Origin of the sequence: Streptomyces sp. NPDC006552, from assembly GCF_040611655.1 — a bacterium.
Lineage (GTDB): Bacteria > Actinomycetota > Actinomycetes > Streptomycetales > Streptomycetaceae > Streptomyces.
This window is the reverse complement of record NZ_JBEXOS010000017.1, coordinates 1-111,091: the sequence shown is the minus strand read 5'-3', so window position 1 is coordinate 111,091 and position 111,091 is coordinate 1. Positions and strand designations below refer to the sequence as shown.

Here is a 111,091-nt window from a genome sequence, read left to right as displayed (position 1 = left end):
CACCCCCTGCTCATCATGCGCGAACCCCGAACCCACCGGCTTCGTGCCGGTCGGGGCCGTGGGGGTGGCGTGCGGGCCCGCGGGGGAGTCGGCACCGCCGCCGGAGGCACTGTCGTCGCCGCGGTTGGCGAAGGCGATCGCCGCGATCAGCAGGACCACGACCCCGACCACCGTGACCAGGGACCGGGACGGGGACCGCCCCGGTCTGCGCCCGCCGCCGTAGCCGCCCTCGCCCTCGCCCTCGGGGAGGCGGGTGCGGGTCTGGCCGGTGCCTCCGTAGACGTCGTCGTGCCCGTTGTCGAGACTCATTGGGTGCACGTCCCCTCAACCTCGTGCTGAACCGCCGGATCCGCCGCATACGACGGTAGCCGTGCGGAATGCCGCGCGGGCGCGGTGTGGTGACTCGACATCAGGGAGACGCAACCTCAGCCGGTGGGCACGACGGGACGGATGTGTAGGGGACTGTTCGGAGTAACCGGAGGGGACCGGTCGCAAACTGACGGGACGTGCGCCGCGGGACGGCGGCGCGGGCCCCGAGCGCGGGCTAGACGGCCATGCCGTACACGATCGTGAAGAGGGTGCCGAGGGACCCGATGATGAAGACCCCGGTCAGGCCCGCGATGATCAGGCCCTTGCCCTGCTCGGCGCTGAAGGTGTCGCGCAGGGCCGTGGCCCCGATCCGTTGCTTCGCGGCGCCCCAGATCGCGATGCCGAGACAGAGCAGGATGGCGACCGCCATCACGACCTCGATCATCACGCGTGCCTCGTTGCCCAGGGTCCCGAACGGGCCCCAGTCGGGGGCGATCCCGCCGATGATGGTCGTGATGTCGCCTTTTTCGGCTGCCAGCAGCATGTGTAACTCACCGCCCCATGTGGGTAGTTCTGTCGCCCCCGCCGCAGCGCAGAGGTCAGGCCCATTCTGACCCAGATTGGCGCTGATGCCTGCACACTTGACGCCATTCCTTGGCCGAGTTCCTACGCTCCGGAGGCGGCCGGGCCGCCTCGCGGGGCGGTTCCGTATGCGAAGGAACGTATGGTCACTCTGTGTATCACGCCTGGTCACGCCGGGCAATGACGGTCCGTGGTGTCCGCCGTCGGCGTTCCGCCGGTGAACCGCCGGTCAGGCGGCCGGGGCGGCCCTAGACTGAAGGGCCGGTGGACTCCCGTGCGGCGAGAGGCGGTTGACGGTGCGTAAGGCGTGGATCGTCGCGGGGTCGGCCGTCTGTGGGGGCACGGGCTTCCTGAGCCTGCTCGTCCTCGGTACGTACATGGCGGCCGGCAGCCTGACCAACGGGGTGGGGCAGGGCGCTGTCGGGCTCGCCAAGGGCGCGGTGCCCGTCGCCTATCAGCCGCTGGTGCAGAAGTGGGGCAATCTCTGCCCGGCCATCAACCCGGCCCTGCTCGCCGCGCAGCTCTACCAGGAGAGCGGGTTCAACCCGAAGGCCACGTCGCCGGCGAAGGCGTACGGCATCGCGCAGTTCATCTCCGGGACCTGGGCGGCGCACGGCGTGGACGGGGACGGAGACGGGGACCGCGACATCTGGGACCCGAACGACGCGATCCCCTCGGCCGCCTCGTACGACTGCAAGCTCGCCTCGTACGTGAAGGACGCGCCCGGCGACGCGACGAAGAACATGCTGGCCGCGTACAACGCGGGGGCGTACGCCGTCATCAAGTACCACGGTGTGCCGCCGTACCGCGAGACGCAGAACTACGTGAAGACCATCACGACCCTGGAGAAGAGTTTCGCGCGGCCGGTCGGGCGGGTGCAGCCCTCGCAGCAGGCCGCGGCGGCCATCTACTACGCGCAGAAGAAGCTCGGCACCCCTTACCTGTGGGGCGGGAACGGGACCGCGGACCAGGGCGGCCGCTTCGACTGCTCCGGGCTGACCAAGGCCGCCTACGAGACGGTCGGGGTCCGGCTGCCGCGGGTCGCCAACGACCAGTACAACGCCGGGCCGCACCCCAAGCGGGACGAGCTGCTCCCCGGTGACCTGGTCTTCTTCTCGGACGACCTCACCAACAGCCGCGCCATCCGGCACGTGGGGATCTACGTCGGCGGCGGCTACATGATCGACGCGCCGCGGCCCGGGGCGGTGATCCGCTTCGACCCGGTCGACACCCCGGACTACTTCGGGGCGACGCGGGTCACCGAGGCCGGGGCCGAGGCGCTTCCCAGCGCCTCGCCCGAAGTGTGACGTGGCTGGAACTCTCCGTTAACGCCCGGCCCTGAGCTGCGGGTTTGCATCTCTCTTCGGTAACGTCTGCGTGATCGTTCGGTGGAGTGTGGAACGTAGGGAGTGGGAGCATGCGTTCCTTTTCCTGAAGCGGTAAAAGACCACGGGGGTGGCTGAAGACGAAGGGGCCGTTGAACCATGGCTGGACTCGAGGCACTCGAGAGTTCCGGGTCGAACCCCGACGTCTCCCTGCTCTACGACATCAACGGCCTGACCGGCTCCACTCCGGGCTGGTTCGACCGGGCCCTGGAGTTCGTCGGTGAGTACGGGATCCTGCTCGGCCTCGTGCTCGTGGTGGTGTGGGCCTGGTGGGGGGCGCGGAAGCGGGGCGCCCTGGACGACGCCGCCTCGTCCGTCGCCGCCGTGGTGTGGGCGCCGCTCGCGGCGGCGGCCGCGGTCCTGGTGAACGTGCCGATCCGGTCGTTCGTGGAGCGTCCGCGCCCGTTCAAGGACCACGACGGGCTCACCGTCCTGGTGGACGGCAAGAACGACTTCTCCTTCGTCAGCGACCACGCCACGCTGGCGATGGCCATGGGCGCCGCGCTCTTCGTCGCGAACCGCAGGCTGGGCCTGGCCGGGATCGCGCTCGCCGTCGCCGAGGGGTTCTGCCGGGTCTTCATGGGCGTGCACTACCCGACCGACGTCATCGGCGGTTTCGCGCTGGGCACGGCGGTGGCGCTGCTGCTCTCGCCGCTCGCGTCGGCGCTGCTCACCCCGGTGGCCCGGGCGGTCGGCCGGTCCCGGGTGGCCTGGCTGGTGTGGGCGCCCAAGGCTGTGGCGCCGGCTCCGGGCGCGGTGGAGCTTCCTGAGGCCCGGGGGTCGTCCGGTTCTCCCGAGGAGCGGGACCTGGCGGCGTAGCCGGTCCTGCGCCGCCGCGGAGCAGGGAGAGGCCGCCGGCCCCGGCGGCCGCCGCGACCGAGGCGCAGAGCAGCGCGAGGGGGCCCGCCGCCGGGTGGGCCGACCCGTCGTCGAGGACGGCGGCCGTGGTGGCGCCCAGGGCCAGGAGGGCGGCGGTGGCGGCGGCCGCGGCTATGCGCGAAGGGTTCATGCCTTCAGCGCACCCCCGCGCGGTGGAGCGGGCCACTTGGGGGCGTGACGCGTGCTCCATCCGGGGGGCGGCGGCCCGGGAGAGGGTTTACAGCGCCTGCGGGAAGCTGAAGAAGCCCGACGGGTCGTACTGGCGCTTCACCTTCGTCAGTCGGCCGGCCGCGGCGCCGTAGTAGGCCCGCTTCCAGTCCGGCAGGGTCGCGTCCGTGTAGTTCTGGTACGCGGCGCCGGAGGCGTACGGGCGCATCGCCGTGTGGGCCTTTTTCAGCCAGTCCCGGGCGGTCGTCCCGGCGGTGCCGGCCTGCCACGACACGATGTACTGCGCGAGCATCCGCGAGCGGCGGTGGACGAACGCCGTGGCCGTCGGGTCGACCCGGTTGACCGCGCCGCCGAGCGCGGTGAGCGCGACGGAGCCGGCGCCCGCCGCCACCGTCTCCAGCTGCCGCAGCAGCGCCCGCACCCCGGCGTCCGAGAGCGAGCGGTCGAAGAAGTCCGAGTGCGCCGCGTACGTCTCGCGCCGCAGCGCGCCGCGCGGGGAGCGGCCGGGGGTGGCGCCCGGCAGATGGCACTGGGCGTCGGAGGAGAACGCGGAGCAGCCCGCGTAGACCTCCATCGACTCCTCGTACGAACGGCGCTTGAGCGAGACCGAGGTGGCCGGGCCCGGGCCGCCGGGGCCGTCGGCGAGGCGGTCGACGGCGTTCTGCAGCTCGGTGTAGGTGCCGAGCGAGAAGGCGGCGACGGAGATCGTGGGACGGCCGCCCGCCGCGTTCGCGAGGTGCAGCGACGACCAGATCTCCTCGGGCTGGTCCGGGCCCCACTTCTGCCAGGCCCTGAGCACCGTCGCCGCCTTCGACCAGGGCCACGTCATGTACGCGGAGACGCCCTGCGGGGCGGGGTGGGTCTTGAAGCGCAGCTCGGTCACCACGCCGAACTGGCCGTTTCCGGCGCCGCGCAGCGCCCAGAACAGCTCCTTGTTCGTCGTGGCGTCGGCGGTCAGCTCCTTGCCGTCGGCGGTGATCAGCGTGGCCCGGGTGAGGCTGTCGCAGGTCAGACCGTAGGCGCGGGAGACCACGCCGTGGCCGCCGCCGAGGGTGAGGCCGGATATGCCGACGGTGGGGCAGGAGCCCGCCGGGATCGTGACGCCCTTGGCGGCGAGGCCGCGGTAGACGTCGATCAGTTTGGCCCCCGCGCCGACCACGGCCTCGCCGCCAAAGGCGCGGACCGCCTTCATGCGGGAGACGTCGAGGATCAGGCGTCCGTCGCCGGAGGACCAGCCCGCGTACGAGTGGCCGCCGTTGCGGATGGCGACGGGGACCTTGCGGGCGCGGGCGAAGGCGAGGGCGGTGCGCAGGTCGTCGGGGCCGGTGACGTAGGCGACCGCGCTCGGCTTCAGGCCGTCGTAGCGCGTGTTGTAGAGCTGGTGGGCGGCGGGCCACGCGGACTGGCCGGGGCGGACCAGGGAGCCGTCGAGGTCCTTGGCGAGCGCGTCCAGGTTCGCCGCGGCGCGGACCGCCGGGGCGGCGCTCGCGCTCGTGGAGCGGACCGGCGCCGAGGAGGAGGCGGCGGGGCCCGGGGAGGGCTTGTCCCCGCTGGAGCAGGCGGAGGCCAGGCCCGCGGTGAGCGCGGCCCCCGAGGCCGATATGAACGTACGCCGCTGCATGCTTGTCTCCCCTGGGTCACCGGTTGATTTCCCGGGTCACGTCGCTTCCTACGGAGACGAGACGTGATCCGGGTGCCAGGGGTTCCCGCGGCGCCTCAGCCGGCCCGCACGTGGTCCTCCGCGTCCGAGCGGGCCTTGCTGCGGGCCCGGCGCGCCGGGCCGCGCCAGCCGCACGTGCACCGGGCCAGGCAGAACCGGCCCGCTTCCATGACCGTCGTCGCGTGCTCATGCTGCTGTGCCACCGGGCCACGGTAACGGGTGGACGTGAACCCCCTGTTCGCGTGACGGTCGACCCTACTCGTCGTTAACCGGGCAGAGCGGGGCCGCATACGCACGGACGGGCTTGGGGGTAGACAAGCGATGGTGGTGCACCACAGGCGCCCGGCAGGACGAGCGGTGGCAGCCGTGGCCGCGGCGGGCCTCATGGCCTGCTGCGCCGGCTGCGGCGGGGCCGAGGCGGGCGACCAGGGCGCCGATCCGGCCCATGCCGTGCGCCGGGCCGCCGACCGGCTGGTCCGCGAGGGCAGTTCACAGGCGAGCACGTCGATGGAGATGGCGAGCGGCGGCACCCGGGTCACCATCCGGGGCACCGGCGTCTACGACTACCGCAAGGGCGTCGGGAAGCTGACGGTGCGGCTGCCGCAGGACGCGGCCGGCGCGCAGGAGCACCGGCCGATCACCGAACTCCTCTCGCCCGGCGCGCTCTTCATGAAGAACCGGGGCGCCGGGGTGCCCGCCGACAAGTGGGTGCGGGTGGCGACCGCGTCGCTGACGGACGGCAACCTCGTCACGGGCGGCGCCACCGATCCGCTCGCCGCGGCCGAACTGCTGCGCGGGGCCCGCGGGGTGTCGTACGCGGGCGAGAGCGACCTGGCGGGGGTGCGCACCCGGCACTACACGGGGACGGTCGACGTGGCGGTGGCGGCGCGGGCCGCGTCCGCGGGGACCAGGCAGGCGCTCGCCGCGGCGGCGAAAGGGTTCGCCAGGAAGCCGGTGCCGTTCGACGTGTACCTGGACGACGACGGGCTGATCCGCAAGATCCGCCACCGCTTCAGCTTCGCCAACGCGCAGGAGAAGAAGGACATTGCGGTGGCGTCGACGACGCTGCTGTACGGGTTCGGGGAGCCGGCCGGGGTCCGGCTGCCGCGCAAGAAGGACATCTTCGCGGGTGAGGTCGCCGAGAAGGCGCTGCCCCCGGGGTCCTGACGGAGCCGGAAATGGTTCTTCCGTGCCATGCGCGGTCCGTACGACGCTCCCTACCCTGGGAAGCCGACCGACGATGGCTGGAAGAGGTGATGAGCGTGGCGCCCGTAGGTACGGCGGTCCAGGACCACGTCGCCCTCGCCGAGATCGAGTTGTGCGGTGAATTGATCATCGCGGCGTCCGCCGTCCCGGAGGGACGGCTCGGCGTGGACCGGATCGACGAGGTACTGCGCGTCGCCGAGGCGCTCCCCGGCGGCTCGAGCGGCGAGGACCGAACCTGAGAGGACGGACCCCGGGCCCGGCCCCCGCCCGTGGAGCCCGTCAGGTGCGCAGCAGCCGGGCGATCGCCTTCGTGGCCTCCTCGACCTTCGCGTCGATCTCGGCGCCGCCCTTGAGCGCGGCATCGGCGACGCAGTGCCGCAGGTGCTCCTCGAGGAGCTGGAGCGCGAAGGACTGGAGCCCCTTCGTGGAGGCCGACACCTGCGTCAGTATGTCGATGCAGTAGACGTCCTCCTCGACCATCCGCTGCAGGCCGCGGAGCTGGCCCTCGATCCGGCGCAGCCGCTTGAGGTGCTCGTCCTTCTGGTGGTGGTAGCCGTGGATGCCGCGGTCGTGGTCGGTCACGATCCCGGGGTCCCCGGGGGTGGGCGCCGGCGTCCGGCTCGCGTCCGTCGTCATCGTCTCCGACCTCCCGTAGCGGATCCTTGTCGAGGTACCCGGTGCTGGTTCCGTCCTGGTCCCAGATACCCCCGGAGGGTATAGGATACCGGACTTTGCGCGGGTCCGGCCGGTTCGCGGGACCCCGTGCCGAGAACTGTGCCCGATGGGCGACACTGGGGGAACGCCGGTTAGCCGTGGCCGGATGATGCGCCTAGCATCAGCCTGACCCATATCCAGAGCACCCCGAGGACCCCACGTGCGTTTTCGTCTGACCCCCAGGGAGACGAGCTTCTACGACATGTTCGCCGCGTCAGCGGACAACATCGTCACGGGCTCGAAGCTCCTGATGGAACTGCTCGGGGCGGATTCCTCCGCCCGGGCCGAGATCGCGGAGCGGATGCGGGCAGCCGAACACGCCGGTGACGACGCCACCCACGCGATCTTCCACCAACTCAACTCCTCCTTCATCACGCCGTTCGACCGCGAGGACATCTACAACCTCGCGTCGTGCCTCGACGACATCATGGACTTCATGGAGGAGGCCGTCGACCTGGTCGTCCTCTACCAGGTCGAGGAGCTCCCCAAGGGCGTCGAGCAGCAGATCGAGGTGCTCGCCCGGGCGGCCGAACTGACCGCGGAGGCCATGCCGAACCTGCGCACGATGGCGAACCTCACCGAGTACTGGATCGAGGTCAACCGGCTGGAGAACCAGGCCGACCAGATCCACCGCAAGCTGCTGGCCCAGCTCTTCAACGGCAAGTACGACGCCATGGAAGTCCTGAAGCTGAAGCAGATCGTCGATGTGCTGGAAGAGGCGGCCGACGCCTTCGAGCACGTGGCCAACACGGTGGAGACCATCGCCGTGAAGGAGTCCTGAGGCCGGCTCATGGACACCTTCACCCTGATCGTGACGATCGGCGTCGCGCTCGGATTCACATACACGAACGGCTTCCACGACTCGGCGAACGCCATCGCCACCTCCGTCTCCACGCGCGCGCTGACGCCACGTGCGGCGCTGGCCATGGCCGCGGTGATGAACCTCGCCGGTGCCTTCCTCGGCAGCGGGGTCGCCAAGACGGTCAGTGAGGGCATCATCGCGACGCCCGAGGGCCAGAAGGGGATGAGCATCCTCTTCGCGGCGCTGGCCGGCGCGATCGTCTGGAACCTCATCACCTGGTACTTCGGGCTGCCCTCGTCGTCCTCGCACGCCTTGTTCGGCGGCATGGTCGGCGCGGCGATGGCCGGGGGCACGACCGTGTACTGGTCCGGCGTGCTCGACAAGATCGTCATCCCGATGTTCACGTCGCCGGTGATCGGTCTCGTCGTCGGCTACCTCGTGATGACGCTCATCATGTGGCTCTTCCGGCGTTCCAACCCGCACAAGGCCAAGCGCGGTTTCCGGATCGCGCAGACCGTCTCGGCGGCGGGCATGGCGCTCGGCCACGGTCTCCAGGACGCGCAGAAGACGATGGGCATCGTGGTCATGGCGCTCGTCATCGGCGGCCACGAGAGCTACGAGGACCCGATCCCGGTCTGGGTCAAGATCGTCTGTGCCGTGATGCTGTCGCTGGGCACGTACGCGGGTGGCTGGCGGATCATGCGGACCCTGGGGCGCAAGATCATCGAGCTGGACCCGCCGCAGGGGTTCGCCGCGGAGACGACCGGGGCCTCGATCATGTTCGGCTCGGCGTTCCTGTTCCACGCGCCGATCTCGACCACGCACGTCATCACCTCGGCGATCATGGGTGTCGGGGCGACCAAGCGGGTCAACGCCGTTCGGTGGGGGGTCGCCAAGAACATCGTGGTGGGGTGGTTCATCACGATGCCCGCCGCGGCGCTCGTCGCTGCGGCCAGTTACGGCATCGTCTGGCTGGCCTTCGCTTAAGCCCCCTCAGGGGCGCGGGGAACCGCGCGCTCAGCCATAGAAAAGCCGCAGACGCATCTGCTCGTGACATGAGCAGATGCGTCTGCGGCTTTCGTCGTGGTTGCTCGCGCAGTTCCCCGCGCCCCATAGGCGGGACTGTCGTCCGGCCCCGTAGGGAAGGAAGAGAGAGCCCGCCCCCCTACCGGGGGCGGGCTCTCGGGCCTCGTGGCGGCACCGCCATGCAGCGCCACGAGGAGTCCGGGTGAAAGGCGGCGAGCCCCTAGCCGAAGCGGCCGGAGATGTAGTCCTCCGTGGCCTGGACCGACGGGTTGGAGAAGATCCGTTCCGTCTCGTCGATCTCGACGAGCTTGCCGGGCTGGCCGACCGCCGCGAGGTTGAAGAAGGCGGTGCGGTCCGAGACGCGGGCCGCCTGCTGCATGTTGTGCGTCACGATGACGATCGTGAAGCGTTCCTTCAGCTCGCCGATCAGGTCCTCGATGGCGAGGGTCGAGATCGGGTCGAGCGCCGAGCAGGGCTCGTCCATCAGCAGCACGTCGGGCTCGACCGCGATGGCGCGGGCGATGCACAGCCGCTGCTGCTGGCCGCCGGAGAGGCCCGAGCCCGGCTTGTTCAGGCGGTCCTTGACCTCGTTCCAGAGGTTGGCGCCCTTGAGGGACTTCTCCACGACGTCGTGCAGCTCGGACTTGCGGTACGAGCCGTTGAGCTTCAGGCCCGCCGCCACGTTGTCGAAGATCGACATCGTGGGGAAGGGGTTGGGGCGCTGGAAGACCATGCCGACGGTGCGGCGCACGGCCACCGGGTCGATGTGGCTGCCGTACAGGTCCTCGTCGTCCAGGAGCACCTTGCCCTCGACGCGGCCGCCGGGGGTGACCTCGTGCATGCGGTTGAGCGTGCGCAGGAAGGTCGACTTGCCGCAGCCGGAGGGGCCGATGAAGGCCGTCACCGAACGGGGCTCGACGGTCATCGAGATGTCGTCGATCGCCTTGTGGGAGCCGTAGTACGCGGTCAGTCCGCTGACGTCGATTCGCTTGGCCATGGTTTCAGTTCACTTCCGATGCGTCGCTACGTAGGGCCGCGTCAGCGACCGGACTTCGGGGCCTTCCAGCGGGCGACGCCGCGGGCCACGAGATTCAGGATCATGATGAAGGCGATGAGGACCAGGGCCGCGGCCCAGGCGCGGTCGTACGCCGCCTCGCTGCCGCCGCTGCTCGCGTACTGCTGGTAGATGTAGAGCGGCAGCGAGGCCTGCGGGCCGTCGAAGGGGTTGCCGTTGATCAGCGGGTTGCCGAAGACCAGCAGCAGGACCGGGGCCGTCTCGCCCGCGATACGGGCGACCGCCAGCATCACGCCGGTCATGATGCCGCCGATCGACGTCGGCAGGACGACCTTGAGGATGGTGCGCCACTTCGGGATGCCGAGCGCGAGGGAGGCCTCGCGCAGCTCGTTCGGGACGAGCTTGAGCATCTCCTCGGTGGAGCGGACCACGACCGGGATCATCAGGATCGACAGGGCCATCGAACCGGCGAAGCCGGAGAAGCCGAAGCCGAGGATCAGGATCCAGAAGCTGAGGACGAACAGGCCCGCGACGATCGACGGGATGCCCGTCATGACGTCGACGAAGAAGGTGACGGCCTTGGCGAGCTTGCCGCGGCCGTACTCCACCAGGTAGATCGCGGTCAGCAGACCGATCGGGACCGAGATCGCGGTGGCCAGGCCGACCTGCTCCAGGGTGCCGAGGATCGCGTGGTAGATGCCGCCGCCGGGCTGGTAGGCGGTGACGAAGCCCATCGAGTGCGACAGGAAGTACGGGTCCAGGACCTTGATGCCGCGCCGGACCGTCTCGTAGACGAGGGAGGCCAGCGGCAGCACGGCCAGGATGAAGGCGACCCAGACGACGCTGGTCGCGGTCCGGTCCTTGGCCTGGCGCCGGCCCTCGACCTTGGCGGCGAGGCCGTAGGTGATCAGGACGAAGAGCAGGGCGGCGATCAGGCCCCACTGGATGCGGCTGCTGAGGCCGGCGCCGAGGCCGATCGCGCAGCCGGCGGCGACCGAACCCAGCGCGATGGCCCAGGGCGACCAGCGCGGCAGGCGGGCGGCGCTCAGGGAGGAGGGGCGCTGCGCGGGTGCGGGCGCGGGTTGCGTCGCGTGGCTCATGCGTTGGCCCCCGAGTACTCCTTGCGGCGGGCGATGATCATGCGGGCCGCGCCGTTGACCAGCAACGTGATGACGAACAGGACCAGGCCGGAGGCGATGAGGGCGTCGCGGCCCTGGTCGTTGGCCTCGGAGAACTTCGCGGCGATGTTCTGCGCGAAGGTGCCGCCGCCCGGGTCGAGCAGGCTGGCGTGGATCAGGAAGTCGGGGGAGAGGACCGTGGCGACGGCCATCGTCTCGCCGAGCGCGCGGCCGAGGCCGAGCATCGACGCGGAGATCACACCGGAGCGGCCGAAGGGGATCACCGACATGCGGATGACCTCCCAGCGGGTGGCGCCGAGGGCGAGGGCCGCCTCCTGGTGCATCAGGGGGGCCTGCCGGAAGACCTCGCGGGAGACGTTCGTGATGATCGGCAGGATCATGATCGCCAGCAGGATGCCGACGGTGAGCAGGGTGCGCGGGGCGCCGCCCTGCCAGGAGAAGATCCCGGTCCAGCCGAAGTAGTCGTCGAGCCAGCTGAACGTGCCGGTCATGTGCGGCACCAGGAAGAGGGCGCCCCACAGGCCGTACACGATCGACGGCACGGCGGCCAGCAGGTCGATGACGTAGGCGATGGTGCCGCTCAGCTTCTTCGGCGCGTAGTGCGTGATGAAGAGGGCGATGCCGACGGCGACCGGGACGGCTATCAGCATGGCGATGACCGAGGTCACGACCGTGCCGAAGGCGAGGACGGCGATGCCGAAGACGGGCGGGTCCGCGGTGGCGTTCCACTCGAAGGTGGTGAGGAAGTTGCCCTCGTTCTTCGACAGGACCAGCGAGGCGCGGTAGGTGAGGAAGACCGCGATCGCGGCCATGATCACCAGGAGCAGGATGCCCGAACCGCGGGAGAGACCGAGGAAGACCCGGTCACCGGGGCGGGTGGCGCCGCGGGCGGCGGCCTTCTGCTGGGCTGGGGTGGGGTGGTCGGCGGGCGCCGGCGGCGCGGGTGATTGCGTGGTGAGGTCCATGGGGTTCTCCGGTCTGCGAAGCCCTCTGCCGCTCGCTGCGGTCGCGTACGGGGCTTCTGGCGGCGGTGCACCGGACGGTGCGGGCCGGCCGGTCCTCGACGGTCCGGGCGGCCCGCACGCGGGTCAGCTGATGCTGGCGACGGTCTCGCGGACCTTGGTGTTGATCTCCGTGGGGATCGGGGCGTAGCCCAGGTCGGCGAGGGCGGCCTGGCCCTCTTCGGAGGCCGTGTAGGTCAGGAAGGACTTGGTGGCGGCCAGGGTGTCCGCCTTGTTGCCCTTGTCGCAGACGATCTCGTACGTGACCAGGGTGATCGGGTAGGCGCCGTCGGCCTTGGTCGCGTAGTTCAGCTCCAGGGCGAGGTCCTTGCCGCTGCCGATGACCTTGGCGTCGGCGATCGCCTTGGAGGCGTTCTCGGTGGTGGCCTTGACCGGGGCGGAGGCGCCGGTGTCGATGTCGACCGTCTTCACGCCGTCCTTGGCGTAGGACAGCTCGAAGTAGGAGATGGCGCCGTCGGTCTGCTTGACCTGCTGGGCCAGGCCGGAGGAGCCCTGCGCGGACTGGCCGCCCTTGGCCTGCCAGGCCTTGCCGCCCTCGTACTTCCAGTCGCTCGCGGCGGTGGCCTTCAGGTACTTGGTGAAGTTGTCCGTGGTGCCGGACTCGTCCGAGCGGTGGTACGCCTGGATCTTGGTCGACGGCAGCTTCGCGTCGGGGTTGAGCTTCGCGATCGCCGGGTCGTTCCACTTCGTGATCTTCGAGTCGAAGATCTTGGCGAGGGTCGGCCCGTCCAGGACGAGGTTGTCGACGCCCGAGACGTTGTACGCGACGGCGATCGGGCCGCCGACCATCGGCAGGTCGATGCCCTGGCCGCTCTTGCAGACCTTCTTGGAGGCGGTGACCTCTTCGGGCTTGAGCGCCGAGTCGGAGCCGGCGAAGGCGACCTGGCCCTGGTTGAAGGCGGTGACACCGGCGCCCGACCCGTCCGGCTTGTAGTTGATCTGCACGCCGGAGCAGGCCTGCGCGTAGGCCTGGCGCCAGGCGTCGATCGCGTTGGCCTGGGCCGAGGAACCGATGCCCAGGAGCTGGCCCTTGGCGTCGTCGCACTTGATGTTGCCGGCCTTGGCCGAGGAGCTGGCGCCGCCACCACCGGTGTCGTTGGTGTCGTCCGAGCCGCACGCCGTGAGGGCCAGGGCGCCGGAGACGGCGAGAGCGCCGAGAGAGAGGGCGCGGAGCCGGTTCTTGCGCTGAAGCTTCACCTTCGGATGTTCCTTCCAGGAGCCGCCGGCCTCGTGGATCGTCTGTGGCGGCGTGCGAAGTCTGCGGATGTCTCAGTGAACGGTCGGGCGGTCCCGCGGGGCGGGGGCGCACCGTCTACGGCTGAAATTAGGCAGATCAGGTGAAGTGACCGATGGCCGTGAGTGAACGGAGGGTGAACCTAAGCGGGCGGTGTGGTTAGGTCACGGAGCGATTACGTCAGGTCGCTGTGCAGGGCGGCCAGGAGAGCGTCGACGAGCGTGCGGTCGCGGGGCTCGGTCAGCCGGGCGCGGGCCGCGTCCGGCGCCAGCCACCGGACGCGGTCGACCTCGTCGCTCGGCGTGAAAGTGCCCGAGGCCGCCTCCGCCGCCCAGTACGCGACCGTCTTGGGGCGGCCGCTGACGACATAACGGGCCGTGGGCAGGGTTGCGCCCGGGACGCACTCCTGGCCGGTTTCCTCCCGTACCTCGCGCAAGGCGCCCGCCAAGGCGGTCTCGCCGCGCTTCAGCTTGCCTTTTGGGTGCGACCAGTCATCGTATTCAGGCCGGTGGACCAGGCAGATCTCCAGGCCGTCGCCGCCCGGGGCCCGGCGCCACAGGACGCAGCCGGCCGCGCGGATCGTGGTCGTCTCGTCGTCGCGCACGGTCACGGGGTTCCCACCGTCTCGCGGTGCCATGCCTGGCGGAACGCGATCCGGGCCGCCTCCACCTGATGGCGCTGGTCGGCGTGGAGCACGCCCAGGGCGTACGCCGTCGCCGGGGCGATGCGCGGGGTGCGGGCCGCCTGGGCGGCCGCGGCGGCGGCCTCGGCGGCGTCGCGGTGGGCGTTCAGGGCGTGTGCCGCCTCGTTCTCCTTCAGGCGCGGGCCGGCGGCGGGGCCGTCGGCCAGTACCTCCTGGGCGTAGCGGTGCAGGCGCAGCAGCAGGCGTACGTGGTGCCAGGGGGTGTCGGCGTCCGGGTTGTAGGGGTGGCCGCTGTGGTGCAGGGCGGCGACCGCCTCGGTCAGCCGGGTCTCGGCGGCGGTGGCCGGCTTCTTCAGCTCCAGCGCCGCGCCGTGCAGCGGGACCTCGCTGGCCAGCACGGCGACGCTGTCGGCGACCGCGTGGAACCGGGACGAGCCGAGCGCGCTCAGGGCACTGCTGTGGGCCCGCGTCTTGGCGAGGGTCAGCTGCCGGTCGAGCAGGGCGGCCGCCTTGGCGGCGCCGAGCGTGAGGGTCTCGCGCGCGGGGGGTGCCGCGTGCTCGTCCCGGGGGGCGGGGGGCCCGGGCGGCCGGGCCCCGTTCCCCGCGGTGCGGTGGTGGACGGCGGTGAGCCGGTGCAGCGCCTCGTTCAGCCGCTGCAGCCGGTCCGCGTACGCGTGCTCCAGGGCCAGCGTGCCGGAGAGCCAGGCCAGCTCCGGGCGGAGCCCGTCGGACCAGTCGGCGTCCAGGAGCGGGCGGAACGTGTGCAGCGTGCCGCTGATGCGGCGCGCGGCGCGGCGCAGGGCGCGGGCGGCGCCGGCCGTCTCCTGCGCCGCGCCGCTCTCCGCGTGCTGGCGCAGCGCGCGCAGGAACTCGGTCGCCTGGGCCCGCAGGTAGCACGCGAGGACGGAGTCCGCGGTGTGGGCCGGGCCGGGATCAAGGTGTTGCGGTGCCACGCCTGCGCCTCCGGGCGTCTATGAGCATCTCCTGTACGTTCCGCAGGGGGCGTCCGTCCGCGTCGAGCGCGTGCCGGGTCCACTCGCCGTCCGCACCCAGGTGCCAGGAGGCGGTGGTGTCGGACATCCCCGTTTCGAGCAGCCTGCTGAGGGCCGCGCGGTGGGCCGGGTCCTCGACGCGGACCAGGGCCTCGATGCGGCGGTCGAGGTTGCGGTGCATCATGTCGGCGCTGCCGATCCACACCTCGGGTTCGCCGCCGTTGCCGAAGGCGAAGACCCGGGAGTGCTCCAGGAAGCGGCCGAGGACCGAGCGGACCCGGATGTTCTCGGACAGGCCCGTGACGCCGGGGCGCACCGCGCAGATGCCGCGCACCCACACGTCCACCGGGACGCCGGCCTGCGACGCCCGGTACAGGGCGTCGATGACGGCCTCGTCGACCATCGAGTTGACCTTGATGCGGACGTGGGCCGGGCGGCCCGCGCGGTGGTGCTGGACCTCCTTCTCGATCCGCGTGACCAGGCCCGTGCGCAGGGACTTGGGGGCGACGAGGAGGCGGCGGTAGGTCGCGCGGCGCGAGTAGCCGGAGAGCCGGTTGAAGAGGTCGGAGAGGTCGGCTCCCACCTCCTGGTTGGCGGTGAGCAGCCCCAGGTCCTCGTAGAGCCGGGCGGTCTTGGGGTGGTAGTTGCCGGTGCCGACGTGCGAGTAGCGGACCAGCTGGTCGCCTTCCTGGCGCACGACGAGCGAGAGCTTGCAGTGCGTCTTCAGGCCGACGAGCCCGTAGACGACGTGGCAGCCGGCCTCCTCCAGTTTGCGGGCCCACTTGATGTTGGCCTGCTCGTCGAAGCGGGCCTTGATCTCCACCAGGACGAGGACCTGCTTGCCGGCCTCCGCGGCGTCTATCAGGGCGTCCACGATCGGGGAGTCGCCGGAGGTGCGGTACAGCGTCTGCTTGATGGCGAGCACGTCCGGGTCGTTGGCCGCCTGTTCCAGGAAGGCCTGCACGGAGGTGGAGAAGCTGTCGTACGGGTGGTGCAGCAGGACGTCGTGGCTGCGGACGGCGGCGAAGACGTCGGGGGCCGAGGACGATTCGACCTCGGCGAGGTCGCGGTGGGTGCCGGCCACGAACTTCGGGTACTTCAGCTCGGGCCGGTCCAGGCCGGCCAGGGCGAACAGGCCGGTGAGGTCGAGGGGGCCCGGCAGCGGGTAGACCTCCGCCTCGCTGATCTTCAGCTCGCGTACGAGCAGGCTCAGCACCTCGGAGTCGGTGGTCTCCTCCACCTCCAGGCGCACCGGGGGGCCGAAGCGGCGCCGCATCAGCTCCTTCTCCAGGGCCTGGAGCAGGTTCTCGGTGTCGTCCTCCTCCACCTCCAGGTCCTCGTTGCGGGTGAGGCGGAACATGTGGTGCTCCTCGACCGTCATGCCGGGGAACAGCTCGGCCAGGTGGCGGGGGGCGGCGATGACGTCCTCGATGGGGACGTAGCGCTGCGGGGAGGCCTCCAGGAAGCGGGAGAGCAGGGGCGGGACCTTGACGCGGGCGAAGTGGCGGTGGCCGGAGACGGGGTTGCTGACGACGACCGCGAGGTTGAGGGAGAGCCCCGATATGTACGGGAAGGGGTGGACGGGGTCGACGGCGAGCGGGGTGAGGACCGGGAAGATCTGCTGCATGAACAGCGTGTAGAGCCGGGCCTGCTCCTTCTCGGTCAGCTCGGGCCAGCGCACGACGTGGATGCCCTCGTCGGCCAGGGCCGGGGCGACGTCGTCCTGGTAGCAGGCGGCGTGGCGGGCCATGAGCTCGCGGGACCGGTTCCAGATCAGCTCCAGGACCTCGCGCGGCTGCAGCCCCGAGGCCGAGCGGGTGGCGACGCCGGTCGCGATGCGGCGCTTGAGCCCGGCCACCCGGACCATGAAGAACTCGTCGAGGTTCGAGGCGAAGATCGCCAGGAAGTTCGCGCGCTCCAGGAGCGGGGTGTCGGGGTCCTCGGCCAGCTCCAGGACCCGTTCGTTGAACGCCAGCCAGCTGCGCTCGCGGTCCAGGAACCGTCCCTGGGGCAGCTCGGCGTCCGCCCGGGCCGCGTACTCGTCCTCGTAGTCGTCGGGGTCCGCGTCGATGTCGGCGACGATCCCGGCGAGCTTGACCGCGCTGCGCTCGTAGTCCTTGCCCGCCACGGGCTGCGGGCGGTGCGCGGCGAGTGAGCCCACGGACGGCTGGGGGTGCGGGGCCGACGGTGCCGGCGGCGCGGGTACGGACGGGTCCTGTGCGGCGTTCGGCTGGCTCATGGCCCCATTCTTCCGCGTGCGGGCCGTCCCGGGCGCGCTGGGCAGATCGGAGAGCGCGGGGGCGAGGTGGAGCCGGTTGCGCGGGACGGGCCCCGGCGGGGTGTGCTCCGCTTGGGGGGCGGTGTCTTGCGGGGCGGTCTCCTGCGGGGCCTTCGAGGGGTCGGGCGCGGGCGGCTGCATTCCGTGAGCGTCGCAAGCCGTTCTGAATCGTTGGTTACGGCGACATGACGTCCCGGGGTGCGGGTGGGGGGCGGCGGGTGCGGCGGGGTTCGGGGTGAGGCCCGCTCCGGCGCCGTGGGGCCGTGTCCGGTGGGCGGCTGCCGGATGGTGGGGGTGCTCGCGCAGTTCCCTGCGCCCCTTACGGGGCGCGGACGGGCGGGGTGGGGGTGTGGGGGGCTCGCGCCGTTCTCCGCGGCCCCTACGGGGCCGTTCTGCGGTGCAGGAGGTGGAACGTCGCGTACGTGACCGCCGCGGTCAGGGCCAACAGCACCGCCGTCTCCGTCAGTTGGAGGGGCCAGAAGTGTGCGGCCGGGTGGAAGGTGCTGTAGTAGCCGGTCACATCGTGGTCGGTCAGGCACTGCTTGTCGTCGACGCAGATCGGGTCGGGGATGTGCGCACCGGTGGAGGTGACGGCGCCCTCGGAGACGCCCTCGCCCCGATAACCCCGGTAGCCGTGGGCGAGCGAGCCGTAGACCGTCTTCGTGGACCACAGGTGCGGGTGGAGCAGTTGCACGCAGAACGCCAGGGTCAGCGTCAGTACCGCGCCGAGGGCCGCCGCGGGCACCAGCTTGCGCTGGAGCAGCGCCGCGAGCGCACCGCAGGCCAGGGCCAGCAGGGGCATGGCCACCGCGGTGGGGCCGAGGGCGTCGTAGGCGCCGGCGTACCACTGGTTCTCGCTGAGCCCGGGTCCGCGCGCGGCCACCGCGTGGCGCAGCGTCACCAGGAGCGCGGTGCCGAGGGTGAGGAGCAGCGCGGGTACGGTCAGCTTGGTGAGCAGCCAGCGGGCGGGGGAGAGGGACTGGGTCCACGCCAACTGGGCGGTGCCGCGCTCCAGTTCGCGCCCGATCAGCACGCCTCCCGCGAAGAGCGCCACGAGGAACGGCATGCCGGTCACAGTGGCGTCGATGACGCTCAGGGCCTCGTGGTACGTGGCCGCGGTCGGCCCTTCGGCGGTGCAGCCGGTGACGCAGTGGCCGCTGGGGACCAGGCCGTCCGTCCCCGGTCCCCACAGCCACAGCAGCATGCCGGCCGTGATGACGACGTAGGCGAGCCAGAGCCACAGGGCGACGCGGTGCAGGCGCAGCACCGTCCAGGTGAGGCCCTTGGGGCGGGTGAGGGCGAGGCTCATGCGGTGGCCCCCTTCGTGACGGGCGCGGACTTCGGGGTGCGCGCGGGGCGGCGCGGCTGGTGGCGGCGCAGGACGAGGAAGGCGGCGACGACGGCGAGGACGGTCAGGCCGAGCAGGATGCCCGTCTCGGTGAGCTGGCGGGGCCAGTAGTCGGGGGAGGGCAGGTACTCCCGGGTGAAGCCGGTGACGTGGTGCCGGGCGAGGCACTTCAGGTCCTGGTAGCAGCCGGGGTCGCTGATCTCCGCGCCGCTGGAGGTGATCGCCTTGCTGTGGACGGGCAGCTCGGGCTGCTGGTACCGCCCCTGGAACGGCCAGGAGTTGCCGCGCAGGGCGCCCGCCAGGTACTGGCCGATCCCGGCGAGGGCGAGCGCGGGCAGGGTGCGGCGCACCAGCAGGGCGACGAGCACGCCGAGCGCCAGGCCGAACAGCGCGTTCGCCACCGTGGCCAGGCCGACGGAGAAGGCGACGTCGCGCGGGCCGATGCCGGCGACCAGGAGGTGGCCGCGTGCCTTCCACACCAGCTGGTACGCGGCGACGACCAGGCCGGTGCCGAGGGTGATGAGCACGGCGGGCACGGCCAGCTTCACGGTGAGCCAGCGGGCCGGGGTGACGGACTGGGTCCACGCCAGCCGGGCCGTGCCGGACTCCAGTTCGCGGGCGATGAGCGGGCCCGCGGCGAACAGGGCGACGGCGACCGCGGCGATCCGGGTCAGCGTCAGCGGATGGTAGAAGACGGCGTCGAAGGAGCCGGTGAAGGGCAGGGTGGCGGACAGCCCGCGAAAGGCGGTCTCCTGCGCCCCGGTGTAGCCGAACGCGTCGAACGCCTCCCGGGCGTCCGAGGAGCCGGGCCCCCACAGGTAGAGCAGGGTGGCGAGGCTGATCACGACGTAGGCGAGCCACAGCCACAGGGCCGTGCGGTGCAGGCGCAGCACCGTCCACACCAGGCCGTCCGGGCCGGGGAAGGTGCGTCGCACCGGAGCCGTCCGCCGCTGTTCGATGACGGGGGCGCTCATGCGGTCACCGCCGGACCGGCCGAGCGGGCCGTGGTGCCCGGAGTGAGCAGGGCCGGGGCGTCGGGGGAGCGCAGGTGCGCGAGGAGCAGCTCCTCCAGGGAGGGCTCCTGCACCTGCCAGTCGGCGCCGAGCGGTCCGTCGTGGCGGACCAGGGCGGTGATGCCGCGGCCCGAGGCGCGGGACTCGACGACCGTGTGCCCGCCGAGGTCGCCGCGGCCGGTGACCAGTTTGTGCGCGCGGAGCAGGTCGTCGATGCCGCCGCCCAGCCGGATCCGGCCACCGCCGAGGAGCAGCAGGTGGTCGCAGGCGTCGGCCAGCTCGGCCACGATGTGCGAGGACATCAGCACGGTCGTGCCGTGCTCGGCGGCGTCCGCCATGAGTGTGCCCATCAGCTCGTGCCGGGCGAGCGGGTCCAGGTCGGCCATCGGCTCGTCCAGGAGCATCAGCTCGGGCCGCTTGCCCAGGGCCAGGGCGAGTGCGACGCGGGTGCGCTGGCCGCCGGAGAGCGCGCGGACCCGGGCCGTGTGGTCCAGGCCGCCCTGGTCGACGATCTTCTGCGCGTACGCGGCGTCCCAGCGGCCGGGGTTCAGCTCGGCGCCCATGCGCAGCGTGTCGGCGACGGACAGCTGGGGGTAGAGCGGCTTGTCCTGTGAGAGGTAGGAGACCTTCGCGCGGTGCTCGCCGGGGGCGCCGCCCAGCACGTCGAGCCGCCCGGACGTCTGCCGCAGCAGGCCCGCGGCGATCGCCAGCAGGGTGGACTTGCCCGCCCCGTTGGGCCCGACGAGGGCGCTGATGCGGCCGGTGGGCAGCCGGAACGAGCAGTCGTCGAGGGCGGCGCCGGCGAACCGTCCGTACCGCTTGACGAGGCCGGTCGCCTCGATGGCCGTGCTCATGGGGTCCCCTTGTCGGTGGTGCTGAAATGCGCTGCCAGGGCGCTGCTGAACAGGGCCGCCACGTCCTCGCGGTCGAGCCCGGTCTCCTTGGCCCGTCTCGCCCAGTCGTCCAGCTCCGCGCGGAGCGGCGAGTCGGCCGGCGCCGAGCCGAGCGATCTGCGGACGAACGTGCCCAGGCCCCGGCGGGCCTCGACGAGTCCCGCGCGCTCCAGCTCCCGGTACGCCTTGAGCACGGTGTTCGGGTTGATGGCGGTCGCCTCGACCACTTCCCGGGCGGTGGGCAGCTTGTCGCCCGGTTCGAGCATGCCCATCCGCAGGGCCTGCTCGGTCTGGTGGACGATCTGCAGGTAGGTGGCGACGCCGCTGTTGCGGTCGATCCGGAACTCGATCACGTACTCCCGCTCGCCCACTGGCCCTACCCCCTTTCACTAATCAAGTAGTGAAAGGGTGATGCAAGAGAGGGGGCGGCGTCAAGCGACACCGCCCCCTCGGCTTTCCCGGCCGGTCCGTGGAGGCCACGAACCCGCAGGTCAGGACTCGGTTCGGTACATCAGATCCGTCTCGTGGGTGCGGAAGCCGAGCCGCTCGTACACGCGCACGGCCGCCGCGTTGTCGGCGTCGACGTAGAGCATCGCGGTCGGCAGCCCGGCCGCGGCCAGGTGGCGCAGGCCCGTCGTGGTCAGCGCCTTGCCGAGCCCGCCGCCCTGGTTGCCCGGGGCGACCCCCACCACGTACACCTCGCCGAGCCCCTCCTCGGCGTGCACCTTCGTCCAGTGGAAGCCGACCAGCTCGTCGTTCTTGAAGGCGAGGAAGAACCCGGACGGATCGAACCACGGCTCGGCCATCCGGGCGTCCAGGTCGCGCTGGGTGAGGGAGCCCTGCTCGGGGTGGTGCGCGAACGCCGCCGCGTTCACCGCGAGCCAGCCCGCGTCGTCCTGGCCGGGGACGAAGGTGCGGATGCGGACCCCCGCGGGCAGCACCGGGTCGGGCAGGTCGAGATCGGTCAGGGACCGGCGCATCTGGCGCAGCTCCCGGAACAGGGACAGACCCAGGACCTGCGCGAGGTGGCGCGCCGCGCCGTGCCCGCCGTGCGCCCACACCCGCAGCCGCTTCCCGGAGGCGGCCAGCAGCGCCGAGCCGAGCGCCCGCCCGTGCCCGCGGCCCCGGTGCGCGGGGTGCACCACCAGCTCGGCGGCGGGCGCCTCGACCGGGTCGGTGTCCTCCAGCTGCGCGTACCCGAGCAGCTCCCCGCCGGCCGTCAGCAGCAGGTGGTGCACGCCGTCGCGCTCCCCGCCGCGCAGCTGGAGCCGCCCCTGCTCCGACACGGCCTGCTGTCCGTCGGTGCGGGCGGCCTCGGCCAGCAGCGCGAGCACGGCGTCGGCCTGCGCGTCGGTCAGGGACGAAAGGGTGTCGATCCGGCGTCCCGAGAGGGCCGCATCGCTGGTGGGTGAGGGGTCCGTGGTCATGCAGACGAGGGTACGGCGCACGGTGCGCCGCCCGGCGGCAACCAGCTCGTAACCGGCAACCCCCTGTTGCGCTACGCGCGTTGACCTTAGGCTTCCGGCTGTCATCGCAGCAGCCACCTTCCGGTACCAGGGGGACGCACGTATGCCCGTCACGCCACAGGGACGCAGACCAGCACCTCGGCCGCTCCGCCGGCGCGCCAAGGCCGCGCTCGGCGCCGTCGCCACGCTCGCCACCGCCGGCGCGCTGATGGCCGCGCTGCCCGCGAGCGCCGCGCACGGCGGACACGGGAGCGGACACGGCGGCAGCCACCACGGGCAGAGCCGCTACCAGGACGTACAGCTGCTGTCCTTCAACGACCTGCACGGGAACCTGGAGCCGCCGGCCGGCTCGTCCGGGCAGGTCGGCGAGGTGCAGCCGGACGGCACGACGAAGCAGGTCGACGCGGGCGGCGTGGAGTACCTGGCCACCTCCTTGCGCACCGCCCGCAAGGGCCACCCGTACAGCGTCACGGCGGCGGCCGGCGACCTGATCGGGGCGAGCCCACTGCTGTCGGGCCTCTTCCATGACGAGCCGACCGTCGAGGCGATGAACAAGCTCGACCTGGACGTCACCGGCGTGGGCAACCACGAGTTCGACGAGGGCGCCACCGAACTGGGCCGCATACAGAACGGCGGCTGCCATCCCAAGGACGGCTGCTACGAGGACGGCCGCACCTTCCAGGGCGCCGACTACCCCTACCTCGCGGCCAACGTGACGGACGAGAAGACCGGCAAGCCGATCCTCGCGCCCTACTGGGTGTGGAAGCAGCACGGCGTGAAGGTCGGCTTCATCGGCGTCACGCTGGAGGGCACGCCGGACATCGTCTCGGCCGAGGGCGTCAAGGGCCTGAAGTTCCACGACGAGATCGAGACCGTCAACAAGTACGCGAAGATCCTCGACAAGCAGGGCGTGAAGTCGATCGTCGCCCTCATCCACGAGGGCGGGGTGCCGGCCTCCTCCGCCTACAACTACGACTGTGACGCGGGCGGCGCGGGCGCCGGGATCTCCGGCCCGATCGTCTCCATCGCCAAGGGCATCTCCCCGAAGGTCGACGCGCTCGTCACCGGCCACACGCACAACGCCTACGTGTGCACGATCCCGGACCCGTCCGGCACCCCGCGCCTGGTCACGTCCGCGTCCTCCTACGGCAAGCTCTACACGGACACCACGCTGACCTACGACCGCCGCACCAAGGACGTCGTCCGCACGGCCGTGAAGTCCGGCGCGCCGCACAAGGGCGGCCCGAAGGCGCCCGTCTCGGCCAACCACGTCGTCGCGCGCACCCAGCCCAAGGCGGCCGACATGACCGCGCTGATCGGCCGGTGGAACAAGCTCGCGGCGCCCGTGGCGAGCCGGGCCGTCGGCTACATCTCCGGCGACATCCCGGGCCGCGGCGCCGGTACGCCGGAGGAGCCGCTCGGCGACCTCATCGCGGACGCCCAGCTCGCGCACGCCAAAACCCTGGACCCGAAGGCGAGCGTGGCCCTGATGAACCCGGGCGGGGTCCGCTCCGACCTCGTGTACAAGGCGAGCGGCGGCGAGGGCGACGGGGTGGTGACGTACGGCGAGGCGTTCACCGTGCAGCCCTTCAGCAACACGGTCAACCTCGTCGACCTCACCGGCGCCCAGCTCGTCCAGGCGTTGCAGCAGCAGGTCAGCGGCCCGAACGAGGCATCCCCGAAGATCCTCCAGCCGTCGGCCGGGCTGACGTACACGCTCGACATGACCAAGTCGGGCGCGGCGCGGGTCGTCACGGACTCGATCCGGCTGAACGGCGCGGCGATCGACCCGGCGGCCACCTACCGGGTCGCGATGAACTCCTTCCTCGCGGGCGGCGGCGACGGCTTCACGGCGCTCGGGCAGGGCAAGAACCCGCTGGTCGGCGCGGACGACCTGAAGGCGTTCAACGACTACCTGACCGCCAACTCCTCGGCCGCCGACCCGGTCGCGCCCCCGAAGGCCGACCGGATCACGGTCGTGAAGTAGCGACGAACCGGCGCTGAAGCCGACCGGAAACAGCACGTACATGCGGGTGGCCTACGGTGGACCGTGGGCCACCCGTCGTGCTGCACGGACGGGTTTGCCCGGCGGGCGGGGGTGTGTGGTGGAATCACCCGATGCGTACCCCCCACCGCATAGCCAACGCCCGTGATCCGTACGAGGAGTTGGCCGCCCTTGCGGACCACCCGCTCGACGACGTCCCGCGCGGGCGGCCGCCGGCCGCGGACGACCCCGGCGACGCGTGGCTGCCGCCCCACCACGGGCGCAGCCGCCGCCGCACCCGCTTCGCCGGACTCCCGTTGCTGGTCAAGGGCGTGGTCGCGATCCTCGTCCTCACCGCGTTCCTCACCCTCGCCGACCGCTGGGCCGTCCTGTACGCCGAGCACCGCGCCGCGCAGCAGCTCAAGAAGGAGCTGAAGCTGACCGCGGCGCCCGAGGTCGACATCGCGGGCTTCCCCTTCCTCACCCAGCTCGCGGACCGCCGGGTGGACGAGATGAAGGTCACGGTCCCGGACGTCGCCGCCGACCGCGTCACCCTCGCCGAGGTCTCGGCCACCGCGCACGACGTCCGCATCGAGGGCTCGGGGCTCACCGGCATCAGCGGCGCCCGCGTCGACGCGGTGCGCGGCGAGGTCCTGCTCAGCTTCGCGGACCTGAACCGGGAGCTGGGCGCCTCCCAGGTCACCTTCACCGGCCACGGCCGCGACCGGGTGCTGGCCCGCGGCACCCTGCCGGTCGCCGGCCACGAGGTGAAGGTGCGGGCCGACGCCACACTCCGGCGCCTGGGCGCCTCCGGCGTCGCCACCGACATCGACGGCATGCGCCTGGACCTCGGCGGCCTGGCCACCTACCGGCCCGGCACCCGGCCCGCCGAGGGCCTGCACCTGACCGCCGCCTCGGTGCGGCGGATCACCGAGGAGAGCGACCAGGCGAAGCGGCTGCTGGCGATCCCCGCGCTCGTGCACCGCGCCGGCGTCCCCGGCGCGGCCGTCCGGCAGGCGCTGCGCGGCGAGAAGAAGGTGAGCGAGGTGACCGGTACGCCCCGTTTCGTGCGGGGCCTCATGCGGACGAACCTCATCGACATCGCCCTCGACCACCCCTGGCTCCTGAAGAAGCTCGGCCTGGACCCGGCCCTGCTCCACGGCCTCACCGAGCTGACCCGCCCCGCACTCGCCGACCGCCTCTCCCTCGCCTTCCGGCTGCCGGAACTGCCGGGCGACGCCGGCTACGTACGGCTGCGTGACGTGCGCGTGGCGAAGGACGGGATCCGCGTGGAGCTGTCGGGGGCCGGCCTGTCCGTGGGCCGCTGAGCGCCCGCGGCCGAGGGGAGACGGACCCGGTCAGGGGAGGTCCGGTGGCGGGGTGGGCGCGCCGGGCAGCCGCACCGTGGCGACCGTGCCGCCGCCGTCCGCCGCCGCCAGCGCCACCTCGCCGCCGCTCGCCTCCACGGTCCGGGCCACGATGGACAGGCCGAGTCCCGAGCCGGGCAGCGCGCGGGCGGTCGGCGACCGCCAGAACCGGTCGAAGACGTACGGGAGTTCGTCGGCCGGGATGCCGGGGCCATGGTCGCGCACGGTGAGCGTCCCGCGCATCAGCGCCACCTCGATCCGGCCCTTGCGCGGGCTGAACTTCACCGCGTTGTCGAGCAGGTTGACGATGGCCCGCTCCAGCGCCGCCGGTTCCGCGCGGACGTACCAGGGGGCCAGCTCGGCGTCGATGGCCAGCTCGGGGCCGCGCAGCCGGGCGCGTTCGATGGCGGTACGGACGGTCTCGTGCAGGGAGACGACCTTGAGCGGGCCGTCGCTCCCGGCCAGCCCGGTGCGCGACAGCTCCTGGAGGTCGCCGATGAGCGCGGCCAGCTCGATCATCTGCGCCTTGACCGACGCCATCAGCGCCTTGCGGTCGTCCGGGGGGATGGCGCGGCCCGTCTCCTCGCTGCGGGTGAGCAGTTCGATGTTGGTCCGCATCGAGGTCAGGGGCGTGCGCAGCTCGTGACCGGCGTCGGCGATGAGCTGCTGTTGCAGCTCGCGGGAGGAGGCGAGGGACGCCGTCATCGAGTTGAACGACGCGGAGAGCCGGGCGATCTCGTCGTCGCCCTCGACCGGGATGCGGACGGTCAGATCCTCGGTCCTGGCCACGTGTTCGACGGTCTCGGTGAGCTGGTCGACGGGGCGCAGCCCGGTCCGGGCGATCCACAGGCCGGCGGCGGTGGCACCCAGGACGCCGATACCGCCGACGAGGAGGAGGACCCAGGCGAGGGTGGTGAGGGGCTCGGTGACCTCGGCCAGCGGGCTGGCGATCGACACCGCGGTGTTCTCGTACCGGATGCCGGGCTCGCGGTAGATCTGGACCGTGAAGACGCGCATGGCCTTGCCGTCCGCGTCGTCCGTGGTGTGCAGCGCCGAGTCCCGGGTGCCGTGGGCCACCTCCCGGTCCGCGGGCTGGACCGGGATCGCGGTGTCGCCCGGGGACGTGCAGATCTGACCGTCGGAGGTGATGACCTGGATCGTCGGGCCCGGCAGGGCGTGCTCGCCGGCCGGTCCGCCGCTCTGGCAGTTGCTCGCGATGGAGAGCACCTGGCTCGGCTTCACCGAACCGACCTGCTGCTTCAGGTCCTCGTTCAGCTGCGTCATCAGCTGCGCCCGCGTCAGGAACCAGCACGTCACCGCCACCGCGGCCACCGCCGCCGCCACCGCGACAGCGACCAGCAGCGCGAGCCGCGACCGCAGCGGCAGTCCGCGCAGCCTGCGCAGCACCCGGTTCATTCCGCCCCGCCGGAGCGCAGCACGTACCCCACGCCCCGCACCGTGTGCACGAGCCGCGGCTCGCCGCCGGCCTCCGTCTTGCGCCGCAGGTACATCACGTACACGTCGAGCGAGTTGGACGACGGCTCGAAGTCGAAGCCCCACACCGCCTTGAGGATCTGCTCGCGCGTGAGGACCTGGCGCGGGTGGGCCAGGAACATCTCCAGGAGCGTGAACTCGGTCCGGGTCAGCTCCACCGTGCGCGCGCCCCGCGTGACCTCCCGGGTCGCCAGGTCCATGCGCAGGTCGGCGAAGGCGAGCACGTCGGAGCCGTCGGTCCCGGCGACCGCCGCGGACGCGTACCCGCTGCGCCGCAGCAGCGCGCGGACCCGGGCGAACAGCTCGTCCAGCTCGAACGGCTTGACCAGGTAGTCGTCGGCGCCCGCGTCGAGCCCGGTGACCCGGTCCCCGACGGTGTCGCGGGCGGTGAGCATGAGGATCGGGGTGGTGGAGCCGATGGCGCGCAGCCGGCGGGCCGCGGTCAGGCCGTCCATGCGCGGCATCTGGATGTCCAGGACGACCAGGTCCGGCTGGTGCGCGGCCGCTTTCTCCAGCGCGTCGGCGCCGTCGACGGCGACCTCGGTGTCGTAGCCCTCGAAGGCGAGGGAGCGCTGGAGTGCCTCCCGCACCGCCGGCTCGTCGTCGACGATGAGGATGCGGTGCGGGTCGCGGTCGCCTTCGGCGGGGCTCATGGGCTGCGCTTCCTTCGGCAGTGGGTGCGGGCGGGGCCGGTCTTCAGCCTCGCACGGCGGCGCTACGGCCGCGTAGGTGGTGCCTCCAGGGGTGGGGCGGGCGGGACCGGTTCAGTTGTCGGTGCCTCCGGCGCGCAGCTCGGCGAGGTCGGCCTTGACGGTGTCGACCGGGATGGCGAAGCCGAGGCCGACGCTGCCGGCGCTCGACGAGGAGGACGAGGAGTCCGAACCGGCCGAGTACATCGCGGAGTTGATGCCGATGACGTTGCCGTTCATGTCGATGAGGGCGCCGCCGGAGTTGCCGGGGTTGAGGGACGCGTCGGTCTGGAGCGCCTTGTACGTCGTGGTGGACGAGCCGGTGTCGCCGTTGAACTCCTGGCCGCCGAACTCGAAGGGCCACTGGCCGCTGCCGCCGCCCTGCTGCTGTTGTTGCCGGCCCTCGTCGGTGGAGACGGTGACGTCGCGGTCGAGGGCGGAGACGATGCCGCTGGTGACGGTGCCGGTCAGGCCCTCCGGCGAGCCGATCGCGACGACCTGGTCGCCTACCTTGACGCCGGAGGAGTCGCCGAGCGTGGCGGCCTTCAGCCCCGAGGCGTTCTTCAGCTTGATCAGCGCGAGGTCCTTCTTGGCGTCGGTGCCGACGACCTCGGCGGTGTACGTCTTGCCGTCGCTCGTGCGCACCTTGATGGAGGTGGCGCCGGAGACGACGTGGTTGTTGGTGAGGATCTCGCCGTCGCCGGTGAGGACGACACCGGAGCCGGTGGAGGAGCCGGCCGACAGTGCCGCGTTGACCTCGACGATCGAGGGGCTGACCGCCGTGGCGACGCCGGAGACGGTGCCCTTCTGGCTGCTGGGCACCACGTTGGTGCTGGTGGCGCTGGAGGCGGTGGTGTCCGAGCCGCTCAGCTCCTGGAAGGCGTACGCGGTGCCGCCGCCGACGGCCGCCGCCGCGACCGCCACGGCCGCGAGCAGCCCGAGCGGCCCGCGCAGCCGCTTGCGCTTCCTGGGCGCCGGCGGCAGCTCGGGCCCGTGGACCGCGAACTGGGCAGTGTGCCCGCCGCCGTGACCACTGTCCCCGCCGTGGCCGCCCGCCGGCCACACCGTCCGTCCCGGAGCCAGGCCCACGGGCTCGTACGACGGCGGGGCCGGGTACGCGCTCCCGGCGTACGGCGGGTGCTGCGGTGCGGGGCCGGGGGTACCGGTGGGGCCGTCGGGGGACTGGGGATACTCGCCGCTGCGGCGGAAGCTCTCGGTCATGGGACCAGCGTGGAGCGCGCACATGAGAGCCGGCTGAGCGTGCCCTGAGAGTCCCGGCAGAACCCTGTTTGCCCGAAATAAAGGCGGCCCGGGGCGGGCGCGGCGAACGGTGGGTTACCCGCGGATGAGTTCCAGGAAGGTGCCCGGCCAATACTCCGCGGGGCAGCCGCGAACCCCGTGTCCCAGGGGGCGCGAGGTGCCTACGATCCCCGCGCGCCCCCCACCTCGCGCTCCCCCCCGCACCAAGCAACGTCACCTCATCAGGAGCCTTGAGTGATACGTGCCCTTCGCGGCCGTCGCAGACGCACTGCCACCGCCTCGGCCGCCCTCGCACTGGCGCTCGGCTGCGCCGGTCTCCTCGCCGCGCAGCCCGCGGGCGCGGCGGACATCCCGCCCGGGCTGCCCGACGCGAACGTCGCCGCCCGGTCCGTGAACCCGGCCCCGGCCGCCCCCGACCGGGAGCTGCGCCACCGGGTGACCGAGGCCGCCAGGAGCCAGGCGACCCCGCGGACCAAGCCGAAGGCGACGCCCTTCATCATCGGCGGCACCCAGACGCCGATCTCGTCCGCGCCCTGGATGGTCCAGCTCTCCTACTACGACAGCGCCACCGACGAGGGCTACTTCTGCGGCGGCGCCCTGGTCGCCCCGAACAAGGTCCTCACCGCCGCCCACTGCGTCGCCGGCCTGGACTGGACGGCGAACGGCGCGGTCGTCGCCGGAGCCTCCGGACTGCTCGACGACGCGGCCGGCACCGTCGCCGGTGTCTGGCGCCAGTGGAACCACCCGGGGTACGACGCCGACACCGTCCACAGCGACATCGCGGTGCTCACCCTGGACCGCCCGCTGCAACAGCAGTGGCTGAAGCTCACCCAGAGCAACGACACGGCCTCGTACAAGGGTGGCACCTCTGCCACCGTCTACGGCTGGGGTCTGACCTCCGGCGCCGACGGCGCCGACCTGTCGGCGACGCTGCGCAAGGCCACGCTGCCGATGGTCGCCGATTCCACCTGCGACAGCGCGCTGCGCACGGTGCTAGGCGAGGACGCCTTCGTCGAGGGCTCGATGTTCTGCGCCGGCACCCCGGCGACCGGCACCGACGAGGGCACGCAGAGCCCCTGCAACGGCGACTCGGGCGGCCCGGTGGTCGTGGGCGGCCGGGTCGTCGGCATCGTCTCGTGGGGCGTCGCGGGCTGCACCGCCAAGGGCGCCTACCCGGTCTTCACGAAGGTCGCCCCGTACGTCTGGGCCGCCCAGCCCCGCGTCGACGACACGGACATGTCCTTCGACGGCCGGGCCGACCTGGTCGGCCGTACCCCCTCGGGCGGCCTGTTCGAGCACGACAGCAAGGGCACCTCGCTGGCCACCCGCGCCTACCTCGGCAACGGCTGGGAGACCTCCGCCTGGGCGCTCCAGGCCGACCTGGACCGGGACTTCTACCAGGACCTGATCGTCCGCGACTCGGTCGACGGCAAGCTGTACCGGGACGCCTACGACGCGGGCACCGACGCGTTCGCATGGAAGCAGATCACCTCGGTGTGGGGCGGCTATAAGTCGTACGCCGTGCCCGGCGACCTGACCGGCGATGCCCGCCCGGACCTCGTCGCGGTCGACGCGGACGGCTCGGTGTACCTCTACCCGGGCAAGGGCGACGGCGAGTTCTACGGCAAGGTCAAGGTCGTCGACAAGTCCTGGAAGGGCGTCAAGGTCTTCGGCCGCGGCGACCTCACCGGCGACGGCAAGACCGACCTGCTCGTGCGCAACAGCTCCGGTGTGCTGTACCTGTACCGCGGCACCCAGGTCGAGCACACCCCGTGGGCGGCGCGCATCCAGGCCCGTACCGGCTGGAACTTCACGGCGTACGCCACCAACGGCGACGTGACCGGGGACGGCGTCGCCGACGTCATGGCCCGCGACTCGGGCGGCACGCTGTGGCTCTACCCGGGCACCAGCAAGGCTTCCAGCGACCTGTTCGGGGCGCGCAGGAGCCTGGGCACCGGGTTCAACCAGTACAACCTGCTGTTCTGAGCCCGCGGCGGACGGCTCAGGCGCAGCCGCAGGACTGACGCACGACCAGGCGCGACGGGAACAGCTTCAGGCGTTCCCGTCGCGATCCCGCCACGCGCAGCCCGTCGTCGAGCACCAGGTCGACGGCGGCCCGCGCCATCGCCGAGCGGTCCGAGGCGACGGTGGTCAGCGGCGGATCGGTCAGCCCCGCCTCCTTGACGTCGTCGAACCCGGCGACGGCCAGCTCGCCCGGCACGTCGATCCGCAGCTCGCGCGCGGCCCGCAGCACCCCGATGGCCTGGTCGTCGGTGGAGCAGAAGATGGCCGGCGGCCGGTCCGGCCCGGCCAGCAGCCCGAGCGCCACCTGATAGGCGTCGTAGCGGTTGTACGGCGCCTCGAAGAGCCGGCCCTCGGTGGGGCAGCCGGCCTCCTGCATCGCGCGGCGCCAGCCCTCGACGTGGTCGGAGACCGGGTCGCCGACGGACGGCGTCTCGGCGGTGCCGCCGAGACACGCCACGTACGCGTTCCCGTGCTCCAACAGGTGGCGGGTGGCGAGCTGGGCGCCGCCGATGTCGTCGGTGACCACGGCGACGTCGTCGATCGCCTCGGGGCGCTCGTGCAGCAGGACGACGCGGGCGTCCCACGCCTCGATCTCGGCCGCCGCCAGGTCGTTGAACCCGTGGCTGACCAGGATCAGACCGGAGACCCGCATGCCGAGGAAGGCCCGCAGATAGTGCACCTCGCGGTCGCCGACGTAGTCGGAGTTGCCGACCAGGACCATTTTCCCGCGCTCGGACGCGGCCTGTTCCACCGCGTGCGCCATCTCCGCGAAGAACGGCTGGCGCGCGTCCGGCACGATCATGCCTATGAGGTCGGTCCGGCGCGACGCCATCGCCTGGGCGACCCGGTCGGGCCGGTACCCCAGCTCCTTGATGGCGGCCTGCACGCGCTCACGCGTGGCCGGGGCGACCGGCCGGGGTCCGTTGTTGATCACGTAGGACACGACGGCGGTCGAAGTACCCGCCAGTCGCGCCACGTCGTCCCGAGTCACCTTGGCCACGCGCGGAGTCTACGCGGATGGAACCCGCCCTGGGCAGGGCGTGCGGAGCGTTCCTAGGGCTCGGCGGTGACGGCCGCGGCGCGCACCCCGGCGGGGGTGTCCGCTTCGTCCGGCTTGGCCGCGCCCCCGCCCGTCCCGTCCCGGTCGGCGTCCGTCTTCTCGATCTTCTTCTCGGCGGTTTTGTCGGCGGTCTTCTCCGGCTTCTCCGGGGTGACGAAGCGGTAGCCGACGTTGCGCACGGTGCCGATGAGCGACTCGTGCTCGGGGCCGAGCTTGGCGCGCAGCCGCCGGACGTGGACGTCCACGGTGCGGGTGCCGCCGAAGTAGTCGTAGCCCCACACCTCCTGGAGCAGCTGGGCGCGGGTGAAGACGCGGCCCGGGTGTTGTGCCAGGTACTTCAGGAGTTCGAACTCCTTGAAGGTCAGGTCCAGGACCCGGCCCTTGAGCTTCGCGCTGTACGTCGCCTCGTCCACGGAGAGGTCGCCGTTGCGGATCTCCATGGGGGAGTCGTCGGCGACGATCTGCTGGCGGCCCATGGCGAGCCGCAGCCGGGCCTCGACCTCGGCCGGGCCCGCGGTGTCGAGCAGGACGTCGTCGATGCCCCAGTCGGCGGTGACGGCGGCGAGGCCGCCCTCGGTGACCACGAGGACCAGCGGGCAGCCGGGCCCGGTGGAGCGCAGCAGCTGACAGAGGCTGCGGACCTGCGGGAGGTCGCGGCGTCCGTCGATCAGGATGACGTCGGCACCGGGGGTGTCGACGAGTGCGGGTCCCTCGGCGGGGGCCACCCGCACGGTGTGCAGCAGCAGGCCGAGGGCGGGGAGCACCTCCGCCGACGGCTGAAGGGCGTTGGTCAGGAGCAGCAAGGAACTCATCGCGCCCCACCTGCCCGGGTCGTCCTGTGTTCGTGCACGGTTCGCTCGCCCATAACGTCTGGTTCCTCCTCGGTCCCTGCGAGGACGTTTGCGGCACTGCTTCGTGGTGCTGGTGGTGCTGGTGGTGCTCCGCTCGTGAAAGCACAAAAGGACCCGGGGGCTGCTTTGCCCGAGTCCTCTGCCCAGCACAATAGCCCACATGACTTGGGGTCGGGCAGGTGAAAAGAGCGGATCTTCTGTGCGGCCGATCACTGAACGACCACGGCGCGTGATGCTGCGTACACAGGACGGTATCGCCATCGACGCCGCGTACGCGCCGGGTCCGGTGCCCGGCGAGGGCCCGGTGATCGTGCTCGCACACGGTTTCACCGGGGATCTGGAGCGGCCGCACGTACGGCGCGCCGCGGGCGTGTTCGCGCAGCGTGCGGCCGTGGTCACGTTCTCCTTCCGGGGCCACGGGCGCTCCGGCGGGCGTTCCACGGTCGGCGACCGCGAGGTGCTCGATCTCGCGGCGGCCGTGGCGTGGGCGCGCGAGACGGGCCACGCGCGCGTGGTGACGGTCGGGTTCTCGATGGGCGGTTCTGTGGTGCTGCGGCACGCGGCATCGCACCGGGGGCGCACGGAAGCGCGCACGGACGCGGTCGTCGCCGTCAGCGCCCCGGCGCGGTGGTTCTACCGGGGTACGGCGCCGATGCGGCGGCTGCACTGGGTGGTGACGCGGCCGACGGGCCGGATGGTGGGCCGCCTCGGCCTGCGCACCCGCATCCAGCCCTGGTCGGGCGGGGTCTGGGACCCGGTCCCGCTGTCGCCGGTCGAGTCGGTCCCGCTGATCGCGCCGACGCCGCTGCTGATCGTGCACGGCGACCGCGACCCGTACTTCCCCGTCGACCACCCCCGGATGCTGGCCGCGGCGGCGGACGGCGGCGCCGAGTTGTGGCTGGAGCCGGGGATGGGGCACGCGGAGAACGCGGCGAGCGACGCGCTGCTCCACCGGATCGGGGCGTGGGCCGCGACGGCGGGTGCCGCACAATAGGACGCCGACCGCACACGAGGATGAGGAGTCGCCGACATGGCTCAGGGCACGATCCGCTACTGGGCGGCGGCCAAGGCGGCCGCCGGCGTCGCGGAGGAACCGTACGACGCGGAGACCCTGGCCGCGGCTCTGACGGCGGTCCGCGAACGGCACCCCGGCGATCTCGTCCGGGTGCTCCAGCGTTCCTCGTTCCTGATCGACGGGGACCCCGTGGGCACGCGCGGGCATGAGACGGTACGGCTTGCCGAGGGCGGCACGGTCGAGGTGCTCCCGCCGTTCGCAGGAGGGTGACCCCGATGAGCAACGACCAGCAGTATCCGCAACAGCCGCCGTACGACCGGTACGACCAGTACGGGCGGCTGTACGGGGAGGCCGGGCAGACCCATGGGCAGGAGCCGTACGGCGGGCAGCAGCCGTACGGCCAGCAGTCGTACGGGCAGGAGTCGTACGGCGGGCAGTCGTACGAAGGTCAGTCCTACGGGAGCGGGCAGCAGCAGTACGGGCAGCAGGAGTGCGGGCAGCAGCAGTCGTACGGCGGGCAGCAGCAGCCGTACGGCGGGTCGCAGTACGAGGACCCGCAGACGCAGCAGTGGCAGGGGCAGACCTGGGACACCCAGGTGCAGCCCGCCCAGGCGCCCGCCCCGCAGCCGTATCTGCCGCCGCAGCCGGCCCGGCAGCAGGAGTGGGGGACGCCCGAACCGGTGCCCGCCCCGGCGCCGGTCGCCGCGGCCGTGCCCGGACCGGTCGCGGAACCCGCCTACGGCGCCGCCACCACCACCGGCAACGCCCGTGTCACCGACGCCCAGCGCGCCCGTGCCGAGGGCCGCTCGCCGGTCATAGAGCCGGGCATCCAGCCCGCCGCGCTCACGGCCGGGCTCGGCCTGCTGCTGGCGGGCGGCGCCGCCGTCGGCCCGTACGCGCTGCTCGTGCCGCTGGTGCTGTTGCAGGCGGTCACGGCCGCGGGCTGGTTCCGGCTCAACGGCATGTGGCCCGCCCGGCAGGGCATCGCCCTCGCCTTCCTGGGCGGTGTCGTCGCGGACATCGCGCTGCTCGCGGCGGGGCGGGAGCACGGGCCCGCCGCGATCCTCGGCACGCTCGGGGTCTGGGTGCTGCTCACGCTCGTCCTCCAGCTGCGTTCGCACGCGTCGCCGGACGAGCGGATGTACGGGCTGATGGCGACCGTCACCTCGGCGGCGCTCGCCATCGTGGCCACCGGGCAGCTGGCGGCGGAGCCGGACGCAGTCACCGTCGGCGGGGCCGCGGTGGCCGTCGCGGTCGTGGCCCGCGCCCTGCCGCTGCCCACGGCGGCCTCTGTGGTGGTGTCGCTGCTGGCGGCCGCCGGGGCGGGGGTCGCGGTCGGCGGGGTGACGGAGTTCGGGGCGGGCGGGGCGCTGCTCGGTCTGGGGGCGGGGGTCTGCGGGCTGGTCGGGCACCGGGTCGCCGCGTACGACTACCCGTCGCGGTTCGTCCACATGACGGCGGGCGTGGCGCTTCCGCTCGCCGCGTCGGCTCCGGCGGTGTATCTGCTCGGCCGGGCTTTGAGCTAGCCGCTCGTTCACAGGTCCTTCGAGTGCGGCCCGGCGGGGGCTGGTCGCGCCGTTCCCCGCGCCCCTGAGATGCGCACTTCGTGCGCCATCTCATCGGGCCCCTGGGGCTGCGGCGAAACCGCATGCCCCAGGGGCAGTCCCCACCGGGCGCAGCCGGACATGGCGCTCGCCCGACGCCCTCAGCTGATCGACAACTTGGGCACAACCCGGCCCACCCCCGACCCCCCGCGGCAGCGGCCACGTACGCTCGCCCGCAGAAACGCGCCCCGGCGGGGGGACACAGAGCGCCGGGGACACACAGACGTGGGGGAGCCCCAAGGCCATGCGCGCACTGCGAATACTGCTGATCTTCGTCGTCATCGTCGGCGGCCTCTTCGTGATCGCCGACCGCGTGGCGGTGAACTTCGCCGAGAACAAGGCCGCCGACAAGCTGCGCACCAGCGAGGGCCTGGCCGAGACCCCGGACGTGGACATCGAGGGCTTCCCGTTCCTCACCCAGGTCGCGGCCGGCAGCCTGGACGACGTCCGCATCGGCATCAAGGACTACGACGCGAAGAGCGGCGGCGACAGCATCCGCATCGCGGACCTGGACGCCGAGATGCACGGGGTGAAGTTCGACAGCAGCTTCAGCTCGGCGACGGCCGAGACGGCCACCGGTACCGCCCGGATCTCCTACGCCGAGCTGCTGAAGGCCGTGAAGAAGCAGGACGCGGCCCAGGTCGCGCCGGGCGTGACCGCGCGGATCGACGGCCTCTCCTACGGCGGCGGCGACAAGGTCAAGGTGGCGGTCACCGTGACGACCCCGGTCGGCACCCTGCACCCGACCGTGCTGAGCAGCATCAAGGTCGCCGACGGCAAGGTCTCGGCCCGCGCGGACAGCCTGCCCAAGACCGGCGCCTTCGAGCTGGCCGAGGGCCGCGTCCGCGCCGTCACCGACTTCCAGCAGGCGATCGACAACCTCCCGGCCGGTATCGCGCTGGACAAGGTGGCACCCGTCACGGACGGCGTCGAGATCACGGTGAAGGGTTCCGGCCTCGACCTGGTCGGGTAGGGAACCCGGCGGACGGAGCGCGGAGAGCGGGTGCGACGTCCGTACTCCGAGACGGCGTCGTCCACTCTGTAGCGGCCGGCGGCGCCCGCACCGCGCCGGACCGCCGCCGACGCGCTCCCGGAGCGGCGTCGATCTCATCATATGGATGATTGCGTCTCAACATCCGACACGGCGGTGACACGGCCACCGATGCGTCCCTACGATCGGACGCATGAAGCGACAGGCGGACCTCACGAAGCGGCGGGCAGTAGACCTGTGCCGCGTCGCCGCCATGCTCTGTCGCACTGTCTGAGCGGGACACCCAGCCACTCGGCCGGCCCCCGCCTTCTCCCGGACCCCTTGAGCCGGTCATCCCGACCGTTCCGGCTCGGGGTCGCCCCGCGCCCGTTCTGCGCACCGAATTCCGCATGCCCCGCCGTAACTGCCCCGGAGGAAGACAGCATGAGCCGCAGCGACGTCCTGGTCGATGCCGACTGGGTCGAGGCCAACCTCGACAACGAGAACGTGGCGATCGTCGAGGTCGACGAGGACACGTCGGCGTACGACAAGAACCACATCAGGAACGCGATCCGCATCGACTGGACCAAGGACCTCCAGGACCCGGTCCGGCGCGACTTCATCGACCAGGCCGGCTTCGAGGAGCTGCTGTCGAAGAAGGGCATCGCCAACGACACGACCGTCGTCCTCTACGGCGGCAACAACAACTGGTTCGCCTCGTACGCGTACTGGTACTTCAAGCTCTACGGCCACAGCGACGTCAAGCTCCTCGACGGCGGCCGCAAGAAGTGGGAGCTGGACTCCCGCGACCTTGTCGACGGCGCGCAGGTGCCGAACCGCCCCGCCACCCAGTACAAGGCCAAGCCGCAGGACACCTCGATCCGCGCCTTCCGCGACGACGTGGTGAACGCGATCGGCAGCCAGAACCTGGTCGACGTGCGCTCGCCCGACGAGTTCTCCGGCAAGCTGCTCGCCCCGGCCCACCTCCCGCAGGAGCAGTCGCAGCGCCCGGGCCACGTCCCGTCCGCCCGCAACATCCCGTGGTCGAAGAACGCCAACGACGACGGCACCTTCAAGTCGGACGACGAGCTGAAGGCGCTCTACGCCGACGAGCAGGTCGACCTGGCCAAGGACTCCATCGCGTACTGCCGCATCGGGGAGCGCTCCGCGCTCACCTGGTTCGTCCTGCACGAGCTGCTCGGCCAGCAGAACGTGAAGAACTACGACGGTTCGTGGACCGAGTACGGCTCGCTGGTCGGCGTGCCGATCGAGCTCGGCGCCAACAAGTAACCCCCTTCCCTGCCTAGGAGTTCAGTCATGTGTGGAGCGAAGGCCGGCGGCCCCGACGCCTCGACGATCAAGCCCGGTGAGACCACGATCCAGGGCCAGGTGACCCGCGACGGCGAGCCGGTGACCGGCTACGTCCGGCTGCTCGACTCGACCGGCGAGTTCACCGCCGAGGTCCCCACCTCGGCCACGGGCCAGTTCCGCTTCTACGCGGCCGAGGGCACCTGGACGCTGCGCGCGCTGGTCCCGGGCGGCACGGCGGACCGTACGGTCGTCGCGCAGACCGGCGGGCTCGCGGAGGTCGCGATCGCCGTGTGACGGCGGCGCCGCGACGCGCACCGAACGGCTGAAGGGCCGCACCCCCGGGGGTTGGACGCCACTGGTACGGGGTGCGGTCCTTCGGCTTGCCCGCCCTCTTGGGACCGGGCTTACGCTGAGGACATGTACGCGCGGCGCAAGCACCTGTACTTCGCCATGATGGGGCTGTGCATCGGCCTGTTCGTGCTGGCCTGGGCCGTCGTACGGCTGTGGTCCGTGCCCGCGGCCGTCGCCATGTGCGTGGTCGCCATGGTCATCCCGCCGGCCGCCGCCATCGTCGCCAACCGCCGCGGCCCCGAGGACCGCTGGTGGGACGAGCCCTCGGGCGACGCGCGCTCCGACGAGTGGTGGGACGAACTGGACGGCAAGAAGCGCCCGCCCCGGCCCTGAGCTGCCGGGTGAAGCCCTTTCGTTATCTGCTTCCGTGCAACCTGCACGGGTTCTTGTGGGTCTCCTGTGCGCGCGGATACGGAATCCGTGCCTCGTGTTCCGTGGGGGGAACCCGTTGGACGACGTACAGACTCCGCACCTGGTGCTCCCGGCACCGCCTGCGGAACCGCCCGTGCCACCCGGCCCGCCGCGCCGCCGCCGCGGCCGCACCACCGCGCTGATCGCCTGCGCCGCCGTGCTCGGGGTGGTGGCGGGGGTCTGCACCGGGTACATCGTGCAGGCCGGGCGCGACCCGGACCCGCTGCCTCCGCTCGCCGCGCGGACCGTGGCGCAGGAGGGGGGGTCGGCGCCGCAGGCGTTCGCCGCGACCGGGGACCGCCGCGCCCGCACCGACGGCGACCTGCGCAAGCTGCTCCTCCCGCGCCCCGCGGGCGTGCAGAAGGCGGACACGGCGCAGGGCTGGCGCAACCAGTACAGCTACGCGAAGGACTTCGAGGACCCGGACCACATGTTCCGCGAGCTGTCCAACGGCTCCTTCCGCCGGGCCGCCTCGTCCGCCTGGAAGAAGGGCCACGCCGCGACCGAGATCCACCTCATCCAGTTCCGCGACGCCGAGCGGCTCGGCTCCCGGGGGTTCTGCAGCGGCCAGCGGAGCTACATGAGCGAGGAGAAGTGGGCGGGCAACGACGGGGAGCCGATCCCCGGCACCGCCGAGGGCCGCGTCTACGTCTTCGACCACCCGAGCACCGAACCCGGTTATCTGCCGATGTACCAGGCCAGGGCGCTCGCCGTCCGCGGTGACATCGTCATGGACATCTGGCTCTACGACAGCGGGCCGATCACGAAGAAGACCGCGATGCGGCTCGCCGAGCGGCAGTTGGAGCGCCTGTGAACGACATGTCCCCGCCGTCGCAGGTGGTTCCCGAGGCCCCTGCCGCGCGCAAGAAGCGACGCCTGCTCGCCGCCGTGGCCACGTGCGCGGTCGTACTCGCCGTCGCGGGCGGTACCGGCTTCACCGTGCTGACGGTGGACGCGGCCGACCGCACCGTCCCCACCACGGTGTGGGGCGAGCCCGAGCAGCAGAAGCAGCGGGCCGGCGGTGTCGCCGGCAAGGAGGGCGACCTCGCGGGCCGGCTGCTGCCGATGCCGAAGGGGTACGTCCCCGGACCCGACATCGACGAGTTCGGCAACGACGAGGCGATCACCGGGCCGGAGGTCGCGGCCCGCTTCAAGAAGAGCGCGGACGACCTGCCCGCCCGCCAGCGTGAGGACCAGCGCAAGGCCATCGACAAGCTGAAGCCGACGGGCCTCGCGATGCGCAGCTACGCCTCGGGGGACACCACGAGGTCCTGGGTCTCCGACACCACGAAGTACACGGTCGTCGAGGTCCAGCTCGCCCGGGTGGAGAACCGGCGCGCGGGCCGGGCGCTCAAGGAGTTCCGGACCGATCTCCTGCGCGCGTTCGGCACCTTCGCCAAGGGCCCCGCGGTCAAGGGACACAAGGACGCGGACTGCTTCCTCGCGCCCCGCACCGGCGGCACCAAGCTCGACATGCTGCTGTGCAGTGCCTACGAGGACGACCTCCTTGTCACCATGACCGCCTACGCGCCCAGGGCAATCGACGGACGCTCCGTGGCGACGCTCATGGCCGCACAGCTGGACCACATCGCGTCCCGGGGGGAATCCGTATGAGCCAGACGATCGAGCAGCCCGAGCCGGGCTCCGGCCTGCCTCCCCGGCCCGTTCCCACGCCGGCACCCGCGCCCGGCACCGATCCCGCCCCCGCCCCGGTGCGCAAGGACCGCCGCGTACTGCGGGCAGCCCTGCGCTGGACCGCCGCCGTCGTCGTCTTCGCCGTGGCCGGCGCGGGGACCGCGTACGAGGTCACCCGGCAGACCCGCGGGGACCTTCCCGGGCTCGCCACCCGGGGCGACGGCCGCTGGGAGTACCCGGCGCCGGTGAAGCCGCCGCTGCCCAAGGGCGCCCCGGCCGCCTTCGCGGAGGGGAACACCCGCGAGGAGCACTTCGCGGACCTGCGCGAACTGGTGCTGCCGGCGCCGAAGGGCGCGACCGAGGACAAGGAGCTGGCCGGCAAGGACGGCTGGCTGCCCACCGCGACCTACCTAAAGGCCTACGAGAAGGACGCCCGCGCCGACCTCGCGCTGTTCCTGAACGAGAACGGCCTGCGGCACGTGGCGGCCCGCGGCTGGACCATGCCGGACGGCACCCGCACCCGTATCTACCTGCTGCGCTTCAACACCGGCGCCTTCGCGCGCGCCTTCGCCGCGAACACGGCGGGGAACGCCGCCGCACTGGTCGGGGCCCCCTACACCGAGGACGACGTCTCCTGGACCGGGGACATCGGCACCCCGGTGCAGTACACCAAGCTGAGCGTCTACGAGGAGGTGCGCCCCTACGGCGCCGAGCGGGTCCGCCAGGCCTACATCGAGGCCGGGGACGTGATCGCCCTCGTCGTGCAGTCCGGGAAGGGCGGTACACCCAAGGTCCCCTTCCGGCAGACGGTCGTCCTGCAGAACCAGCTCCTCGGCTGAGCCCGCCCGCCCCGTGCGGCGGACCTCACCGAGAGCGCCGGGCCCCACCCGACTACAGTGGGGCCCGGCTCTGTATGTATCCCGCTCACCGAGGAGCACCCCGTGCTTGAGGCCTTCTTCTCCGCTCTCCTTGTCCTGGTCTGCGTCGGCGTGCTCGCCTTCGCCGGGCTGACCGTGAAGAAGCTGTACCAGGGCCAGCGCTGATCCCCGTACGTCCCGTACGACACTCCACCGAGAGACGTCTGAACCGCTCATGATCCAGATCCCGTCCGACCTGCACCCCGACCTGCTGCCGCTCGCGTTCCTGCTGGGCGACTGGGCGGGCGCGGGCGTCACCGACTTCCCCGGCGCCGAGAAGGCCAACTTCGGGCAGGAGGTCTCCTTCACCCACGACGGGCGGGACTTCCTGGAGTACCGCTCGCACAGCTGGATCCTCGACGCGGAGGGGAACAAGGTCCGGGCCCTGGAGTCCGAGGCCGGTTTCTGGCGCATCGACAAGGACCGCAAGGTCGAGGTCGTCATGGTCCGCGACGACGGTGTCGTCGAGGTCTGGTACGGCGAGCTGGCCGACAAGAAGCCGCAGATCGACCTGGCCACCGACGCCGTCGCCCGCACCGCGGCCTCCGGCCCGTACACCGGCGGCAAGCGGCTCTACGGCTATGTGAAGAGCGACCTCATGTGGGTCGGTGAGAAGCAGACCCCCGAGGTTCCGCTGCGCCCCTACATGTCGGCCCAGCTCAAGAAGGTCGTCACGCCGGAGGAGGTCGCCGAGATGGCGCGCAACCTCCCGGACATGCCCGACGACGGCATCGCCTTCTTCAAGTAGGCCCTGGAGCCGGTCGCTAGACTCGGCGGTGTGGTGAGCACCGAGGGCATCGACTGGAAGAGCGATCTGCGGCAGCGCGGCTACCGGCTGACGCCGCAGCGTCAGCTTGTCCTGGAGGCCGTGGACACCCTGGAGCACGCGACCCCCGACGACATCCTGGGCGAAGTGCGCAGGACGGCGTCGGGGGTGAACATCTCCACGGTGTACCGGACGCTCGAACTCCTGGAGGAGCTGGGGCTCGTCTCGCACGCGCACCTCGGCCACGGAGCGCCCACCTACCACCTCGCCGACCGGCACCACCACATCCACCTGGTCTGCCGGGACTGCACGAACGTGATCGAGGCCGACGTCGGCGTGGCCGCCGAGTTCACCGCCAAGCTGCGCGAGCAGTTCGGCTTCGACACCGATCTGAAGCACTTCGCGATCTTCGGCCGCTGCGCGAAGTGCGCCGAGGCCCACGAGGCCGCGCAGGAATAAGCCGGTCCGGCGGCTCGTCGTAGTGTGGGTGACCATGCAGCGACATTCAACGAGCAGTCCCCTGCTGACCCTGCCCGGCGCCGTCCCCGGCGAAGGCGTGGACGAAGGCGTCGCCGCGCACTACGGCGACCTCTTCCGCGAGCAGCGCTCCCTCGCCGACGGCAGGGGTGTCGTCGACCTCTCGCACCGCGGCGTGCTCACGGTCACCGGCGACGACCGGCTGAGCTGGCTTCATCTGCTGCTGACCCAGCACGTCTCCGACCTGCCCCCGGGGCAGGCGACCGAGGCGCTGGTCCTGACCGCCAACGGCCACATCGAGCACGCCCTGTACCTCGTCGACGACGGCACGACGACGTGGGTGCACGTGGAGCCCGGCACCCAGGACGCGCTCGTCGCGTACCTGGAGTCGATGAAGTTCTTCTACCGGGTCGACGTCGCCGACCGCACCGCCGCGTTCGCCGTCGTGCACCTGCCGGCCGGCTCCATCGCGCCGGTGCCGGACGGGGTGGCCGTGCGCGAGACCCCGTACGGGCGCGACCTCTTCCTGCCCCGCGGCGACCTGGAACCGTACGCGCGCGAGCACGGCCCGGCCGTCGGGCTGCTCGCGCACGAGGCGCTCCGCGTCGAGCAGTACCGGCCCCGGCTCGGCTTCGAGACCGACCACCGCACCATCCCGCACGAGCTGGGCTGGCTCGACTCGGCCGTCCACCTGCAGAAGGGGTGCTACCGCGGGCAGGAGACCGTCGCCCGCGTGCAGAACCTGGGCAAGCCGCCGCGGCGCCTGGTCTTCCTCCACCTGGACGGCAGCGAGGTGCACCTGCCGCCGCACGGGGCGGAGGTGCGGCTCGCGGCGGACGGTCCGGAGGGCCGCAAGATCGGGTTCGTGACGACGGCCGTACGCCACCACGAGCTGGGCCCCATCGCCCTCGCGCTGGTGAAGCGGAACGTGCCGGTCGACGCCGAGCTGATGGTGGAGACGACGGCGGCGGCGCAGGAGGTCGTCGTCGAGCCGTAGGGCCGCCGCCCCGGCCCTTACATCTCCAGCAGCACCGTGAACGGGCCGTCGTTGGTCAGGGACACCCGCATCCGCGCCCCGAACCGGCCCGTCGCCACGGTCGCGCCGAGCGCCCTGAGCTGCGCCACGACCTCGTCGACCAGGGGCTCGGCCACCTCGCCGGGCGCCGCCGCGTTCCAGGTGGGGCGGCGGCCCTTGCGGGCGTCACCGTAGAGGGTGAACTGGCTGATCACGAGGAGCGGCGCGTCGATGTCGCTGCACGACTTCTCGTCGGTGAGCATCCGCACCGACCAGAGTTTGCGGGCCAGTTGGGCCGCCTTCTCCTTGGTGTCCTCGTGCGTGACCCCGACGAGGACGCACAGGCCCTCGCCCTCGATCTCGCCGACGGTCCGCTGCCCGTCGTCCTCTTCCACGACGACGCTCGCGCCGTCCACTCGCTGTACCACTGCTCGCATGAGGCCATCATGCCGGGTCGCGAACCCCCCATCTGGGGCCGATATGGGGTACTCGCGCACAGAGCGGGCATCGAGAGTGGCACCATGCTCAGACGTGGTGCGCCGGTGGCGCACGGCGTAGGTCCGGTCGAGGGGACGGTAAGCACACCATGGATGTTCACGCCATGAGCCACACACCGAGCACGAGCCCGCCCGGGGGCCCGGTCTCCCTGACGCACAGCGGCCGGGTCGCCCCGCTGGCCCGGCCGCCGGCGCAGCGGGTCGGCAGCCCGGAGCTGCCCGCCGTTCCCCAGCACGACCTGACCGCGCTGCGCCTGCCCGAACTGCGCCGGGTGCGCCGGGAGTCGCAGCAGGACGAGGCGGATCTGAGCTACGTGCGGCGGCTGCTCCAGGGCCGGATCGACATCCTCCGCGCGGAGTTGGGCCGGCGCCGCGACCCGGAGGCGCCCGTCGTGGACCGGCTCTCGGAGATCCTGCGGGACCAGCCGACGCGGACGCGCTCCTCGGCCCGGCACGTCACGGTCGGCACCCCGCACAGCGAGGAGTTCCGGCGGCTGGCCGCCGAGATGCTCTCTGAGGTCGAGCTCTCGGACCTGGCGGCCCGCACCGACGGCGAGCTGCACACGGCGATGGGACGCCTCGTCCGCTACGAGCAGCAGGTCTCGCGGCGCCGGCAGCAGTTGCAGCGCACGGCGGACGACTGCAGCGCGGAGATCGCCCGCCGCTACCGCGAGGGGGAGGCGCAGGTGGAGGACCTGCTGGTGGGCGGCTGACCCCGGTTCCCGGGCTTGCGGGCGTGAGGTGGCGGGCGCGAGCGGGTCACGGCGGCCCGTAGCCGTAGCCGGGCCCCGCCCCGGCCCGCGTCACCCGCCGTCCGGGACACCAGGGGGCGCCGACATATTCGCGCGACGCCCCGCCCGGCCCGTCCTACCGTGGATCGCATGATCCCCAGCGCCGCCGCAGACATCGACGTACGGCCCATCACCGAGGACGAGATGGCGGAGTGGAGCCGCGCGCTCAACGCCGGGTTCCTGCGCCCTCCCACCACGACGCCCTGGACGGTGGCCCGGCGTCTCGCCCGATTCGACCTCGCCCGCACCCGCGCCGCCTTCGCCCCCACGGGCGACGGGACCGGCACCCGGCAGGTCGCCACCTTCCGCTCCTTCGCGCAGGAGCTGAGCGTCCCCGGCGGGGCGAGGGTTCCCACCGACGCGATCACGAACGTCACCGTCACCGCCACCCACCGCCGCCGCGGCCTGCTCAGCCGCATGATGGCCGCCGACCTCGCCGAGGCGAAGGAGCGCGGCGACGTCGCCGCGACCCTCATCGCCGCCGAGTACCGGATCTACGGGCGCTACGGGTTCGGGCCCGCGGCCACTACCACGCAGTGGGAGATCGACGTGGCGCGGGCCGGGCTCGACCCGCGCCGGCCGGGGCCGGACGACGGCGGCCGGATCGACCCGGCCGGCCCCGACGAGGTGCGCCGGATCGGGCCCGCCCTGCACGAGCGGCTGCGCGCCCGCGTCGCCGGCGTCGTCAGCAGGGACGCCTTCTGGTGGCAGGACGAGACGGGCGTGGAGCGGACGCCCGAGGACGACTGGACCGAGCCCTTCTACGCGGTGTACCGCTCCGCCCGCGGCGAGGTGGAGGGGCTGGTCGAGTACCGGTCCGACGGCCACTGGAACGCCGCCAAGGCGCCGGCGAACACGGCGACCGTGGTGCGGCTGACCGGTGTCACCCCGGCCGCCGAGCGGGCGCTGTGGCACCACCTCTGCTCGGTCGACTGGGTCACCACGGTCCGCACCGACGGCCGCGCCCCGGACGACCTGGTGCCGGAGCTGCTGCCCGATCCGCGCGCCGCCCGCGTCGTGACCCAGGCCGACTTCCTGTGGGTGCGGATCCTGGACGTCGTACGGGCGCTGGAGGCGCGCGCGTACGGGGCGAGCGGCGAGCTGGTCCTGGAGGTGCGCGACCGGGCCGGGCTCGCCGGCGGGCGGTTCCGTCTCGCGGCGACGCCCGACGGCGCGGTCTGTGCGCCGAGCGCCGCCGCCGCCCAGCTCACCCTGGACATCGGCGAGCTGAGCGCCCTGTGGCTGGGCGACGCGTCCGCCGTACGGCTTGCCGCCCTGGGCCGCCTGGTGGAGGAGGAGGCGGGCGCCGCCCGGGCCGCCGACGCCCTGCTCCGTACGCCGCGCAGGCCATGGTGCCCCGACGTGTTCTGAACTTTCTGAACACCGGCCCGCGCGGCCGCGGTGTTGGTGGACCGACCGGGCCCCCGGCTCCCCTCCGGAGGGGAGCCCGGTCAGCCGCTCTGGGCCAACAGCAGGACGAGGATGGCCGCGCCGATGCCGCTGATGGTGGTGTTCTTGGCTTTGATGCCGACGGAGAGCACGACGAAAGCGATGATGCCCATCGGGCCGTACTTCCACTGGATGAGCTGTTCGAATCCGATGGCGAGAGCGGCGATGAGGATGGCGAAGACCGGCATGGGACTTACCCCCTTCGGGTCCGAGCGGTGACCAACTCGCGCCCCACGGCGCTGGCGTAGACCAACATCCATGGCCGACGCCAACCCCCGTTGCTGTCTGACCATGTCGCTCAAGTTGGTCACCAACTCATCTGTACTTATCTCCGCTGCGGGGCGACTCATAACCACCTTCTCCTCAACTCCCCAAAGATGGCGGGAAGTTGTAGGGTTCGCATGTGAGTGGGGAGCCTGCCGCCGCCAATGGGGGAGCCCGGCCGCCGCGGGAGCAGTGGACGTACCGCGAGGTGGCCGACGAGTTGCGCGCCCGGATCCGGGCCGGGCGGCTCCGTCCCGGCCAGCGGATGCCCACGCAGGCGCAGCTGGCCGACGACTTCGGGGTGGAGCGGTCCGCCGTCCGCCAGGCGCTCCGCGTCCTCCAGGCCGAGCAGTTGCTGGCCAACGTCTCCAAGGGCAGCCCGGCCACCGTCGCGGAGCCCACCGCGGCCCAGCTCGACGGCCCCGCGGCGTCCCCGCAGCCCACGATGGTCACGCTCTCCCAGAAGGTCGCGGCGGCGTTCCGGCGCCAGGACGTGGAGATCGACGCCCTGTGCCTCACCTCGGTCTCGCTGACCCTCGCGATGGGCGAGCCGCTGCGCCACATCCACGCGGGCCGCATAAAACCGGCCAGGGTGCGGGTGCGGGTGCTGCTGCCGAGCCGCGACATCGACCTCGCCTTCCCCGCCCCGGCCGACGCGGCGGTCGGCGCGGACGGGGTGACGGGCGACCGGTTGCAGCACTACTGGCTGCAGCAGCGCAACGCGCAGGGGCAGGTGCTGCGGCACAACCTGCTGGCCTTGCGCACCACGCACGGCATCGACGTCCAGGTCGCCTTCCGGGCCCTGCCGTTCACCCCGCCGGTCAAGCTCTACCTGCTCAACAACGCCGAGGCGCTCTTCGCGTACTACACGCTGACCCGGCGCGGGGAGTTGGTCGGCCAGGAGCGGGTCGACGTCTATGACGCGCAGGGGGTGCGGCAGATGCTCTTCGCCTTCCGGCAGGGGGCGGGGTCGCGCGACACGACCTTTGTCGAGCAGTCCCATCTGTGGTTCGACAGCCTGTGGAACACGATCAGCACGGAGCTGAGCTTCGGTTCCTGAGGCGGGGAGCGGGTCGGTCACCCGGTCACTGGAGCGCGGGTCCTGCCACCATGATCGCGAGCAGCGCGCCGCCGAGGGAACTGCACGTGGCGTTCCGGGTCTTGGCGCCGATGGTCAGCAGGAGCAGACCGGCGATGCCGGCCGGCCCGTAGCGCCACTGGACGAGCTGCTCAAAGGTGATCACGAACACCGCGGAGAGGAGGCTCAGCACAGCCATGACGTTTCCTCCTGCGTCGACGTCGGTCCGTACGTGCGGGCGGTTCTCGGTGATGCCGGTTGGTCCAAGTTGGCGACCAACTACACTATGGTTGTGCCCATTTGGTGGCCAGCGGTAAACAAGTCTCCGACAACTCCCGCCAAGTGGAAGAGAGTTGTACCGTTTGGTCGTGACCCGGGAGCGTGGCAGACATGGCTGACATGGCAGACGCGACACTGAACGGAAGCGGCAGACTCTCCCCCCAGGAGATCGCGGACCGGCTGCGCGAGCGGATCAGGGCGGGCCGGCTGAAGCCGGGCGACCGGCTTCCCACCCAGGCCACGCTGGCCGACGAGTTCGGCGTGGAGCGCGGCACGGTCCGCCAGGCGCTCCACCTGCTGCAGACCGACGGCCTCCTGAGCAACATCAGCAAGGGCAGCCCGCCGCGCATCGCCACCACGGCGCCCGGCCGGGACGAACCCCGGCCCACCATGGTCGCGCTCGCCCCCCGCCTGGTGGACGCGTTCGCCCGCCCCCAGGTCCGTATCGACGCCGTCTGCCTGACCTCCGAGACCCTGATGCTGGCCCTGGGCGAACCGTTGCGCCTCATCCACGAGGGGCGGATGCGCCCCGAGACGATCGACGTCCGCATCCTGCTGCCCGGCCGGGACATCGACCTCGCCTTCCCGGTGCCGGTCCCGGACGGCGCGGCCGGCACCGACCGGGCCGACGACGAGGCGGTCCACGAGCGCTGGCTCGCCACCCGCAACGCCCAGGGGCAGGTCCTGCGGCACAACCTGCGCTCCCTGCGCTCCTCCCACGGCATCGACGTCCAGGTCACCTTCCGCGCGCTGCCGTTCACCCCGCCGGTCAAGCTCTACCTGCTCAACGACGAGGAGGCGCTGCTGTCGTACTACATGGTCACGCGTCGTGAGGAGGAGATCGACAGCGGTACGAAACTGGAGATGTACGCCGCCACCGGCTCCCAGGCACTGCTGTTCTCCTTCGAGAAGCGGGCGGGGCACCGGGACCGGTCGTTCGTGGAGGAGTCGCAGAAGTGGTTCACCGCCCTCTGGGAAACCATCACGTCCGACCTGACACTCTCCTAGTGACTTCAGACGCGACGAAGCAGAATGTGCCGGTGGCCGAAGCGGCGGACGCGGCAGGGGAGTCGACCGAGAAGCAGCGGCTGGCCGCACTGGTCGGGGGCGCCCGCCACGTGCTCTTCGACTTCGACGGGCCGATCTGCCGGCTCTTCGCCGGCCGGCCGGCGCCGCTGATCGCGCGGGAGCAGGTCCGCTGGCTGGACGCCCAGGGGCTGGGCGAGGCGCTGACGCCGGCCGAGCGCGTCGACGACGACCCGCACTGCGCGCTGCGCAGCCTGGCACAGCAGCGCCCGGACAGCGACCTGGTCATCGAGATGGAAAGGCGGCTCACCGCTCAGGAGCTGCGGGCGGTCCGCTCGGCGTGGCCCACCGCGCACGCCGACCCGCTGATCCGCACCTGGGCCGCGGTCGGCGCCCGGCTCGCCGTCACCACCAACAACGCGGCGGAGGCCGCCCGCCGGTACCTGGAGGGGCGGGGCCTCGCCTCCTGTTTCGAGCCGCACATCTACGGCCGCACCCAGGACCTCCGGCTCCTCAAGCCCGACCCGTACTGCCTGCTGCGCGCGCTGAGCGCCATGGGCGCCGCCCCGGCCACCGCGCTGATGATCGGCGACGCCCCCACGGACCTGCTCGCCGCGCGGGCCGCCGGGGTCCCCTTCCTCGGGTACGCCCACAACGAGCGCAAGGCCGCCCTGCTGCGGGAGGCCGGGGCACGGCACGTGGTCGCTTCCCTGGAGACGGTCCTGACCCTCCTGCGCACCCCGCCGCGCCCGCCCGTCCCCTGACCCGCGCATTCCGTTTCCCTGGTGCACGGCGGGGGGAGTTGGCTGCCAACTGACGTAGAGTTGTCGGGACTTGGCAGCGCGGGAGGGAGTGGCGCGGTGAACGACGAGAACGGCCCCGCCCCCAGGACCACCCCCGACGACATCGCCGGCGCCCTGCGCAAGCGCATCAAAGAGGGAGCGCTGAAAGCGGGCGACCGGCTGCCCACCCAAGCCGCGCTCGCCGAGCAGTTCGGCGTGGAGCGCGGCGCGATCCGGCAGGCGTTGCAGCGCCTCCAGGCGGACGGCCTGCTGACGCACGTGAGCAAGGGCAGCCCGCCCCATGTCGCGGCGGTGCCGTCGAGGCAGGGCTCGCGGGCGGCGCGCAGCATCCTGGGCCCGCGGCTGGTGGCGGCGTTCGGGGAGCCGCGGGTCCGCGTCGACGTGGCGTGCCTGACGGCGGAGACGCTGATGACGGCGCTGGGTGAGCCGCTGCGCCGGGTGTACGAGGGCACGGACCGGCCCGAGTCGGTGCATCTGCGGGTCCTGCTGCCCCTGCTGGACCAGGACCTCGACTACCCCTCGCCGGACAAGGGCTGGGGCCACGACGAGAAGCTCGACGCGGCCGTCAAGCAGCGCAGCGCCGCGCAGCGGGCGGCCCAGCACATGGTCCTGACCAACACCATCGCGGGCCTGCGCCGCAGCGGCATCGACGCGCGCGTCGACTTCCGGTACACGCGGGGCACACCGTGCCGCAAGGCGTACCTCCTCAACCGCCGGGTGGCCCTGGTCGGCCACTACATCCCGGGCACCTTCCTGCGGGAGATCGAGGACTACGACGGGGCGAACCCGGTCCCGCTGTGCGACGTGGAGGGGTTCGACACCCCGATGTTCCTCTTCGACGCGGCGGGCGAGGGCGACGAGAGCGCCTTCGTCCAGGCCGAGCAGACGATGTTCGACGGGGTCTGGGACCACGTGGGGGGACGCGGCTGAGCCGGGGGCCTGTGCGGTCCGGCCCTGTTGGTCACGGACTCGCTCGGGTTCGTGTGAGGGACTCGCACGCGCGGCCACCCGTACCCCCGTGAGGGGCCATCGCCCCGGTGGGGTGGGGCTTCGGCCACGTGGTGCTCCTGGTACGGAGTAGCGTTCACCAGCGCCGGTGTGGCGTGGGCGCCGGACGCGGGTGGAAGAACGAACGATGGCATGGGAAGCGACCTCGGCAGCCGGACGCACGGCTGCCGCCCTGAACCGGGGCGGGCCGAAGATCGAGGGCCCGCTGAAGGGGTACCACCACGAGACCTACGTGATCTCCCTCGACGCCACCGTCGGCGTCCCCGGGGCGTGCGGGGAGGCCGTCCGCTGGAAGTGCCGGGAGCCGCGCGAGGGTCTCTTCTGGTTCGACCGGCGCTGTTTCGCCTCGGAAGAAGTCGTGGTCGAGGCGTTGAACGGTCGCGTCGCCCGGATCCCTGAGCTGATCGAGACCGGGGGCGTGCGGTTGCAGCGCTTCATCGAGGGCACCACCCTGGGGTCCCGTTACGGGGCGGGGAGCGCCGTGCCGGAGCGGTTGGTCCGGCAGGTCCTCGAAGTCGTGGGCGAGCTGGCGCGGATCCGGCCCGCGACGGTGACCGTGAAGTGCGTGTGCGCGCCCGAGGACCGGGTGCCGGACGGCGACTCGGCGGGTTTTCTGACGCGGCTCGTCCATTTCACGGAGACGCAGGTGTACCGCGCGCGCCAGGACGAGTACGGGGCCCTGTTCGCCGCGCTCGGCGTGCACGAAGTCGCCTTCAAGTATCTGCGGGAGCGCGCCGCCGACCTGCGGGAGCGCCCCTTCACCCTGCTCCACGCGGACCTGCACCGGGAGAACCTCATCCTGGACCGGTCCGGCGAACTCTGGGTCATCGACTGGGAGTTGGCCATGTTCGGAGACCCGCTGTACGACCTGGCCACCCATCTGCACCTGATGGACTACCCGCGGTCCCAGCGGCGCCGGGTCGTCGAACTGTGGCGCGGGACGCTGGGGAGGACGGGCGCGCGCGGGCTGGACGAGGATCTGCCCGTTTTGCTCGGCTACAAGCGGGCGCAGTCGGTGTTCACCGATGTCATCAGGTCGGCGCTCACCCTGGCGGACGGGGCGGGCGCCCGGGCGGGTGCCGCGCGCCTGCCGGAGGTGGCCCGCAAGCTGCACGGTGTCCTCGTCCGCGGCGCCGGCCCGCTCGGCATTCACTCCGTCCCGTCGGCCCGGGCCGTCGGGACGGCGTTGCGCACCTGGCTGTCGCGCCGGACGCCACCGCGGTGAACCGCGCGGCCCCGCCTGCGTACCCTCCTTCCCATGACCACCCCGACCCCCGCCCCGGCCTCCGCCGCCCCCGGCCTGCGGGAGCGCAAGAAGCGGCGGACCCGCCAGACGCTCTCCGACACCGCCGTCCGGCTCTTCCTGGAGAAGGGGTACGACCAGGTGTCGGTCGCGGAGATCGCCGCGGCGGCGGAGGTGTCCAAGCCGACGGTCTTCCGGCACTTCGCGGCCAAGGAGGACCTGGTCCTGCACCGGTTCGCCGACCACCAGGACGAGGCGGCCCGGATTGTGGCGGGCCGCGACGAGGGGGAGGCGCCGCTGACGGCGTTGCGGCGGCACTTCCTCGCGGGACTCGCGCGGCGCGATCCGGTGACCGGGCTCTGCGACCACCCGGCGGTCCTCGCTTACCAGCGGCTGCTGTACGGGACACCGTCCCTGGTGGCGCGGTTGTACGGGTACCAGGACGCGGCGGAACGAGCGCTGGCCGGGGCGCTGGGCGGGCCCGCCGTCGAGGCGCGGCTGGCCGCCGGGCAGATCGTGGCGGTGCAGCGGATCCTGGCCGAGGAGAACGTGCGGCGGATCAGGGACGGGGAGGCGGCCGACGCGGTGGCGGCCGACGCGGTACGCGCCGCCGAGCGGGGGTTCGAGCAGCTGGAGCGGGGGCTGCCGGACCGCGTCACTGGAGGCGTTACCAAGTAAAAAACGTAACTCGGTAACGCTTTATGGGTTACCGTGGCCGGATGAGCCAGCCCTCCCTCGATGCCGAACGCCGTTTCCACGACACCTGCCGCGCCGCTCTCGCCGCCATGGTCGACGGCGCCGACGAACAGGTCGTCATCGGGGAGAACGCCTCCGCCTCCGGCGCCGACGCCGAGGTGCTCGGATACCAGCTGCGCAGCCACGCCAAGGAACTGCGCGAACTGCCGCAGGGACCGCTGTTCTTCGGCCGGCTCGACTTCGGCGCCGCGGGCGAGCACGCGGGGCAGAGCTACCACGTCGGCCGGCTGCGCATCACCGAGCACCCGGCCGCGCCGCCCCTCGTGGTCGACTGGCGGGCCCCGGTCTCCCGGGCGTTCTACCAGGCGGGCGCCGACGATCCACAGGGTGTGGACGTCCGCCGCCGGTTCGGCTGGGCGCCGGGCAGCCTCGGGGCGTCGGCCGATCTGACCGGCATGGAGGACGAGCGGCTCGGCGCGGGGGAGGCGGGCACCGGCAGCCGGATCCTCGCCGGGGAGATCGAACGGCCCCGGGTCGGACCGATGCGGGACATCGCCGCCACCATCCAGCCCGACCAGGACGACCTGGTCCGCGCCGCGCTCACCACCTCGCTGTGCGTGCAGGGCGCGCCCGGCACCGGCAAGACCGCCGTGGGCCTGCACCGGGCCGCGTACCTCCTCTACACCTTCCCCGGGCGGGTCCGCCGCGACGGCCTCCTCGTCATCGGCCCGAACCGGACCTTCCTCTCCTACATCTCCGCCGTGCTGCCCGCGCTCGGCGAGAGCGGCGTGCGCCAGGCGACCGTCGGGGAACTCGTCGCGCGCGGCGAGGTGCGCGGGCACGACGACGAGAGCACCGCCGTCGTCAAGCACGACGTGCGGATGGCGCGGGTGGTGCGGCGCGCGCTGTACGCGCGGGTCTCGGCGGACGGCCTCACCGACGCCCTGGCCGTCCCGGACGGCTCGTACCGGTGGCGGGTGCCGCTCGCCGAACTCCGCCGCATCGTGGGCCACGTCCGCGCGGAGGAACCGCTGTACGCCGTCGGGCGCGAGCGCGTACGCAACCGGGCCGTGCGGTACATCCAGGAGCGGGCGGAGCGGCGCGGCGTGAGCGCGAGCGGTCTGTGGCTGCAGAAGATCGGCAGGTCACGGGCGATGAGCGGGTACGTGGACGCGGTCTGGCCCCGGGTGCGGCCGGAGGAGGTGCTGTACGGGCTGCTGTCGGACGGGGCCGCGCTGGCGGCCGCCGCCGACGGGGTGCTGGACGGCGCCGAACAGCGGGCCCTGCTGTGGACCCGGCCCCCGCGCTCGTACAAGTCCGCCCGGTGGTCCGCCGCCGACCTCGTGCTGCTCGACGAGATCGACGGGCTGCTCGACCGCCCCGGCGGGTACGGGCACATCGTCGTCGACGAGGCGCAGGACCTGTCGCCGATGCAGGCGCGGGCCGTCGCGCGGCGCTCCTCCTACGGTTCGCTGACCGTCCTCGGCGACCTGGCCCAGGGCACCACGCCCTGGGCGGCGCGGAGCTGGGACGACCTGCTCGGGCATCTGGGCAAGCCGGAGGCGCGGGTGGTGCCGCTGACGACCGGGTTCCGGGTGCCGGCCGCCGTCGTCGCGCTGGCCAACCGGGTCCTGGAGCGGATCGACGTCGACGTGCCGGCCGCGCGGTCCCTGCGCGGGGACGGCGAGGCACGGCTCTCGCGGGTCACCGACGTGCCGGCCGGCGTGGTGGCCGCGGTGCGCCGGGCGCTCGCCCACGAGGGCTCGGTCGGGGTGATCGCGGCGGAGGACGACGTGCCCCGCGTCCGGGAGGCGCTGACTGCCGCCGGGCTGGCGACGGCGGGCCCCGACGCGCTCGGGGCCCGGGTCACGGTGCTGGGCGCCGCGGTCGCCAAGGGCCTGGAGTACGACCACGTCGTCGCGGTCGAACCGGCGGCGATCACAGAAGCGGAACCCCGCGGCTTCGAACGGCTGTACGTGGTGCTGACCCGGGCGGTGTCGCGGCTGGAGGTGGTGCATGGGCGGGGGTTGCCGTTCGGGGGCGGGTGAGGGGGGGGTGGTTCGCTTTCGCTGGGTACGGGATCGGCGAGGGTCCGGGCGGTGAGGCGTGGGACACTTTTGCAAGCAGGCGCTTGCAAAAGTTAGCGGGGGTGCGACAGTATCAAGGCATGGCATCGCTCAACGTCGGAAGTCTCGGCGAGTACCTGCGCGAGCAGCGTCGCACCGCACAGCTGTCGCTGCGGCAGCTCGCCGACGCGGCCGGGGTGTCCAACCCGTATCTGAGCCAGATCGAGCGCGGGCTGCGCAAGCCGAGCGCGGAGGTGTTGCAGCAGGTCGCCAAGGCGCTGCGGATCTCCGCCGAGACGCTGTACGTGCGCGCCGGCATTCTCGACGCGGAGCGGGAGCGGGACGACGTGGAGACGCGTGCGGTGATCCTCGCCGATCCGTCCCTGAACGAGCGTCAGAAGAACGTCCTGTTGCAGATCTACGCGTCATTCAGGCATGAGAACGGGACCAGTGCCGGCGACGACGCCGGTGGCGATGCCGAGCCCTCGAGCACGTAAGCAGAAGTGATCCGGGAGGACCACGCAATGGCCATCAAGGACGACCTGCGCAAGACCTTCTCCGACCCGACCCCGCTCTACTTCGCCGCGGGTACCGCCGAGTTGGCGTTCCAGCAGGCCAAGAAGGTGCCCGGGCTCGTCGAGCAGTGGCGGGCCGAGGCGCCCGCGCGCTTCGAGGCCGTGCGCAACACCGACCCCAGGGACGTACAGGACAAGGCCGCCGCGCGCGCCAAGGAGGCCCAGGCCACCGTCAGCGCGAAGGTGACCGAGTTCGTCGCCGCCTTCGACACCGACCTGAAGAAGTTCGGCGAGAGCGCCCAGGACCTCGCCCTGCGCGGGGTGGGCCTGGCCGCCGAGGCCGCCGTGAAGGCCCGGGAGGCCTACGAGAAGGTCGCCGAGCACGGCGAGGAGGCCGTGAAGGCGTGGCGCGGCGAGGCGGCCGAGGAGATCAACGAGATCGCCGTCGCCGTCGAGCCGGACCCGGAGCCCCGCTCGGAGCCCCAGTCGGAGCCTCAGTCAGAGTCCGCCGCCGTGTCGGCGGAGAAGGCCGCCACGGCCAAGAAGGCCGCCACCGCCGGCACTGCCAAGAAGGCGGCGGCCGCCAAGAAGCCGGCCGCCGCGAAGAAGAACACGGACACCGCGGCGCCCGACGAGAAGTAGGGCCCGCGTCACGAGCTGGGCACGCGGCGCGTGCCCGGCTCGTTGTACGGGTACGGTGGCCGCAGTCCGGCGGGAGCGTTCCCGTGTGAACTGTCGAGGAAGACGATTTTGGTGGTGGCGTTGTGCTGATGCAGGGGTTCGCCAATGTGATGTGGCTGCTGAGCCTTGCCCTGATCGTCTTCAGCGGCTTCGCGCTCATCGACGCCGCCGTCCGCCGTGAGGACGCCTACCGCGCCGCGGACAAGAAGACCAAGCCGTTCTGGCTGGTCATCCTCGGACTCGCGTTCGTCGTGAACCTGCTCTTCCCGATCCTGTCGTTCCTGCCGATCATCGGCCTGATCGCGACCATCGTGTACATGGTGGACGTCCGGCCCGCCGTGCGGCAGATCACCGGCGGCGGTGGCCGCAAGGGGCGCGGCTCCAGCAGCGACGGACCGTACGGGCCCTACAACGGCGGGCGCTGAGCCCCTCCCGGGCACCCGGGCCCGGCAGGACCGGGGCGGGTCAGCGGTCCAGGAGCAGGACGGCCACGTCGTCGGTCAGGTCGCCGCCGTTGAGGTCGCGGACCTCGTTCATCGCCGCCTCCAGAAGCTCCTCGCCGCGCAGGCCGTCGGCCCGGCGGCGCCGGATCAGCTCCACCATGCCCTCCTGGCCCAGGCGCTGGTTGCCCTCGCCGATCCGGCCCTCGATCAGGCCGTCCGTGTAGAGCATGAGGCTCCAGGACGCGCCCAGCTCCACCTGCATCCGCGGCCAGCGGGCCTTGGGCAGCAGCCCCAGGGCCGGCCCGCTGTTCTCGTACGGGAGCAGCGCCGCCGGGCGGCCCGGGCTCGCGATCAGCGGGGACGGGTGGCCCGCCAGGCACAGGCCCGCGCGGCGGCCGTCCGGGGCTATGTCCACGGTGCACAGCGTCGCGAAGATCTCGTCGCTCTCCCGCTCGTGCTCCAGGACCTGCTGGAGGGTGGAGAGCAGTTCGTCGCCGCACAGGCCCGCGAAGGTCAACGCCCGCCAGGCGATCCGCAGTTCGACGCCGAGCGCCGCCTCGTCGGGGCCGTGCCCGCAGACGTCGCCGATCATCGCGTGGACGGTGCCGTCGGAGGTGCGGACGGTGTCGTAGAAGTCGCCGCCGAGCAGGGCGCGGGAGCGGCCGGGCCGGTAGCGGGCCGCGAACCGCAGCGGGGAGCCCTCCAGCAGCGGGGTCGGCAGCAGGCCGCGCTCCAGCCGGGCGTTCTCCTGCGCGCGCAGCCGGGACTCGGTGAGCTTGCGCTGGGCGATGTCGGCGCGCTTGCGCTCCACGGCGTAGCGGACGGCGCGGCCGAGCAGCCGCGCGTCCAGTTCGTCGCGGAAGAGGTAGTCCTGGGCGCCGACGCGGACCGCTTCGGCGGCGCGCTCGGCGTCGCCGGACGTGGTCAGCGCGAGGACGGCGTGCCGGGGCGCGAGGCGCAGGACGTGGCGCAGGGTCTCCAGTTCGTCGCTGCCCGCGTCGGCGCCGGCCTTGGGGCCGGGCAGCGCGAGGTCGAGCAGCACGCAGTTGACGTCATGGGTGAGCAGCCGCTCGGCCTCGGTGAGGTTGCGGGCGGTACGGACCCGGATCGGCCGGCCGGCGGCGTCCGGCATCTCCGGGATGCTGAGGGACCCGGCCGGGTCGTCCTCGATGACCAGGAGGGTCAGCGCGGCCGGGCCGGAGCCGTGCCGGTCGTGGTCGGCCCCCGGCCGGGGCGGCTGCGCGGCCTGCGTGGTCGCTGTCGTCGGGGCGGCGTGAGCCTGACCACCTTCCACGGCGGGGATGGCTCTCTGCCGCGGTACGGGTACGGGCATCGCTCGGTTCCTTCCCTCCCCCGAGGGCGCGGTGGGACGAAGGTCCTCGTCCACCAGACGGGGACCTTAGCGGTACGTGGCGCCGCAACGGAATGGTGAGCCGCGAACGGTCGGCGTCATATGCCGCAAGCGGTACCGGAATCGGGCACCTTCGCGGCACTGCCGCCCCACCAGGGAATGACGAACATCACGCCGGCCACCCGGAACCGCGCCGCGCCGAGTGCGCTTGCTCACGTGTCCCGGATCACCGCACCGATCACGCCGGGTACGGCAAGAGGAGCCGCGCCCCAGCCCCGTCAGGGGCGCGGGGAACTGCGTGCCCAGCTCCCACCCACCCGCACCCGCGAAACGACCCCACCCGGCCACGCGGCGCACCCCCCCCGCAACACCGGCGTCCCAAGGGCCCCGCCCCCGGCCGGCAGGCCTACGCGTCGGGCCGTACGACCCCGAGTATCGCCATCGACCCCGCCCCGGCCACGGTCACGTTCCGCCCCGGCCGCGGCGCGTGGATGATCGCCCCGTCCCCGATGTACATCCCGACATGGCTCGCGTCGTCGTGGTAGATGATCAGGTCGCCGGGCCGCATGTCCGCCACCGTGATGTGCTTCAGCTGCTTCCACTGCTCCTGGGACGTACGCGGGACGGGCCGCCCCGCCGCCGCCCACGCCTGTGAGGTCAGCCCCGAGCAGTCGTACGACTTCGGCCCCTCGGCCCCCCATACGTACGGCTTGCCGAGCTGGGCGGTGGCGAACTGCACCGCTTCCTTGCCGGCCTTCGTCGCCTTGCCGTCGATCTCCTTCAGGACACCCGAGGAGAGCCAGGCGGTCTGTGCCTCGCGCTCGGCCTCCTCCTCCAGCTTCTGGAGCCGCTCGCGCTCCTTCTTCTCGAGCTTGCTCTCCAGCGTCTGTGCCTGCTTGATCTGCCGCTCGACCTTCTTCTTCGCCGCGGCCTTCTTCTTGCGGCCCTCCTCCAGCTCCTTCCAGCGGGCGGAGGCGTCCTCGGCGTACCCGGCGAGGTCCTTCTGGGTGCGGGTCAGCTCGCTCAGCAGGTTCTTGGTGGCCTGCTGGCCCTGGTACATCCGGCCCGCGTGGTCGAGGAACTGCTGCGGGTCGCCGGAGAGCATGAACCGGGCCTCGCTAGGGATCCCGCCGGAGCGGTACTGCTCGCGGGCGGCCGCGCCCGCGCCGCTCTTGAGGCGGTCCAGCTTCTTGCGGCCCGCGGCGATCTTCTGGGCCAGCTTCACGATCTCGACGGACTGCTTGTCGGCCTTCTCCTCCGCCGCGTTGTACGCGTCGGTGGCCACCGCGGCGTCGTGGTACAGCGCGTCGATCTTCTTGCGGACCGCTTCGAGGTCCGTGTTCCGCAGCGCGCTCGGCGGGGTGCCGGCCGCGCCGGACGGGGAACCGGAAGGGGAGGGCCGCGGGCCCGGCGTCGCGTAGGCCGCGCCCGGCGCCGTCAGGACGGTCACGGCACACACCAGCGCCACGGCCGCCATCGTCGTCGTGCTCCGCTTGCTCATCCGCTCCGCCCCCACAGCCGAGACACACCTGATTTACCGTCAGTAACTTCGCGCGCTCCGGGGATCGTGCCACGCGAGCGCCGAATCCGACAGACCCCGCACGGTGTGACGAACGGCGCGCGGTGATCGTTCCCCCCCACCGGCGGACAGACGCCACTCGATCTGCGATCGGCTGCCCGGCAACCGGCGATCGGAGCCCCGTCGGCCGACGCTCGCAGGCCCGCCACTTGGCGGACGGACGGCTACCGGCCGGACCATCGGGCCCTCGTCAACGGGCCGGTGTCGGTTACCCGGAAACCGGCGATCGGGGTCCCAGCGACCGGAGTCCCAGCGACCGGCGCTCGCAGGCCCGTCGCCCGGTGGGCGGACGGCCGCCAGCCGCCGATCGGACCGGTATCAGTGGACCGGACGGATATCCGTCACCCGGCGATCGCAGAGCCGTCGCCCGGCACGCGGACGGACGGCCGTCAGCTGGGCAGTCGGATCCTCGTCAGCGGCCGGTCAATTACCCGGCAACCGGCGATCGGGGGCGCGGCGACCGATGATCGGATGCCCGGCAACCGGCGAGGGCAGGCCCGCCATCCGCCCGATCGGACCGCCGTCACCCGCGAACATCCCCCGTCCCGCCCCCAAACACCCCCCGTCACCCCGCAAACCCCGCACGCGGAGCCAACGCCCCCCACGCGACGGTCAGTTCCCCCTGGCGCCACCTGGCGGGCCCGTCCATCACCGGCCAGGTGCCCGCCAGTGTCCGCGCCGTGCGGATCCAGCGCTGGCGCGCGCCGTATGAGGCGTAGGGCGCGGCGGCCGCCCACGCGCGGTCGAAGTCGCGCAGGAAGGTGTGGACCGGTTCGCCCGGCACGTTGCGGTGGATCAGTGCCTTGGGCAGCCGTTCGGCGAGGTCGGAGGGGGTGTGCAGGGAGCCGAGCCGGGTCGCGAAGGTCACCGTGCGCGGGCCGGACGGGCCCAGCGCCACCCACACGTGCCGCCGCCCGATCTCGTCGCAGGTGCCCTCCACCAGGAGGCCGTCCGGCGCGAGCCGCCCGCAGAGCCGTTCCCAGACCCCGGCGACCTGCTCCTCGTCGTACTGGCGCAGCACGTTCGCGGCCCGGACCAGTACGGGCGCCGTCGTCAGGGGCAGCTCGAAGCCGCCGTGCCGGAAGGTGAGCCCCTCCCGCGCGTACGGTTGCGCGGCGGCGACCCGGGCGGGCTCGATCTCGATGCCGACCACGCGCGCGCGGGGCGCGGCCGCGCGCAGCCGGGCGAGCAGTTCGACGGCGGTCCAGGGCGCCGCCCCGTAGCCGAGGTCGACGGCCACGGGGTCGTCGGCGCGGCGCAGCGCGGGCCCGTGGACGGCCGCGATCCAGCGGTCCATGCGGCGCAGCCGGTTCGGGTTGGTGGTGCCTCGCGTCACTGTCCCCACGGGGCGGGAAGGGGTGCGCGGGCTCATGGCTACGAGGGTATGCGCTGCGCGGGAAGGGCCCGCGGCCGAGCCCGGACGGTAATGATTCGGCAAACTGGAAATGGAGCGGACCGCTCCGGTGTTGCCCCCTGTGGACGAGGGCGATGCCCTCCCCTTGCCGTGCCCGCTGTAGCGCTTGTACGCCCCATCGAGGAGGGCCCGCCACGTGAGCCAGTACGTGACCAGGTTCCGTCGGACCGGGGCCCCGCCGGCCCGGCTGAGGTTCCCCGGTGGCTCCCGGCGCCCGCGCCGGATCGCCATGCTCAGCGTGCACACCTCCCCGCTGCACCAGCCCGGCACGGGCGACGCGGGCGGCATGAACGTCTACATCGTGGAGCTGGCCAAGCGGCTGGCCGCGATCAACATCGAGGTGGAGATCTTCACCCGGGCCACCACCGGGGGCCTGCCCCCCGAGGTCGAACTGGCCCCCGGCGTCCTGGTCCGCCACGTCGACGCGGGCCCCTACGAGGGACTCGCCAAGGAGGAGCTGCCGGCTCAGCTGTGCGCCTTCACCCACGGCGTGATGCAGGCGTGGGCGGGGCACCGGCCCGGCTACTACGACCTCGTCCACTCGCACTACTGGCTCTCCGGGCACGTGGGCTGGCTGGCCGCCGAGCGCTGGGGTGTGCCGCTCGTGCACGCGATGCACACCATGGCGAAGGTCAAGAACGCGGCGCTCGCCGAGGGCGACACCCCCGAGCCCGCCGCCCGCGTCATCGGCGAGACCCAGATCGTGTGCGCCGCCGACCGGCTCATCGCGAACACCGCCGAGGAGGCGGGCGAGCTGGTCCGCCACTACGAGGCCGAGCCCGGCAAGGTCGCCGTCGTCCACCCGGGCGTGAACCTGGACCGGTTCCGCCCCGCCGACGGCCGCGCCGCCGCCCGCGCCCGCCTCGGGCTGCCGCAGGACGCCCTGGTGCCGCTCTTCGCGGGCCGCATCCAGCCGCTCAAGGCCCCCGACATCCTGCTCAGGGCGGTCGCCGTGCTGCTCGACGAGCGGCCGGAGCTGCGCGCGCGGATCGTCGTGCCGGTGGTCGGCGGGCCGAGCGGCAGCGGCCTCGCCAAGCCCGCGGCCCTGCAGAAGCTCGCCGCCCGGCTCGGCATCGCGGACGTCGTCCGGTTCCACCCGCCGGTCGGCCAGGACCAGCTCGCGGACTGGTTCCGGGCCGCGTCACTGCTGGTGATGCCGTCCTACAACGAGTCCTTCGGGCTCGTCGCCATAGAGGCGCAGGCGGCGGGGACGCCCGTCCTCGCCGCGTCCGTCGGCGGCCTCCCCGTAGCCGTGCGCCACGAAGAGACCGGCTTCCTGGTCGAGGGGCACGAACCGGCCCACTACGCGCGCGTGCTGCGCGAGTTCGCCGACCACCCCCACCTGGTGGACGCCATGGGCGGCGCGGCGGCCCGCCACGCCCAGCACTTCGGCTGGGACACGGCGGCCGCGGCGACGGCCGACGTCTACACCGCGGCCATGCACGAACACCGCCGTCACGTACCCTCGCACCATGGCTGACCATTCCCGGGCCGCGGAGACCGTCGAGGCGACACTCAAGGACGCCGAGCTGGAGTGGGAGTGCCCGCAGCCGGGGTCCTACGTCGTCACCCTGCCCGGCACCCGCAAGCTCTCCACGACGCTCTCGCTCCGCCTCGGACAGCACAGCCTGTCCCTGAACGCCTTCGTGATCCGCCACCCCGACGAGAACGAGGGCGGGGTCCACCGCTGGCTCCTGGAGCGCAATCTGCGCCTGTACGGCGTGAGTTACGCGGTCGACTCCCTCGGCGACATCTACCTGACGGGCAAGCTCCCGCTCGCCGCAGTCACCCCCGAGGAGCTGGACCGGCTGCTCGGCTCGGTCCTGGAGGCGGCCGACGGCGCGTTCAACACCCTCCTGGAGCTGGGTTTCGCCGGGGCGATCCGCAGGGAGTACGAGTGGCGGGTCGCGCGCGGTGAGTCCACACGCAACCTGGACGCGTTCACGCATCTGATCCAGCGCCCTTCTGCGGACGCCGACACCTAACCCGGCCCGCGTAGCCCTCCTCCGCTGTCTGTCCCCCTCTCCGTTCCCTGCTGCGGGACCCCTTCCGTGCCCGCGGCCCCCGTGGCATGCTCGCGCCCGGCACTTACGTGAACATCGTTCATGTATGTATACGTCGTCGGTCGGTGGAGGGTGGCAGCGATGCGGGACATCAGTAGACGCGGCGTGATCAGTAGACGCGGCGTGCTGGGCGCGGCGATCACGGTGGCGGCGGCCGCGGTGGCGGGACCGGGGGTGGCGACGGCCTCGGCGGGCGGGGCGCGCTCCGGCCAGGTCCCCACGCTCTGGCGGGAGTTCGCCCGGACCCCCTTCACGCACCCGCAGATCCCCTACGTCGGCCGGGCCGGCCACCGCGCGGGCCGCGGCCGCCCCGAGCGGCCCGGAAGGATCTTCCACGCCGAGTCCTACGGCGCCGCCGCCGACGGCACGACCGACAGCGCCCCCGCGATCAACCGCGCCCTCGCCGCCGCCGGACGGGCCGGCGGCGGCACGGTGCGGCTGCGCCCGGGCACGTACCGGATCGACGGCCTCATCCACATCGGCCACGACCACGTGGTGCTCCAGGGCGCGGGCAGCGGCCGCACCACGCTGTACGCCACCAAGAACCTCACCGAACTCATCGGCGCCTACGGCTCCCGCTACGGCGGCACCAAATCGTCCTGGTCCTGGGCGGGCGGCCTGATCTGGCTCTGCCCCGAGGACCGGTTCCGGACGCTCACGGACGCGATCAGGGCCCAGGAGTGGCCGTTCGAGGGCTGGACCGGCAACAAACGCGACGCGTGGCGGACACTGACCACGCTCGCCCCGGCCCGGCAGGGCTCCTGGTCGGTGACGGTCGCCGACGCCTCGCGGCTCCACGCGGGCGACCTGGTCCTGCTCCGCCTCGCCGACGACGCAGGACACACGCTCCTGGAGCACATGGCGGGCGGCGGCCCCGGCCCCGCGGCCTACTCCTGGGACGACAAGACCAAGCTCACCTCGTACGTCCCCTACGAGTGGCCGGTACGCATCGCCTCGGTGCGGCGCGACCGGGTCACCTTCGAACGCCCGCTGCCCCTGGACATCCGCCCGGAGTGGGACCCGCGGCTCACCACGCACGTCACGGCCCTGACCGGCGCGGGGGTCGAGGGGCTGACCCTGGAAGCCGTCGAGACCCCGCAGTCCCCGCACCTGCTCGACAAGGGCTACAACGGCGTCGCGCTGCAATGCGCGTACGACTGCTGGGCCGACGACGTCACGGTCCGCAACGTCGACAACGGCTTCGGGTTCGTCGCCGCCTCGGCCTCCACCCTGCGCCGCACGACGGTCGCCGGACGCGGCGTCCACCACCCGTACTTCTGCCGCGAGGGCTCGCACGACAACCTGGTCGAGGACTTCACCATCGAGCGCAGCACGGTCGAACCGCCCGCCGGCACGCAACTGCACGGCATCAACGTGGAGGGGCTCTCCTCCTACAACGTGTGGTCGCGCGGCCGGATGGAGCGGGGCACCTTCGACTCGCACCGCGGCCTGCCGTTCGCGAACGTCCGTACGGACATCACCGTCCGCAACGACGGTCAGCACGGCGGCGACGCCTCCGCGGGCCCCCTGTTCGGCGCGCGCTTCACCCACTGGAACATCAGGGTCACCAATGAACGGGCGGGCCTGATGAAGATCGACGGGCTCGCGCCGTGGAGTGCGACGGTGGGCCTCAACACGGTCCGCGAGTTCGGCCAGATCGACGTACCGGACTTCACCGGAGACCTGCACGCGCGCCTGGAGCTGTACGGGACGCGGGACGTGGTGCGGCCGGCGAACCTGTACGAGGCGCAACGGGCCCTGCGCTGAGGCCCGTCGGGGCGGCCGCCGGCTGACGGCGTCGCCCCGGGGCCGGGCCGGACCCGCTACCCGAGGGCCACCATCCGCACGACGGTCACGGTCAGCACGGTCCCCGATACGTAGTAGAGGACGATCGCGCCACCGATCGTCGCCTCACGGCGGTCGCGTTCACCCGACACGGAGCTGGAACCGTGCCCGTACGGGTCGTGCGAGAGCGTGCGGGCCATCTCCGCGCGGAAGACGTCCGGATCGGCCATCTTGGCCAGGGTGTCGTCGGCGGGCGGGGCGTACGCGATTCGGCAGGCGCTGCGCCTGCGGCGACGGCTCAAGCCGGGCCCCGCCTCTCGGCCTCGTCCCGGGCGAGCCGCACGAGGATCGCGTCGGCCGCGGGATCGGGGACGGCCTCCAGCATCCAGTGCCGCATGACGGCGTGGATCTCACCGATCCCCGCCGCGTTGATGGCCTGGTCGAACTCCGTGCGGCGCCGCAGCGGGAGCGCCGCACGGATGGCGGGAATGCTGTTGGGCACGGAGACCTCGACGCCGTCCACCAGGGTTCTGGGCGGCTCGTCGGTCCGGGAGACGTCGGCCATGTACGGTCCCGTACCCATCGGGGTGCGCGGTCAAGCGGTGACGTTGCGGGGGCGGGTGTTCCGCGTCTCGGCGCCCTGCGTGTCGGCGTCCTGCGTACGGGCGTCCTGCGTACGGGCGTTCTGCGACTGAGCGGGGTCCGTCGAGGTGGCGGCGGCCACCGGCGCGGCCGGGTCCCGGTCCGGCAGCCCGCGCATCAGCAGCCAGTACCCGACCGCGGTCACCGTGCCGAGCGCCGCGCACCCCGCCCACAGCCATCCCGCGCCCGCGGAGTCGAGCACCCAGCCACCGGCCAGCGGCGCGACCAGCGCGGCGGCGGACCACGACAACGTATAGACGCCCTGGTAGCGGCCGCGGCCCTCGGCAGGGGCGAGGCGGGCGACGAGACCGGACTGGGTGGGAGCGTTGACCATCTCGCCGAGCGTCCACACCGCCACGGTCAACGCGTACGCGCCGACGGAACCGGCGAACGCGGTGAGCGCGAAACCGTAGCCGATCACGAGCGAGGAGAACGCCAACAGGCGGCCGGGATCCCGGCGTTCGATGAACCGGGTCAGCGGGATCTGCAGGACGACGATGATGAGGCCGTTGACGGCGGCGACGAGCCCCACGTCCGCACTGGAAAGCCCCTCCTGCCCCATGACGATCGGCAGCCCCACCGAGCTCTGCGTGAAGACGACGGCGACGAGGAAGGAGAGCCCGACCATGACCATGAACCGCCGGTCGCGCCAGACGGTCCCCATGGTGACGGGCCGCGGCAGGGCGGCGCCGGCGACGGGGGCGGTCCGCTCCGGCCGCGACTCCTTCACCTTCACGAAGACGACGCAGGCGCAGGCGAGCGTCATCCCGGCCTCGACGAGGAAGCCGAGCGTGTAGCTCTGGGCGACCAGGAACCCGGCGTACACGGACGAGACGGCGAACCCCAGATTGATCGCCCAGTAGTTCAGGGAGAACGCCCGCACCCGGTCCTCAGGGCGCACGATGTCGGCCATCATCGCCTGGATCGCGGGGCGCGAGGCGTTCGAGGCGAGGCCGAGCGCGAAGCCGGTCGCGGCGATGGGGACGGGGTCGCGCACGAAGGCGAGGACGGCGACGGTCGCGGCCGTGGCGAGCTGCGCGCCGAGCAGCGTGGGCCGGCGCCCGAGCCGGTCGGCGAGGATCCCGCCGAGCACCGAGGCGATGACGCCGCCGAGCCCGATGAGCGAGGCGACGAGACCGGCGTACGCCGCCGAGAAGCCGCGCTGGGCGGTGAGGTACAGGGCGAGGAAGGTGAGGACGAAGCCGCCGAGCCGGTTCACCAGGGTGCTGGTCCACAGCCACCAGAACTCGCGGGGGAGCCCGGCGACGGACTCCCTGGCGGCACGTCTGAGCGCGGTGACTGACATGAGTGCGTCCCCCGGGGGTGATGTAAGCGGTGCGGCAGGTTTCCGTAACTTACGGTCCGGGTACGTGCGCGAGCCAATGGATTGACGGCGACCGTCAATCGGCACGGGCCGACCGGGCCGATTAGTCTGGGGCCCATGGCCGACGCACCGTACAAGCTGATCCTCCTCCGCCACGGCGAGAGCGAATGGAACGCGAAGAACCTGTTCACCGGCTGGGTGGACGTCAACCTCAACGAGAAGGGCGAGAAGGAGGCGATCCGCGGCGGTGAGCTGCTGAAGGACGCCGGCCTGCTCCCGGACGTGGTCCACACCTCGCTCCAGAAGCGCGCGATCCGCACCGCGCAGCTCGCACTGGAGTCCGCCGACCGGCTCTGGATCCCGGTCCACCGCTCGTGGCGCCTGAACGAGCGCCACTACGGCGCCCTCCAGGGCAAGGACAAGGCCCAGACCCTCGCGGAGTTCGGCGAGGAGCAGTTCATGCTCTGGCGCCGCTCCTACGACACCCCGCCGCCGCCGCTCGACCGCGACGCCGAGTACTCCCAGTTCGCGGACCCGCGCTACGCGACCCTCCCGCCGGAGCTGCGCCCGCAGACGGAGTGCCTCAAGGACGTCGTCGTGCGCATGCTCCCGTACTGGTTCGACGGCATCGTCCCCGACCTCCTGACGGGCCGGACGGTCCTGGTCGCGGCGCACGGCAACAGCCTGCGCGCCCTGGTCAAGCACCTCGACGGCATCTCCGACGCCGACATCGCGGGCCTGAACATCCCGACGGGCATCCCGCTCTCCTACGAACTCGACGCGGACTTCAAGCCGCTGAAGCCGGGCGGCACGTACCTCGACCCGGACGCGGCGGCGGCGGCGATCGAGGCGGTCAAGAACCAGGGCAAGAAGTAACTAGGCCCGAGTAAGCCCCCTACCTGCGGTTTTTTCGCGGGTAGGGGGCTCGTTGTTGGGCCTGGGCCGTCTCTGGGCCGTCAGGTGCGAGGTGGCTCGGGCCGTGCCGTGTTCAAAACGGCTGCCACGGCCTTGCGGGTGCGTTCCTGGCTGGACGGCATCAGGTGCGCGTACACACGAAGCGTCAGCCCCGGGTCCGAGTGACCCAGGTACTCGGCGAGGGCCTTGATGTTCTCTCCGGCGTCCAGGAGTACCGAGGCGTAGAAGTGCCGGAGTGCGTGCATGCCGTTTTCGCGGGACTCGGCGTACGGCTGTCCGCGCTCAGGAACCGGGATCACCCCGGCGCCGGCCAGCGCCCGTTTCCAAGCCTCCTCGTTCAGCGAAGTGCGCCAGACGTGACCGCCCCGGGGCCCGGTGAAGATCAGCCGCTTGGTTACGGGCGGCCCGTCCGCGACCTTCCACGGCAAGGTGATCTCGACCGGCGGGAACCGCTTCATGTGGGCGCGGAGCGCGTCAGCGACCGGACCGGGAAGCGGTACGTCCCGGAGCTTGCCGCCCTTGGGCGGAGCGAACACGGCTTTGCTGCGGCTCAGCTTGAGTTGCTGGACGACGTGGAGCGTGTCCGTCTCGAAGTCGATCGCGTCGACGGCGACGCCGAGGATCTCGGGGGGCTCCCATCCCGTCCACCGTCGACCCAGGCAGAGCCGAGCAGACGCGGCCCATGGCGTCCAGGTCGTTCGTCCAGTTGGGCGCTCCACCTGGACGCCATGAACCACGCCCGCTCCACAGACGTGTGGGTCGACGGCGGACGGGATGGGAGCTGGGGAGAGTGGCGGTTAAGGCCGAAGACTGATCAACAGCTCACGGACTATCCAGCGCGCAGGTCAATGAGATGATCTTGAGCGCTTCCTCTGCAACTGATGCGACTCACGTGACTTCAGAAGGTTCGTGTTTACGGCAGGGCCGGGACGGAGATAACAGCGCAAACAGGGGATCTTGGGGTGAGTCGGGTCGCTCGACTTCCGCGAGGCAGCGCTCCACAGGAGGAAAAGTGCGAGTGACAGGACACTTCAGCATTGCCGCTCCGGTCGACTTCGTCGACGTGCATGTGGATCGGGACAACAGGCTGTACGTAGACCCCTCAGCAATTCGCTTCTGGGCGAAAAACAGAGACGCTTGGGCAAGCGAGGCATACGCCTCGATCTGCGAATTCTTTGACAGATTCCTGGAGCGCATGCTGTCTTCTTCTACCGCCCAGAACCAAAGCGCGAGAGAAATGCTATGGCAGTTCCACGAACCCCGAGAGACGCGGCTAGGGATGTCTGCGGAGGGGTTCGACGGTTCCGGCGCAGGCGAGGAAATCGGAGATGCCATTTGGACATCACTCAAGGATAATCCCTTGTGCACCCTAAGGGTGCCGATCCTAAAGCGACTCGAAGATATTCCGCTATTCGTTCCCGAGATCGCGAATGACCGCGTTTCAGATCTGACAACTCGGCTAATCTTCCGAGACCTCGCGAAGTTCACGAACGATCAAATGGAGAAGCATCCATCCCTTAAAGCGTCGGCAGGCGAGGCTGAGTTCCAGGTATGGGAGGCGACGTCCGGATCTTGGGGGAAAGAAGAAATCACCCTTCCGCACGTCAAAATCCCTGGAGACGAGAAAAGAAGGCCCCTCCTACTCGTACCAAAGATAGCCGTGCACCGGAACCTGCGCATGAGCCATGGGAAGTACTGGGAGGGTGAGATCCTTGGATCAATTCAAGATGACTTGACCGCATACATCAACGGTAAACCAGTAGCCCCGACCAAAAAAGATCTTAAGAGGCGTGACGCATACCGGCACAAGAGGCCGCTTAACGTTGAACGAACTCACGAAATTTGGACTCGCGACAATTTTAATCTACTCGAGGCGTATCGCGAAAGAGTCGACTCAACTTACGAGCCTCTCTCAGACGACGAGATCGAAGAGAGGCTAGCCTGACCCGGTCATGACGTCCGCGCGACCGGTAGATACCGAAGAGTCCGCCCTTGTGCAGGGGGTAGCCTCTTCAGCCGCTACAGGTTGGAGGGAGTTGCAGCGGCGAGTGTGTTAAACGCAGCGTTTGTGAATCGCTCGCGTGTGCGCTCGCGGGCTTCCTGGTTGTGCTTCAGTTCCTCGACGATCGCAGTTGCCTGGTCAAGGAAATTAGAAAACCCATCGGTATCCTCATATGCGCGCGAGATTGCGGCGTTGGCGAGTTCTTCAGCGCGGTCGAAACTTGCGAACATCGCTGCCGCCCCTTGGGGCACTCCAATGCTGCCATCTGCCTCCGCCGCAAGCTCTTGCATCCGCCTTGTGGCGTCGTCCATTGCCTCGATAGCGGCCGACATTGCTGGCGCCGTATCTGCCGCTATGCGATCATTGGCCGGCAAGTATTCCTCCGTGAGCTTCAGCAGCTTGGTGGCTATATCTACATCACGTCGAATGCTGTCGGCGAGCTCTTCCGCTGCCCTGGCCACCTTCGCCGGCCCTAGGATGTCGATCCGCCGAGCACGCTCTGTCATGCGGTCAGCAGCTCCTTTTAGCGGGTTGAGCCCCGACGAATCGGAATCTCCCGGCAGCCCCACAGAGTTAAGAATGCGAAGACACTCATCCCAAGCTGCTAAGAAGCTTTCGTAGGCTTGCAGCCGCTGTTGCCGAAGCCAGTGGGCTTGATCGACGTCAGCTTGATCGCGAACCTGCTGCAACGTGACTTGCGCACTGATCAAGGCTCCCTTCTTTGCGGCCCGCGCACCCACGACGGTGCCAGCCAGTCCGAACGCGGCAGCCACCAGAGCAAGAACAAGTTCCTTCATGACCAGACATCATCGCAACAACGCTCCCTCACCGCAGGCTGTTTCGCCCTACGACGCTCGCCCGTGCCGGACTCGTTCCAGATAGCGTGTGGGGAGCGATGGTGACCGGGCGACAAACTCGGTAGCAGTGCACCCCCAAGACGAGCCCTACGCACCCCTAGCTTCCCAAGTTGATGCTCCTCAGTGTGCGCCAGCGCACTCCTACTTGAGCGTTTTCGCGCCTTCCCCGTCGATGAGGGGAGGGCCACGTTGCTCAGAACAGTAGGTACTGGGAAACAGGGCCGAGGGGGAAGCACATGGCGAGGTGTGGCGCGCCGACCAAGAAGGGTGGTCGGTGTCAGCGGCAAGTGGTGACGAATACTGGTCGATGCCCCATCCACCAGGGGCCTTTGACGTCCTACGGAGTGGCGCAGCGCAAGGCGAAGGAAGCCAAGCAGAAGATGCAGAAGACCCGGCGACGCAAGAAGCGCTGAGTCTCGCTGACATCCATGGCTGACATAAACAGCAGCAGACGCAGGCGTTACTGCACGTGCCAGCACGACCGGCATGGCTAGTCAGAAGCACGGCTGAGCCGAGTGGTGATCGAACTCCTAATGCGGTGCTCACCCGGGTACGACGAGACGGAGCCAGTCGTCGAGCGCGGAGAAGTCGCCATCCGTGAGGCCCTTGGCCGGGTCGACGTGATGAAGCAATGACGGCCCGGGGTGGCTGGTATCGACCCACAGGCGGTCCATGGCGCTGATTTCGTCGTCGACCCAGATGAACGGGCGATCGTCGGCCCATTCGACGACGGCGCGGGTCTTCCAGTGCAGACCGCGTGGGCCATCGTCGGCGCGATGGGCTGGCCATCCCAGCACGGGCAGCCTCGGCAGGCCGATGCGAGGGGAGACGACCTCGTTCGCCTCCTCCATCCAGGTCGTCGCCCAAACGAGCTGACATCCCAGGGCCATGAGGCGCGGTCCGTGCCCAGGGTCAAGCCGCCTCAACAGTGGGTTTCCCTGATCGGCAGTAGCCCAGGTGCCGGCGTCAGAGTTCTCTGACTGCCCGGACGAAGACCCGAACGGGATCAGTGGACCGTCGACGTCAAGGAAGAAGAGGGGACGCTCCGGGGTGCTGGTCACGGCGGCACCATAGCTCGGTGTAGCGGGAGCGGCTTTCCCCCGCTGCTGGGCCGTCCCTGGGCCGTCCGAGGTCACTCAACACCGGCCGACAACGACCAATGACGACCAGTCAGGCGTCCGCGCCACAGGCCCCGGAGCTGCGAAAACGCAGGCCCGCAAGATCCCCGCTAAGACCCAGGGCAAGAAGAAGGAGCCCTCCCGGTCATGCCCCTGAGCTGCGCGTCCGGCGCGACTCGGGGGCATTTTCGCGGTCCGGGACCCGATCGGACCCGCGACCGCAACCACCGCGGCGCTATGCGGTCTCCTTGTGCACGGCCTCGACGTTGTTGCCGTCCGGGTCGCTGACGAACGCGCAGTAGGCCCGGTACTCGCTCCACCGGCGGGGCGCGTGCCGGGACGTGCCCCCGGCCGCCACCGCGGCCGCGTGGAAGGCGTCCACCGCGGCCCGGTCGGGCGCCGTGAACGCGACGTGCAGGCCCGTGGTGACGGCCGCCTCGTCCTCCGCCCGTTCCAGGGACAGCGACGGTGTGTCCTGCTGCGGACTCCAGTATTCGGCGACTCCCACGGCCCGGTGACCGATACCGATCCCGAGCGCGCCGAGCGCCGCGGTGTAGAACCGTTCGCTTGCCTCGAAGTCCGAGGTGAACACCCCGAGATGATGGACGAAAGACGTCGTTGTCTCCATGCCGGCCGAGCCTACGGAAGCGATGGGGCGGCGGGACGGACCCGCGCGGGCCCGTGACGGCGAGCCGTTGTTCTGCCTTCTCCCGAACCGGCCAGGAGGCCCCGCATGTCCAGCCCCCCGCCGCCCTTCCCCGCCCGGATCGAACTCGCCGGGGAAGGGCTCGTTCTGCGGGACTGGGTGGAGGGTGACCTCGGGGCGATGCCGGCGCTGTTCGATCACCCGGACATCGCGTACTGGACACCGATGGTCTCCCCGTTCGACGGCGCCGCCGCCCGCGCCCGGCTCGAGCGGGAGCGGCGGTTGCGGGCCGAGGGGACGACGATCCTGCTCGCCGTCACCGCCGACGGAGGCGCGCCCCTCGGTGAGGTGATGCTGCGGCGGGCCCCCGAGGGGACCGAGATCGGGTACGCCATCGGTCCGGCGCACCGCGGGCAGGGGCTCGCGGCGCGGGCGGTGCGGGTGATGGCCGCGTACGCCTTCGAGGAGCTGGGTGTGGCGCGGGTGATCCTGGAACTGGAGGCCGAGAACGCCGCCAGCGTCGCCGTGGCCACCAAGGCGGGCTTCAGGCTGCTCGACGTACCGCTGATCACGGGTGAGGAGAAGGGGCGCCCCTTCGCCCTCCAGACCTGGGGGCTCGACCGGCCCTGAGCGACGCCGTCGCCCGGCCGCGCCCGCGATGTGAACTTCCGCCGAAGCATGGCCGTCCCGTAGCTGTACGGGCGCCGTCCGGCGGGTCGTTCGCCCAGGTCAGAGGGGGTGGAGCAGGGCTTCGGCGTGGCTATGTGTGCGGTGCAACCAAAGGCCGTTCCGCGGAGTCACCTGGGTCGAATCACGCATCACGACTCACAGGTTTCCCACGGAGGTTCACCCATGCACTCACCCCACCCCGGCCGCCGCGCGTTCACCGGCATCGCCGCAGCCGCCCTCACGCTCACCGCCCCACTCGTCCTGGCGGGCACCGCCACCGCCGCCGCCCCGGCCGCCACCGCCGCGCTCGACGCGAGCGGTCATTTCGCCGTCTACACCGCCGCTCCCGGCCAGGTGAACAACGCCGTCGTCACCGCCTCGAAGGCCGCCGGCTCGGCCGACATCCGCTACGTCATCGACGACGTCGTCGCCATCGACGCCGGGGACGGCTGCGCGTACCCCGACACCGCGGACCGCACCGTGGTCAGCTGCACCGTCACCACTCTGGAGAGCCAGGACCCGTACGCCACACTGCAGTTGGGCCTCGGGGATCAGGACGACACCGTCCGGTACGCCAACGCCACCGGCCAGACCTACAACTTCGCCGCGATCGACCTCGGCGCCGGGGCCGACGCGCTGACCGACACCGGGGATGTGGACGGCAACTCCGTGCGCGGCGGCGCCGGCGACGACACCATCGAGGTCGGCGCCGCCGCCGTGGTCCTCGGTGACGACGGCGCCGACACCGTGCGCGCCACCGGCGGCGGGGCCGTCGTGCAGGGCGGTATCGGTGACGACACGATCGACGCCGACGGCGACTCCAGCTCCGTGTCGGGCGGGGCGGGCGACGACGTGATCCGCGGCGGCGCCTACGACCAGAACCTCTCCGGCGACGACGGCGACGACGAGATCCACGGCGGCTCCGGCAACGACTGGCTCTACGGCGGCAAGGGCAACGACCGCCTCTACGGGGAGAGCGGCGACGACACCCTGTACGGCAACAGCGGCAACGACGTGCTGTACGGCGGCCCCGGCACGGACACCCTCTCCGGCGGCCCGGGCACGAACATCGTCCACCAGAACTGAGGCCGCCCGGACCTGGTCACCCCGGGTCCGCACGCCTTTGCGCCCGTATGCGCCGTTGATGCGCCCGCCCCGCGCCGCATCCAATGAGAGCGGTACTCCACCGGGGAGACCACCGAGGAGGTAACCCATGGCTGCCGAGTCCCCCAGGCCCGCCCCCGACCGGGCCCCCGAAGCGTCCGCCCGCGCCCATCGCCCCGTACCGCAGCCGGTGCTGCTCGGCGCGTGCGGCTGCGGGTCGGGCTGTGGTTGCGGCTGCCAGTCGGGCGCGCCGTGCCAGTGCGGTGGCTGCACCGGCTGATCGCTGAGCCGCGCGCGGACGCCGGCGGGCCCCGCACCGGCACCGGTGCGGGGCCCGCCGGACGCGGCTGAGGTCAGGCCGGTTCCGCGGCCGAGGCCGTGGACGGCGCCGCACCGCTCTGTACGTCCGCGTGCTCACCCGTCACCAGGTACACCACGCGCTTCGCGACCGAGACGGCGTGGTCCGCGAACCGCTCGTAGTAGCGGCCCAGCAGCGTCACGTCGACGGCCGTCTCGATGCCGTGCTGCCACTTCTCGTCCAGGAGGTGCTGGAAGAGCGTGCGGTGCAGCAGGTCCATCTCGTCGTCGTCCTGCTCCAGCTGCATCGCCAGATCGACGTCCTTGGTGATGATGACCTCGGCGGCCTTCGCCATCAGCCGCTGCGCGAGCTGGCCCATCTCCAGGATGGTCGCGTGCAGGTCGTGCGGCACGGCCCGCTCCGGGAAGCGCAGCCGCGCCAGCTTGGCGACGTGCTGGGCCAGGTCACCGCTGCGCTCCAGGTCCGCGCTCATCCGCAGCGACGTGACCACGATCCGCAGATCCGTCGCCACCGGCTGCTGCCGGGCGAGCAGCGCGATGGCCCGCGCCTCCAGGTCGTGCTGGAGGTCGTCGACCTTCTGATCGGCGGCGATCACGGTCTCGGCGAGCTTCAGGTCGGCGTCGAGCATGGCCGTGGTGGCGCGCCCGATCGCCGACCCGACAAGGCGGGCCATCTCGACCAGGCCCTCGCCGATCGAGTCAAGTTCCTCGTGGTACGCGTCACGCATACGAACGTTCCCTCTCTGTACGTGAGGCTCTTCGTGGGGCCGGGTCAGCCTCACGGTCCCACGTTCGGCCCCGTACGCGTCCGGATCCGGCACCTCAAGTGAACCGGCCCCGTATCCAAGGTGAACTCTGGGCGACGAGTGTTCGAGCTACCACTCGGACGGCTGTGGAGGACCGGCCCGGGCCGCATAACCTGAAGACATGGACGTGAACGCGGCGGTCGCCGCAGCGGCAGCGATCGCCGGAGTGTGCACCGGTGTCATCGCCATGCTGGCGTTTCGCTGGAGCGAACGCGACCAGAAACGCCCCACCCGCACCTCCCTGCACACGGACCCGGTCCTGCCGCCCGGCGTCGACACCGTGCTGTCGGTCCTGCGCTCCTCCGCCGTCGTCCTCGACGAGGCGGACAGCGTGGTCAAGGCCAGCTCGGCGGCGTACGCCCTTGGCCTCGTGCGCGGCGGGAAGCTCGCCGTCGAACCGATGCTGCAGATGGCCCGTGACACCCGGCGTGACGGCGAGATACGCCAGGTCGAGCTGGACCTGCCGCGGCGCGGCACCGGCCGGGGCGACGCCCTCGCCGTCTCCGCCCGCGTGGCCCCGCTCGGCTCCCGCCTGGTCCTGCTCCTCGTCGAGGACCTGACCGAGGCCCGCCGCATCGAGGCCGTACGCCGCGACTTCGTCGCCAATGTGAGCCATGAACTGAAGACACCGGTGGGCGCGCTGTCCCTGCTGTCGGAGGCCGTCATGGACGCCTCCGACGATCCCGAGGCCGTCGAGCGGTTCGCCGGCCGCATGCAGATCGAGGCGACCCGGCTGACCAACCTCGTCCAGGAACTCATCGACCTCTCCCGGGTGCAGAACGACGACCCGCTGGAGGACGCCGAGCCGGTCCGCGTCGACGAACTCGTCGCCGAGGCCATCGACCGCTGCCGCCAGCCCGCCGCCAGCAAGCAGATCACCATGGCCGCGGGCGGCACCGCCGACCTGCGGATCTGGGGCAACCGCGGCCAGCTCGCCGCCGCCCTTGGCAACCTCGTGGAGAACGCGGTCAACTACTCGCCCGCCCGCACCCGCGTCGGCATCGCCGCCCGCCGGGTGGCCGCACCGGGCGGGGACCTCATCGAAGTGGCCGTCACCGACCAGGGCATCGGCATCTCCGACAAGGACAAGGAGCGCGTCTTCGAGCGCTTCTACCGCGTCGACCCGGCCCGCTCCCGGGCCACCGGCGGCACCGGCCTCGGCCTCGCCATCGTCAAGCACGTGGCCGCCTCGCACGGCGGGGAGGTCACCGTGTGGAGCTCCGAGGGACAGGGCTCCACCTTCACGCTGCGGCTGCCCGAGGCGGTCGCGGCCCGCGTCCCCGAGAAGACCCCGCGGACCCCGCGGACCCAGACCCCCTATGCCTCAGGCCCCGGAGACGTACGCGACGAAGACGACGCACACGGGCCCGACCGCTCCACCGCATACGAATCCATTCCTGCCGCCCCGGAGGTCCTTCCGTGACCCGAGTGCTTGTCGTAGAGGACGAGGAGTCCTTCTCCGACGCCCTGTCCTACATGCTCCGCAAGGAGGGCTTCGAGGTCGCCATCGCGGCAACCGGGCCCGACGGCCTGGACGAGTTCGAGCGCAACGGCGCCGACCTGGTCCTGCTCGACCTGATGCTGCCGGGGCTGCCCGGCACCGAGGTCTGCCGTCAGCTGCGCGGCCGTTCGAACGTCCCGGTCATCATGGTGACCGCCAAGGACAGTGAGATCGACAAGGTCGTCGGTCTGGAGATAGGGGCCGACGACTACGTCACCAAGCCCTTCTCCTCCCGCGAGCTGGTGGCCCGCATCCGGGCCGTCCTGCGCCGCCGCGGCGAGCCCGAGGAGGTCGCCCCGCAGGCCCTGGAGGCGGGTCCGGTCCGCATGGACGTGGACCGGCACGTCGTCACGGTCTCCGGTGCCAAGGTCGACCTGCCGCTCAAGGAGTTCGACCTCCTGGAGATGCTGCTGCGCAACGCGGGCCGCGTGCTGACCCGTATGCAGCTCATCGACCGGGTCTGGGGCGCGGACTACGTCGGCGACACCAAGACCCTGGACGTGCACGTCAAGCGGCTGCGCGCCAAGATCGAGCCGGACCCGGGCGCGCCGCGCTACCTGGTGACGGTGCGCGGCCTGGGCTACAAGTTCGAGCCGTAGACCGCGCCCGGCACCCACGCCTGAGGGCGGACCCCGTGGACTCGGGGTCCGCCCTCAGGCGTTGCGCGGCGGGTACGGCGGGCTCAGTGGCCCGCGGCCTCGTCCGACGCGGAGGAGGACGCCGAGGTCGACGCGGAGGCGGAGTCCGACGGGGACGCCGAGTCCGAGGGCGACGCCGACGCGTCGGCCGACGTGGACGGCGAGGCGCTCGCGTCCGGCGTCGCCGGGACCTCGCTCGGCCCCCACTTCTTGAAGTAGCTCTCGGCGGGCACCACGAACGCCTTCAGCTTCACGTCGCCGGTCTTGCTGAACGAGAAGGTGACCGGCTGGGCGTTCCCGTCCAGGACGGCGGTGCGGTCGTTGGGGAGCTCGGCGATGGCGTTGCCCTCGCCGCCCAGGGTGATCGACTGGCCGGCCGGGACCGTGATCTTCGAGCCGCCCTTGGCGGCGGTCAGCTTCGCGCCCTTGCCGACGCCGTCGACCGTGACGGAGTCGAGGCTCTGGTCGGTCGAGCCGTTGTTGAACACCGTCGCGGTGACCACGGCCGGGCCCTTGGAGGCGCGGTCCGGCTGCGTGATGACGGTGGCATTCTGGATCTTGATGTCGCCGACCGTGGCGGCGGCGTTGTCCGGCTTGACCTCGAGGGTCTGGGCGTTGTTGCCGGCACCGCACGCGGCGAGCGAGGCGATCGAGAACGCGATGGCGGCGGCGGCGAGGGCGCCGCGTCGAAGGCTGCTGCTCACGGCGGCGGCATCTCCTTGAACGTGGGCGGAGCGGACGGCGTACGGCACAGGGTGCCGAGGGGTTGTAAAGCCGCCCTAAGGGACTGTCAGCGGCCTTAGGCTACCGAGCCGTTCCCACGTCATCGCACCCGACCCGCCCCAAGGGTCACTCCGGCTCGCGGCCGGCGTCTCCCGCGCCCCCGGTGCCCGCCTGCCCCACGCGCCCCACCGTCACCAATGGCCCCCCGTTCACCATTCACATAACCGTGGTCCACCGGGGTGTGGGGATTTCCGGTAAGGAATGCATGGCGGTCCGGAAAAACGATCATCCGGCGCCGGGAATCGCGATGATCAATTCGGGATTCGAGCCGAACGGGCGGTGGTGCTCCCGAACGGAGTAGCGGAAGTTCAGCGCTTCGAACCACGCAAACCGGGACGTTCCGCCCCTCGAGGGTCTCTTCCGGCGGCTGTGACGCAGGCGATTCGGGGCCGCCGGAGAGCCGCTCCGACCTGCGGATACCGTGCTCCGCCCGCCCCGCGCAGCACGTTCCTGTTGTTGTTGTCAAGCCCCGAGATATGCCCTGACCTGCGAAAACGCCATTCAGAACCCGCCGTTTCCGTGTTACCCTGGATAGCCACGGAAGGGGTACCTGTCACATGACGTTCAAGGTTGGCGACACCGTGGTCTATCCCCATCACGGGGCCGCGCTGATCGAGGCTATCGAAACTCGCCAGATCAAAGGCGTGGACAAGACCTACTTGGTGCTGAAGGTCGCCCAGGGCGATCTGACGGTACGTGTGCCAGCGGACAATGCGGAGTTCGTCGGCGTGCGTGATGTGGTCGGTCAGGACGGGCTGGACCGGGTCTTCGAGGTACTGCGCGCGCCGTACGCCGAGGAGCCCACGAACTGGTCGCGTCGTTACAAGGCGAACCTGGAGAAGCTCGCCTCCGGTGATGTCATCAAGGTCGCGGAAGTCGTGCGTGACCTGTGGCGCCGGGAGCGGGAGCGCGGGCTGTCCGCGGGTGAGAAGCGCATGCTCGCCAAGGCTCGCCAGATCCTGGTGAGCGAGCTCGCTCTCGCGGAGAACACGAACGAGGACAAGGCCGAGGCCCTGCTCGACGAGGTTCTCGCGTCCTGATACGCGCTGTTGCCGCGTAGGAACAATGCCGTGGCGCCCGCTGACCCTGATGGTGTCGCCGGGCGCTGCGGCATGTCCGCACCCGCACGCTCTTTCCCTTGCGGAAACAGCCCCTTGCGGGAACAGCCCCTTGCAGGAACAGCAGGAGCACGCCCGTACTCGGGTGTGTGCCGGGCCCGGAGCGCTGGCTCGACCAGTGTCACGGAAGGGTCCGGTCAAGACGTCGCGCCCGACACGCTGTGGCCATACCCACCACTCCCGAGCGCACAAACCTGAACGGAACCGATGTCTGACGAAACGCGTCCCGTTGCTGGTGGCACCCGTACCGCGGCCGTGATTCCGGCCGCCGGACGGGGCGTACGCCTCGGTCCGGGCGCCCCCAAAGCGCTCCGCGCGCTCAGCGGCATTCCGATGCTGATCCACGCCCTCCGTGCCATGGCGGCCTCCCGCTCCGTCTCCCTCGTCGTGGTCGTCGCCCCGCCGGACGGCGCCGCCGAGGTCAAGACGCTCCTCGCCGACCACGCGCTGCCCGGGGACCCCCCCAGCGGCAACTGGGGGAGGACCGACGTCGTCGTCGTGCCCGGCGGCGCCACGCGGCAGGAGTCCGTGAAGCTCGGCCTCGACGCGCTGCCGTCCGGCATCGACATCGTGCTCGTGCACGACGCCGCCCGGCCCCTCGTCCCGGTCGACACCGTCGACGCGGTCATCGAGGCCGTCCGGGACGGCGCGCCCGCCGTCGTGCCGGCGCTGCCGCTCACCGACACCGTGAAGGAAGTTGTGCCGAGCGCCGACGGCTCGCCCGAACCCGTCGTCGCCACGCCTCCGCGGGCCCGGCTGCGTGCGGTCCAGACGCCGCAGGGCTTCGCCCACGCCACCCTGGTGCGCGCCCACGAGACCGTCACCGACGCCGTCACCGACTGCGCCGGGATGGTCGAGCAGCTCGGCGTCCAGGTCGTCCTCGTGCCCGGCCACGAAGAGGCGTTCAAGGTGACCCGGCCGCTCGACCTCGTACTCGCCGAGGCCGTGCTCGCCCGCAGGAGGGCCAACGATGGGTACTGACCAGCAGCCTTTCCCGTACGTCCTGCCGCAGGTCGGCATCGGGACCGACATCCACGCCTTCGAAGAGGGGCGTGCGATGTGGTGCGCCGGGCTGAAGTGGGAGGCGCCCGACTACGACGGTCCCGGGCTCGCAGGGCACTCCGACGCCGACGTCGTCGCGCACGCCGCGTGCAACGCGCTGTTCTCGGCCGCCGGACTCGGCGACCTCGGCCGGCACTTCGGCACCGGCCGCCCGGAGTGGGCCGGCGCCAGCGGTCTGACGCTGCTCACCGAGGCCGCCCGCATCGTCCGCGCGGCGAACTTCGCCATCGGGAACGTCGCGGTCCAGGTCGTCGGTGCCCGGCCCAAGATCGGCAAGCGGCGCGACGAGGCGCAGAAGGTGCTCTCCGAGGCCGCCGGGGCGCCGGTCTCCGTCTCGGGCGCGACCACCGACGGCCTTGGTTTCCCCGGGCGGGACGAGGGCCTCATGGCGATCGCCACGGCGCTGGTCGTACGGGTTCCCTCCGGGGGTTGACCGGTGACTGGCCGGGGTCTGGCACGCGGGGTCTGATGGGGGCCTGCTCGGTCTCCCGTGCGGGTCCGGCCGGTCGCCCGTGCGGGCCTGCTCGGTCTGCCGTGCGCGGGCCCGGCGTCCGGTGGGCAGGGTCCTGTTGACCTGCGTACTGCCCGGCCTCCCATGCGCGGGCCCGGCCAGTCTCCCTGCCGCGCCCGGTCCCGCGGGTGTGGCCGCCGCCGTCGCCGCGGCCGGCTTGGGCGCCGCTCGGCGATCACACCGCTGCCCTCGCCGGGACCGAACGGGCCGCGGGGCACGTGGCGGCCGCCGTCGTGCACGGCGCCGGACGTCGGCACGTCCTGGGCCGGACGTCGGGCCATGGGCGGGACCCCGGCACATCCTGGGCCGGGTGGGGCACGTCCTGCGCCGGACACCGGCACATCCTGCGCCGGACGCCGCCCATCCTGCGCCGGACGCTGGCACATCCTGCACCTGCACACCCCTGGGCGGGGTACTGCCCCCGTGGCCTGGCACGCCGTGCTCCGCCTCGCCCCCCACAACCCTCACCCTCGGCACCCAGCCCCCGCCCCCGAATGGGCCTGGTCGCCGCGCCGGACTCGGCGGTGCGCGTCCCGGGGCCCGGCCGCGGCCCGTGACACCCGGACACCACCTGTCGGGAAATGCCGCGCGACACAGCGGCGTTCGAGCAGGATCGGGTACGCGTCCCCCGATGCCACGTACACCGTTCGAGAAGGAGTGAGGCCCATGACCGCCCAGCTGTCCGACGAACTCAAGGCACTGCTCGACAGCAAGGTCTTCATCAACGTCGCCACCATCCAGCCCGACGGCAGCCCCCAGGTCTCCCCGGTCTGGGCCAAGCGCGACGGCGACGACGTCCTGTTCTCCACCACCGTCGACCGCCGCAAGGAGCAGAACCTCCGCCGCGACCCCCGCGTGACCGTCCTGGTCCAGCCAGCCGACAACCCCTACACCTACGCCGAGATCCGCGGGACGGCCGAGATCACCACCGAGGGCGGCCAGGAACTCATCGACGAGCTCTCCCTGAAGTACACCGGCAAGAAGTACGCCGAGTTCAACCCGGCGTCCGGGCAGGACGCGGAGCGGGTCGTGGTGCGCGTGCGGGCCCGCAAGGTCGTCGGCGGGCTGTGACACCGACGGGCCCATGGCACCCCTCCGGGCCCACTACCCTGGAGGGGTGACTATTCGCCTGTACGACACCAGCGCCCGGCAGACTCGTGACTTCTCCCCGCTCACCCCGGGCTGCGTCTCGATCTACCTCTGCGGCGCTACCGTCCAGGCCGCCCCGCACATCGGACACATCCGCTCGGGGCTGAACTTCGACATCATGCGCCGCTGGTTCACCTACCGCGGCTACGACGTGACGTTCATCCGGAACGTGACGGACATCGACGACAAGATCCTCAAGAAGGCCGCGGAACAGAACCGCCCCTGGTGGGCGATCGGGTACCAGAACGAGCGGGCGTTCAACGACGCCTACAGCGCCCTCGGCTGCCTGCCGCCCACCTACGAGCCGCGCGCCACCGGCCACGTCACCGAGATGGTCGAGATGATGCGCGGCCTCATCGAGCGCGGCCACGCCTACGAGGCCGAGGGGAACGTCTACTTCGACGTCCGCTCCTTCCCCGGCTACCTGGAGCTGTCCAACCAGGAGCTGGACGACCTGCGCCAGCCCCCGGAGGACGGCGTCACCGGCAAGCGCGACTCGCGCGACTTCGCCATGTGGAAGGCGGCCAAGGAGGGCGAGCCCAGCTGGGAGACGCCCTGGGGCCGCGGCCGGCCCGGCTGGCACCTGGAGTGCTCGGCCATGGCCCACAAGTACCTCGGCACCGCCTTCGACATCCACGGCGGCGGCATCGACCTGATCTTCCCGCACCACGACAACGAGATCGCGCAGGCCAAGGCCTTCGGCGACGAGTTCGCCAGGTACTGGGTCCACAACTCCTGGGTCACCATGTCCGGCGAGAAGATGTCCAAGTCGCTGGGGAACTCGGTCCTCGTCTCCGAGATGGTCAAGCACTGGCGCCCCATCGTCCTGCGGTACTACCTGGGCACCCCGCACTACCGCTCCACCATCGAGTACAGCGAGGAAGCGCTGCGCGAGGCCGAGTCCGCGTTCGCCCGCATCGAAGGCTTCGTCCAGCGCGTCGTGGAGAAGGCCGGCGGGATCGTCGACCCCGCCGACGAGGTACCGCCCGCCTTCGCCGAGGCCATGGACGACGACCTCGGCGTGCCCCAGGCCCTCGCCATCGTGCACACCGCCGTCCGCCAGGGGAACTCGGCGCTCGCCGCCGACGACAAGGAAGCCGCCGTCGCCCGCCTCGCCGAGGTCCGCGCCATGCTCGGCGTCCTCGGCCTCGACCCGCTCGACACGCGATGGGCCGGCGAGAGCGACCGCGGCGAGGACCTGCACGGCGTCGTCGACAGCCTCGTACGGCTCGTGCTCGACCAGCGCGAGTCCGCCCGCGCCCGCAAGGACTGGGCCACCGCCGACGCCATCCGCGACCAGCTCGGCCAGTCCGGGCTCGTCATCGAGGACAGCCCGGCCGGCCCGCGCTGGAGCCTCGGCCCCCGCTGAGCCCCCGAATGTGCCGCCCGCGCCGTCGGGCGGCACACTGCATAGACGTAGCCCCACCCGTACAGACGTAGACACAGACACAGAGACAGGTAAGTCATGGCCGCCAATAGCAACCGTCGCATGTCCGGCAAGAAGGGCGCGCAGGTCGGCAGTGGCGGCCAGCGGCGCCGGGGTCTCGAAGGCAAGGGCCCCACCCCGCCCGCCGAGGCACGCAAGGGCCACAAGAAGAACCGCGTCGCCAACGCCGCCGCCAAGCAGGCCGCCCGCCGCCCCACCAGCCGCACCGGCGGCCCGCGCGGCAAGGCCACCTCCGAGATGGTCGTCGGCCGCAACCCCGTCGTCGAGGCGCTGCGCGAAGGCGTGCCCGCCCTCACCCTCTACGTCCAGCAGTTCATCGACAACGACGAGCGCGTCCGCGAGGCCCTCCAGCTCGCCGGCGAGCGCGGCGGCATCCACCTGATGGAGGCCCCCCGCCCCGAACTTGACCGCATGACCAACGGCCTCAACCACCAGGGCCTCGTCCTCCAGGTCCCGCCCTACGAGTACGCGCACCCCGAGGAGCTCGTCGCCGCCGCCTTCGATCAGGGCGAGGACCCGCTGATCGTCGCCCTCGACGGCGTCACCGACCCGCGCAACCTCGGCGCGGTCGTCCGCTCCGTCTCCGCGTTCGGCGGCCACGGCGTCGTCGTGCCCGAGCGGCGCGCCGCCGGCATGACCGCCGGCGCCTGGAAGACCTCGGCCGGCACCGCCGCCCGCACCCCCGTCGCCCGCGCCACCAACCTGACGCGCGCCCTGGAGCAGTACAAGAAGGCCGGCGTCACCATCGTCGGCCTGGCTGCCGACGGCGAGAGCGAGATCGGCGAACTCTCCGCACTGGCCGGACCCGTCGTCATCGTCGTCGGCAGCGAGGGCAAGGGCCTGTCCCGCCTCGTCGGCGAGACCTGCGACCACCGCGTACGCATCCCCATGCCCGGCGGTGCCGAGTCGCTGAACGCCGGTGTGGCGGCCGGAGTCGTCCTCTACGAAGCGGCCCGGCGCCGCGCCTGAGCCGCCCGGCCGGTCCGGGCCCCACCCCTGTGACAAGGGCTTGACGGGGCCCGGACATTTCGGTGCGGTCAAGGCAGTGTCCTAAACACACATCACTCGGTTAGATGAGTGTGGACACCAGAACACCCCGCACTCCCTCGGGGGACCGCTCGTCGGGATTCGACGACGCTCCCGCGCTGAGCATGGTGAAGGTTCCGTGCGACCCGGCGCAGGTCATCGTCAATCACGCGACCTTCCGCGTGCAGCTTCCCAGGGCGCAACAGACCCAACTCCCGCGCATCGCACGGCACGTGAGCGCCATGGGCCCGGCCGGAGCCGGCGCGGCGACCGCCCGTATCCCCGTCATCACGGCGGCCGGCACGCCCGGCGCCCGACGGCGCCCCGTCGTCATGAGCGGAGCCGGGGACCTCGCCGCCAGCGGCCTGCTCCAGACCGCGCGCCGCACCGGCGGCCCCGACGAGACCGGCGACGGCGGTGCCACACAGGTCATCCCGCGCGTCGACCTCGACCGCGACCTCACCGACGAGCTGTACGCGGGGGAGGCCGGGGACGAGACGTCCGTCGTCATCAGCCCCCGCCAAGGCGGCCCGGGCACCCGCATCCTGCCGCAGATGCGCCAGGCGGGCAGCGCCTTCGAGGAGACCGGCGAACTCCAGCGACCGCCCTACGAGGACGAAGAGTTCGACGACGACGGCCAGGGCGAGAGCGAGAGCACGGCCGCACGACGCTACGGACCCGTCCGGCACGCCTACTACCCCGGCCGCCGGATGAACCTCGGCGTCGTCCTCCTCCCGCTCCGCGTCTTCCTCGGCTTCATCTCCATCTACGCGGGCATGGGCAAACTCTGCGACCCCGTCTACTTCGACGGCGGCGAACGCGGCTCCATGGTCAAGTGGCTCAACTCGCTGCACCCATGGGCACTCGCCGAACCCATGCGCGACTGGGCGCTCCAGCACCCCGTCGGCGCCGGCCTCGTCATCGCCTTCCTCCAGGTCATCGTCGGTGTCCTCACCGTCCTCGGCCTGTGGCAGCGGATCGTGGCCGTCATCGGAGCACTGCTCTCCGCCGCGCTGCTGCTCACCGTGAGCTGGAAGACGGTCCCCGCCTACGACGCGCCCGACATCATCTACCTGGCCGCCTGGTCACCACTGATCATCGCCGGCGCCCCCGTCTACTCCATCGACGGACGGCTCGCCGGCGGCGCCTGGCGCCGGCTCGGCCCCCGCACCTCCCTGTGGAACCTGCGCCGCTACGTGCTGCGCCGCGGCACCGTCGTCGCCACCCTCGTCATCGGCGGCACCCTGCTCATCGGCTCGGTGCTCGGCGGCGCCGTCCGCGACGCCGACCGGGTCACCGCGCCCGGCCCGGGCGACGCCCCGCGCAACGAACTGCCCGGCTCCCCCCTGCCCTCGGCCCCCGGCCACAAGCAGCGCCACTCGCAGAGCCCCTCGGCCACGGACTCGCCGACCAAGGGCGCCACGGCGAGCCCGTCCGGCGCGGCCAGCTCGCCCGGCGCCACGCGCGAGACCGGCAGCGCGAGCGGCAGCACCACCACACCGACCCAGGGCGCCACGGCCGGTCAGGCGCCGGCGCGCCGGACCCCGCCGCAGCAACAGCAGCAACCGCCGGCCAGCGGCACCGGCGGACCGGCCTCCGGCGGCACGACGAGCGGCGGCAGCAGCACGGACGGCGGCACCTCCTCCGGCGGCAGCGACGCCGGCGGCACCGACGACGGCGGCAGCGGCGGCGGCAGCGGCAGGCTCGTGGGCGGCCTCCTCGGCTGACCGAGGCGCCCGCTCCCACGCCACGTACGACGGCGGGGCCCCGCACGGACAACCGTGCGGGGCCCCGCCGCCATGACCGCCCCCCTGCGGGGCGGCCGCCTCAACGACCCTGAGCGGCCAGCTCCTTGGCGGCCTCCCGCAGATCCTTCGCCGTGTCGATCGCCCGCCAGTACGCGCCCTGCGGGATCGGGAAACCGGCCAGCCGCTTGGCTCGCGCGAGCCGCGGGAACGTGGTGCGTTCGTGATCACCGACGTCCGGCAGCAGCGAGGCGAACTCGGCGGAGAAGACGTACAGCCCCGCGTTGATCAGGAACGGGGACGGCGGCGCCTCCACGAAGTCCGTGATGTGGCCGAACGCGTCCGTCTCCACCGCCCCCCAGGGGATACGCGGCCGGGCCAGCGCCAGCGTCGCCGTGGCCTCCCGCTCGTGGTGGAAGTCGGCCATCTCACGCAGCGAGAACCGGGTCCAGATGTCACCGTTCGTCGCGTACCAGGGCCGCTCCGGATGCGGCAGATGCCCGGCCGCGAACTTCAGGCCGCCACCCCGCCCCAGCGGCTCCTTCTCCACCACCGTCGTCACCCGCAGCGGTAGTTCGGCGCGGGCCAGCCACTCCTGGAGCACCTCGGCGAGATGGCCGCAGGAGACGACGGCGTCGGTGACGCCCTCCTGCGCGAGCCAGGTCAGCTGGTGGCCGATGATCGGCGTCCCGGTACCCGGGATCTCCACCATCGGCTTGGGCCGGTCGTCGGTGTACGGGCGCAGCCGCGAGCCCTGGCCGCCCGCCAGGACGACGGCCTGCGTGGGGCGGTGCGGAAAGGGACGCGGGCCGTGCGCGGACGGTTCAGCGGTCGTCATGACCGGAACTGTACGTGCGCACGGCCCGCCTGGGGTGCCGGGGCTCAGGCGCGGAAGCCGGCCACCCCCGAGGCGAAGGACGTGTCGCAGACCGGCCGCGCGTACGACTGCGCGCGCGCCGGGCCATAGGCCTGCACGGCCGCGCGGCCGAGGGCCTTCGCGATCGACATGCAGTGCTTGGCGAGCGAGGGACGCCGGTCGATCTCCTGCTGGAGATGGGTGAGGGCGGTGCCGGGGTTCTCCTCCTGCAGCTCCTGGAGCAGGCGGTCGCGCAGGAGGTCCTGCGGGGCGCGGGACTTGGCGCGGGCGGAGACGTCCTGTGCGGAGGCCGTGAGGATGGAGTCCGAGTCGCTCCCGGACCAGTTGACCCGGGTGACCGCGAGGGTCCCGGAGAGCACCAGCATCACCGGCAGGACGAACGCGAGCGTGCGGGCGGCGCGGCGGGCGGGGCCCTGGCCCCGGGCTCGGCGCGGCTTCTGGGTGTAGTCAGCGGAGTGCGTCACGCGAGTGAGCGTAGCGGTCAGTGATGATTTGGCGACATTTAGTCACTCGACCGAGGGATGGGCAACTGGGTTTCTTTGCTTACCCGTTGACGCCACTGGCCTATATGTCCTACTTGCCGGGGTATTTGTCGACACCGTATCGACACCGTAGACGGCATACGAAGGACCCCGCACCGAAGCACGGGGTCCTTCGGATCACAGCAAGTATGTCAGTCGGTGAGACGCTCACCGGTCGACGACGAGAAGACGTGCGTCTCGCCGGGCCGCGGCACCACGTGGAGCTGCGAGCCCTTCTCCGGCACCTGGCGGCCGTTGACCCGCACCACCAGATCCTTGTGCTCGCCACCGACCTGCGCGGCACCGTAGACGTAACCGTCGGCGCCGAGCTCCTCCACCACGTTCACGGAGACCGCGAGACCCGCCGGCGCGTCGCTGGCATCCTTCGTCAGGGTCGCCGCGGCCCCGCCACCGTGCTCGACGATGTCGAAGTGCTCCGGGCGGACGCCGACCGTGACCGTGGTGTCACCCTTGTCGGAAGCGGCCTTCAGAGCGTCACGGTTGACCGGCACGACCGAGTTGCCGAACTTCACGCCACCGTCGGTGATCGGGACCTCGACCAGGTTCATCGCAGGAGAACCGATGAAGCCGGCGACGAACAGGTTGGCCGGACGGTCGTACATGTTGCGCGGCGAATCCACCTGCTGGAGCAGACCGTCCTTGAGAACCGCGACCCGGTCGCCCATCGTCATGGCCTCGACCTGGTCGTGGGTGACGTAGACCGTGGTGATGCCCAGGCGCCGCTGGAGCGAGGCGATCTGCGTACGCGTCGACACACGCAGCTTCGCGTCGAGGTTCGACAGCGGCTCGTCCATCAGGAAGACCTGCGGCTCACGCACGATGGCCCGGCCCATGGCCACACGCTGGCGCTGACCACCGGAGAGCGCCTTCGGCTTGCGGTCCAGGTACTCGGTGAGGTCGAGGATCTTCGCCGCCTCCTCGACCTTCTGCCGGATCTCCGCCTTGTTCACACCGGCGATCTTGAGCGCGAAGCCCATGTTGTCGGCGACCGACATGTGCGGGTACAGCGCGTAGTTCTGGAACACCATCGCGATGTCCCGGTCCTTGGGCGGCAGGTGCGTGACGTCGCGGTCACCGATACGGATCGCGCCGCCGTTGACGTCCTCCAGACCCGCGAGCATCCGCAGCGAGGTCGACTTGCCGCAACCGGACGGGCCGACGAGGACGAGGAACTCGCCGTCCTCGATCTCGATCTCCAGGCCGTCGACGGCGGGCTTGGTGGACCCCGGGTAGACGCGGGTCGCCTTGTCGAACGTGACAGAAGCCATGGCTGTGAAGCCCCCTTCACCGGCAGGAACGTGCCGGACGATCCGTTGTAAAGGTGGGGCCGCCACGGCGAGTGCCACGGCGGCGTGAAGCGCTGAGGGACTGCTGATGAAGCACTGGTGTAGTCCACGCGGGTGAACTGATCGGACCGTACCTGGCAGGCAGGGGGTCTGTCAGTAGGTCGGAGCCTGTGAGATTCGCCGGAATTTTCGAGGGACGGCCTCCCGGGTTGGTTACACTGCTCGGGCTGCCTCCTTAGCTCAGATGGCCAGAGCAACGCACTTGTAATGCGTAGGTCGTCGGTTCGAATCCGACAGGGGGCTCGGTCGCGAAGCCCGGGGCACTTCTTATGTGGCCCGGGCTTTTTGCTGTCGTGCCACGGGGTTCAGTGGCGGCCTGCCACCCTGTCCGCCAGTTTGGCCAGGCGGGAGGAGTCCGTCGTGGGGGTGGTGAGTTCATGGCGGTCGGCTGCCGCGTAGGTGGCGTAGAGGCCGTGGACGCCGAGCCAGCGGAAGGGTTCGGGCTCCCACTTGCGGACCTTGTGGTTGACCCAGGGGAGGGTCGTGAGGTCGGTGGGGCCGGACTGGCCGGAGTCCTGCTGGACGAGGTCGCGCAGGGTGCGGGCGGCGAGGTTGGTGGTGGCGACGCCGGAGCCGACGTAGCCGCCGGCCCAGCCCAGGCCGGTGGAGCGGTCCAGGGTGACCGTGGCGCACCAGTCGCGGGGGACGCCGAGGACGCCGGACCAGGCGTGGGTGACGGGGACGCCGGTGAGCTGGGGGAAGAAGCGGGTCAGGATGGCGGTGAGGGCTTCGATGGTGCGGGGCTGGGTGCGGCCGTCGTTGTCGGTGCGGGAGCCGTAGCGGTAGGGGAAGCCGCGGCCGCCGAGGGCGATGCGGTCGTCGGCGGTGCGCTGGGCGTACATGTAGGCGTGGGCCATGTCGCCGAGGGTTTCGCGGCCTTCCCAGCCGATGGAGTCCCACTGTGCCGGGGTGAGGGGTGCGGTGGCGATCATGGAGGAGTTCATCGGGAGCCAGGTGCGGCGCTGGCCTTTGAGGGAGGCGGTGAAGCCTTCGGTGCAGCGCAGGATGTAGGGGGCGCGGACGGTGCCGTAGGGGGTGTGGGCGTGTTTGGGTTCGATCGCGGTGACCGGGGTGGATTCGTGGATGGTGACGCCGAGGGCTTCGACGGTGCGGGCGAGGCCCTTGAGGAGTTTGACGGGGTGGAGGCGGGCGCCGTGGGGGGTCCAGGTGGAGCCGACGGCGCCGGCGACGCGGACGCGGGTGGTGGTCTCGCGGGCGCCGTGCAGGGTGCGTTCCTTTTCGCCGTAGGTGAGTTCGGTGGCGTGGAAGGCTTTGAGGCGGGCCAGTTGGGCGGGGGTGTAGGCGATTTCGAGGACGCCGCCGTGGTGGATGTCGGCGTCGATGGATTCGGTGCGGGCGACGTCGATGACTTCGGTGACGGTGTCGTTCATCGCCTGTTGGAGGCGGACGGCGGCGTCGTGGCCGTGACGGGCGGCGTAGCGGTCGCGGCCGGCGATGCCGTTGTAGAGCCAGCCGCCGTTGCGGCCGGAGGCGCCGTAGCCGCAGAACTTCTGTTCCAGGACGGTGATGCGCAGGAAGGGCGCGGCTTTTTTCAGGTAGTACGCGGTCCACAGGCCGGTGTAGCCGCCGCCGACGATGGCGACGTCGGCGTTGGCGTCGCCGGGGAGGGGCTCGCGGGCTTCGGGGAGGCCGTCGTCCGCGTACCAGAACGATATGCCGCCGTTGATGGTGGCCTGTCCGCCGTTGCCGGTGCTGTTCGCGCTGCTCATGGCGGTGGACGTTACTGGGCGGGCCGGGTTCGCGGCAGGGGCCGGGGGCGGCGGGGGCAGAGGGGGTGGCAGGCGAGGCCGATGAGCAGTGAGGTGAAGTGGCCGAGGTCGGTGAAGGTGCGGCTGGTGGCGAGTGGGCTGCCGTAGAGGGTGAGGATGACGGCCAGGTACACGTAGCGCCAGGGGGGTGGGAGGCGGTAGGTGAGGACGCCGATGGTGCCGGCGAGTGCGTAACTGACGCCGATGTCGAGGGTGTTGACGGCGGTGGCCGGGGCGTGGCCGGTGCTGATGGCCCAGAGCAGGGCGCCTTCGCTGATGAGGGTGGCCAGGACGTGTGCGGCGGCGGTGACGGCGAGCCAGCGGGGGGTGCCGAGCCAGTGTTCGGCGCGGGCGTGCAGGACGGTGTAGAGGAGGGCGTAGGGCCACCAGTGGCCGCCGTCGATCCAGAGGGCGGAGGAGACGAGGACGCGTACGGGGTGGGTGGAGAGTGCGTGCAGGTTGGTGGAGCGCTGTCGGAGGAATTCCTGTTCGAAGCGGGGGTCCATGTGGTGCAGGGCGACCGTGGTGATGAAGAGGGCGAGCAGCCATACGTACGTGCCCGGGGCGCGGCGCAGGTACGACCAGGCGGACGTGCGCAGGCGGTGGAGGAAAGGGCGCATGGTCGATTCAGGCACGTGGGCAGGGTCGGTGGTGTGATCGACATTCCGCGGGAGCTGGTCGAGTCGCAGTACAGGTACGCGGGGGAGGCGGGGCGGGCGTTCGTCGCGGCGTTGCCGGGGCGGGTGGCGGAGTTCGTGGAGCGGTGGGGGCTGCGGGTCGAGGGGCGGCCGATGCACGGGGTGGCGGCGTTGGTGCTGCCGGTGGTGCGGCGGGCGGACGGGGTGCGTGCGGCGGTGAAGTTCCAGGTGCTGGACGAGGAGACGGTGGGGGAGCCGGTCGCGTTGCGGGTGTGGGGTGGCCGGGGTGCGGTGCGGTTGCTGGATCATGACGCGGCGACGGGGACGATGTTGCTCGAACGGCTCGACGAGGGCCGGATGCTGGGTGCGGTGGCGGATTCCCGGGCGGGAGTGCTCGTCATCGCGGGGTTGTCGGCGCGGTTGACGGCGGGGCCGGCGCCGGAGGGGATGCGGACGCTGTCCGATGTTGCCGGGCGGATGCTGGCGGAGGTGCCGGGGGCGCTGGCGGGGATCGGTGATCCGGTGCGGCGGGGGGTCGTGGCGTCGTGTGCGGCGGCGGTGCGGGAGGTGGTGGGGGAGGCCGGGGACCGGTTGCTGCACTGGGATCTGCATTTCGAGAATGTGCTGGCGGGTGAGCGGGAGCCGTGGTTGGCCATCGACCCGAAGCCGTTGGCCGGGGATCCGGGGTTCGAGTTGTGGCCGGCGCTGGGCAATCGGTTCGAGGCCGATGAGGTGGTGTGGCGGTTCGATGCGATGACCGCTGTGTTGGGGCTGGACCGGGAGCGGGCTCGGGCGTGGACGTTGGGGCGGGTGTTGCAGAACGCGTTGTGGGATGTGGCCGGTGGTCGGGAGTTGTCGGCCGAGGGGATGGAGGTCGCGGGGCGGTTGCTGGGGTGAGGGGGGTGCTTGCGGGGGTGGAGGGGGCCGGGCGGGTGGTTACTCTGCGGCCATGATCCGTGCTGCTGTGCCTGCCGATGTGCCCGTCCTCCACGCCATGGTGTGTGAACTCGCCGACTACGAACGCTGTCTGGACGAGGTCCGGGCCACGGAGGGGCAGTTGCGTGCGGCCCTGTTCGGGGAGCGACCGGCGGTTTTCGCGCATATCGCGGAGGATGCGGGCGGGGAGCCGGTCGGTATGGCGCTGTGGTTCCTGAACTTCTCTACGTGGCGTGGGGTGCACGGCATCTATCTGGAGGATCTGTACGTGCGTCCGCACGCGCGGGGTGGTGGCCACGGGAAGGCGCTGCTGGGGGAGCTGGCGCGGATCTGTGTCGAGCGCGGGTACGAGCGGCTGGAGTGGGCCGTCCTGAACTGGAACGAGCCGTCGGTCCAGTTCTACCGTGCCCTCGGTGCCCGCCCGCAGGACGAGTGGAGCGTGTACCGGCTGACCGGGGAGGCGCTGGAGCGGCTCGGGGTGTGAGGGGGCGGGTGCGGGGCCGGGCGGGGGTTGTCAGTGGGGGCGGGCAGCATGGGGGGATGACGGACAGGGACAGCGGGGCGGCGAAGGTGAAGCGGGCGCGGCGGCCACAGGTGCGGTTGCCTCCGCTGGTGGTGTGGGAGGACGGCGGGCTTGAGCCGGACGGGGACTATGACGGGGTGGAGTTCGGCGGCGCGGACTTCGCGGGGCAGGAGGGGGCGGGGGCGCGGTTCATGGACTGCGCGGTGCGGGGTTGTGGTTTCGACGGGACGGGGTTGCGGCGGGCGCGGCTGCTGGATTCGGTGCTGTCGGGTGTCCGGGGGGTGGGTACGGATCTGGCGGAGGCGACGCTGCGGGATGTCGAGGTGGTGGACGCGCGGCTCGGCGGGGTGCAGTTGCACGGGGCCGTCCTGGAGCGGGTGGTCTTCCGCGGCGGGAAGATCGACTATCTGAATCTGCGTACGGCGCGGTTGAAGGATGTGGTCTTCGACGGCTGTGTGCTGGTGGAGCCCGACTTCGGGGGCGCGCGGTTGGAGCGGGTGGAGTTCCCGGGGTGTGTGGTGCGGGGCGCGGACCTGACGGGGGCGACGCTGAGGGACGTGGATCTGCGGGACGCGGCCGAGCTGGGGGTCGCGCGGGGTGTGGACCGGCTCGGCGGTGCGGTGATCTCGCCGCCGCAGCTCTTCGACCTGGCTCCCGCGCTGGCGGCGCAGCTGGGGGTGCGGGTGGTGGGGTAGCGGACGGGGTCCCGGCGGGGTGTCAGCGCGGGTCGGGCAGGCGCGGGAAGCGGGCCTGGAGGTCCCAGATCACCGGGTTCTCCGCGAGGTCCTCGTGCATGTCGGCGAGGTCGGCGATCAGGTCGTGGAGGAAGTCGCGGGCCTCGCGGCGCAGTTCGGTGTGGGAGAAGGTCAGCGGGGGTTCGTGGCCGGGCATCCAGTCGGCCTCGACGTCGACCCAGCCGAAGCGGCGTTCGAACAGCATGCGGTCCGTGGACTCGGTGAAGTCGAGGTCGGCGTACTGGGGGGTGGCGCTGCGGCTGCCGCGGGGGTCGCGGTCGAGCTGTTCGACGATGTCGCACAGGGCCCAGGCGAAGTCCAGGACGGGGACCCATCCCCAGGCTGTGGACAGTTCCCGGTCCGCTTTGGTGTCGGCGAGGTAGACGTCGCCGCAGAAGAGGTCGTGGCGCAGGGCGTGGACGTCCGCGCGCCGGTAGTCCGTCTGCGGGGGGTCCGGGAAGCGGCGGGAGAGGGCGTAGCCGATGTCGAGCACGTTAGGGATGGTGTCACGGCGGGGCGGGGCGGGTGTCGGTGCGGTTCAGGGGAGCAGTCGCTGTTCTTTGGCGACGGCCACCGCGCCTGCGCGGGTGTCGACGCCGAGCTTGTCGTAGATCCGGCCGAGGTGGGTCTTGACCGTGGCTTCGCTGATGAAGAGGGCTTTGGCGATGTCCCGGTTGCCGAGGCCGTGGGCGAGCTGGGCCAGGATGTCGCGTTCGCGGGCGGTGAGCGTGGGCCGTGGGGTGCGCAGGTTGGCCATGACGCGGCTGGCGACGGGGGCGGAGAGGGTGGTGCGGCCCTGGGCGGCGGCGTGGATCGCGGCGAAGAGTTCTTCGGGGCGTTCGGCCTTGAGGAGGTAGCCGGTGGCGCCCGCCTCGATGGCGCGGGTGATGTCGGCGTCCGTGTCGTAGGTGGTCAGGACGAGGACGTGCGGGTGGGGGGCGTCGGGGGTGGAGGTGAGGCGGCGGGTCGTCTCCGCTCCGTCGATGCCGGTGCCCAGCTGGAGGTCCATCAGGACCACGTCGGGGGCGAGGCGGGCGGCCAGGGCGAGGGCTTCCTCGCCTGTGCCCGCTTCGCCTACGACCTCGATGCCGGGGGCGCTGTCCAGGAGGGCGAGCAGGCCTGCGCGGATCACTGCGTGGTCGTCGCAGAGCAGGAGTCTGACGGGGCCGGGGGGATTCGTGCGGGGCATTTTCGGGGCCTTCTGTGGGGTGCGGGTGGGTCGTGGCGGGGGTCTGCGCAGTTCCCCGCGCCCCTGATCTGGCTGGGTCGGTGCGGGGGTCGCGCAGTTCGCCGCGCCCCTGATGTGGCTGGGGTTGCGTCGTTTCCTGCGGCTCTGAGGTCCCTCATGCGGTGTTCGGGGGCAGGGGGAATGCGGCTGTGAGGACCGTGCCTTCTGGTGGGGTTGATTCGATGGTGAGGGTGCCGCCCAGTTGGTGGACGCGGGCCCGGATCGCCGGGAGGCCGTGGCCGCGTACGCCGGACGGGGAGTCCGGCAGTGTCGCGGGGTCGAAGCCGTGGCCGTCGTCGGCTACGTCCAGGACCACCTGGTCGTCGAGGAGCGTGAGTGTCAGCGCGGCGTGGGCGGCGCCGGAGTGTTCCCGTACGTTGGCGAGCGCGCCCTGGGCGATGCGCAGCAGCGCCGACTGGATGCGGTCGGGCAGCGGCGGCGGCGCGGCCCCGGCCGCCGTGTCGGCGGCGTCGATGTGGACGCGGACGGTGAGCCGCTCGCCGGACTCCCGTGCCGCGACGGCCCGCAGCGCTCCCTCCAGGCCGTGGGCCAGGTCCGCGGGGGCGAGGTCGTGCACGAAGCGGCGGGCTTCGGTGAGGTTGTGCTCGGCGACGGACTCCGCGGTGCGTACGTGGGCGCGGGCCCGGCCGGGGTCGGAGTCCCAGATCCGCCCGGCGGCCTGCAACAGCATCTGCTGGCTGGACAGGCCCTGCGCGAGGGTGTCGTGGATCTCCATGGAGAGGCGCTGTCGCTCGGCGAGGGTGCCTTCGCGGCGTTCGGCGGCGGCGAGTTCACGCCGGGTGCGGATCAGGTCGTCGATCAGGGCGCGCTGGCGTAGGTCCTGGCGCTGCATCTGGAGGAAGACGGCGGTGGCGATGACCACGACCGCGGGCGGGCCGAGCACCAGGTCGGGGTCCCAGCGGCCGGCGAGCCGCAGTTGGGCGGCGATGACGAGGCCGGTCAGCAGGGTCACGAGGACGAGCGCGGCGCGGGTGGGCAGCGTACGCAGGCCGGTGTAGAAGAGCGGCACCGCGCACCACGCGAAGCTCGGGGCGAGCGCGACGAGCACCACCCAGACGCCGACCACGACGGTCAGTCGGGCGCGCTGCCGCGCCGTGGGGCGTTCCGCGAGGTCCCGGGTGAGGCCGGTGACGTACACGAGGGCCAGTACGGCGCACAGGCCGATGATCCATGGGGTGCGCGGGCCGCCGGGGTGGCGCAGCAGGAAGCGGGCGAGGGCGACGGCCAGCAGCAGGAAGAACGCGGTGTGCATGACGGTGGTGAGGCGGCGGGTGTCCGTCATGTAGTTGTCGTCGTCCCGGTCGGCGGGCGTCCGGCGCTGCTTGTCGGGCACGGCGCCCGCACCTCCTTCACGGCCCTGGCCCGGCCGGTGCCGAACGGCTCGGCACGGCCGCGAACCCGGCACACCCTGCCATTGTCACGGGCCTGCGCGCCCCCGGGGTCAACCGTTCGGATGACCCGGGGGTCGGCCGCTCGGCCGCCCGTGACCAGCCGGAACGCCGACGGTCGGGGTGCCGCCTCGGCCCCAGGCTGGAGAGCGGAAGGAACAGCGCCGGAGACCTGTGAACGCCGGCGCCCGCAGCCCCCTCACTCCAGGAGTCACCATGAAGAAGCTCTCCCGTCGCTCCACCGTGCTCACCGGCGCTGCCGTGCTCGCCGCCGTCGCCGCCGGTACGGTCGGGGCGGTCACCGCCAGCGCCTCGGCGCCGGCCGCGCCCGCCGCGTCGTCCGCCGCCGGTGTCCGGAGCGGCGCCACTGTGACCACCACGCATCTGACGCTGGCCTCCGCCACCAAGGCCGCCGGGGCCGCGCTGGACGCCGCGAAGAAGGAGAACCAGAAGGTCTCCGTCGCCGTCGTCGACCGTGACGGGAACACGATCGTGACGCTGCGGGGCGACGGCGCGGGCCCGCAGGCGTACGAGGCGGCCGAGAAGAAGGCGTTCACCGCCGTGTCCTGGAACGCCCCGACCTCCGAGCTGGCCGGGCGCCTGGACAAGGCGCCGACGCTGAAGGACATCCCGGGCACGCTCTTCCTCGCGGGCGGGGCGCCGGTGGCCGTCAAGGGTGCGCCGGTCGCCGGGATCGGTGTCGCGGGCGCGCCCTCGGGCGACCTGGACGAGAAGTTCGCCCAGGCGGGGGTGGCGTCGCTCCGCTAGGGACCCGGGCAGTGTGGCCGTGTTGCGGGCCCGGGTGTCCGCCTGGGGCTGTTGCCCGCCGCGGGTGCCGCGCGCCCGCTCTGCCGGACGGTGCCGCCCCTAGGATCGAGCGGTGCGCACCTCCGGCCCCCGCCCGTTCCGTCCCGCTCTCCTCCCGGCCCTGCTGCTGACGCTCACCGCCGGGACCGCCTGTTCCGGCGGGGTGCACGGCACGCCGGGCGCCGTGGGCCTTCGTGACCCGTACTTCGGGCGGCTGGGCAACGGCGGCTATGACGTCACCCATTACGCCCTCGATCTCGCCTACGACCCGGCCACGCACCACCTCACCGGTACGGCCGCCGTCACCGCGCGGGCGACGCAGGACCTGAGCGCGTTCGACCTCGATCTCAAGGGGCTGACGGTGTCCGGGGTCACCGTCGACGGGCGGCGCGCCGTGGGCAGCCGGGCCGGGCAGGAGCTGCGGGTGCGGCCGCGGGACGAACTGGCCGAGGGCAGCACGTTCCGCACCACCGTCCGCTACTCCGGCGAGCCCGTCACGGTCACCGACCCGGACGGTTCGCGGGAGGGCTGGCTGCGCACCGGCGACGGCGCGCTCGGCCTCGGCGAACCCACCGGCTCCATGGCATGGTTCCCCGGCAACCACCATCCCTCCGACAAGGCGACGTACGCCATCACGGTGACGGTCCCCAAGGGCGTACAGGCCGTCTCCAACGGGGAGTTGACCGGTGAGAAGCCGTCCCGTGACGGGCGCCGCACCACCTTCTCCTGGCGCGTGGCGCAGCCCATGGCGAGCTATCTGGCGACGGTCGCCGTGGGCAGGTTCGCGATGACGAAGACGCGGACCGCCTCGGGTCTGCCCGTCGTCACGGCGGTCACTCCGTCGGAGGCGAAGGCGAGCGCGCGGGTCCTCGGCCGGCTGCCCGAAGTGCTCGGCTGGGGGACGAAGACGTTCGGCGCGTACCCGTTCTCCTCCGCGGGTGCGATCGTCGCCCCCGACGGGGCGGCGGAGTACGCCCTGGAGACGCAGAACCGTCCCGTCTTCCCCGGCGCCCCCGATCTGTCCACGCTCGTGCACGAGGTGGCGCACCAGTGGTACGGCGACTCGGTCACGCCTGCCTCGTGGCGGGACATGTGGCTCAACGAGGGGTTCGCCACGTACGCGGAGTGGCTGTGGGCCGAGGAGCACGGCGGGGCCACGGCCGAGGAGACCTTCGACCGGCTCTGCGCCCGTCCGGCGGACGACGGCCTCTGGGCCTTCCCGCCCGCCGTGCCGCCCACCGCCGCGCAGCTCTCGGATCCGCCCGTCTACCAGCGCGGCGCGATGGTCCTGCACCGGGTGCGCCGCACGATCGGTGACACCGCCTTCCGTGCGCTGCTGCGCGGCTGGCCGGAGGAGCACAAGTACGGGAACGCGGACACCGGCGACTTCACGGCGTATACCGAGCGGAAGAATCCCGGCAAGGCGAAGGCTCTCGCGCGGGTGTGGGACGGGTGGCTGTACGGGCACGGCAGACCGGACGGCGCCTGAGGCCGCCTCATCCGCGGGGCCCGCTTAATGCGTTGCACCAGTGCGCGGGGCCCCGCAGGCTTCCGGTATGACCTCGTCCGTGCACGCTCCGCGCCCGCTGTCCGCTCCGGCCCGCCCGGCGCGGCGACAGCAGCGGGCCGTCCCGGGCCGGAGGCCGAGTCCGCCGCCGGCGTGAGCGGGGCCTTGGTCGCGGGGGTGCTCGCCGGGTACGGCATCGCCGTCCCGGTCGGCGCCGTCGGGGCCTACCTGGTCTCCCTGTCGGCCCGGACGAACCTGCGGACCGGCGCCTGCGCCGGGCTCGGCGTCGCCACGGCGGACGGGCTCTACGCGCTGGCCGCCGTCGCGGGCGGCGCCGCGCTCGCCCCGGTGATCCGGTCGGTGCGGACCCCGCTGAGCTGGGCGGCGGCGGCCGTGCTGCTGGCGCTCGCCGTGCAGGGCGGTGTCCGGGCGGTGCGCGGACGCCGGGCCGGGGCCCCGGCCGGGCCGCACCTCGCGCCGGGGCGGGCCTACGCCGGGCTGCTGGGACTGACCCTGCTCAACCCGATGACCGTCCTCTACTTCGCCGCGCTCGTGCTCGGCGGCGGCTTCGCGGCGGAGGGGCTTCTCGCCCGCGCCGCGTTCGCCGGGGCGGCCTTCGCCGCGTCCGCCAGCTGGCAGCTGCTGCTCGCGGGCGGCGGCGCGCTGCTCGGCCGCGCCCTGACCGGGGCGCGGGGGCGGCTCGTGACGGGGCTGGTGTCGAGCGCGCTGATCGCGGGGTTCGCGGTGCGGCTCGTCTGGGCCGCGTAGTCCCCCTCCGGACGGCGGGACGGGTCCCGGGCGCGCCGCAGGGAGGCGTGCCCGGGACCCGGCCGGTCAGCTGCGGTCGGCTTGCGGCCGGCTCAGACGTTGACGCCGAAGTCCTGCGCGATGCCGGTGAGGCCCGAGGCGTAGCCCTGGCCGACGGCGCGGAACTTCCACTCCGCCCCGTTCCGGTACAGCTCGCCGAAGACCATCGCCGTCTCGGTGGCCGCGTCCTCGGAGAGGTCGTAGCGGGCGATCTCGGTGCCGCCGGCCTGGTTCACGATGCGGATGTACGCGTTGCGCACCTGGCCGAAGTTCTGCGAGCGGCTCTCCGCGTCGTAGATCGAGACCGGGAAGACGATCTTGTCGACGTCGGCGGGGAGCGCCGACAGGTTCACGTTGATCGCCTCGTCGTCGCCCGCGCCCTCGCCCGAGCGGTTGTCGCCGGTGTGGACGATGGACTGGTCCGGCGTCGACTTGTTGTTGAAGAAGACGAAGTGGCCGTCCGAGTAGACCTTGCCCTGCGTGTTCACCGCGATCGCGGAGGCGTCGAGGTCGAAGTCGGTGCCGGTGGTGGTGCGGACGTCCCAGCCGAGGCCCACGGTGACGGCGGTCAGGCCCGGAGCCTCCTTGGTGAGCGAGACGTTGCCACCCTTGGACAGGCTTACAGCCATTGCTGGAGTCCTTCCCTCGTTACATTCGTGCCCGGCGTACATGCGTAGCCGAAGCTACCCGTACCCGTATGAACGCGGAGCGGGTACCGGAGGTTCCAGCTCTCTTTACTTTCTTTACTCGTGGGAAAACCGGGTGACGCGGCGGCGCGGGCACGCGACCATGGAGGCATGTCCGGTCCCTATCCCATCCGCGGTTCGGTCGTCCTTCCGGAGGCCGAGCTCCAGTGGCGTTTCTCGCGGTCGTCCGGGCCGGGCGGGCAGCACGTGAACACCAGTGACACGCAGGTGGAGCTGCGGTTCGACCTGGCGGCCACGAACGCGCTGCCCGAGGTGTGGAAGGCGCGCGCCCTGGAGCGGCTGGCGTCGCGTCTTGTCGACGGGGTCGTCTCCGTGCGGGCCTCCGAGCACCGTTCGCAGTGGCGCAACCGCGAGACGGCGGCCGTGCGGCTCGCGGCGCTGCTGGCGGAGGCGTCCGCGCCGCCGCCCAAGGCCCGGCGGCCCACGCGGAAGTCCCGGGGCGTCAACGAGCGGCGGCTGCGGGAGAAGAAGGCCCGGTCCGAGACGAAGCGTGGGCGGACCGGGCGGGACTGGTAGGCGGTCACGGGGGTGCCGCCTATCAGTCCCGGTCCCCGCCCCGGCCGTGGGTCCCCGCCCCGGCCGTGGGTCTCCGCCCCGGGGGTGGGTGAGCCCGGCTGGGCCGAGGCCGCGCACGCGCGGGGAGGCGAGGGACCTCCTCACCTCTATTCGTCCGTCATGGTGAAAGCGGGCCGCTTCCGGGCGTCGCCCCATTTCCCGTAGCCGAGCAGGGGGTGCTGGCCGACTCGGAGACCGGGCTGCGCTTTGTTCTTCCAGCCCATCATGACCATGGGCTTGTCCTGTCCCTCGACCGCGACGCCGGCGCCCTCGAAGGGCTCGCCCTTCGCGGTGAGCGCACGCAGCATTCCGGCCAGTTCGTCGGCGTCCCGGCGCGAGCCGCTCAGCGCGCACAGCTTCGAGACGGGCTTGCCGTCGCTGCCTGTCCGGGTGCCGACGGCCGCCAGCAGGGCTCTGCTGTTGCGCGGGTACTTGCGGTCGAAGTTCGCCGTGAAGACGGAGCCGAGGCAGTCGGCCACGGCGACGTAGGACGGGTCGTCGGCCAGGGTCTCGCCCTTGGGCGCGCTCATCGCCCTGTAGATGACCTTGTCCGTGAACGACTCCAGCCCGGCCCCCGCGGAGGAGGAGGCGGCGATCGCCTTCTTGTCGAAGCGGCCCGCCAGGTAATTGCCGTCGGTCTCGTACGAGACCACGGTGTCCACGTCCTTCTCGTCGTAACCGTAGGTCTCTTTGGCCGTCGCCTTGATCACCAGCGAATCGTTCCCGCTGTCAGCCGGGTGCCGGAAGTCGTACATCTCGTGGATGTAGTAGTACGGCGGGAACGCGTACAACTCCTTGTCCCGGGCCATCAGCCACCGGGCCGTGCGCAGGTCGAGGTAGTCGATGAGCACGAGGCCGCCCGCGGGGAGCTGCTTGAAACACGTCCACCAGCTTGCCCGGTGGGGTGGGCGGCCGTGCCGGTGCCGGTGCGGTGCCGGGGCTGCCTGCGCCGCAACCGGCGAGCAGTGTGGCCGCGACAGCGGTGCCGATCAGCTTTGATCCCCATGAACGCACAGAGTCCCTTTCCGTGGCGCGCGCGACGGGCATGTCCTGCACGTCGCGGAAAGAGGACTTCCGCCCGCCCCTCAGGGTTGTGCCGGCTGGCCGTTGATCCCGGGGAGGCTGCTCGGCTGGGTGTACTTCGTCTGCGGCCCCGGAGGGGGCTGGTCGCGCAGTTCCCCGCGCCCCTTGAAGGGGCAGTACTTCGGCTTGCCCACCGTCGGGCTTCTCGCGCAGTTCCCCGCGCCCCTGAAGGCATGCGGCTTCGCCGCAGCCCCAGGGGGCGATGAGATGGCGCAGGCAGTGCGCATCTCAGGGGCGCGGGGAACTGCACGACCAGCCACGACGGCGCGTCAGCCGAAGGACGGCCTCTCAGGGGCGCGGGGAACTGCGCAAGCAGCTGCGACGCGTTCGCGCCCGTAAGGACCCCGCGTCACCCCAGCGTCCGGTACCGGCCCCGGAAATACGTCAGTGGGCCGCCCTCCGCGACGGGCAGGGTCGCGCTCAGGACGCGGCCGATCACCAGGGTGTGGTCGCCGGCCGGGACCAGTTGTTCCGTGCGGCACTCCAGCGTGGCCAGCGCCCCGCCCACCAGCGGAGCCCCCGTGTGCGTGCCGCGTACGTAAGGGATGTCCTCGAAGAGGAGACGGTCGCTGAGGCGGCCCTTCATGGCGAACCGGCCCGCGATGTGCTTCTGCGACTCCGACAGGAGCGAGACGGCCCACAGGGGCTGGTCGTCGAGGAGGTCGTCCATGCGGGAGCCGTTGCGGATCGAGACCAGGACGAGCGGCGGGTCGAGCGAGACCGACATGAAGGCCGTCGCCGTCATGCCCGCGTCCTCCCCGGCGGGCCCCTCGGGGTCGAGCGGGGCCTCGTAGGCGGTCAGCAGGACGACACCCGCGGCGAGACGGGACAGGGCGGCGCGGAACTCGTCGGTGCTCACCCCCTCAGCATGCCCGGCGGCCGGGCCGGGGGAGGGGGGCGGGTCGGTGGCGGCAGGAGAAGTGTTCAGCACTCCACCGACGCTAGCCGCGCCCCGGGTCCCGCCACATCGGACCGATGGCCGAGACGAGTCCTAGAACGGTCCTGGAGCGGTCCTAGGACGAGCGGCGTGCGTCCGGCGGGTATCCGCCGCGCCGGGCGCGCACGGGCCGGGTCTTCGCAAGGGCAAGCATTCTCTGTTCCCTCTCAAGCACGTCTCAACCCACCTTCTCCTCTTGTGACTTGAGTCACAGGGGGCAATATTTGTTGACCCTGTGTACCGGGTGAGCAGCTCGCTGTGATTCAGTGGCGTTGATACTGCGAGATGAACGTGCTCCTGCACGTGCGCGTAGAGAGCCGATCAAGATTCTGGAGTGCTGTCGAGGTCTCGGGGAGAACTGAGCATGGAGACCGAGTCGGAGCCCTACGTCCGTCTTGCGACCCTGCATCAGCTGCACCAGGTGATGGCGGACATGAACACCGCCCGCAGCCTGGCCGACACCCTGCAGACGGTCGCCGACGGCGTGGTCAACGGGCTCGGTTACGAGCTGGCCTGCGTCAATCTCGTCCGCCCCGACGGCGACCTGGTCGTCGCCGCGTTCGCCGGGAACAGCGCGGCGGAGGCGCTCATCACCGGCCGCGTCGGCTCCCGCGACTCCTGGGACCGCCGCCTGGCCATGGGCGAGGCCTGGGGCGAGCTGCGCTTCATCCCGTACACCGAGGGCTGGATACTCGACGAGGACGACGTGCCGCAGTGGTTCACCGACGGCCCGCCGCCCCGCTTCGACGACGAGTGGCACCCCTCCGACCGCCTCTTCGCCCCCATGTACGCGACCGGCGCGGCCGGTGGCGAGCTGCTCGGCGTGATATCCGTCGACCGCCCGCGCAACGGCCGCAGGCCCGGCGCCTGGGGCCGCGAGGCGCTCCAGATGTACGCGTTCCAGGCCGCCATCGCGATCAGCAACGCCCGGCTGCGGGCCAACATGCAGCGCGCCCTGGTCCGGCTCGAACGCGAGCAGCAGGCCCTGCGCGCCAGTGAGGAAAGCTTCCGCCAGGCCTTCGAGTACGCGCCCTCCGGGATGGCCGTCGCCGAGATGGGCGGCGACCAGCACGGACGCATCCTGCGGACCAACGACGCGCTGTGCCGCCTGCTGGGCCGCCCCGCCTCCGCGATGCGCCGCTACTCCTTCTCCGACCTCGTGCACCCGGAGGACATAGGCACCCTGCTGCGCACCTCCGCCGAGGGCGGCCGGGCGGAGCTGCGCCTTGCGCGGCGCGACAACACCTACGTCTGGGTCAGCCTGCGCAACTCGGTGGTGGCCGACGCGGCCGACGGGCCGCGCTTCCTGCTCACACACGTCGAGGACATCGAGGAGCGCAAGCGCCGCGAGCTGCAGCTCGCCCACCGCGCCTCGCACGACTCCCTCACCGGCCTGCCGAACTCGGCGGAGCTGCGGGCCCGGCTCTCCGCCCGGCTGTGCCGGCGCCCGCGGGAGACCGGCAGGCCGAGCGCGGTCGACTCGCTGGATGCGGCCTACGGGGACCTGGGCGGCCAGGGCGGGCGGCTCGCGGCCCCGCCGGACGGGCCCGGCTTCGACTACGCCGCGCCGCTGCCGGTCCCGTCCCAGTCCGGCCTGTACGACGGGTTCGACGGCTTCGACCGCCACGTGCACCTGATCGCCCCGGAGGGCGCGGAGGGTGCGGCGGGCGAGCCGGCCGGGCCCGACGACGGCACCAAGGGGCTCGCCGTCCTCTTCTGCGACCTGGACGGCTTCAAGTCGATCAACGACCGGTTCGGGCACAACGCGGGGGACGCGGTGCTCATCGAGGTCGCCCGCCGGCTGACCAGCGGGGTGCGCGACGGGGACACGGTGGCCCGGCTCGGCGGCGACGAGTTCGTGGTCCTGGCCGACGGGCTCGGCCGCGCGGACGCCGAAGATCTTGCGGTCCGGTTGCGGAACGCCATCATTCCGCCGATTCGTGTCGACGGCCGCGCGGTGCGCGTGGGGGCCAGTTTCGGCATCGGATGGGCGCACTGCGGGATGACCGCGGAAGAAGTGCTGCGCTCCGCTGACCAGCGGATGTACGTAGAGAAAAGGTCTCGGGCCAAGCAGCACCGGCGGGCCGGCTGACCGGTGGGGAGCGCCGTGTTCCCCGGTGCCGGTGAGGTCAAGGCCACGTCTTCGGGGTTCTCGCAGCGGGTACGCTCGCCCCGGTAAGCAAACGCGTAGGGAGTGATCAGGGATGGCGCCCGGCAACAACGGCGCGAGCACCACGCCCGAGGACGACGATCCGTTCGGCTATCTGTACGCCGACGGACAGGCGGCCGGGGCGACCCCGCCCAGCGGCGGGGGTGGCGGCTACGGCTACCCGAGTCCCCGCTCCTCGTACCACCACGTCCGCGCGGTCGGTGAACGCCAGTACGGCGGCCAGCAGCAGACCCAGTACGGCCAGCAGGCTCCGTACGGGCAGCAGCAGGCCCCGCAGCAGCAGACGGCCGCGTACAACCAGCCGAACGCCTACTACCAGGCGCCCGAGACGCTGCCCGGTGGTGGCGCCCCGACCCAGCCGGGCGCGCAGCAGCCCGGGCGCGGCGGTGGCGGCCGGGGCCGCGGGCCGAACACGAAGGCGCTGCTGATCGGCGCGGTCGCCGTCGTGGCGGCCGTGGTGATCGGTATCGGCGTCGCGATGATGAGCGCGGACTCCGGCGACGACAAGGGCGAGGCCGGCTCCAAGCCGAGCGGCGGCTCGCAGACGGTGGAGCCCAGCGCGACGCCGTCCAAGTCCGCCCCGGCCGGCCCGGCCGACCTGCCGAAGACCGACGCGAAGGCGCTGAAGCTGGACGGCGGCACCACCACGGCCTCCGACGTCCAGGGCGCGAAGGCGGCCGGCGGGGTCTACGTCGCGGGCTTCAGCCAGGTCGGCGCGAGCGTGACCTGGACGGTCAACGACATCCCGAAGGACGGCGCGTACCGGCTGTACGTGAACTACGGGGTGCCCGGCAAGGACTCCGACGCCACGATCAACGTGAACGGCACGAAGCAGACCCGGCCGCTGAACATGGACAACTTCGCCCACGCCAAGGAAGGCGACTGGGAGAAGGGCTGGACGAACACGTGGGCCATCGTCCAGCTCACCAAGGGGACGAACGCGATCGCGGTCTCCTGCGAGCAGGGCAACACCTGCAACGCGAACATCGACCAGATGTGGCTGGCCAAGGACAAGTAGGGACGCCGGGGACGGATCAGGCCGCGTCGGCCTGATCCGTCACCCGCACCTCGCCGACGAGCCGCTCGTACGTCGCCCGGTCGAACTCGCCCGCCACCGGCGCCACCACCGTGGCCGCCGACAGCGCGACCGCGCGGGCCAGCCGTTCGGGCCAGGTCAGTTTCTCCACGTAGCCGCAGAGCAGGCCCGCGACCGCGGAGTCGCCGGCGCCCGTGGGGTTGCCGTCGAGGCGGGCGGGGGGCGGCGCCTGCCAGGTGCCGTCCGGGGTGAGGGCTCGTAGTCCCTGGGCGCCGAGCGAGGCGACGACGGCGTGCGCGCCGCGCCTGCGGGCTTCCTTCATGGCCACCGACGGCTCGTGGGAGCCGGTGAGTTCGGCCAGTTCGTCCGCGTTCGGCTTCACGAGGTCGGGGCGGGCCGCGATGCCGCGGCGCAGTGGTTCGCCGCTGGTGTCGAGCAGCACCGGGACCGAGGCGGTGCGGGCCGCGCGGATCAGCGTCGCGTAGGCGCCGACCGGGACGCCCGGCGGCAGGCTGCCGCAGAGCGCCACCGCCGAGGCGGAGCCGAGCAGTCGCCCGTACGTCTCCTGGAAGGCGGCCCATTCGGCGGCGGAGACCAGCGGGCCCGGTTCGTTGAGCTGGGTCGTGTCGCCGGTCGAGGCGTCGACCACCGCGACCGTGCGGCGGGTCTGCCCGGCGACGGGGACCAGGGCGTCGAACAGGCCGTCGGCGCCCCGCAGTTGTTCCTGGAGCGTGCGGCCGGTGGCGCCGCCGACGAACCCGGTCACCGTCACCTCGTGGCCGAGGGCGGCGAGCACCCGGGCCACGTTCAGGCCCTTGCCGCCCGGCCGTTCGGTGACGTCGGTGACGCGGTGCGAGGCGTGCGGACGCAGCGCCCCGACCCGGTAGGTGATGTCGAGCGCGGTGTTCAAGGTGACCGTGAGGATCACAGGACCTCACCCCCCGATGGATGGCGCGTACGTGCGGTAACGCTTCACGGGGGCCGATCATGCCAAAGTCACGGCGGTTGGCCCAGCCGCGGGGCCGACCGCCGTGCCGTTCACGCCAGGTGCGGGCCGACGATCCACTCGCCCTTGCGCATGACGCCCTTGAGCTCGAACTCCGCGTCCAGGACCACGAGGTCGGCGTCCTTGCCGGGCTCCAGTGAGCCCACGGTGTCGTCGATGCCGAGGAGCCGGGCCGGGTTGGCGGAGATCGCCCGGACGATGTCCTCCACGGGGAGCCGGTCGACGGTCGCGGCGCGCTTGAACGCCCGGTCCAGGGTGAGCGTGGACCCCGCGATGGAGCCGCCCTCGACGAGCCGCGCCACGCTCTCCTTCACCTCGACCTCCATCGGGCCGAGCATGTAGCGGCCGTCGCCGAAGCCGGCCGCGTCCATCGCGTCGGTGATGAACGCGACCCGCTCGCCGCCCTTGTGGTGGAAGGCGAGCTGAAGGGCGGCCGGGTGCAGGTGCGTCCCGTCGTTGATCAGCTCGACGGTGATCCGCTCGTCCTCCAGGAGTGCCGCGATGGGGCCCGGCGCGCGGTGGCCGAGCGGCGGCATCGCGTTGAACAGGTGCGTGGCGACGGTGGCGCCCGCGTCGATGGCCTGGACCGTCTGCTCGTACGTGGCGTCGGTGTGGCCGATCGCGGCGATCACGCCCTGGTCGGCGAGGAGGCGTACGGAGTCCAGGCCGCCGGGCAGCTCGGTGGCGAGGGTGACCATCTTGGCGCGGCCGCGCGCGGCGTCGACCAGCTTGCGGACCTCGGCCGGGTCGGGGTCGCGCAGCAGCGTCTCGTCGTGGGCGCCCTTGCGGCACGGCGAGATGAACGGGCCCTCGAAGTGGATGCCCGCGATCTCGCCCTGCTCGGCCAGCTCGGAGAGGAGCCCGGCGCGCTGGGTCAGGAAGTCCGTCTCGCCGGTGACGAACGAGGGGACGACGGTCGTCGTGCCGTGCAGCCGGTGGGTGTGGATGCCCTTGAGGATCTCCTCGACCGTGCCGGAGGTGAAGGAGGCGCCGCCGCCGCCGTGGTTGTGCATGTCGACGAAGCCGGGCACCACCCAGTGGCCGGAGAGGTCGACGGCGGGCGTGCTCTCGGGGGCGCTGCCCGCGATCCTCGTACCGTCGACGATGACGCGTCCGTCGGTGACGGTCCCGGTGGGCAGTACCACCCGGGCGCCCGCGAGCACCTTTGCTGTGGCCATCAGGCGGTTACCTCCGCGGTGTCGGTGGATGTGCGGTCGAGCAGGTCCCAGGCGAGCAGACCCGCGCCCAGGCATCCGGCGGTGTCGCCGAGGACGGCCGGGACGATCGTGGGGAGCGTCTGGAACGTCACGCGCTCCGCGACCGCCGCCCGCAGCGGTGTGAACAAGGTTTCCCCGGCTTCGGCCAGACCGCCACCGATGATCATGGTGTGCGGGTCCAGCAGGGTGAGCGCCAGGACGAGCCCGTCGGCGAGCGCGTCCACGGCGTCCTGCCAGACCTTCGCGGCGAGCGGGTCCCCGGCGGCGACGGCGCGCGCGCAGTGCGCCGCGGTGGCCTCCTCGTCGCCGCTCGCGGCCCGCCAGGCCAGGGTGACGGCGGAGGCCGACGCGTACCGCTCCAGGCAGCCGCGCTGGCCGCAGCCGCAGGGGAGCCCGCCGGGGCGCACGACGACGTGGCCGATCTCGCCGGCCGAGCCGTGCGCGCCGGGCTCGATGCGGCCGTCGATGCCGATGGCGCCCGCGATCCCGGTGCCCAGCGGCATGAACAGGAACCGGTCGGCGTTCTTGCCCGCGCCGAGCCGGCCCTCGCCGAGGCCGCCGGTGCGCACGTCGTGGCCGAGCGCGACGGGCAGGGCGCCGAGCCGCTCGCTGAGCAGGGCCCGCATCGGCACGTCCCGCCAGCCGAGGTTGGCGGCGAAGACGGCGACGCCGGCCGCCTCGTCGACGACGCCCGGCACGGCGACGCCGGCCGCGAGCGCGGGCCGGCCGAAGTGCTTCTCGCCGTGGGCGCGCAGTTCGGCGGCGAAGCCGAGTATCGTCTCGACGACCGCGTCGGGGCCGCGTTCGCGCAGCGTCGCCCGGCGCGCCTGGTGCAGCAGCGTGCCGTCCGCCCCGACCAGGGCGGCCTTCATCCCGGTGCCGCCCACGTCCAGGGCGATGACATGTTCCACGCCGCACAGTGTCGCGCGAACACCCTTGAGAGGTCTAGTCCATTCGCAGGGATCTTGTGGGGGACCGCCCTGTTGCCGAGCCGGGAACCGGGGTGGTGTAGACCTTAGGGTTCGGGCCTGGGGGACCCCCGGGGGACCCGCGGATCATCACGTGACACACGTGACACACGGACGAGGGTGGGAACAGCGGTGCAGCGGCACATCACCGGGCTGATCGCGGCGGCTGCCGCACTGGGCATGGCGGGCGCACTCACCGCCTGCGGCGGCGCGGGGTCGGACGACGTCACGCTGAAGCTGGTCGCCGCCGACTACGGCGACTCCGCGGGCAACAGCTCGCAGAAGTACTGGGACAAGCTCGCCGCCGCGTACGAGAAGGACCACGAGGGCGTGCGGATCGACGTCGACGTCTACTCCTGGAACGACGTCGACGCCAAGGTCAAGACGATGGTCGCCGACGGCCACGCCCCCGACATGGCGCAGATCGGCGCCTACGCGGACTACGCGGCGGCCGACAAGCTCTATCCGGTCGGCGACCTGCTCGACGTGCCGACCCAGGCCGATTACCTCTCCCAGCTCGCCGACGCGGGCAAGATCGACAGCACCCAGTACGGCATGCCCTTCGCCTCCTCCACGCGGCTGCTGTTCTACAACAAGAAGCTCTTCAAGGACGCCGGGATCACCCCGCCCACCACCTGGGCCGAGCTGGCGGCCGACGCCAAGGCGCTCAAGGCCGACGGGGTGAAGATCCCCTACGCGCTGCCGCTGGGCCGCGAGGAGGCCCAGGCCGAGACCATGATCTGGATGCTGAGCGGCGGCGACGGCTACACCGACGACGTCGGCTCGTACACGATCGACTCCAAGCAGAACGTCGCGACGTTCGACTGGCTGAAGAACGACCTCGTCGGCAAGGGCCTGACCGGTCCCACCGCGCCCGGCAGCCTCAACCGGGCCGCCGCCTTCGCCGCGTTCGCCAAGGGCGAGGTCGGCATGCTCAACGGCCACCCCACGCTGATGCAGATGGCCGCGAAGCAGGGCGTCGAGTACGGCACCGTGCCGCTGCCGGGGCCGGACGGCCCGGCGAAGTCCACGATGGGCGTCGCCGACTGGATGATGGCCTTCAAGCAGAACGGTCACCGCAAGGAGGTCGGCGACTTCCTCAACTACGTCTACAGCGAGAAGAACGTCCTGGAGTTCTCCCGCGAGTACAACCTGCTGCCGGTCACCAACAGCGCCTCCGAGGCCATGTCGGGCGCCGAGCGGGACAAGAAGCTCTGGCCGTTCCTGGCGAGCCTCACCAACTCCGAGATCTACCCCGTCGGCAAGACGTCCTGGGCCTCCGTCAGCGCCGACATCAAGGACCAGATCGGCGCGGCCGTCTCCCCGGACAGCAGCGCCGGCGCCGTGCTCGGCCGGATCCAGAACCAGGCGGCGGCCGCGGAAGCCGCCGAGTAGCGTGACGGGCATGGAATCGCCGGAGCCGCCGCAGTCGCTGGGGGAGCGCGAGCGGGCGGTGCTCGCCTTCGAGGGGCGGGGCTGGCCGTCGCCGGGCGCCAAGGAGCGGGCCATCCGCGAGGAGCTGGACCTCGCGCCGGTCCGCTACTACCAGGTGCTCAACGCCCTCCTGGACGATCCGCGGGCGCTCCGCCTCGCCCCGGTGACCGTGAACCGGCTGCGGCGCGTGCGGGAGGGCAAGCGGTCCGAGCGGTGACGCCCGGCGCGTGGCGCGGGGCCGGGGTCCGGGAAACCGGGGCGCGGATAGGGTCGGGTGCATGGTGAGCCATGAGGACGACCTTCTGACCCCGACCACCTCCGCCGGCCGTGACGGGCTGGCCGCCATCGTCGCCCGCCCGTCGCGCAGCGTCATCGCCGTGGACTTCGACGGGACGCTCGCGCCGATCGTCGCCGACCCGGAACAGGCCCGCGCCCACCCCGACGCCGTACCGGCGCTGGCCGCGCTGGCGCCCCGGGTCGCCTCCGTCGCCGTCATCACCGGACGCCCCGCGGGGGTCGCGGTGCGGCACGGGGGGTTCGCGGGCGTGCCCGGCCTCGAACACCTCGTCGTCCTCGGGCACTACGGCGCCGAGCGGTGGGACGCGGTCAGCGGCACCGTCAGCGCGCCCGCGCCGCATCCCGGGGTCGCCGCGGTGCGCTCCGAACTCCCCGGGGTGCTCGAAGAGTTCGGGCTGTGGCACGACACGTACGTGGAGGAGAAGGGGCGGGCCGTCGCGGTCCACACGCGGCGGGCGGCCGATCCGCAGGGAGCGTTCGAGACGCTGCGTGAGCCGCTCGGGGCGTTGGCCGCGCGGCACGGGCTTGTCGTGGAGCCCGGCCGGATGGTGCTCGAGCTGCGGCCGCCGGGGGTCGACAAGGGGGTGGCGCTCACGGAGTACGTCCGTGAGGTGGGCGCCGAGTCGGTTCTCTACGCCGGGGACGACCTGGGGGACCTGCCCGCGTTCGCGGCGGTCGAGAAGTTGCGGCTGGAGGGGGTGGCGGGGGTGCTTGTCGCGGCCGACACGGTCATTTCTGAGCTGGCCGGTCGGGCGGACCTCGTCCTCGACGGTCCCTCCGGGGTAACGGCCCTCCTCCACCACCTGGTCACCAGAACGGCCCCCCCGGCATAACTCCGCCATTCCCCGCCGCCCCGGCGCGGGCTGGTCGCGCAGTTCCCCGCGCCCCTGAAAGCGCACTTCGTGCGCCCCGTTTTCGCCTGCGGGCCGGTGGGGCTTCTCGCGCAGTTCCCCGCGCCCCTCAAAGCGCACTTCGTGCGCCCCCGTTTTCGTCTGCGGGCCCGGTGGGGGCCGGTCGCGCAGTTCCCCGCGCCCCTGAAGGCATGCGCTACGCGCAGCCTTCCCCGATGAGATGGCGATCGAAGGCGTCCCCGGCGGCGGTGTCCAGGAGCTGCCCGGTCAGTTCGGTGATCCACGGTTCGAGACTGGCGATCAGCCCCGGGGTGAACGC

The 111,091-nt window shown here is 71.9% G+C and carries 113 protein-coding genes, 1 tRNA gene and 1 pseudogene (1 of these 115 cut by a window edge); 64 read left to right on the top strand and 51 right to left on the bottom strand.

The genetic code is table 11. The features are described from left to right. On the bottom strand, positions 1–309 hold the 5' end (the start) of the coding sequence (locus tag ABZY33_RS13625; RefSeq protein ID WP_356491707.1) for a hypothetical protein. The gene continues 501 nt to the left of window position 1, outside the view; only the first 309 of its 810 coding nucleotides appear in the window; the start codon lies at positions 307–309; the stop codon falls past the left edge of the window. A 235-nt stretch (positions 310–544) separates the two neighbouring features. Further along, positions 545–853 (bottom strand): hypothetical protein, encoded by a 309-nt coding sequence (locus ABZY33_RS13620; RefSeq protein ID WP_188337772.1) that lies wholly within the window; start codon positions 851–853, stop codon positions 545–547. A 334-nt stretch (positions 854–1,187) separates the two neighbouring features. Here ABZY33_RS13620 and ABZY33_RS13615 point away from each other — a divergent pair, with 334 nt between their 5' ends. Together ABZY33_RS13615 and ABZY33_RS13610 are read left to right on the top strand one after the other, a co-directional pair. Then, on the top strand, positions 1,188–2,198 hold the full coding sequence (locus ABZY33_RS13615) for a bifunctional lytic transglycosylase/C40 family peptidase (protein ID WP_356491706.1): 1,011 nt from the start codon (positions 1,188–1,190) through the stop codon (positions 2,196–2,198). 177 nt (positions 2,199–2,375) lie between these two features. Continuing rightward, positions 2,376–3,095 (top strand): phosphatase PAP2 family protein, encoded by a 720-nt coding sequence (locus ABZY33_RS13610; RefSeq protein ID WP_356491705.1) that lies wholly within the window; start codon positions 2,376–2,378, stop codon positions 3,093–3,095. A gap of 277 nt (positions 3,096–3,372) precedes the next feature. Here ABZY33_RS13610 and ABZY33_RS13605 read toward each other — a convergent pair whose 3' ends face one another. Both ABZY33_RS13605 and ABZY33_RS13600 read right to left on the bottom strand, forming a co-directional pair. Beyond that, the gene (locus tag ABZY33_RS13605; protein WP_356491704.1) at positions 3,373–4,944 is read right to left on the bottom strand and encodes an FAD-binding oxidoreductase; all 1,572 of its coding nucleotides are present in this window, start codon (positions 4,942–4,944) and stop codon (positions 3,373–3,375) included. Between the two features lie 95 nt (positions 4,945–5,039). Further along, positions 5,040–5,186, bottom strand: a complete 147-nt coding sequence (locus tag ABZY33_RS13600; RefSeq protein ID WP_356491723.1) for a hypothetical protein — start codon at positions 5,184–5,186, stop codon at positions 5,040–5,042. Positions 5,187–5,367: 181 nt separating this feature from the next. Here ABZY33_RS13600 and ABZY33_RS13595 point away from each other — a divergent pair, with 181 nt between their 5' ends. Further along, the gene (locus ABZY33_RS13595; RefSeq protein ID WP_356491722.1) at positions 5,368–6,150 is read left to right on the top strand and encodes a hypothetical protein; all 783 of its coding nucleotides are present in this window, start codon (positions 5,368–5,370) and stop codon (positions 6,148–6,150) included. An 89-nt stretch (positions 6,151–6,239) separates the two neighbouring features. Beyond that, on the top strand, positions 6,240–6,428 hold the full coding sequence (locus ABZY33_RS13590; protein ID WP_356491703.1) for a hypothetical protein: 189 nt from the start codon (positions 6,240–6,242) through the stop codon (positions 6,426–6,428). A 40-nt stretch (positions 6,429–6,468) separates the two neighbouring features. On the opposite strand, the gene ABZY33_RS13585 is transcribed toward ABZY33_RS13590, so the two are convergent. Then, on the bottom strand, positions 6,469–6,825 hold the full coding sequence (locus ABZY33_RS13585; protein ID WP_356491702.1) for a metal-sensitive transcriptional regulator: 357 nt from the start codon (positions 6,823–6,825) through the stop codon (positions 6,469–6,471). Positions 6,826–7,063: 238 nt separating this feature from the next. On the opposite strand from ABZY33_RS13585, the gene ABZY33_RS13580 reads away from it, so the two are divergent. Both ABZY33_RS13580 and ABZY33_RS13575 read left to right on the top strand, forming a co-directional pair. Continuing rightward, entirely contained in the window at positions 7,064–7,684 is a 621-nt protein-coding gene (locus tag ABZY33_RS13580) for a DUF47 family protein (RefSeq protein WP_356491701.1), read from the top strand. A gap of 9 nt (positions 7,685–7,693) precedes the next feature. Further along, entirely contained in the window at positions 7,694–8,692 is a 999-nt protein-coding gene (locus ABZY33_RS13575; RefSeq protein WP_356491700.1) for an inorganic phosphate transporter, read from the top strand. A gap of 259 nt (positions 8,693–8,951) precedes the next feature. On the opposite strand, the gene pstB is transcribed toward ABZY33_RS13575, so the two are convergent. The 12 genes from pstB to mshD form a co-directional block, all read right to left on the bottom strand. Further along, positions 8,952–9,728, bottom strand: a complete 777-nt coding sequence (pstB, locus tag ABZY33_RS13570) for a phosphate ABC transporter ATP-binding protein PstB (RefSeq protein WP_356491699.1) — start codon at positions 9,726–9,728, stop codon at positions 8,952–8,954. Between the two features lie 41 nt (positions 9,729–9,769). Then, entirely contained in the window at positions 9,770–10,846 is a 1,077-nt protein-coding gene (pstA, locus tag ABZY33_RS13565) for a phosphate ABC transporter permease PstA (protein ID WP_356491698.1), read from the bottom strand. After that, positions 10,843–11,850, bottom strand: a complete 1,008-nt coding sequence (gene pstC, locus ABZY33_RS13560; RefSeq protein WP_356491697.1) for a phosphate ABC transporter permease subunit PstC — start codon at positions 11,848–11,850, stop codon at positions 10,843–10,845. Before pstC ends, pstA begins: the two co-directional genes overlap by 4 nt. 123 nt (positions 11,851–11,973) lie before the next feature. Beyond that, positions 11,974–13,104: a phosphate ABC transporter substrate-binding protein PstS gene (pstS, locus tag ABZY33_RS13555; RefSeq protein ID WP_356491696.1), complete on the bottom strand. Its 1,131-nt coding sequence runs from the start codon at positions 13,102–13,104 to the stop codon at positions 11,974–11,976. 212 nt (positions 13,105–13,316) lie between these two features. Next, the gene (locus tag ABZY33_RS13550; RefSeq protein ID WP_356491695.1) at positions 13,317–13,751 is read right to left on the bottom strand and encodes an NUDIX hydrolase; all 435 of its coding nucleotides are present in this window, start codon (positions 13,749–13,751) and stop codon (positions 13,317–13,319) included. Continuing rightward, positions 13,748–14,737, bottom strand: a complete 990-nt coding sequence (locus tag ABZY33_RS13545) for a CHAD domain-containing protein (RefSeq protein WP_356491694.1) — start codon at positions 14,735–14,737, stop codon at positions 13,748–13,750. The genes ABZY33_RS13550 and ABZY33_RS13545 overlap by 4 nt, the downstream gene beginning before the upstream one ends. After that, on the bottom strand, positions 14,718–17,195 hold the full coding sequence (locus ABZY33_RS13540; RefSeq protein WP_356491693.1) for an RNA degradosome polyphosphate kinase: 2,478 nt from the start codon (positions 17,193–17,195) through the stop codon (positions 14,718–14,720). Before ABZY33_RS13540 ends, ABZY33_RS13545 begins: the two co-directional genes overlap by 20 nt. Before the next feature lie 238 nt (positions 17,196–17,433). Next, on the bottom strand, positions 17,434–18,363 hold the full coding sequence (locus ABZY33_RS13535; protein ID WP_356491692.1) for an ABC transporter permease: 930 nt from the start codon (positions 18,361–18,363) through the stop codon (positions 17,434–17,436). After that, the gene (locus tag ABZY33_RS13530; RefSeq protein WP_356491691.1) at positions 18,360–19,376 is read right to left on the bottom strand and encodes a hypothetical protein; all 1,017 of its coding nucleotides are present in this window, start codon (positions 19,374–19,376) and stop codon (positions 18,360–18,362) included. Before ABZY33_RS13530 ends, ABZY33_RS13535 begins: the two co-directional genes overlap by 4 nt. After that, positions 19,373–20,269, bottom strand: a complete 897-nt coding sequence (locus tag ABZY33_RS13525; RefSeq protein ID WP_356491690.1) for an ABC transporter ATP-binding protein — start codon at positions 20,267–20,269, stop codon at positions 19,373–19,375. The genes ABZY33_RS13530 and ABZY33_RS13525 overlap by 4 nt, the downstream gene beginning before the upstream one ends. After that, complete coding sequence (locus ABZY33_RS13520) at positions 20,266–20,661, bottom strand: GntR family transcriptional regulator (RefSeq protein WP_356491721.1); 396 nt, start codon at positions 20,659–20,661, stop codon at positions 20,266–20,268. Before ABZY33_RS13520 ends, ABZY33_RS13525 begins: the two co-directional genes overlap by 4 nt. Before the next feature lie 138 nt (positions 20,662–20,799). Beyond that, positions 20,800–21,735 carry a mycothiol synthase gene (gene mshD, locus ABZY33_RS13515; protein WP_356491689.1) on the bottom strand — a complete coding sequence of 312 codons (936 nt, stop codon included), beginning with the start codon at positions 21,733–21,735 and terminating at the stop codon, positions 20,800–20,802. 142 nt (positions 21,736–21,877) lie between these two features. Here mshD and ABZY33_RS13510 point away from each other — a divergent pair, with 142 nt between their 5' ends. Continuing rightward, positions 21,878–23,761: a 5'-nucleotidase C-terminal domain-containing protein gene (locus tag ABZY33_RS13510; RefSeq protein WP_356491688.1), complete on the top strand. Its 1,884-nt coding sequence runs from the start codon at positions 21,878–21,880 to the stop codon at positions 23,759–23,761. Between the two features lie 131 nt (positions 23,762–23,892). Further along, positions 23,893–25,086, top strand: coding sequence for a DUF2993 domain-containing protein (locus tag ABZY33_RS13505; protein ID WP_356491687.1), 1,194 nt, complete (start codon positions 23,893–23,895; stop codon positions 25,084–25,086). Positions 25,087–25,116: 30 nt separating this feature from the next. Here ABZY33_RS13505 and ABZY33_RS13500 read toward each other — a convergent pair whose 3' ends face one another. The 3 genes from ABZY33_RS13500 to ABZY33_RS13490 form a co-directional block, all read right to left on the bottom strand. After that, a complete protein-coding gene (locus ABZY33_RS13500; protein WP_356491686.1) occupies positions 25,117–26,541 on the bottom strand; it encodes a HAMP domain-containing sensor histidine kinase in 1,425 nt (474 codons plus the stop codon). Further along, the gene (locus tag ABZY33_RS13495) at positions 26,538–27,272 is read right to left on the bottom strand and encodes a response regulator transcription factor (protein WP_356491685.1); all 735 of its coding nucleotides are present in this window, start codon (positions 27,270–27,272) and stop codon (positions 26,538–26,540) included. The genes ABZY33_RS13500 and ABZY33_RS13495 overlap by 4 nt, the downstream gene beginning before the upstream one ends. Before the next feature lie 111 nt (positions 27,273–27,383). Then, positions 27,384–28,529, bottom strand: a complete 1,146-nt coding sequence (locus ABZY33_RS13490; protein WP_356491684.1) for a trypsin-like peptidase domain-containing protein — start codon at positions 28,527–28,529, stop codon at positions 27,384–27,386. Between the two features lie 273 nt (positions 28,530–28,802). Between ABZY33_RS13490 and ABZY33_RS13485 the strand changes: the two genes are divergently transcribed. Then, positions 28,803–30,554: a trypsin-like serine protease gene (locus tag ABZY33_RS13485; protein WP_356491683.1), complete on the top strand. Its 1,752-nt coding sequence runs from the start codon at positions 28,803–28,805 to the stop codon at positions 30,552–30,554. A gap of 16 nt (positions 30,555–30,570) precedes the next feature. Here ABZY33_RS13485 and ABZY33_RS13480 read toward each other — a convergent pair whose 3' ends face one another. Next, positions 30,571–31,593, bottom strand: a complete 1,023-nt coding sequence (locus tag ABZY33_RS13480) for a LacI family DNA-binding transcriptional regulator (protein WP_356491682.1) — start codon at positions 31,591–31,593, stop codon at positions 30,571–30,573. Between the two features lie 53 nt (positions 31,594–31,646). After that, complete coding sequence (locus tag ABZY33_RS13475; protein WP_356491681.1) at positions 31,647–32,465, bottom strand: response regulator transcription factor; 819 nt, start codon at positions 32,463–32,465, stop codon at positions 31,647–31,649. A gap of 271 nt (positions 32,466–32,736) precedes the next feature. On the opposite strand from ABZY33_RS13475, the gene ABZY33_RS13470 reads away from it, so the two are divergent. The 14 genes from ABZY33_RS13470 (at position 32,737) to ABZY33_RS13405 (ending at position 42,958) form a co-directional block, all read left to right on the top strand. Beyond that, positions 32,737–33,498, top strand: a complete 762-nt coding sequence (locus ABZY33_RS13470; RefSeq protein WP_356491680.1) for an alpha/beta fold hydrolase — start codon at positions 32,737–32,739, stop codon at positions 33,496–33,498. 36 nt (positions 33,499–33,534) lie between these two features. Further along, positions 33,535–33,789: a MoaD/ThiS family protein gene (locus ABZY33_RS13465; RefSeq protein WP_356491679.1), complete on the top strand. Its 255-nt coding sequence runs from the start codon at positions 33,535–33,537 to the stop codon at positions 33,787–33,789. Between the two features lie 5 nt (positions 33,790–33,794). After that, complete coding sequence (locus ABZY33_RS13460) at positions 33,795–35,045, top strand: hypothetical protein (protein ID WP_356491678.1); 1,251 nt, start codon at positions 33,795–33,797, stop codon at positions 35,043–35,045. 322 nt (positions 35,046–35,367) lie between these two features. Continuing rightward, the gene (locus ABZY33_RS13455; RefSeq protein ID WP_356491677.1) at positions 35,368–36,096 is read left to right on the top strand and encodes a DUF2993 domain-containing protein; all 729 of its coding nucleotides are present in this window, start codon (positions 35,368–35,370) and stop codon (positions 36,094–36,096) included. A 211-nt stretch (positions 36,097–36,307) separates the two neighbouring features. Then, positions 36,308–36,388: a putative leader peptide gene (locus tag ABZY33_RS13450; protein ID WP_350203226.1), complete on the top strand. Its 81-nt coding sequence runs from the start codon at positions 36,308–36,310 to the stop codon at positions 36,386–36,388. A 149-nt stretch (positions 36,389–36,537) separates the two neighbouring features. Next, positions 36,538–37,383, top strand: a complete 846-nt coding sequence (locus ABZY33_RS13445; RefSeq protein WP_356491676.1) for a sulfurtransferase — start codon at positions 36,538–36,540, stop codon at positions 37,381–37,383. A 27-nt stretch (positions 37,384–37,410) separates the two neighbouring features. Beyond that, entirely contained in the window at positions 37,411–37,698 is a 288-nt protein-coding gene (locus ABZY33_RS13440) for a DUF1416 domain-containing protein (RefSeq protein WP_127832476.1), read from the top strand. 123 nt (positions 37,699–37,821) lie between these two features. Further along, entirely contained in the window at positions 37,822–38,088 is a 267-nt protein-coding gene (locus ABZY33_RS13435; protein WP_356491675.1) for a DUF3099 domain-containing protein, read from the top strand. A 172-nt stretch (positions 38,089–38,260) separates the two neighbouring features. Beyond that, a complete protein-coding gene (locus ABZY33_RS13430) occupies positions 38,261–38,980 on the top strand; it encodes a hypothetical protein (RefSeq protein WP_356491674.1) in 720 nt (239 codons plus the stop codon). Continuing rightward, positions 38,977–39,780, top strand: a complete 804-nt coding sequence (locus ABZY33_RS13425) for a hypothetical protein (protein WP_356491673.1) — start codon at positions 38,977–38,979, stop codon at positions 39,778–39,780. The genes ABZY33_RS13430 and ABZY33_RS13425 overlap by 4 nt, the downstream gene beginning before the upstream one ends. Further along, on the top strand, positions 39,777–40,640 hold the full coding sequence (locus ABZY33_RS13420) for a hypothetical protein (RefSeq protein WP_356491672.1): 864 nt from the start codon (positions 39,777–39,779) through the stop codon (positions 40,638–40,640). Before ABZY33_RS13425 ends, ABZY33_RS13420 begins: the two co-directional genes overlap by 4 nt. 253 nt (positions 40,641–40,893) lie before the next feature. Continuing rightward, entirely contained in the window at positions 40,894–41,466 is a 573-nt protein-coding gene (locus ABZY33_RS13415) for an FABP family protein (RefSeq protein ID WP_356491671.1), read from the top strand. Between the two features lie 30 nt (positions 41,467–41,496). Further along, positions 41,497–41,943, top strand: coding sequence for a transcriptional repressor (locus tag ABZY33_RS13410; RefSeq protein WP_356491670.1), 447 nt, complete (start codon positions 41,497–41,499; stop codon positions 41,941–41,943). Positions 41,944–41,977: 34 nt separating this feature from the next. Continuing rightward, the gene (locus ABZY33_RS13405) at positions 41,978–42,958 is read left to right on the top strand and encodes a glycine cleavage T C-terminal barrel domain-containing protein (RefSeq protein WP_356491669.1); all 981 of its coding nucleotides are present in this window, start codon (positions 41,978–41,980) and stop codon (positions 42,956–42,958) included. A gap of 17 nt (positions 42,959–42,975) precedes the next feature. Here the strand turns inward: ABZY33_RS13405 and dtd are convergent, their stop codons facing one another. Further along, positions 42,976–43,413 carry a D-aminoacyl-tRNA deacylase gene (dtd, locus tag ABZY33_RS13400; RefSeq protein ID WP_356491668.1) on the bottom strand — a complete coding sequence of 146 codons (438 nt, stop codon included), beginning with the start codon at positions 43,411–43,413 and terminating at the stop codon, positions 42,976–42,978. A 164-nt stretch (positions 43,414–43,577) separates the two neighbouring features. Here dtd and ABZY33_RS13395 point away from each other — a divergent pair, with 164 nt between their 5' ends. After that, complete coding sequence (locus ABZY33_RS13395) at positions 43,578–44,186, top strand: ABC transporter substrate-binding protein (RefSeq protein WP_356491667.1); 609 nt, start codon at positions 43,578–43,580, stop codon at positions 44,184–44,186. Between the two features lie 168 nt (positions 44,187–44,354). Beyond that, positions 44,355–45,635 carry a GNAT family N-acetyltransferase gene (locus tag ABZY33_RS13390; protein ID WP_356491666.1) on the top strand — a complete coding sequence of 427 codons (1,281 nt, stop codon included), beginning with the start codon at positions 44,355–44,357 and terminating at the stop codon, positions 45,633–45,635. Between the two features lie 80 nt (positions 45,636–45,715). On the opposite strand, the gene ABZY33_RS13385 is transcribed toward ABZY33_RS13390, so the two are convergent. Further along, positions 45,716–45,901: a hypothetical protein gene (locus ABZY33_RS13385; protein WP_356491665.1), complete on the bottom strand. Its 186-nt coding sequence runs from the start codon at positions 45,899–45,901 to the stop codon at positions 45,716–45,718. 215 nt (positions 45,902–46,116) lie between these two features. On the opposite strand from ABZY33_RS13385, the gene ABZY33_RS13380 reads away from it, so the two are divergent. Then, complete coding sequence (locus ABZY33_RS13380) at positions 46,117–47,037, top strand: GntR family transcriptional regulator (protein ID WP_356491664.1); 921 nt, start codon at positions 46,117–46,119, stop codon at positions 47,035–47,037. A 25-nt stretch (positions 47,038–47,062) separates the two neighbouring features. On the opposite strand, the gene ABZY33_RS13375 is transcribed toward ABZY33_RS13380, so the two are convergent. After that, entirely contained in the window at positions 47,063–47,254 is a 192-nt protein-coding gene (locus tag ABZY33_RS13375; RefSeq protein WP_356491663.1) for a hypothetical protein, read from the bottom strand. Positions 47,255–47,445: 191 nt separating this feature from the next. Here ABZY33_RS13375 and ABZY33_RS13370 point away from each other — a divergent pair, with 191 nt between their 5' ends. From ABZY33_RS13370 to ABZY33_RS13330, 9 genes are all read left to right on the top strand, one after another. Beyond that, complete coding sequence (locus tag ABZY33_RS13370) at positions 47,446–48,342, top strand: winged helix-turn-helix domain-containing protein (RefSeq protein ID WP_356491662.1); 897 nt, start codon at positions 47,446–47,448, stop codon at positions 48,340–48,342. Further along, positions 48,342–49,124 (top strand): HAD family hydrolase, encoded by a 783-nt coding sequence (locus tag ABZY33_RS13365; protein WP_356491661.1) that lies wholly within the window; start codon positions 48,342–48,344, stop codon positions 49,122–49,124. Before ABZY33_RS13370 ends, ABZY33_RS13365 begins: the two co-directional genes overlap by 1 nt. Before the next feature lie 96 nt (positions 49,125–49,220). Next, positions 49,221–50,093, top strand: coding sequence for a GntR family transcriptional regulator (locus ABZY33_RS13360; protein ID WP_356491660.1), 873 nt, complete (start codon positions 49,221–49,223; stop codon positions 50,091–50,093). Between the two features lie 205 nt (positions 50,094–50,298). Further along, complete coding sequence (locus tag ABZY33_RS13355) at positions 50,299–51,396, top strand: phosphotransferase (protein ID WP_356491659.1); 1,098 nt, start codon at positions 50,299–50,301, stop codon at positions 51,394–51,396. A 33-nt stretch (positions 51,397–51,429) separates the two neighbouring features. Next, on the top strand, positions 51,430–52,092 hold the full coding sequence (locus ABZY33_RS13350; RefSeq protein WP_356491658.1) for a TetR/AcrR family transcriptional regulator: 663 nt from the start codon (positions 51,430–51,432) through the stop codon (positions 52,090–52,092). A gap of 41 nt (positions 52,093–52,133) precedes the next feature. Beyond that, positions 52,134–54,158: an AAA family ATPase gene (locus ABZY33_RS13345; RefSeq protein ID WP_356491657.1), complete on the top strand. Its 2,025-nt coding sequence runs from the start codon at positions 52,134–52,136 to the stop codon at positions 54,156–54,158. A 119-nt stretch (positions 54,159–54,277) separates the two neighbouring features. After that, on the top strand, positions 54,278–54,673 hold the full coding sequence (locus tag ABZY33_RS13340) for a helix-turn-helix transcriptional regulator (protein WP_356491656.1): 396 nt from the start codon (positions 54,278–54,280) through the stop codon (positions 54,671–54,673). Positions 54,674–54,700: 27 nt separating this feature from the next. After that, positions 54,701–55,333 (top strand): hypothetical protein, encoded by a 633-nt coding sequence (locus tag ABZY33_RS13335; RefSeq protein WP_356491655.1) that lies wholly within the window; start codon positions 54,701–54,703, stop codon positions 55,331–55,333. A 128-nt stretch (positions 55,334–55,461) separates the two neighbouring features. Continuing rightward, positions 55,462–55,797 carry a DUF2516 family protein gene (locus tag ABZY33_RS13330; RefSeq protein WP_356491720.1) on the top strand — a complete coding sequence of 112 codons (336 nt, stop codon included), beginning with the start codon at positions 55,462–55,464 and terminating at the stop codon, positions 55,795–55,797. 40 nt (positions 55,798–55,837) lie between these two features. Here the strand turns inward: ABZY33_RS13330 and ABZY33_RS13325 are convergent, their stop codons facing one another. The 3 genes from ABZY33_RS13325 to ABZY33_RS13315 form a co-directional block, all read right to left on the bottom strand. After that, a complete protein-coding gene (locus ABZY33_RS13325) occupies positions 55,838–57,148 on the bottom strand; it encodes a SpoIIE family protein phosphatase (protein ID WP_356491654.1) in 1,311 nt (436 codons plus the stop codon). Positions 57,149–57,572: 424 nt separating this feature from the next. Continuing rightward, entirely contained in the window at positions 57,573–58,667 is a 1,095-nt protein-coding gene (locus tag ABZY33_RS13320; protein ID WP_356491653.1) for an NlpC/P60 family protein, read from the bottom strand. A gap of 643 nt (positions 58,668–59,310) precedes the next feature. Further along, positions 59,311–60,117, bottom strand: a complete 807-nt coding sequence (locus ABZY33_RS13315; protein ID WP_356491652.1) for a class I SAM-dependent methyltransferase — start codon at positions 60,115–60,117, stop codon at positions 59,311–59,313. 178 nt (positions 60,118–60,295) lie between these two features. On the opposite strand from ABZY33_RS13315, the gene mshA reads away from it, so the two are divergent. The 3 genes from mshA (at position 60,296) to ABZY33_RS13300 (ending at position 63,989) form a co-directional block, all read left to right on the top strand. Then, complete coding sequence (mshA, locus tag ABZY33_RS13310) at positions 60,296–61,639, top strand: D-inositol-3-phosphate glycosyltransferase (protein WP_356491651.1); 1,344 nt, start codon at positions 60,296–60,298, stop codon at positions 61,637–61,639. Next, complete coding sequence (locus ABZY33_RS13305) at positions 61,632–62,144, top strand: YbjN domain-containing protein (protein ID WP_356491650.1); 513 nt, start codon at positions 61,632–61,634, stop codon at positions 62,142–62,144. Before mshA ends, ABZY33_RS13305 begins: the two co-directional genes overlap by 8 nt. Before the next feature lie 159 nt (positions 62,145–62,303). Further along, the gene (locus tag ABZY33_RS13300; protein WP_356491649.1) at positions 62,304–63,989 is read left to right on the top strand and encodes a glycosyl hydrolase family 28-related protein; all 1,686 of its coding nucleotides are present in this window, start codon (positions 62,304–62,306) and stop codon (positions 63,987–63,989) included. Positions 63,990–64,045: 56 nt separating this feature from the next. Here ABZY33_RS13300 and ABZY33_RS13295 read toward each other — a convergent pair whose 3' ends face one another. From ABZY33_RS13295 to ABZY33_RS13285, 3 genes are all read right to left on the bottom strand, one after another. Then, a complete protein-coding gene (locus ABZY33_RS13295; protein WP_356491648.1) occupies positions 64,046–64,237 on the bottom strand; it encodes a hypothetical protein in 192 nt (63 codons plus the stop codon). 68 nt (positions 64,238–64,305) lie between these two features. After that, complete coding sequence (locus ABZY33_RS13290; RefSeq protein ID WP_356491647.1) at positions 64,306–64,572, bottom strand: hypothetical protein; 267 nt, start codon at positions 64,570–64,572, stop codon at positions 64,306–64,308. A gap of 30 nt (positions 64,573–64,602) precedes the next feature. Then, entirely contained in the window at positions 64,603–65,955 is a 1,353-nt protein-coding gene (locus ABZY33_RS13285; protein ID WP_356491646.1) for an MFS transporter, read from the bottom strand. A gap of 135 nt (positions 65,956–66,090) precedes the next feature. On the opposite strand from ABZY33_RS13285, the gene ABZY33_RS13280 reads away from it, so the two are divergent. Continuing rightward, the gene (locus tag ABZY33_RS13280; RefSeq protein ID WP_356491645.1) at positions 66,091–66,849 is read left to right on the top strand and encodes a phosphoglyceromutase; all 759 of its coding nucleotides are present in this window, start codon (positions 66,091–66,093) and stop codon (positions 66,847–66,849) included. Between the two features lie 80 nt (positions 66,850–66,929). On the opposite strand, the pseudogene ABZY33_RS13275 reads toward ABZY33_RS13280, so the two are convergent. Next, positions 66,930–67,514, bottom strand: a pseudogene (locus ABZY33_RS13275) (tyrosine-type recombinase/integrase); the annotation flags it as partial. Positions 67,515–67,906: 392 nt separating this feature from the next. Here ABZY33_RS13275 and ABZY33_RS13270 point away from each other — a divergent pair. Beyond that, positions 67,907–68,833, top strand: coding sequence for a hypothetical protein (locus ABZY33_RS13270; RefSeq protein ID WP_356491644.1), 927 nt, complete (start codon positions 67,907–67,909; stop codon positions 68,831–68,833). A 74-nt stretch (positions 68,834–68,907) separates the two neighbouring features. Here the strand turns inward: ABZY33_RS13270 and ABZY33_RS13265 are convergent, their stop codons facing one another. From ABZY33_RS13265 to ABZY33_RS13255, 3 genes are all read right to left on the bottom strand, one after another. Next, positions 68,908–69,687, bottom strand: a complete 780-nt coding sequence (locus ABZY33_RS13265; protein ID WP_356491643.1) for a hypothetical protein — start codon at positions 69,685–69,687, stop codon at positions 68,908–68,910. A gap of 602 nt (positions 69,688–70,289) precedes the next feature. Further along, on the bottom strand, positions 70,290–70,808 hold the full coding sequence (locus tag ABZY33_RS13260; RefSeq protein WP_356491642.1) for an HAD domain-containing protein: 519 nt from the start codon (positions 70,806–70,808) through the stop codon (positions 70,290–70,292). Between the two features lie 292 nt (positions 70,809–71,100). Next, positions 71,101–71,493: a VOC family protein gene (locus tag ABZY33_RS13255; protein WP_356491641.1), complete on the bottom strand. Its 393-nt coding sequence runs from the start codon at positions 71,491–71,493 to the stop codon at positions 71,101–71,103. A 105-nt stretch (positions 71,494–71,598) separates the two neighbouring features. Between ABZY33_RS13255 and ABZY33_RS13250 the strand changes: the two genes are divergently transcribed. Then, entirely contained in the window at positions 71,599–72,141 is a 543-nt protein-coding gene (locus ABZY33_RS13250) for a GNAT family N-acetyltransferase (protein ID WP_356491640.1), read from the top strand. 222 nt (positions 72,142–72,363) lie between these two features. Then, a complete protein-coding gene (locus ABZY33_RS13245; RefSeq protein WP_356491639.1) occupies positions 72,364–73,266 on the top strand; it encodes a calcium-binding protein in 903 nt (300 codons plus the stop codon). Between the two features lie 371 nt (positions 73,267–73,637). Here the strand turns inward: ABZY33_RS13245 and phoU are convergent, their stop codons facing one another. Then, positions 73,638–74,330 (bottom strand): phosphate signaling complex protein PhoU, encoded by a 693-nt coding sequence (gene phoU / locus ABZY33_RS13240; protein ID WP_356491638.1) that lies wholly within the window; start codon positions 74,328–74,330, stop codon positions 73,638–73,640. Positions 74,331–74,529: 199 nt separating this feature from the next. On the opposite strand from phoU, the gene ABZY33_RS13235 reads away from it, so the two are divergent. After that, the gene (locus ABZY33_RS13235; protein WP_356491637.1) at positions 74,530–75,831 is read left to right on the top strand and encodes an ATP-binding protein; all 1,302 of its coding nucleotides are present in this window, start codon (positions 74,530–74,532) and stop codon (positions 75,829–75,831) included. Continuing rightward, a complete protein-coding gene (locus ABZY33_RS13230; protein ID WP_356491636.1) occupies positions 75,828–76,508 on the top strand; it encodes a response regulator transcription factor in 681 nt (226 codons plus the stop codon). Before ABZY33_RS13235 ends, ABZY33_RS13230 begins: the two co-directional genes overlap by 4 nt. Positions 76,509–76,591: 83 nt before the next feature. Here the strand turns inward: ABZY33_RS13230 and ABZY33_RS13225 are convergent, their stop codons facing one another. Then, entirely contained in the window at positions 76,592–77,251 is a 660-nt protein-coding gene (locus ABZY33_RS13225; RefSeq protein ID WP_356491635.1) for a DUF461 domain-containing protein, read from the bottom strand. A gap of 636 nt (positions 77,252–77,887) precedes the next feature. Between ABZY33_RS13225 and ABZY33_RS13220 the strand changes: the two genes are divergently transcribed. From ABZY33_RS13220 to ABZY33_RS13190, 7 genes are all read left to right on the top strand, one after another. Beyond that, positions 77,888–78,370, top strand: a complete 483-nt coding sequence (locus ABZY33_RS13220) for a CarD family transcriptional regulator (protein WP_003953493.1) — start codon at positions 77,888–77,890, stop codon at positions 78,368–78,370. A gap of 285 nt (positions 78,371–78,655) precedes the next feature. Further along, entirely contained in the window at positions 78,656–79,429 is a 774-nt protein-coding gene (gene ispD / locus ABZY33_RS13215; RefSeq protein WP_356491634.1) for a 2-C-methyl-D-erythritol 4-phosphate cytidylyltransferase, read from the top strand. Then, positions 79,419–79,943 carry a 2-C-methyl-D-erythritol 2,4-cyclodiphosphate synthase gene (gene ispF, locus ABZY33_RS13210; protein ID WP_356491633.1) on the top strand — a complete coding sequence of 175 codons (525 nt, stop codon included), beginning with the start codon at positions 79,419–79,421 and terminating at the stop codon, positions 79,941–79,943. The genes ispD and ispF overlap by 11 nt, the downstream gene beginning before the upstream one ends. A gap of 744 nt (positions 79,944–80,687) precedes the next feature. Beyond that, positions 80,688–81,092, top strand: a complete 405-nt coding sequence (locus ABZY33_RS13205) for a PPOX class F420-dependent oxidoreductase (protein ID WP_356491632.1) — start codon at positions 80,688–80,690, stop codon at positions 81,090–81,092. Between the two features lie 46 nt (positions 81,093–81,138). After that, complete coding sequence (cysS, locus tag ABZY33_RS13200) at positions 81,139–82,539, top strand: cysteine--tRNA ligase (protein ID WP_356491631.1); 1,401 nt, start codon at positions 81,139–81,141, stop codon at positions 82,537–82,539. 96 nt (positions 82,540–82,635) lie between these two features. Beyond that, entirely contained in the window at positions 82,636–83,586 is a 951-nt protein-coding gene (rlmB, locus tag ABZY33_RS13195) for a 23S rRNA (guanosine(2251)-2'-O)-methyltransferase RlmB (protein WP_356491630.1), read from the top strand. Between the two features lie 110 nt (positions 83,587–83,696). Then, positions 83,697–85,370, top strand: coding sequence for a DoxX family protein (locus tag ABZY33_RS13190; RefSeq protein ID WP_356491719.1), 1,674 nt, complete (start codon positions 83,697–83,699; stop codon positions 85,368–85,370). Between the two features lie 100 nt (positions 85,371–85,470). Here the strand turns inward: ABZY33_RS13190 and ABZY33_RS13185 are convergent, their stop codons facing one another. The 3 genes from ABZY33_RS13185 to ugpC form a co-directional block, all read right to left on the bottom strand. Next, complete coding sequence (locus ABZY33_RS13185) at positions 85,471–86,226, bottom strand: nucleotidyltransferase family protein (RefSeq protein WP_356491629.1); 756 nt, start codon at positions 86,224–86,226, stop codon at positions 85,471–85,473. A 44-nt stretch (positions 86,227–86,270) separates the two neighbouring features. Then, a complete protein-coding gene (locus tag ABZY33_RS13180) occupies positions 86,271–86,729 on the bottom strand; it encodes a hypothetical protein (protein ID WP_356491628.1) in 459 nt (152 codons plus the stop codon). Between the two features lie 209 nt (positions 86,730–86,938). After that, positions 86,939–88,075 carry a sn-glycerol-3-phosphate ABC transporter ATP-binding protein UgpC gene (gene ugpC, locus ABZY33_RS13175; RefSeq protein WP_356491627.1) on the bottom strand — a complete coding sequence of 379 codons (1,137 nt, stop codon included), beginning with the start codon at positions 88,073–88,075 and terminating at the stop codon, positions 86,939–86,941. A 247-nt stretch (positions 88,076–88,322) separates the two neighbouring features. Between ugpC and ABZY33_RS13170 the strand changes: the two genes are divergently transcribed. Then, a tRNA-Thr gene (locus tag ABZY33_RS13170) sits at positions 88,323–88,396 on the top strand. A 62-nt stretch (positions 88,397–88,458) separates the two neighbouring features. On the opposite strand, the gene ABZY33_RS13165 is transcribed toward ABZY33_RS13170, so the two are convergent. Both ABZY33_RS13165 and ABZY33_RS13160 read right to left on the bottom strand, forming a co-directional pair. After that, positions 88,459–89,883 carry an FAD-dependent oxidoreductase gene (locus tag ABZY33_RS13165; RefSeq protein ID WP_356491626.1) on the bottom strand — a complete coding sequence of 475 codons (1,425 nt, stop codon included), beginning with the start codon at positions 89,881–89,883 and terminating at the stop codon, positions 88,459–88,461. A gap of 11 nt (positions 89,884–89,894) precedes the next feature. After that, complete coding sequence (locus tag ABZY33_RS13160) at positions 89,895–90,542, bottom strand: rhomboid-like protein (RefSeq protein ID WP_356491718.1); 648 nt, start codon at positions 90,540–90,542, stop codon at positions 89,895–89,897. Positions 90,543–90,575: 33 nt separating this feature from the next. On the opposite strand from ABZY33_RS13160, the gene ABZY33_RS13155 reads away from it, so the two are divergent. From ABZY33_RS13155 to ABZY33_RS13145, 3 genes are read left to right on the top strand one after another with little or no spacing between them, the layout of a single operon-like run. Continuing rightward, entirely contained in the window at positions 90,576–91,457 is an 882-nt protein-coding gene (locus ABZY33_RS13155; protein ID WP_356491625.1) for an aminoglycoside phosphotransferase family protein, read from the top strand. Positions 91,458–91,509: 52 nt separating this feature from the next. After that, positions 91,510–91,980, top strand: a complete 471-nt coding sequence (locus ABZY33_RS13150; protein ID WP_356491624.1) for a GNAT family N-acetyltransferase — start codon at positions 91,510–91,512, stop codon at positions 91,978–91,980. A gap of 56 nt (positions 91,981–92,036) precedes the next feature. Continuing rightward, positions 92,037–92,714, top strand: a complete 678-nt coding sequence (locus ABZY33_RS13145; protein WP_356491623.1) for a pentapeptide repeat-containing protein — start codon at positions 92,037–92,039, stop codon at positions 92,712–92,714. 22 nt (positions 92,715–92,736) lie between these two features. Here the strand turns inward: ABZY33_RS13145 and ABZY33_RS13140 are convergent, their stop codons facing one another. The 3 genes from ABZY33_RS13140 to ABZY33_RS13130 form a co-directional block, all read right to left on the bottom strand. Further along, complete coding sequence (locus ABZY33_RS13140) at positions 92,737–93,246, bottom strand: hypothetical protein (RefSeq protein ID WP_356491622.1); 510 nt, start codon at positions 93,244–93,246, stop codon at positions 92,737–92,739. A 45-nt stretch (positions 93,247–93,291) separates the two neighbouring features. Then, on the bottom strand, positions 93,292–93,942 hold the full coding sequence (locus tag ABZY33_RS13135; protein WP_356491621.1) for a response regulator transcription factor: 651 nt from the start codon (positions 93,940–93,942) through the stop codon (positions 93,292–93,294). 154 nt (positions 93,943–94,096) lie between these two features. Next, a complete protein-coding gene (locus ABZY33_RS13130; protein WP_356491717.1) occupies positions 94,097–95,284 on the bottom strand; it encodes a sensor histidine kinase in 1,188 nt (395 codons plus the stop codon). A gap of 322 nt (positions 95,285–95,606) precedes the next feature. On the opposite strand from ABZY33_RS13130, the gene ABZY33_RS13125 reads away from it, so the two are divergent. From ABZY33_RS13125 to ABZY33_RS13115, 3 genes are all read left to right on the top strand, one after another. Continuing rightward, entirely contained in the window at positions 95,607–96,158 is a 552-nt protein-coding gene (locus ABZY33_RS13125) for a heme-binding protein (protein ID WP_356491620.1), read from the top strand. A 112-nt stretch (positions 96,159–96,270) separates the two neighbouring features. Beyond that, positions 96,271–97,686 carry a M1 family metallopeptidase gene (locus tag ABZY33_RS13120; protein WP_356491619.1) on the top strand — a complete coding sequence of 472 codons (1,416 nt, stop codon included), beginning with the start codon at positions 96,271–96,273 and terminating at the stop codon, positions 97,684–97,686. A gap of 171 nt (positions 97,687–97,857) precedes the next feature. Further along, entirely contained in the window at positions 97,858–98,472 is a 615-nt protein-coding gene (locus tag ABZY33_RS13115; RefSeq protein ID WP_356491618.1) for a LysE family transporter, read from the top strand. 92 nt (positions 98,473–98,564) lie between these two features. On the opposite strand, the gene ABZY33_RS13110 is transcribed toward ABZY33_RS13115, so the two are convergent. Beyond that, positions 98,565–99,140: a TerD family protein gene (locus ABZY33_RS13110; protein WP_356491617.1), complete on the bottom strand. Its 576-nt coding sequence runs from the start codon at positions 99,138–99,140 to the stop codon at positions 98,565–98,567. A 168-nt stretch (positions 99,141–99,308) separates the two neighbouring features. Between ABZY33_RS13110 and arfB the strand changes: the two genes are divergently transcribed. Next, positions 99,309–99,734, top strand: coding sequence for an alternative ribosome rescue aminoacyl-tRNA hydrolase ArfB (gene arfB, locus ABZY33_RS13105; RefSeq protein WP_356491616.1), 426 nt, complete (start codon positions 99,309–99,311; stop codon positions 99,732–99,734). Positions 99,735–99,880: 146 nt separating this feature from the next. Here arfB and ABZY33_RS13100 read toward each other — a convergent pair whose 3' ends face one another. Together ABZY33_RS13100 and ABZY33_RS13095 are read right to left on the bottom strand one after the other, a co-directional pair. Next, positions 99,881–100,624: a hypothetical protein gene (locus ABZY33_RS13100; protein ID WP_356491615.1), complete on the bottom strand. Its 744-nt coding sequence runs from the start codon at positions 100,622–100,624 to the stop codon at positions 99,881–99,883. 581 nt (positions 100,625–101,205) lie between these two features. After that, positions 101,206–101,787 (bottom strand): flavin reductase family protein, encoded by a 582-nt coding sequence (locus tag ABZY33_RS13095; RefSeq protein ID WP_356491614.1) that lies wholly within the window; start codon positions 101,785–101,787, stop codon positions 101,206–101,208. 370 nt (positions 101,788–102,157) lie between these two features. Here ABZY33_RS13095 and cdgB point away from each other — a divergent pair, with 370 nt between their 5' ends. Then, on the top strand, positions 102,158–103,885 hold the full coding sequence (gene cdgB / locus ABZY33_RS13090; RefSeq protein WP_356491613.1) for a diguanylate cyclase CdgB: 1,728 nt from the start codon (positions 102,158–102,160) through the stop codon (positions 103,883–103,885). A gap of 112 nt (positions 103,886–103,997) precedes the next feature. Continuing rightward, entirely contained in the window at positions 103,998–104,981 is a 984-nt protein-coding gene (locus ABZY33_RS13085) for a carbohydrate-binding protein (protein ID WP_356491612.1), read from the top strand. 16 nt (positions 104,982–104,997) lie between these two features. Here the strand turns inward: ABZY33_RS13085 and ABZY33_RS13080 are convergent, their stop codons facing one another. From ABZY33_RS13080 to ABZY33_RS13070, 3 genes are all read right to left on the bottom strand, one after another. Continuing rightward, a complete protein-coding gene (locus ABZY33_RS13080) occupies positions 104,998–105,927 on the bottom strand; it encodes a 1-phosphofructokinase family hexose kinase (protein WP_356491611.1) in 930 nt (309 codons plus the stop codon). Between the two features lie 110 nt (positions 105,928–106,037). Then, a complete protein-coding gene (gene nagA, locus ABZY33_RS13075) occupies positions 106,038–107,183 on the bottom strand; it encodes an N-acetylglucosamine-6-phosphate deacetylase (protein WP_356491610.1) in 1,146 nt (381 codons plus the stop codon). Beyond that, a complete protein-coding gene (locus ABZY33_RS13070; RefSeq protein WP_356491609.1) occupies positions 107,183–108,133 on the bottom strand; it encodes an ROK family protein in 951 nt (316 codons plus the stop codon). The genes nagA and ABZY33_RS13070 overlap by 1 nt, the downstream gene beginning before the upstream one ends. A 237-nt stretch (positions 108,134–108,370) precedes the next feature. Between ABZY33_RS13070 and ABZY33_RS13065 the strand changes: the two genes are divergently transcribed. The 3 genes from ABZY33_RS13065 (at position 108,371) to otsB (ending at position 110,754) form a co-directional block, all read left to right on the top strand. After that, complete coding sequence (locus ABZY33_RS13065; protein WP_356491716.1) at positions 108,371–109,585, top strand: extracellular solute-binding protein; 1,215 nt, start codon at positions 108,371–108,373, stop codon at positions 109,583–109,585. A 10-nt stretch (positions 109,586–109,595) separates the two neighbouring features. Then, positions 109,596–109,841, top strand: coding sequence for a DUF3263 domain-containing protein (locus tag ABZY33_RS13060; RefSeq protein WP_356491608.1), 246 nt, complete (start codon positions 109,596–109,598; stop codon positions 109,839–109,841). A 61-nt stretch (positions 109,842–109,902) separates the two neighbouring features. Further along, complete coding sequence (otsB, locus tag ABZY33_RS13055) at positions 109,903–110,754, top strand: trehalose-phosphatase (protein ID WP_356491607.1); 852 nt, start codon at positions 109,903–109,905, stop codon at positions 110,752–110,754. Positions 110,755–111,091 lie beyond the last annotated feature (337 nt).

Bases quoted from the DNA above. Each gene is read 5' to 3' on its own strand.
- ABZY33_RS13250 (WP_356491640.1), top strand. From the start codon at position 71,599: ATGTCCAGCCCCCCGCCGCCCTTCCCCGCCCGGATCGAACTCGCCGGG.
- ABZY33_RS13130 (WP_356491717.1), bottom strand. From the start codon at position 95,284: ATGACGGACACCCGCCGCCTCACCACCGTCATGCACACCGCGTTCTTC.
- ABZY33_RS13280 (WP_356491645.1), top strand. From the start codon at position 66,091: ATGGCCGACGCACCGTACAAGCTGATCCTCCTCCGCCACGGCGAGAGC.
- otsB (WP_356491607.1), top strand. From the start codon at position 109,903: ATGGTGAGCCATGAGGACGACCTTCTGACCCCGACCACCTCCGCCGGC.
- ABZY33_RS13415 (WP_356491671.1), top strand. From the start codon at position 40,894: ATGATCCAGATCCCGTCCGACCTGCACCCCGACCTGCTGCCGCTCGCG.
- ABZY33_RS13165 (WP_356491626.1), bottom strand. From the start codon at position 89,883: ATGAGCAGCGCGAACAGCACCGGCAACGGCGGACAGGCCACCATCAAC.
- ABZY33_RS13135 (WP_356491621.1), bottom strand. From the start codon at position 93,942: ATGCCCCGCACGAATCCCCCCGGCCCCGTCAGACTCCTGCTCTGCGAC.
- rlmB (WP_356491630.1), top strand. From the start codon at position 82,636: ATGGCCGCCAATAGCAACCGTCGCATGTCCGGCAAGAAGGGCGCGCAG.
- ispD (WP_356491634.1), top strand. From the start codon at position 78,656: ATGTCTGACGAAACGCGTCCCGTTGCTGGTGGCACCCGTACCGCGGCC.
- phoU (WP_356491638.1), bottom strand. From the start codon at position 74,330: ATGCGTGACGCGTACCACGAGGAACTTGACTCGATCGGCGAGGGCCTG.
- ABZY33_RS13305 (WP_356491650.1), top strand. From the start codon at position 61,632: ATGGCTGACCATTCCCGGGCCGCGGAGACCGTCGAGGCGACACTCAAG.
- ABZY33_RS13290 (WP_356491647.1), bottom strand. From the start codon at position 64,572: ATGGCCGACGTCTCCCGGACCGACGAGCCGCCCAGAACCCTGGTGGAC.
- ABZY33_RS13420 (WP_356491672.1), top strand. From the start codon at position 39,777: ATGAGCCAGACGATCGAGCAGCCCGAGCCGGGCTCCGGCCTGCCTCCC.
- ABZY33_RS13595 (WP_356491722.1), top strand. From the start codon at position 5,368: ATGGCCTGCTGCGCCGGCTGCGGCGGGGCCGAGGCGGGCGACCAGGGC.
- ABZY33_RS13320 (WP_356491653.1), bottom strand. From the start codon at position 58,667: ATGAGCAAGCGGAGCACGACGACGATGGCGGCCGTGGCGCTGGTGTGT.
- cdgB (WP_356491613.1), top strand. From the start codon at position 102,158: ATGGAGACCGAGTCGGAGCCCTACGTCCGTCTTGCGACCCTGCATCAG.
- ABZY33_RS13460 (WP_356491678.1), top strand. From the start codon at position 33,795: ATGAGCAACGACCAGCAGTATCCGCAACAGCCGCCGTACGACCGGTAC.
- ABZY33_RS13185 (WP_356491629.1), bottom strand. From the start codon at position 86,226: ATGACGACCGCTGAACCGTCCGCGCACGGCCCGCGTCCCTTTCCGCAC.
- ABZY33_RS13500 (WP_356491686.1), bottom strand. From the start codon at position 26,541: ATGAACCGGGTGCTGCGCAGGCTGCGCGGACTGCCGCTGCGGTCGCGG.
- ABZY33_RS13160 (WP_356491718.1), bottom strand. From the start codon at position 90,542: ATGCGCCCTTTCCTCCACCGCCTGCGCACGTCCGCCTGGTCGTACCTG.
- ABZY33_RS13495 (WP_356491685.1), bottom strand. From the start codon at position 27,272: ATGAGCCCCGCCGAAGGCGACCGCGACCCGCACCGCATCCTCATCGTC.
- ABZY33_RS13505 (WP_356491687.1), top strand. From the start codon at position 23,893: ATGCGTACCCCCCACCGCATAGCCAACGCCCGTGATCCGTACGAGGAG.
- ABZY33_RS13605 (WP_356491704.1), bottom strand. From the start codon at position 4,944: ATGCAGCGGCGTACGTTCATATCGGCCTCGGGGGCCGCGCTCACCGCG.
- ABZY33_RS13110 (WP_356491617.1), bottom strand. From the start codon at position 99,140: ATGGCTGTAAGCCTGTCCAAGGGTGGCAACGTCTCGCTCACCAAGGAG.
- ABZY33_RS13525 (WP_356491690.1), bottom strand. From the start codon at position 20,269: ATGAGCACGGCCATCGAGGCGACCGGCCTCGTCAAGCGGTACGGACGG.
- ABZY33_RS13300 (WP_356491649.1), top strand. From the start codon at position 62,304: ATGCGGGACATCAGTAGACGCGGCGTGATCAGTAGACGCGGCGTGCTG.
- ABZY33_RS13490 (WP_356491684.1), bottom strand. From the start codon at position 28,529: ATGACCGAGAGCTTCCGCCGCAGCGGCGAGTATCCCCAGTCCCCCGAC.
- ABZY33_RS13620 (WP_188337772.1), bottom strand. From the start codon at position 853: ATGCTGCTGGCAGCCGAAAAAGGCGACATCACGACCATCATCGGCGGG.
- ABZY33_RS13330 (WP_356491720.1), top strand. From the start codon at position 55,462: ATGCAGGGGTTCGCCAATGTGATGTGGCTGCTGAGCCTTGCCCTGATC.
- ABZY33_RS13235 (WP_356491637.1), top strand. From the start codon at position 74,530: ATGGACGTGAACGCGGCGGTCGCCGCAGCGGCAGCGATCGCCGGAGTG.
- ABZY33_RS13265 (WP_356491643.1), bottom strand. From the start codon at position 69,687: ATGAAGGAACTTGTTCTTGCTCTGGTGGCTGCCGCGTTCGGACTGGCT.
- arfB (WP_356491616.1), top strand. From the start codon at position 99,309: ATGTCCGGTCCCTATCCCATCCGCGGTTCGGTCGTCCTTCCGGAGGCC.
- ispF (WP_356491633.1), top strand. From the start codon at position 79,419: ATGGGTACTGACCAGCAGCCTTTCCCGTACGTCCTGCCGCAGGTCGGC.
- ABZY33_RS13535 (WP_356491692.1), bottom strand. From the start codon at position 18,363: ATGAGCCTCGCCCTCACCCGCCCCAAGGGCCTCACCTGGACGGTGCTG.
- ABZY33_RS13340 (WP_356491656.1), top strand. From the start codon at position 54,278: ATGGCATCGCTCAACGTCGGAAGTCTCGGCGAGTACCTGCGCGAGCAG.
- ABZY33_RS13350 (WP_356491658.1), top strand. From the start codon at position 51,430: ATGACCACCCCGACCCCCGCCCCGGCCTCCGCCGCCCCCGGCCTGCGG.
- pstA (WP_356491698.1), bottom strand. From the start codon at position 10,846: ATGAGCCACGCGACGCAACCCGCGCCCGCACCCGCGCAGCGCCCCTCC.
- ABZY33_RS13060 (WP_356491608.1), top strand. From the start codon at position 109,596: ATGGAATCGCCGGAGCCGCCGCAGTCGCTGGGGGAGCGCGAGCGGGCG.
- ABZY33_RS13145 (WP_356491623.1), top strand. From the start codon at position 92,037: ATGACGGACAGGGACAGCGGGGCGGCGAAGGTGAAGCGGGCGCGGCGG.
- pstB (WP_356491699.1), bottom strand. From the start codon at position 9,728: ATGGCCAAGCGAATCGACGTCAGCGGACTGACCGCGTACTACGGCTCC.
- ABZY33_RS13575 (WP_356491700.1), top strand. From the start codon at position 7,694: ATGGACACCTTCACCCTGATCGTGACGATCGGCGTCGCGCTCGGATTC.
- ABZY33_RS13450 (WP_350203226.1), top strand. From the start codon at position 36,308: ATGAAGCGACAGGCGGACCTCACGAAGCGGCGGGCAGTAGACCTGTGC.
- ABZY33_RS13375 (WP_356491663.1), bottom strand. From the start codon at position 47,254: ATGGCTGTGCTGAGCCTCCTCTCCGCGGTGTTCGTGATCACCTTTGAG.
- ABZY33_RS13285 (WP_356491646.1), bottom strand. From the start codon at position 65,955: ATGTCAGTCACCGCGCTCAGACGTGCCGCCAGGGAGTCCGTCGCCGGG.
- ABZY33_RS13370 (WP_356491662.1), top strand. From the start codon at position 47,446: ATGGCTGACATGGCAGACGCGACACTGAACGGAAGCGGCAGACTCTCC.
- ABZY33_RS13590 (WP_356491703.1), top strand. From the start codon at position 6,240: ATGAGCGTGGCGCCCGTAGGTACGGCGGTCCAGGACCACGTCGCCCTC.
- ABZY33_RS13335 (WP_356491655.1), top strand. From the start codon at position 54,701: ATGGCCATCAAGGACGACCTGCGCAAGACCTTCTCCGACCCGACCCCG.
- ABZY33_RS13435 (WP_356491675.1), top strand. From the start codon at position 37,822: ATGTACGCGCGGCGCAAGCACCTGTACTTCGCCATGATGGGGCTGTGC.
- mshD (WP_356491689.1), bottom strand. From the start codon at position 21,735: ATGACCACGGACCCCTCACCCACCAGCGATGCGGCCCTCTCGGGACGC.
- pstC (WP_356491697.1), bottom strand. From the start codon at position 11,850: ATGGACCTCACCACGCAATCACCCGCGCCGCCGGCGCCCGCCGACCAC.
- ABZY33_RS13385 (WP_356491665.1), bottom strand. From the start codon at position 45,901: ATGCCGGTCTTCGCCATCCTCATCGCCGCTCTCGCCATCGGATTCGAA.
- dtd (WP_356491668.1), bottom strand. From the start codon at position 43,413: ATGCGAGCAGTGGTACAGCGAGTGGACGGCGCGAGCGTCGTCGTGGAA.
- ABZY33_RS13205 (WP_356491632.1), top strand. From the start codon at position 80,688: ATGACCGCCCAGCTGTCCGACGAACTCAAGGCACTGCTCGACAGCAAG.
- ABZY33_RS13610 (WP_356491705.1), top strand. From the start codon at position 2,376: ATGGCTGGACTCGAGGCACTCGAGAGTTCCGGGTCGAACCCCGACGTC.
- ABZY33_RS13530 (WP_356491691.1), bottom strand. From the start codon at position 19,376: ATGAGCGCCCCCGTCATCGAACAGCGGCGGACGGCTCCGGTGCGACGC.
- ABZY33_RS13475 (WP_356491681.1), bottom strand. From the start codon at position 32,465: ATGAGTTCCTTGCTGCTCCTGACCAACGCCCTTCAGCCGTCGGCGGAG.
- ABZY33_RS13345 (WP_356491657.1), top strand. From the start codon at position 52,134: ATGAGCCAGCCCTCCCTCGATGCCGAACGCCGTTTCCACGACACCTGC.
- ABZY33_RS13355 (WP_356491659.1), top strand. From the start codon at position 50,299: ATGGCATGGGAAGCGACCTCGGCAGCCGGACGCACGGCTGCCGCCCTG.
- ABZY33_RS13585 (WP_356491702.1), bottom strand. From the start codon at position 6,825: ATGACGACGGACGCGAGCCGGACGCCGGCGCCCACCCCCGGGGACCCC.
- ABZY33_RS13395 (WP_356491667.1), top strand. From the start codon at position 43,578: ATGAGCCACACACCGAGCACGAGCCCGCCCGGGGGCCCGGTCTCCCTG.
- nagA (WP_356491610.1), bottom strand. From the start codon at position 107,183: ATGGCCACAGCAAAGGTGCTCGCGGGCGCCCGGGTGGTACTGCCCACC.
- ABZY33_RS13510 (WP_356491688.1), top strand. From the start codon at position 21,878: ATGCCCGTCACGCCACAGGGACGCAGACCAGCACCTCGGCCGCTCCGC.
- ABZY33_RS13455 (WP_356491677.1), top strand. From the start codon at position 35,368: ATGCGCGCACTGCGAATACTGCTGATCTTCGTCGTCATCGTCGGCGGC.
- ABZY33_RS13255 (WP_356491641.1), bottom strand. From the start codon at position 71,493: ATGGAGACAACGACGTCTTTCGTCCATCATCTCGGGGTGTTCACCTCG.
- ABZY33_RS13245 (WP_356491639.1), top strand. From the start codon at position 72,364: ATGCACTCACCCCACCCCGGCCGCCGCGCGTTCACCGGCATCGCCGCA.
- ABZY33_RS13150 (WP_356491624.1), top strand. From the start codon at position 91,510: ATGATCCGTGCTGCTGTGCCTGCCGATGTGCCCGTCCTCCACGCCATG.
- ABZY33_RS13540 (WP_356491693.1), bottom strand. From the start codon at position 17,195: ATGCAGCCGCCCGCGCCCGACCCCTCGAAGGCCCCGCAGGAGACCGCC.
- ABZY33_RS13125 (WP_356491620.1), top strand. From the start codon at position 95,607: ATGAAGAAGCTCTCCCGTCGCTCCACCGTGCTCACCGGCGCTGCCGTG.
- ABZY33_RS13470 (WP_356491680.1), top strand. From the start codon at position 32,737: ATGCTGCGTACACAGGACGGTATCGCCATCGACGCCGCGTACGCGCCG.
- ABZY33_RS13445 (WP_356491676.1), top strand. From the start codon at position 36,538: ATGAGCCGCAGCGACGTCCTGGTCGATGCCGACTGGGTCGAGGCCAAC.
- ABZY33_RS13325 (WP_356491654.1), bottom strand. From the start codon at position 57,148: ATGCCCGTACCCGTACCGCGGCAGAGAGCCATCCCCGCCGTGGAAGGT.
- ABZY33_RS13220 (WP_003953493.1), top strand. From the start codon at position 77,888: ATGACGTTCAAGGTTGGCGACACCGTGGTCTATCCCCATCACGGGGCC.
- ABZY33_RS13465 (WP_356491679.1), top strand. From the start codon at position 33,535: ATGGCTCAGGGCACGATCCGCTACTGGGCGGCGGCCAAGGCGGCCGCC.
- ABZY33_RS13295 (WP_356491648.1), bottom strand. From the start codon at position 64,237: ATGGCCGATCCGGACGTCTTCCGCGCGGAGATGGCCCGCACGCTCTCG.
- ABZY33_RS13405 (WP_356491669.1), top strand. From the start codon at position 41,978: ATGCAGCGACATTCAACGAGCAGTCCCCTGCTGACCCTGCCCGGCGCC.
- ugpC (WP_356491627.1), bottom strand. From the start codon at position 88,075: ATGGCTTCTGTCACGTTCGACAAGGCGACCCGCGTCTACCCGGGGTCC.
- ABZY33_RS13315 (WP_356491652.1), bottom strand. From the start codon at position 60,117: ATGAGCCCGCGCACCCCTTCCCGCCCCGTGGGGACAGTGACGCGAGGC.
- ABZY33_RS13065 (WP_356491716.1), top strand. From the start codon at position 108,371: ATGGCGGGCGCACTCACCGCCTGCGGCGGCGCGGGGTCGGACGACGTC.
- ABZY33_RS13440 (WP_127832476.1), top strand. From the start codon at position 37,411: ATGTGTGGAGCGAAGGCCGGCGGCCCCGACGCCTCGACGATCAAGCCC.
- ABZY33_RS13085 (WP_356491612.1), top strand. From the start codon at position 103,998: ATGGCGCCCGGCAACAACGGCGCGAGCACCACGCCCGAGGACGACGAT.
- ABZY33_RS13390 (WP_356491666.1), top strand. From the start codon at position 44,355: ATGATCCCCAGCGCCGCCGCAGACATCGACGTACGGCCCATCACCGAG.